Origin of the sequence: Pedobacter sp. SYSU D00535 (assembly GCF_017355855.1) — a bacterium.
Taxonomy (GTDB): Bacteria; Bacteroidota; Bacteroidia; order Sphingobacteriales; family Sphingobacteriaceae; genus Desertivirga.
In genome coordinates, this window is record NZ_JAFEWD010000008.1 from 1 (window position 1) to 115,343 (window position 115,343).

The 115,343-nt window shown below is 44.2% G+C and carries 97 protein-coding genes and 1 pseudogene (1 of these 98 running past the window's edge); 47 read left to right on the forward strand and 51 right to left on the reverse strand.

Features of this window, described 5'->3' with window-relative positions; genetic code table 11:
- Positions 1-44: 44 nt before the first annotated feature.
- Positions 45-416, reverse strand: a complete 372-nt coding sequence (locus J4N23_RS15390) for a hypothetical protein (RefSeq protein ID WP_207428575.1) — start codon at positions 414-416, stop codon at positions 45-47.
- Positions 417-951: 535 nt separating this feature from the next.
- Between J4N23_RS15390 and pgk the strand changes: the two genes are divergently transcribed.
- On the forward strand, positions 952-2,142 hold the full coding sequence (gene pgk / locus J4N23_RS15395; RefSeq protein WP_207428577.1) for a phosphoglycerate kinase: 1,191 nt from the start codon (positions 952-954) through the stop codon (positions 2,140-2,142).
- Between the two features lie 50 nt (positions 2,143-2,192).
- Here the strand turns inward: pgk and J4N23_RS15400 are convergent, their stop codons facing one another.
- Both J4N23_RS15400 and J4N23_RS15405 read right to left on the reverse strand, forming a co-directional pair.
- Positions 2,193-2,468 (reverse strand): hypothetical protein, encoded by a 276-nt coding sequence (locus J4N23_RS15400; protein WP_207428579.1) that lies wholly within the window; start codon positions 2,466-2,468, stop codon positions 2,193-2,195.
- The gene (locus tag J4N23_RS15405) at positions 2,465-8,839 is read right to left on the reverse strand and encodes a T9SS type A sorting domain-containing protein (RefSeq protein ID WP_207428581.1); all 6,375 of its coding nucleotides are present in this window, start codon (positions 8,837-8,839) and stop codon (positions 2,465-2,467) included. Before J4N23_RS15405 ends, J4N23_RS15400 begins: the two co-directional genes overlap by 4 nt.
- 279 nt (positions 8,840-9,118) lie before the next feature.
- On the opposite strand from J4N23_RS15405, the gene mraZ reads away from it, so the two are divergent.
- From mraZ to J4N23_RS15480, 15 genes are all read left to right on the forward strand, one after another.
- Positions 9,119-9,583 (forward strand): division/cell wall cluster transcriptional repressor MraZ, encoded by a 465-nt coding sequence (gene mraZ, locus J4N23_RS15410; protein WP_207428582.1) that lies wholly within the window; start codon positions 9,119-9,121, stop codon positions 9,581-9,583.
- Positions 9,573-10,478: a 16S rRNA (cytosine(1402)-N(4))-methyltransferase RsmH gene (rsmH, locus tag J4N23_RS15415; RefSeq protein WP_207428785.1), complete on the forward strand. Its 906-nt coding sequence runs from the start codon at positions 9,573-9,575 to the stop codon at positions 10,476-10,478. The genes mraZ and rsmH overlap by 11 nt, the downstream gene beginning before the upstream one ends.
- A 55-nt stretch (positions 10,479-10,533) precedes the next feature.
- Complete coding sequence (locus tag J4N23_RS15420; RefSeq protein ID WP_207428583.1) at positions 10,534-10,944, forward strand: FtsL-like putative cell division protein; 411 nt, start codon at positions 10,534-10,536, stop codon at positions 10,942-10,944.
- Positions 10,928-13,030 (forward strand): penicillin-binding protein, encoded by a 2,103-nt coding sequence (locus tag J4N23_RS15425; RefSeq protein WP_207428584.1) that lies wholly within the window; start codon positions 10,928-10,930, stop codon positions 13,028-13,030. Before J4N23_RS15420 ends, J4N23_RS15425 begins: the two co-directional genes overlap by 17 nt.
- Positions 13,031-14,491 carry a UDP-N-acetylmuramoyl-L-alanyl-D-glutamate--2,6-diaminopimelate ligase gene (locus tag J4N23_RS15430; RefSeq protein WP_207428585.1) on the forward strand — a complete coding sequence of 487 codons (1,461 nt, stop codon included), beginning with the start codon at positions 13,031-13,033 and terminating at the stop codon, positions 14,489-14,491.
- Positions 14,491-15,732 carry a phospho-N-acetylmuramoyl-pentapeptide-transferase gene (gene mraY / locus J4N23_RS15435; protein WP_207428586.1) on the forward strand — a complete coding sequence of 414 codons (1,242 nt, stop codon included), beginning with the start codon at positions 14,491-14,493 and terminating at the stop codon, positions 15,730-15,732. The genes J4N23_RS15430 and mraY overlap by 1 nt, the downstream gene beginning before the upstream one ends.
- Before the next feature lies 1 nt (position 15,733).
- Entirely contained in the window at positions 15,734-17,080 is a 1,347-nt protein-coding gene (gene murD, locus J4N23_RS15440) for a UDP-N-acetylmuramoyl-L-alanine--D-glutamate ligase (RefSeq protein ID WP_207428587.1), read from the forward strand.
- A gap of 47 nt (positions 17,081-17,127) precedes the next feature.
- Complete coding sequence (locus J4N23_RS15445) at positions 17,128-18,315, forward strand: FtsW/RodA/SpoVE family cell cycle protein (RefSeq protein WP_207428588.1); 1,188 nt, start codon at positions 17,128-17,130, stop codon at positions 18,313-18,315.
- Between the two features lie 53 nt (positions 18,316-18,368).
- Positions 18,369-19,472, forward strand: a complete 1,104-nt coding sequence (gene murG, locus J4N23_RS15450; protein ID WP_207428590.1) for an undecaprenyldiphospho-muramoylpentapeptide beta-N-acetylglucosaminyltransferase — start codon at positions 18,369-18,371, stop codon at positions 19,470-19,472.
- Between the two features lie 40 nt (positions 19,473-19,512).
- Entirely contained in the window at positions 19,513-20,868 is a 1,356-nt protein-coding gene (murC, locus tag J4N23_RS15455; protein ID WP_207428591.1) for a UDP-N-acetylmuramate--L-alanine ligase, read from the forward strand.
- The gene (locus J4N23_RS15460; protein WP_207428592.1) at positions 20,861-21,739 is read left to right on the forward strand and encodes a cell division protein FtsQ/DivIB; all 879 of its coding nucleotides are present in this window, start codon (positions 20,861-20,863) and stop codon (positions 21,737-21,739) included. Before murC ends, J4N23_RS15460 begins: the two co-directional genes overlap by 8 nt.
- A gap of 4 nt (positions 21,740-21,743) precedes the next feature.
- Positions 21,744-23,093, forward strand: a complete 1,350-nt coding sequence (gene ftsA, locus J4N23_RS15465; RefSeq protein WP_207428593.1) for a cell division protein FtsA — start codon at positions 21,744-21,746, stop codon at positions 23,091-23,093.
- 126 nt (positions 23,094-23,219) lie between these two features.
- Positions 23,220-24,869 carry a cell division protein FtsZ gene (ftsZ, locus tag J4N23_RS15470; RefSeq protein WP_207428594.1) on the forward strand — a complete coding sequence of 550 codons (1,650 nt, stop codon included), beginning with the start codon at positions 23,220-23,222 and terminating at the stop codon, positions 24,867-24,869.
- Between the two features lie 164 nt (positions 24,870-25,033).
- Positions 25,034-26,275 carry an aminotransferase class I/II-fold pyridoxal phosphate-dependent enzyme gene (locus J4N23_RS15475; protein WP_207428595.1) on the forward strand — a complete coding sequence of 414 codons (1,242 nt, stop codon included), beginning with the start codon at positions 25,034-25,036 and terminating at the stop codon, positions 26,273-26,275.
- A 299-nt stretch (positions 26,276-26,574) separates the two neighbouring features.
- Positions 26,575-26,769: a histone H1 gene (locus tag J4N23_RS15480; RefSeq protein ID WP_207428596.1), complete on the forward strand. Its 195-nt coding sequence runs from the start codon at positions 26,575-26,577 to the stop codon at positions 26,767-26,769.
- A 60-nt stretch (positions 26,770-26,829) separates the two neighbouring features.
- Here J4N23_RS15480 and dapA read toward each other — a convergent pair whose 3' ends face one another.
- From dapA to J4N23_RS15510, 5 genes and pseudogenes are all read right to left on the reverse strand, one after another.
- Positions 26,830-27,708, reverse strand: coding sequence for a 4-hydroxy-tetrahydrodipicolinate synthase (gene dapA, locus J4N23_RS15485; RefSeq protein WP_207428597.1), 879 nt, complete (start codon positions 27,706-27,708; stop codon positions 26,830-26,832).
- Between the two features lie 116 nt (positions 27,709-27,824).
- Positions 27,825-29,837 (reverse strand): NAD-dependent DNA ligase LigA, encoded by a 2,013-nt coding sequence (gene ligA, locus J4N23_RS15490; RefSeq protein WP_207428599.1) that lies wholly within the window; start codon positions 29,835-29,837, stop codon positions 27,825-27,827.
- A gap of 471 nt (positions 29,838-30,308) precedes the next feature.
- Positions 30,309-31,304, reverse strand: a pseudogene (locus J4N23_RS21030) (MBL fold metallo-hydrolase).
- A 52-nt stretch (positions 31,305-31,356) separates the two neighbouring features.
- Positions 31,357-32,031 (reverse strand): hypothetical protein, encoded by a 675-nt coding sequence (locus J4N23_RS15505; protein ID WP_207428605.1) that lies wholly within the window; start codon positions 32,029-32,031, stop codon positions 31,357-31,359.
- Positions 32,032-32,087: 56 nt separating this feature from the next.
- Positions 32,088-32,657, reverse strand: coding sequence for an NUDIX domain-containing protein (locus tag J4N23_RS15510; RefSeq protein ID WP_207428606.1), 570 nt, complete (start codon positions 32,655-32,657; stop codon positions 32,088-32,090).
- Between the two features lie 79 nt (positions 32,658-32,736).
- On the opposite strand from J4N23_RS15510, the gene tyrS reads away from it, so the two are divergent.
- Positions 32,737-34,023: a tyrosine--tRNA ligase gene (tyrS, locus tag J4N23_RS15515; RefSeq protein ID WP_207428607.1), complete on the forward strand. Its 1,287-nt coding sequence runs from the start codon at positions 32,737-32,739 to the stop codon at positions 34,021-34,023.
- A 51-nt stretch (positions 34,024-34,074) separates the two neighbouring features.
- On the opposite strand, the gene J4N23_RS15520 is transcribed toward tyrS, so the two are convergent.
- The 5 genes from J4N23_RS15520 to J4N23_RS15540 are packed head-to-tail and all read right to left on the reverse strand — an operon-like array spanning position 34,075 to position 39,984.
- Positions 34,075-35,007, reverse strand: a complete 933-nt coding sequence (locus J4N23_RS15520) for a glycosyltransferase family 2 protein (protein ID WP_207428608.1) — start codon at positions 35,005-35,007, stop codon at positions 34,075-34,077.
- A complete protein-coding gene (locus tag J4N23_RS15525; RefSeq protein WP_207428609.1) occupies positions 35,000-36,151 on the reverse strand; it encodes a glycosyltransferase family 87 protein in 1,152 nt (383 codons plus the stop codon). Before J4N23_RS15525 ends, J4N23_RS15520 begins: the two co-directional genes overlap by 8 nt.
- Before the next feature lie 42 nt (positions 36,152-36,193).
- Positions 36,194-37,180 (reverse strand): acyl transferase, encoded by a 987-nt coding sequence (locus J4N23_RS15530; RefSeq protein ID WP_207428610.1) that lies wholly within the window; start codon positions 37,178-37,180, stop codon positions 36,194-36,196.
- Between the two features lie 25 nt (positions 37,181-37,205).
- Complete coding sequence (locus J4N23_RS15535) at positions 37,206-37,556, reverse strand: hypothetical protein (protein WP_207428611.1); 351 nt, start codon at positions 37,554-37,556, stop codon at positions 37,206-37,208.
- 1 nt (position 37,557) lies between these two features.
- Positions 37,558-39,984 (reverse strand): penicillin acylase family protein, encoded by a 2,427-nt coding sequence (locus J4N23_RS15540; RefSeq protein ID WP_207428613.1) that lies wholly within the window; start codon positions 39,982-39,984, stop codon positions 37,558-37,560.
- A 242-nt stretch (positions 39,985-40,226) separates the two neighbouring features.
- Between J4N23_RS15540 and J4N23_RS15545 the strand changes: the two genes are divergently transcribed.
- From J4N23_RS15545 to J4N23_RS15555, 3 genes are all read left to right on the forward strand, one after another.
- Positions 40,227-42,686: a glycoside hydrolase family 31 protein gene (locus J4N23_RS15545; RefSeq protein WP_207428614.1), complete on the forward strand. Its 2,460-nt coding sequence runs from the start codon at positions 40,227-40,229 to the stop codon at positions 42,684-42,686.
- Positions 42,683-44,677: a 1,4-alpha-glucan branching protein GlgB gene (glgB, locus tag J4N23_RS15550; RefSeq protein WP_207428615.1), complete on the forward strand. Its 1,995-nt coding sequence runs from the start codon at positions 42,683-42,685 to the stop codon at positions 44,675-44,677. Before J4N23_RS15545 ends, glgB begins: the two co-directional genes overlap by 4 nt.
- Positions 44,678-44,844: 167 nt before the next feature.
- Positions 44,845-46,845, forward strand: coding sequence for a monovalent cation:proton antiporter family protein (locus J4N23_RS15555; protein ID WP_207428616.1), 2,001 nt, complete (start codon positions 44,845-44,847; stop codon positions 46,843-46,845).
- Positions 46,846-46,857: 12 nt separating this feature from the next.
- Here the strand turns inward: J4N23_RS15555 and J4N23_RS15560 are convergent, their stop codons facing one another.
- From J4N23_RS15560 to pfkA, 5 genes are all read right to left on the reverse strand, one after another.
- Positions 46,858-47,304, reverse strand: coding sequence for a hypothetical protein (locus tag J4N23_RS15560; protein WP_207428617.1), 447 nt, complete (start codon positions 47,302-47,304; stop codon positions 46,858-46,860).
- Between the two features lie 7 nt (positions 47,305-47,311).
- Positions 47,312-48,361 carry a sensor histidine kinase gene (locus J4N23_RS15565; protein ID WP_207428618.1) on the reverse strand — a complete coding sequence of 350 codons (1,050 nt, stop codon included), beginning with the start codon at positions 48,359-48,361 and terminating at the stop codon, positions 47,312-47,314.
- A 175-nt stretch (positions 48,362-48,536) separates the two neighbouring features.
- Positions 48,537-49,532 (reverse strand): type I glyceraldehyde-3-phosphate dehydrogenase, encoded by a 996-nt coding sequence (gap, locus tag J4N23_RS15570; protein WP_207428619.1) that lies wholly within the window; start codon positions 49,530-49,532, stop codon positions 48,537-48,539.
- 6 nt (positions 49,533-49,538) lie between these two features.
- Positions 49,539-50,387 carry a hypothetical protein gene (locus J4N23_RS15575; protein WP_207428621.1) on the reverse strand — a complete coding sequence of 283 codons (849 nt, stop codon included), beginning with the start codon at positions 50,385-50,387 and terminating at the stop codon, positions 49,539-49,541.
- An 18-nt stretch (positions 50,388-50,405) separates the two neighbouring features.
- Positions 50,406-51,389, reverse strand: coding sequence for a 6-phosphofructokinase (gene pfkA, locus J4N23_RS15580; protein ID WP_207428622.1), 984 nt, complete (start codon positions 51,387-51,389; stop codon positions 50,406-50,408).
- Positions 51,390-51,504: 115 nt separating this feature from the next.
- Here pfkA and J4N23_RS15585 point away from each other — a divergent pair, with 115 nt between their 5' ends.
- The gene (locus J4N23_RS15585; RefSeq protein WP_207428623.1) at positions 51,505-52,203 is read left to right on the forward strand and encodes an NUDIX domain-containing protein; all 699 of its coding nucleotides are present in this window, start codon (positions 51,505-51,507) and stop codon (positions 52,201-52,203) included.
- A 46-nt stretch (positions 52,204-52,249) separates the two neighbouring features.
- On the opposite strand, the gene J4N23_RS15590 is transcribed toward J4N23_RS15585, so the two are convergent.
- Positions 52,250-53,107: an N-acetylglucosamine kinase gene (locus J4N23_RS15590; RefSeq protein WP_207428624.1), complete on the reverse strand. Its 858-nt coding sequence runs from the start codon at positions 53,105-53,107 to the stop codon at positions 52,250-52,252.
- Positions 53,108-53,208: 101 nt separating this feature from the next.
- Here J4N23_RS15590 and J4N23_RS15595 point away from each other — a divergent pair, with 101 nt between their 5' ends.
- The 4 genes from J4N23_RS15595 (at position 53,209) to J4N23_RS15610 (ending at position 56,543) form a co-directional block, all read left to right on the forward strand.
- Entirely contained in the window at positions 53,209-54,231 is a 1,023-nt protein-coding gene (locus J4N23_RS15595; protein WP_207428625.1) for a low specificity L-threonine aldolase, read from the forward strand.
- 91 nt (positions 54,232-54,322) lie between these two features.
- Positions 54,323-55,141: a serine O-acetyltransferase EpsC gene (epsC, locus tag J4N23_RS15600; RefSeq protein ID WP_207428626.1), complete on the forward strand. Its 819-nt coding sequence runs from the start codon at positions 54,323-54,325 to the stop codon at positions 55,139-55,141.
- Positions 55,141-56,013, forward strand: a complete 873-nt coding sequence (cysM, locus tag J4N23_RS15605) for a cysteine synthase CysM (RefSeq protein WP_207428628.1) — start codon at positions 55,141-55,143, stop codon at positions 56,011-56,013. The genes epsC and cysM overlap by 1 nt, the downstream gene beginning before the upstream one ends.
- Before the next feature lie 44 nt (positions 56,014-56,057).
- Complete coding sequence (locus J4N23_RS15610; RefSeq protein WP_207428630.1) at positions 56,058-56,543, forward strand: hypothetical protein; 486 nt, start codon at positions 56,058-56,060, stop codon at positions 56,541-56,543.
- 70 nt (positions 56,544-56,613) lie between these two features.
- Here the strand turns inward: J4N23_RS15610 and J4N23_RS15615 are convergent, their stop codons facing one another.
- Positions 56,614-57,126 carry a hypothetical protein gene (locus J4N23_RS15615; protein WP_207428632.1) on the reverse strand — a complete coding sequence of 171 codons (513 nt, stop codon included), beginning with the start codon at positions 57,124-57,126 and terminating at the stop codon, positions 56,614-56,616.
- Positions 57,127-57,661: 535 nt separating this feature from the next.
- On the opposite strand from J4N23_RS15615, the gene J4N23_RS15620 reads away from it, so the two are divergent.
- The 5 genes from J4N23_RS15620 to J4N23_RS15640 all read left to right on the forward strand — a co-directional run bounded on the left by J4N23_RS15620 (position 57,662) and on the right by J4N23_RS15640 (position 66,748).
- Positions 57,662-60,841 carry a TonB-dependent receptor gene (locus tag J4N23_RS15620; protein WP_207428634.1) on the forward strand — a complete coding sequence of 1,060 codons (3,180 nt, stop codon included), beginning with the start codon at positions 57,662-57,664 and terminating at the stop codon, positions 60,839-60,841.
- Positions 60,842-60,861: 20 nt separating this feature from the next.
- Positions 60,862-62,637, forward strand: coding sequence for a RagB/SusD family nutrient uptake outer membrane protein (locus J4N23_RS15625; protein ID WP_242689256.1), 1,776 nt, complete (start codon positions 60,862-60,864; stop codon positions 62,635-62,637).
- A 22-nt stretch (positions 62,638-62,659) separates the two neighbouring features.
- Entirely contained in the window at positions 62,660-64,219 is a 1,560-nt protein-coding gene (locus J4N23_RS15630; protein ID WP_242689257.1) for a DUF4957 domain-containing protein, read from the forward strand.
- A 66-nt stretch (positions 64,220-64,285) separates the two neighbouring features.
- A complete protein-coding gene (locus J4N23_RS15635) occupies positions 64,286-65,038 on the forward strand; it encodes a rhamnogalacturonan acetylesterase (protein WP_207428639.1) in 753 nt (250 codons plus the stop codon).
- 183 nt (positions 65,039-65,221) lie between these two features.
- The gene (locus tag J4N23_RS15640) at positions 65,222-66,748 is read left to right on the forward strand and encodes a polysaccharide lyase family 1 protein (protein WP_242689258.1); all 1,527 of its coding nucleotides are present in this window, start codon (positions 65,222-65,224) and stop codon (positions 66,746-66,748) included.
- Positions 66,749-66,802: 54 nt separating this feature from the next.
- Here the strand turns inward: J4N23_RS15640 and J4N23_RS15645 are convergent, their stop codons facing one another.
- Positions 66,803-66,967, reverse strand: coding sequence for a hypothetical protein (locus J4N23_RS15645; protein ID WP_207428640.1), 165 nt, complete (start codon positions 66,965-66,967; stop codon positions 66,803-66,805).
- A 154-nt stretch (positions 66,968-67,121) separates the two neighbouring features.
- On the opposite strand from J4N23_RS15645, the gene J4N23_RS15650 reads away from it, so the two are divergent.
- Together J4N23_RS15650 and J4N23_RS15655 are read left to right on the forward strand one after the other, a co-directional pair.
- Positions 67,122-68,012, forward strand: coding sequence for an aldo/keto reductase family oxidoreductase (locus J4N23_RS15650; protein WP_207428641.1), 891 nt, complete (start codon positions 67,122-67,124; stop codon positions 68,010-68,012).
- Positions 68,013-68,238: 226 nt separating this feature from the next.
- Positions 68,239-68,802 (forward strand): RNA-binding protein, encoded by a 564-nt coding sequence (locus tag J4N23_RS15655; protein ID WP_207428643.1) that lies wholly within the window; start codon positions 68,239-68,241, stop codon positions 68,800-68,802.
- 28 nt (positions 68,803-68,830) lie between these two features.
- On the opposite strand, the gene J4N23_RS15660 is transcribed toward J4N23_RS15655, so the two are convergent.
- On the reverse strand, positions 68,831-69,265 hold the full coding sequence (locus J4N23_RS15660; RefSeq protein ID WP_207428644.1) for a GNAT family N-acetyltransferase: 435 nt from the start codon (positions 69,263-69,265) through the stop codon (positions 68,831-68,833).
- Positions 69,262-69,663, reverse strand: a complete 402-nt coding sequence (locus J4N23_RS15665) for a hypothetical protein (protein ID WP_207428645.1) — start codon at positions 69,661-69,663, stop codon at positions 69,262-69,264. Before J4N23_RS15665 ends, J4N23_RS15660 begins: the two co-directional genes overlap by 4 nt.
- A gap of 160 nt (positions 69,664-69,823) precedes the next feature.
- Between J4N23_RS15665 and J4N23_RS15670 the strand changes: the two genes are divergently transcribed.
- Together J4N23_RS15670 and J4N23_RS15675 are read left to right on the forward strand one after the other, a co-directional pair.
- Positions 69,824-70,105 carry a GNAT family N-acetyltransferase gene (locus J4N23_RS15670; protein WP_207428646.1) on the forward strand — a complete coding sequence of 94 codons (282 nt, stop codon included), beginning with the start codon at positions 69,824-69,826 and terminating at the stop codon, positions 70,103-70,105.
- A 160-nt stretch (positions 70,106-70,265) separates the two neighbouring features.
- Complete coding sequence (locus J4N23_RS15675; RefSeq protein ID WP_207428647.1) at positions 70,266-70,712, forward strand: AAA family ATPase; 447 nt, start codon at positions 70,266-70,268, stop codon at positions 70,710-70,712.
- Here J4N23_RS15675 and idi read toward each other — a convergent pair.
- Positions 70,699-71,241 carry an isopentenyl-diphosphate Delta-isomerase gene (idi, locus tag J4N23_RS15680; RefSeq protein WP_207428648.1) on the reverse strand — a complete coding sequence of 181 codons (543 nt, stop codon included), beginning with the start codon at positions 71,239-71,241 and terminating at the stop codon, positions 70,699-70,701. The two genes, J4N23_RS15675 and idi, sit on opposite strands and share 14 nt — an antisense overlap.
- A 6-nt stretch (positions 71,242-71,247) precedes the next feature.
- Entirely contained in the window at positions 71,248-72,093 is an 846-nt protein-coding gene (locus J4N23_RS15685) for a phytoene/squalene synthase family protein (protein WP_207428649.1), read from the reverse strand.
- A 121-nt stretch (positions 72,094-72,214) separates the two neighbouring features.
- Between J4N23_RS15685 and J4N23_RS15690 the strand changes: the two genes are divergently transcribed.
- Positions 72,215-72,835, forward strand: a complete 621-nt coding sequence (locus J4N23_RS15690; protein ID WP_207428650.1) for a MarR family winged helix-turn-helix transcriptional regulator — start codon at positions 72,215-72,217, stop codon at positions 72,833-72,835.
- Between the two features lie 43 nt (positions 72,836-72,878).
- On the opposite strand, the gene J4N23_RS15695 is transcribed toward J4N23_RS15690, so the two are convergent.
- Together J4N23_RS15695 and J4N23_RS15700 are read right to left on the reverse strand one after the other, a co-directional pair.
- On the reverse strand, positions 72,879-74,339 hold the full coding sequence (locus tag J4N23_RS15695; RefSeq protein ID WP_207428651.1) for an amino acid permease: 1,461 nt from the start codon (positions 74,337-74,339) through the stop codon (positions 72,879-72,881).
- Between the two features lie 102 nt (positions 74,340-74,441).
- A complete protein-coding gene (locus J4N23_RS15700; protein WP_207428652.1) occupies positions 74,442-76,658 on the reverse strand; it encodes a sodium-translocating pyrophosphatase in 2,217 nt (738 codons plus the stop codon).
- A 448-nt stretch (positions 76,659-77,106) separates the two neighbouring features.
- On the opposite strand from J4N23_RS15700, the gene J4N23_RS15705 reads away from it, so the two are divergent.
- The 3 genes from J4N23_RS15705 to J4N23_RS15715 all read left to right on the forward strand — a co-directional run bounded on the left by J4N23_RS15705 (position 77,107) and on the right by J4N23_RS15715 (position 79,920).
- Entirely contained in the window at positions 77,107-77,850 is a 744-nt protein-coding gene (locus tag J4N23_RS15705) for an isoprenylcysteine carboxylmethyltransferase family protein (protein ID WP_207428653.1), read from the forward strand.
- Between the two features lie 90 nt (positions 77,851-77,940).
- Positions 77,941-78,816, forward strand: a complete 876-nt coding sequence (locus J4N23_RS15710) for a carbon-nitrogen hydrolase (RefSeq protein ID WP_207428654.1) — start codon at positions 77,941-77,943, stop codon at positions 78,814-78,816.
- Between the two features lie 9 nt (positions 78,817-78,825).
- Positions 78,826-79,920 carry an agmatine/peptidylarginine deiminase gene (locus tag J4N23_RS15715; protein ID WP_207428655.1) on the forward strand — a complete coding sequence of 365 codons (1,095 nt, stop codon included), beginning with the start codon at positions 78,826-78,828 and terminating at the stop codon, positions 79,918-79,920.
- On the opposite strand, the gene J4N23_RS15720 is transcribed toward J4N23_RS15715, so the two are convergent.
- The 10 genes from J4N23_RS15720 to rpsA all read right to left on the reverse strand — a co-directional run bounded on the left by J4N23_RS15720 (position 79,917) and on the right by rpsA (position 92,761).
- Entirely contained in the window at positions 79,917-81,209 is a 1,293-nt protein-coding gene (locus tag J4N23_RS15720) for a folylpolyglutamate synthase/dihydrofolate synthase family protein (RefSeq protein WP_242689259.1), read from the reverse strand. The genes J4N23_RS15715 and J4N23_RS15720 overlap by 4 nt on opposite strands.
- Before the next feature lie 15 nt (positions 81,210-81,224).
- Positions 81,225-82,043 (reverse strand): energy transducer TonB, encoded by an 819-nt coding sequence (locus tag J4N23_RS15725; RefSeq protein WP_207428656.1) that lies wholly within the window; start codon positions 82,041-82,043, stop codon positions 81,225-81,227.
- A 1-nt stretch (position 82,044) separates the two neighbouring features.
- Entirely contained in the window at positions 82,045-82,440 is a 396-nt protein-coding gene (locus J4N23_RS15730) for a biopolymer transporter ExbD (protein ID WP_207428657.1), read from the reverse strand.
- Between the two features lie 58 nt (positions 82,441-82,498).
- Positions 82,499-83,191, reverse strand: coding sequence for a MotA/TolQ/ExbB proton channel family protein (locus J4N23_RS15735; protein WP_207428658.1), 693 nt, complete (start codon positions 83,189-83,191; stop codon positions 82,499-82,501).
- A 3-nt stretch (positions 83,192-83,194) separates the two neighbouring features.
- The gene (locus tag J4N23_RS15740; protein WP_207428660.1) at positions 83,195-84,244 is read right to left on the reverse strand and encodes an SPOR domain-containing protein; all 1,050 of its coding nucleotides are present in this window, start codon (positions 84,242-84,244) and stop codon (positions 83,195-83,197) included.
- Between the two features lie 41 nt (positions 84,245-84,285).
- Positions 84,286-85,956, reverse strand: coding sequence for a TonB-dependent receptor (locus tag J4N23_RS15745; protein WP_207428661.1), 1,671 nt, complete (start codon positions 85,954-85,956; stop codon positions 84,286-84,288).
- A 5-nt stretch (positions 85,957-85,961) separates the two neighbouring features.
- A complete protein-coding gene (locus J4N23_RS15750) occupies positions 85,962-88,988 on the reverse strand; it encodes a tetratricopeptide repeat protein (protein ID WP_207428662.1) in 3,027 nt (1,008 codons plus the stop codon).
- A 145-nt stretch (positions 88,989-89,133) separates the two neighbouring features.
- Positions 89,134-90,069: an aspartate carbamoyltransferase catalytic subunit gene (locus J4N23_RS15755; RefSeq protein WP_207428663.1), complete on the reverse strand. Its 936-nt coding sequence runs from the start codon at positions 90,067-90,069 to the stop codon at positions 89,134-89,136.
- Between the two features lie 31 nt (positions 90,070-90,100).
- Positions 90,101-90,643: a bifunctional pyr operon transcriptional regulator/uracil phosphoribosyltransferase PyrR gene (pyrR, locus tag J4N23_RS15760; protein WP_207428664.1), complete on the reverse strand. Its 543-nt coding sequence runs from the start codon at positions 90,641-90,643 to the stop codon at positions 90,101-90,103.
- A 171-nt stretch (positions 90,644-90,814) separates the two neighbouring features.
- The gene (gene rpsA, locus J4N23_RS15765; protein WP_207428665.1) at positions 90,815-92,761 is read right to left on the reverse strand and encodes a 30S ribosomal protein S1; all 1,947 of its coding nucleotides are present in this window, start codon (positions 92,759-92,761) and stop codon (positions 90,815-90,817) included.
- A gap of 181 nt (positions 92,762-92,942) precedes the next feature.
- Here rpsA and J4N23_RS15770 point away from each other — a divergent pair, with 181 nt between their 5' ends.
- Positions 92,943-93,152, forward strand: a complete 210-nt coding sequence (locus tag J4N23_RS15770; protein WP_207428666.1) for a hypothetical protein — start codon at positions 92,943-92,945, stop codon at positions 93,150-93,152.
- A 33-nt stretch (positions 93,153-93,185) separates the two neighbouring features.
- Here the strand turns inward: J4N23_RS15770 and J4N23_RS15775 are convergent, their stop codons facing one another.
- Positions 93,186-94,406 carry a glycosyltransferase gene (locus J4N23_RS15775; RefSeq protein WP_207428668.1) on the reverse strand — a complete coding sequence of 407 codons (1,221 nt, stop codon included), beginning with the start codon at positions 94,404-94,406 and terminating at the stop codon, positions 93,186-93,188.
- Positions 94,407-94,572: 166 nt separating this feature from the next.
- Positions 94,573-95,262, reverse strand: a complete 690-nt coding sequence (gene cmk, locus J4N23_RS15780; RefSeq protein WP_207428669.1) for a (d)CMP kinase — start codon at positions 95,260-95,262, stop codon at positions 94,573-94,575.
- 64 nt (positions 95,263-95,326) lie between these two features.
- Here cmk and arfB point away from each other — a divergent pair, with 64 nt between their 5' ends.
- Complete coding sequence (gene arfB, locus J4N23_RS15785) at positions 95,327-95,731, forward strand: alternative ribosome rescue aminoacyl-tRNA hydrolase ArfB (RefSeq protein WP_207428670.1); 405 nt, start codon at positions 95,327-95,329, stop codon at positions 95,729-95,731.
- 24 nt (positions 95,732-95,755) lie between these two features.
- Here arfB and J4N23_RS15790 read toward each other — a convergent pair whose 3' ends face one another.
- A complete protein-coding gene (locus J4N23_RS15790; protein WP_370527287.1) occupies positions 95,756-96,703 on the reverse strand; it encodes a lipid A deacylase LpxR family protein in 948 nt (315 codons plus the stop codon).
- A 187-nt stretch (positions 96,704-96,890) separates the two neighbouring features.
- Positions 96,891-99,362, reverse strand: coding sequence for an endopeptidase La (gene lon / locus J4N23_RS15795; RefSeq protein WP_207428672.1), 2,472 nt, complete (start codon positions 99,360-99,362; stop codon positions 96,891-96,893).
- A 320-nt stretch (positions 99,363-99,682) separates the two neighbouring features.
- On the opposite strand from lon, the gene J4N23_RS15800 reads away from it, so the two are divergent.
- Positions 99,683-100,321, forward strand: a complete 639-nt coding sequence (locus tag J4N23_RS15800; protein ID WP_207428673.1) for a tetratricopeptide repeat protein — start codon at positions 99,683-99,685, stop codon at positions 100,319-100,321.
- Between the two features lie 67 nt (positions 100,322-100,388).
- Here the strand turns inward: J4N23_RS15800 and J4N23_RS15805 are convergent, their stop codons facing one another.
- Genes J4N23_RS15805 through gpmI form a run of 3 tightly spaced genes read right to left on the reverse strand, consistent with a single transcriptional unit; the run spans position 100,389 to position 103,018 of the window.
- Positions 100,389-100,928 (reverse strand): CAP domain-containing protein, encoded by a 540-nt coding sequence (locus tag J4N23_RS15805; RefSeq protein ID WP_207428674.1) that lies wholly within the window; start codon positions 100,926-100,928, stop codon positions 100,389-100,391.
- A 29-nt stretch (positions 100,929-100,957) separates the two neighbouring features.
- Entirely contained in the window at positions 100,958-101,494 is a 537-nt protein-coding gene (locus J4N23_RS15810; RefSeq protein ID WP_207428675.1) for a hypothetical protein, read from the reverse strand.
- Between the two features lie 3 nt (positions 101,495-101,497).
- Entirely contained in the window at positions 101,498-103,018 is a 1,521-nt protein-coding gene (gene gpmI, locus J4N23_RS15815) for a 2,3-bisphosphoglycerate-independent phosphoglycerate mutase (RefSeq protein WP_370527288.1), read from the reverse strand.
- A gap of 115 nt (positions 103,019-103,133) precedes the next feature.
- On the opposite strand from gpmI, the gene nadC reads away from it, so the two are divergent.
- The 3 genes from nadC (at position 103,134) to J4N23_RS15830 (ending at position 105,511) form a co-directional block, all read left to right on the forward strand.
- On the forward strand, positions 103,134-103,979 hold the full coding sequence (nadC, locus tag J4N23_RS15820; RefSeq protein WP_207428680.1) for a carboxylating nicotinate-nucleotide diphosphorylase: 846 nt from the start codon (positions 103,134-103,136) through the stop codon (positions 103,977-103,979).
- Between the two features lie 63 nt (positions 103,980-104,042).
- Positions 104,043-104,690 (forward strand): glycerol-3-phosphate 1-O-acyltransferase PlsY, encoded by a 648-nt coding sequence (gene plsY / locus J4N23_RS15825; protein WP_207428681.1) that lies wholly within the window; start codon positions 104,043-104,045, stop codon positions 104,688-104,690.
- A 35-nt stretch (positions 104,691-104,725) separates the two neighbouring features.
- On the forward strand, positions 104,726-105,511 hold the full coding sequence (locus J4N23_RS15830; protein ID WP_207428682.1) for a M48 family metallopeptidase: 786 nt from the start codon (positions 104,726-104,728) through the stop codon (positions 105,509-105,511).
- A gap of 25 nt (positions 105,512-105,536) precedes the next feature.
- On the opposite strand, the gene J4N23_RS15835 is transcribed toward J4N23_RS15830, so the two are convergent.
- Genes J4N23_RS15835 through J4N23_RS15850 form a run of 4 tightly spaced genes read right to left on the reverse strand, consistent with a single transcriptional unit; the run spans position 105,537 to position 110,872 of the window.
- Entirely contained in the window at positions 105,537-106,808 is a 1,272-nt protein-coding gene (locus J4N23_RS15835) for an anthranilate synthase component I family protein (protein WP_207428683.1), read from the reverse strand.
- Positions 106,809-106,825: 17 nt separating this feature from the next.
- Positions 106,826-108,100, reverse strand: a complete 1,275-nt coding sequence (locus tag J4N23_RS15840) for an adenylosuccinate synthase (protein ID WP_207428684.1) — start codon at positions 108,098-108,100, stop codon at positions 106,826-106,828.
- An 11-nt stretch (positions 108,101-108,111) separates the two neighbouring features.
- Positions 108,112-108,585, reverse strand: coding sequence for a Fur family transcriptional regulator (locus tag J4N23_RS15845; RefSeq protein ID WP_207428685.1), 474 nt, complete (start codon positions 108,583-108,585; stop codon positions 108,112-108,114).
- Between the two features lie 55 nt (positions 108,586-108,640).
- Positions 108,641-110,872 carry a bifunctional (p)ppGpp synthetase/guanosine-3',5'-bis(diphosphate) 3'-pyrophosphohydrolase gene (locus tag J4N23_RS15850; RefSeq protein WP_207428686.1) on the reverse strand — a complete coding sequence of 744 codons (2,232 nt, stop codon included), beginning with the start codon at positions 110,870-110,872 and terminating at the stop codon, positions 108,641-108,643.
- A gap of 120 nt (positions 110,873-110,992) precedes the next feature.
- Between J4N23_RS15850 and J4N23_RS15855 the strand changes: the two genes are divergently transcribed.
- From J4N23_RS15855 to bshB1, 3 genes are read left to right on the forward strand one after another with little or no spacing between them, the layout of a single operon-like run.
- Positions 110,993-111,619 (forward strand): DUF4294 domain-containing protein, encoded by a 627-nt coding sequence (locus tag J4N23_RS15855; RefSeq protein ID WP_207428687.1) that lies wholly within the window; start codon positions 110,993-110,995, stop codon positions 111,617-111,619.
- The gene (locus J4N23_RS15860; RefSeq protein ID WP_207428689.1) at positions 111,619-112,122 is read left to right on the forward strand and encodes a glutathione peroxidase; all 504 of its coding nucleotides are present in this window, start codon (positions 111,619-111,621) and stop codon (positions 112,120-112,122) included. Before J4N23_RS15855 ends, J4N23_RS15860 begins: the two co-directional genes overlap by 1 nt.
- Positions 112,119-112,844 carry a bacillithiol biosynthesis deacetylase BshB1 gene (gene bshB1, locus J4N23_RS15865; protein WP_207428691.1) on the forward strand — a complete coding sequence of 242 codons (726 nt, stop codon included), beginning with the start codon at positions 112,119-112,121 and terminating at the stop codon, positions 112,842-112,844. Before J4N23_RS15860 ends, bshB1 begins: the two co-directional genes overlap by 4 nt.
- 41 nt (positions 112,845-112,885) lie before the next feature.
- Here the strand turns inward: bshB1 and lat are convergent, their stop codons facing one another.
- From lat to J4N23_RS15880, 3 genes are all read right to left on the reverse strand, one after another.
- Entirely contained in the window at positions 112,886-114,217 is a 1,332-nt protein-coding gene (lat, locus tag J4N23_RS15870) for an L-lysine 6-transaminase (RefSeq protein ID WP_207428693.1), read from the reverse strand.
- A gap of 45 nt (positions 114,218-114,262) precedes the next feature.
- On the reverse strand, positions 114,263-115,156 hold the full coding sequence (locus J4N23_RS15875) for a 1-aminocyclopropane-1-carboxylate deaminase/D-cysteine desulfhydrase (protein ID WP_207428695.1): 894 nt from the start codon (positions 115,154-115,156) through the stop codon (positions 114,263-114,265).
- A 61-nt stretch (positions 115,157-115,217) separates the two neighbouring features.
- Positions 115,218-115,343, reverse strand: partial view of a DUF6588 family protein gene (locus J4N23_RS15880; protein ID WP_207428697.1) — the final stretch only. The gene runs 972 nt beyond the window's last position; 126 of the gene's 1,098 nt are visible here — the last part of the coding sequence; its start codon lies beyond the right edge, outside the window; it ends in the stop codon at positions 115,218-115,220.

Sequence of the window (115,343 nt, forward strand, 5' to 3'; positions counted from 1 at the left end):
GCGGCTCAGGCCTATATGCGGATAACTGTCTTTTGTTTCCAGGATTACTTGGTATTGGACTTTTTTCGGATAGGTATATTAAAGTCTCTTTCAGCAATTTCTATCATGCGCCGGTAAGCCTCCAAGCGTAGCTGTTCGTCTTCTAACTGACGCTCAAGCAGCTTAATCCGGGCTTGCAGTTCTTCTGTCGATTGAGATGATGAAGGGGCTTTCGCAGGAGGTGCCATTACTTGTGTCTCTGTTACCAAAAGTAAAGAACATCGGCCATACTTAAGCAAATTTTGCTGCCAGCGCTGTATCGCACTATGGCCTCTGATGTTGTAAAGGCGTCGGGCTTCCTCAATATTTACTCTTCCCTGAGCTACCTGCTCCACCACCATCCTTTTGAAGGATTCACTGAATGTCTGTTTGTCCATTTGTCTACATTTTGTGTAAACCTATTTCAGGACAAGACAGATAGTCACCTCATCCCTGACCCTTCTCCTCAAGGAGAAGGGAACCACGCAACTTAGGAGCATCCTACAAAATCTCGTAGTTCGCAGATGTCCAGGGTTGGCGATATTAAGTTACGCGGAGGTAAGTTGTGTTTTTCCTGTCTAGCAGTAGTGTGGTGAGAACCTGTAAACGCATAACCGGATTATTCTAAAACCTTAAATTTTCTTAGAACGAGACAGACGACACATCAAGGCACATCCCCTCTCCTTGAGGAGAGGGTTAGGGTGAGGTGTTTGTATTATTATACGGGTTGCTGTTGACGCAGGGTCTCTCGTAGAGGCCCTGCGTCTCAAAGTTGCGCGATCTGCTACTTCGCAACGTGTTTCAGACGAACCATATTTTGTAAAGCCTTAGCTGCTGTTTAAGACAAAAAACGTTTCTCTAATAATATAAATCAAACTTAGTGTTGATTTCACACCTTTTATTTTAAATCAAAATGCTGTAGCTTTACCCACTATGAAAACAATCGACAATCTAAATTTTTCGGGTAAAAAGGCGCTTATCCGCGTCGACTTTAACGTCCCTTTAGACAAAGATTTCAATATCACTGACGATAATCGTATTCAGGGAGCCCTTCCTACCATCAAGAAGATTCTTGCTGATGGAGGAGCCGTGATCCTGATGTCGCATCTGGGACGTCCGAAAGAAGGTCCAACAGAAAAATACTCACTAAAACATATAGTTAAGCACCTGTCTGATGTGTTAGGCCGGGAAGTTCAATTTGCTGATGACTGCATCGGGGACCAGGCAAAAGAAAAAGCAGCTGCGTTGAAAGATGGAGAAGTGCTGCTACTTGAAAACCTTCGTTTTTATAAAGAAGAAGAAAAAGGTGATGAGGCTTTCGCAGAGCAACTAAGTACCCTTGGTGACGTGTATGTGAACGACGCCTTCGGTACAGCGCATCGTGCCCATGCTTCCACTGCAGTAATTGCTAAGTTTTTCCCGGCAGCTAAATACTTTGGCTACCTGATGGCTGCCGAGTTGGAAAACGCCGAAAAAGTGTTAAACAACGCGGAGCGGCCTTTCACTGCTATCATGGGTGGTGCGAAGGTTTCCGACAAAATTCTATTGATTGAACGTTTGCTGGAGAAAGTGGACAACCTCCTAATCGGAGGAGGTATGGCTTATACTTTTGCGAAAGCGCAGGGTGGACAGATCGGAAAGTCGCTGGTAGAGGAGGATAAATTGGAACTTGCCTTGAGCCTGATCGAAAAGGCAAAAAGCAGGGGGGTAAATCTGATTCTTCCTACTGATTCTATCATTGCAGATAATTTTGCTGCTGATGCAAATACCGATACGGCTACTAATGATAATATTAAGGACGGCTGGATGGGATTGGATATCGGTCCTGAGTCAGTGACCAAATACACAGAAGTAGTTTCAGGTTCGAAAACCATCCTTTGGAATGGCCCAATGGGTGTATTTGAAATGGAAAAGTTTGAAAAAGGAACCAAAGCGGTGGCTGAAGCAGTAGTTGCAGCTACGCAAAATGGTGCATTCTCACTAATTGGTGGTGGCGACTCTGCTGCTGCGGTAGCGAAGTTCGGCTTTGAAGACCAGGTGAGCTATGTATCCACCGGTGGAGGAGCCCTTCTAGAGTATATGGAAGGAAAAGAGCTTCCCGGTGTGAAAGCTATTAACGAATAAATCTTGCGCGGCCGGGTCGATATGTTACCCGGCCAATTTTTTTATCATTATTATTTTCGACCTACTCTAGCCATCCGGCCATTCCGCTGCCGGCTGATCACATACACTCCTGCTATTCCCCCGAGCAGCACTAAATAAATAGCTCCGTCATCTAGAGGCGCTGTTTCGTCGGGATTTCCACCGCCGCAAAATTCCGGGTCATTAGGGTCAATTCCGAACTCCTCACAATCGTCCGCCTGGCAAGTGGCCACCGAAGTAACTAGTAGTAAAAGGGCAAATACCCCTCTTTGGAGAAGTCGTTGCAAGGATTTAGGTGCGTGGGTCATTGTTTGATAAGTTTGGTTCTGGTGATCACTTTCCGTGTTTTTGCCTGAAGGACTTCCAGCAAATAGGCTCCGGGAGGCAGGGAAGCCAGATTCACATTCAGCAAAGGCAGGGACGATTGTTTTGCTATTTCAAGAAGTTTTCTGCCTGAAAAATCATATAGGGAGATGATATAATGTTGTTCTGTTTCCGGCAGGCTAATATTTACTTCGGTATATACCGGATTAGGATAGACAAGTATCGGCCTGGCTTCTAGTCCGGTCATTTCTACCTGTGCAAGGTCCGAGTAACCCGACTGTCCGTTCAGCAGGGTGTATTTGATTCGATAGTAGTTCAATCCGGGCTTAGGGTCTGTGTCGGTAAAGTGGAACAGCTGACCTGGTTTTATTTCTCCTAAGGGAACCGTCGCGACCTTGGAAAGGTTGCTGGACGCTGTTCCCCGCTCCACTTCCAGCGTCTTTACTTCTGCGAGGCCGGAGCAAGCCCATTGGAGGTTTACCGCCCTAAGCGTGCGACTGGCGTTAAGGCCAGTCACCATTACCGCAGGTGCTTTCTTCTTGCTGAATTCAAGCGTGAATCGTTCAGCGCCAAAAGTGGCGGCACTTGATTTATCGATGCTGAAATCATAGAAACTAATTTTCTTTAAATCGACCTTTAATCCCAGGAGAGCATCCCTTAGGAATACATCGTACTCGCCAAAGTCGCTGAAGTCCGGGAAGTTCAGGCTAACATTTTTCGATTCGGTGGCGTTCAGAAAGAGTTTTATCGTTCGGCCTTCTTCCAAGTCCGGGAGGAAATTGACGGCAAGGTTTTGATTGTCGGCTGAAAGGGTACTAAGGCTGACGCTGCTCCCCGAGAAGTAAACCGCATCATCGGTCCCTTTTTCGGATTTGCCGCTTTCGAATACAATGGTTGCTTCGTCAGCATTAGCATCATCCGCTAAAACGAGTTTAAACGTCTTGCGGGTGGAGGCGCTTTGAACTACAGGTGCAACTCCTCGCTTGGAGCCTGGTGCTGCTAATAGTTTCGCCCCGGTAGCACTGGTCGACTTACAGGCTTCAGTAAATTGTACGACTCCCGTCGTTGCATCGTTTCTAACCTTGACGTAGAAACCCTGGCCCGGCTGTATATACCTGGTCGCTCCACCATTACTTACACCGTTGATGTAGGTTGCCGTTCCTCCTCCTGGTTTGATCAGCACAATCATATCGTCCAGGTTCGTAGAGTTGGACAGCAGGCTGTGCCAGTCGATGGTAGAAGGGTAGGGGTTGCCCACCAGGTTGTAGCCGTTGTAGGGATCGTCCCTGATATACTGGGGAGCTTTATTTTGAGAGTTGGTGACTGGAATAGAGATGGTGTTTTTGTTGATAGGACCGCTATAAGTGACGGTCACATCCTCGGGTGCAGCATAGGGTGCATTTAGTTTGCCCGCTGCATCTTGCCGGTTACCCCGGAAGTAGACCAGGTAGCCTTTTCCTGGAAGGGCAGATTCAAAAATGGTGGGCAGCGGGCTAAAGATGGAACTTCCGGAGTAAGCGGGTTCATTATACGTCTGGATGGTGATGGCGTCGGGCGTCTTTTGTCCCCCGTAGTCGAAGCCGCGGCTCGTATTGCCCGGCCCAGTAATAAGGATATAATCCTTTAGTTGCTGAAAGCTCTTCTTGCTCAAAGCGGCGTCATTAATGGGACTGGACATTGAGCGGGTTCCCCGGTAGCTTTCTACTTGATTTCCGGTGATGAAGCTCTGAACGTTTACATGACCGGTAATATCACTTCCTGCACTCAACGCACCGATACTCGCCGATCCGTTCTCATCCGAAAGGAGAAACAGCTTCCCGTTTGCATTTAAAGTTGCATTTTCAGATACGTTCAATGTCCCTCCGCTTTCTACAGAAAAACTTCCGGACTCTAACAGCTTCACTCCTGATCCTTTGAATGATACATTTTTAAAAATCAATCCCAAGCCCTCGTTTGTATTGTCATTGAGCTGCTGGTTGGATCCGGAAAAGGAGATCGCCGGATTGTTCAGCAGCAGATCAATTTTGCCTCCTTCAGAGGACCAGTCGCCGCTCACGTTTACCGTTCCTGCCGCTAAAGTTTTAGTGCCGGCCCCCGAGAAACTCAAATTTGTATACGAGCCAGGTACGATGGTTTGCGGAAGATCTGACTGATAAGCGACACTAAAGGACCAAGTTTTATTGGATGGAAGGGGAGCGCTACTGCCATTTGCGGTATATAGAATGCCGGAACCTTGAGTACTAAAGGCAGGACCCGCCTGGAGACTACTGCTGCTCATATCCAGGTGACCGCTGGAAATAGTCAATGTGCCGTTGATGGTGTAGCCCGATCCGCTGCTAAGCGTGAGTCCTTCGCTATTATGGATAACCAGGTTGTTCAAGGTAGCAGGGAGCCCGCTTCCGCTAACCTGGGCGTCTTCTCCATTGAAAGTATAGTTTCCTGCTGTACTGAAAGTTCTGGTGGAAGTCTGAATGGTACCCGTACTACCCGAGTTACTCAAACCCTCAGGATGTGCGGTTATCAATGATCCTCCTGATTCCAGAACAAATCTCGAGGAAGGGGCATTTAAGACGGAAAGGCCGAAGTCAACCGTAGCGCCAGTGCTGACTGTAAAGTCAATGCTTCCTGAAAAACTTGCCGCCGGGCCCTGGTTGAATTTTTGTACGCTTGTGCCTTTGAAGTTAATCTTTCCTGAACCCGATCCCTCTTTTATAATCCCCCCGTTGAAGCTGAAGTCGCCGAGGAGGTTGCAGTTTAGGGTACCGCTTGATGAGCTTAGGGTAAGCGTTCCCCCGCTTTGTATGAATCGGTCCTTGATAAGTACCTCTCCTCCTGCAGTGCCAAATCGTAATTCGCCTCCCCCTGTGGAGATGAGGCTGAAGTATTGCGTGCTGAATGTGCCTCCCAGCGAGGGGCCTCTGTCCGCTACGTTCTGATCCGGGCAGTTCCAGACAATGTGGTAGAAATTTTGATTCATCCCTCCAATGCTGTTGAGGTTGCTGGTGAAGCTGATAAACTCGCAGCTGGAGCCTTCCGACCAGGTAGCGAGCGGCACCGTTCCTGCCGACGTAGTGTAGAGATGTTCATACTTTCCGCTTTCCCGGAATACGATACTTCCCGTAGGGTTGATAGTTCCTGCATTTCTGACGGTCCCGTAAACGTCGAGATCGGTTCCTGCACCATCAGGAATGGAGAGGGAGACCGATGCATTTACCTGTAGCACTCCACCTGCTGCTACCAGGATCTGGTCTGCGCTCGTGTTGGCTGTAATGGTAATCTGGTGGTCTTGGTTGATAAGAATACCACTTGCAGCGGCGCCGGGGACAAGGGTTGCGGCATGCCAGTCTGTAAGCCCATTGGATGAGCTTTGCCAGCTGGAGGCATCCGACCAGTTGCCATTGCCATTGGATTGGAAATAGTCAGAAGCTGTACTTAAAGCGATGTTGTCGGGCACCGCTACTGTTGTGCTGAATCCAGCCCCGGTCGCTGTGATGTTTTGTGTCCCGGGGCTACGCAAATTGACCCCAAATGATCTTCCTCCTGAGGAGAAGGTACTGGAGCCAGGAATGCTGGCGGCAGGGTCAGGACTGCTGAGGGACACCGAACTGTTAACACTGCTGATCCTGTTAAAGAACTCGTCCGTGGCATAGACGTTGACGGTAAAAGCAGTTCCGCGGGCTGGAGGTGCCGGATTGCCAATTTTCCCTCTGACGGTCCCCGGCGCAGTTGTTTCTCCGGGTAGTAGGAGCTGTAGTTGCGCCAGTGGTCCTGTTTGAACGGCGAAAGAGGGACTGCTGTTAGCGGTTTTTGATCCGTCCGTTATGTCGCTCACGCTGATCGTTCTATTGCCGGAGGTTTTAAGCGTTACCGTCTTGCTGAGGGTGCCATTCATCAGCTGGCTGTTGCCCGGTAGAATTGCATTCGGATCACTCGAACTTACTTTTACCAGGTCGCTTGCTGAAGTAACCAGGTTCCAGGCATTATCGACGGCATTTATGGTAATGTTAAGTGGGACGCCGGCAGTCTGGGCAGTAGGCGTTCCGGTTTTTCCGGTGGCCGTGCCTGGAGCAGCCGTTTCTCCCGGCAAAAGGAGCTGAAGTCGTGCAAAAGCTCCCACGTTGACGCTAAAGGTCGAGCTCGTTGCTGCCTGCACCGCCCCATTGTTTAAGTCGCTAGCGGTAATGGTATGTTCTCCCGGGTTCCTGAATGTGATGTAAAAATTTGTTTTGGTACCTGTTGAGAGCGTTGCATCTGCGGGGAGGCTGGCGTTCGCATCAGAGCAGTTTATTTTAATCAGGTCGCTTACCGTACTGACCCTATTCCAGCTATTGTCTACCGCGGTTACCGTGAAGCCAAATGCAGTGCCGGCGCTTCTTGCAGTAGGTGTGCCTTTTTTACCCGCTATCGTCCCCGGCGCAGCGCTCTCTCCCGGTAATAATATCTGCAACTGGACAAATGGACCCGGAATGACACTTACCGAACTGCTAGTAGCGGCCGACTTACTCGCATCGCTAATGTCCGCTGCTGTAACAGATCTGCTCCCTGCGGTCCTTAAAGTAATGCTAAAGCTTTGCGTTCCTTCTGAAAGATTAAGTTGAGCCGGCAAAACAGCGTTCGGGTCGCTCGAGCTGATCTTGATCTGGTCGGTAACACTGCTGATCCTGTTCCAGGCCGCATCGACCGCATTTACCACTACGCTGAAGGAAGTTCCTGCAGTTTGTGTCTGCGGAGTACCTGTTTTGCCGGTGATGGTTCCGGGAGCAGCTGTCTCTCCGGGTAAGAGTATCTGTAACTTGACGAATGCACCTGTTGCTACCGTTATGTTCGCGCTGCCTGAAAGGGAAGGGTTGTTGGTACTTGCGGCAGAAATCTGCTGTTGTCCGTTACCGCGAAGCGTGATCCCGAAACTTCTTGCGCCGGAGCTTAGGGTACTACTTGCCGGAAGGTTCGCATGGCCGTCAGTGGATGTTATTTTCACTTGATCACTTACCGAGGATACTCTATTCCAATAGTCGTCGGTAGCGTAGACGGTAAAGTAAAAGGAAGTGCCGGCAGCTGCGCTAGTAGCCGTTCCACTTTTACCAGCACTGGTTCCTGGCGCTAAACTTTCGCCCGGCAACAGGAGCAGCAACTTGCTGAACTGTCCGGCCAGCACGTTGAAAGAAGGGCTGGTATTCGCGGTCTTCGAAGCATCGGTAAGGTCTGCTGCTCTTATCGTTCTTGAGCCGGCAGTCTTCATCGTAATGCTGAAGCTTTGGGTTCCATTGACGAGGGCTGCGTTAGGCGGGAGGGTTGCATTTACATCCGTTGAACTGATGTCGATCTGATCGGTTGCGGTAGTGATCACATTCCATGCAGCATCTACGGCATTGACTGTAACATTAAAAGGCGAGCCGGCGGTCTGCGGCTGAGGTGTGCCGGTTTTGCCTGTGCTTGTTCCGGGTGTCGCAATCTCTCCGGGAAGAATAATTTGTAACCGTGCAAAGGGTCCTACCACTACATCAGTAGTTACCGTAGCATTAATCGTGTTATCGGGAACGTTGGTAGCGGTAATGGTTGTTGCACCGACAGCTCTTAACGTGATGCTAAAGCTTCGGGAACCGGAAGATAGCGTGTTAGCTGCAGGAAGACTGGCATTCGGGTCGCTGCTGCTGATCTGGATACTATTACTGTTGCTGCTTATCCGGTTCCAGTTCTCGTCTACCGCGCTTACTGTGAACGAGAAGGAGGTGCCGGCCGGTCTTACACTGGCTATTCCAGTCTTTCCACTGCTGGTGCCGGGAGCTGCGGTCTCGCCGGGTAATATCACCTGCAATTTCGCAAAGTTGCCTGGCGCCTGAGACAGGGAACCACAATTGCTGCCATTGCCAAATCCTGAAATACTTGCTGTGCCTGAAGTACGGGTAATATTGGCGGCGGATAGCACTCTTTTGGAGGAGCATTTTACCTCGATCCCCGCAATGCTAATACCTGTTTCTGCCGACTGTATTCCATTGGTACTGTAAGTAATCGTGATGGTGGTAGCAGCGACGCTTATGCTGGCCTGTGTAATCGAGGGCCCTCTGAAGGTCACGGTACCTGCGTTTTCTTTAAATAACCAACCTGTTGGTGCACTAATAACTAAGGTGGCATTGGATTGATTAGCAGCGAAGTCGGTGCTGAGGTTACTCGATATACTTAGGGTACCTAAGGGGCTAAAGGCTTCCCCTGAACTTCCTACTGATTTATCCGCCGATATATTTAATCCTCCGCTAGCGGTCGAAACAGTCACCGCGGCCCAGGTTTTAAAAGTTATTAGAAGAAACAGCAGCAGAATAAGGGAAAAACCAATTCTCTTGGATGATGAATTGTGCATAAGGAGAGCGCTGAAGGTTTGATACTAAGGTTGATAAACTACCGACAATAATACCGATAAAAAATAAAATAGAAGGAAAAAAAGTTTCACATACCAACGGCGCGTTGCTCCTTTTTTCAGACGCTCCCACTTTAACCCTAATCGCGGAGCGACATCAAAAGCTGGCTTTTGGGGGCAAAGTGGGAGAAAGTTTCTTGTTGAAAACTTTTTGTGGAGGAAAGTGGTAGAAAGTGGGAGAAATGTTTTTACTTTTACTTTTGAATAATAGTATAAGACCCGATGTCTCATTTCTTAGGCGAATTTGAATGTAAACTTGATGCGAAAGGTAGGATGATGGTTCCTGCTGGATTGCGCAAGCAAATGCCTGAGGCGGAGAAAGACGGATTGGTGGTGAACAGGGGATTTGAGAAGCATTTAGTAGTTTATAGCAGAAAAGAATGGGATCGGATTATGGAAGATCTGAGTAAGTTGAATCAGTACGAAAAAAAGACGAGGGAGTTTATTCGCTACTTCACTCGCGGAGCTACTGAGCTTTCTCTGGATGCTGCCGGTCGTGTTTTGTTTCCTAAATCTCTTCTTGATTATGCTGGTATCGGGTCTGATGTAGTATTGTCTTCTCAGTTTAATAAAATTGAAGTCTGGGCTAAGGAAGCTTATGATGCTCAGATGGATGATGAGCCGGAGAATTTTGCAAATCTGGCCGAGGAGGTGATGGGTGGCTTGGGAAGGAGGCTTGATGTCTGATTATCATGTTCCCGTTATGCTGAAAGAATGCATAGAGGGCTTGGACATTAAGCCGGATGGTGTGTATGTCGATGTTACTTTCGGTGGTGGTGGGCACTCCCGGGAAATACTGAAGCATTTGAACGAGAAGGGCAGGTTGCTGGCGTTCGATCAGGATGTGGATGCGCAGCAGAATATTCCTAATGATGATCGGTTAACCTTTATAGATCAAAACTTCCGCTTTTTGAAAAACAATTGCCGCTTGTATGGGGCAATTCCAGTGGATGGAGTTCTGGCTGATCTAGGTGTTTCATCCCACCAGTTTGATCAGCCGGAGCGGGGGTTTTCTATTCGTTTTGATGCAGAGTTGGATATGCGTATGGATCAAAGCGGTTCATTGACAGCCCGGCAGGTGGTAAATGAGTATTCAGAAGAGGATCTTCACAAGATTTTCGGCATTTACGGAGAAATCCAAAATGCAAAATCACTGGCGAAGGCGGTAGTGACTGCTCGATTGAATGCGCCGATCGAAACGGTTGCAGAGCTGAAGGAGGCAATCAGGAAAAATATCCCGAAAGGGAAGGAAAATAAATACCTGGCTCAGGTTTTTCAGGCCTTGAGGATTGAGGTGAACCAGGAGCTGGAGGCGTTGCAGGAGTTTTTAGCTCAGGCGGTAGATGTGTTAAAGCCGGGAGGTCGGCTAGTGGTGATGTCTTATCATTCATTAGAAGACAGACTTGTTAAAAATTTTATAGCAAAGGGGAAGTTTCGGGGTGAGGTGGAAAAGGATTTTTTCGGAAATGAAATTAAGCCGCTGGAGTCGGTGGTGAGAAAAGCGATTACAGCTAGTGCAGAAGAGGTGGCGCAGAATAACCGGGCAAGAAGTGCAAAACTTCGGGTGGCGGTTAAGTTATAGTTAGGGGTTTTGTGTGGCTTGTAGCAGGAAAATAAAATTAGACTATTAGTTAACCATGAGTAATCGTTTTAGGGCGCAGGTATTGGAAGAGGAGGAGCAGCAGGAGGCTCAGCCGGAGTTGAAGGAGAAAGCAGAGCTTCCTAAAAACTTTTTTACCACGTTTTTGACAGAAGGTGTGGTGACAAAGGAAGCGGCTACTGAGATGATGCCCTTTATAATTTTTCTTGCAATGCTGGGGATGGTCTATATCGCTAACAGGCATTTTGCAGAGAAAAATATCCGGCAGATAGACAAGTTGAACAAAGAGGTGAAGGAGTTGAGTTGGGATTATAAAACGTTGAAAGCTGACCTGATGCTGAAGAGTACGCAAACAGAGGTTGCAAATCAGGTTGACACATTGGGATTATTTGAACCGGTTGAACCACCTAACAAAATAGTTGTATCGGTAAATGAATATCAGGACTGACATAATCTTAAGGGTTTATATCGCCTTTGGCTTGATCGTGCTGCTTGCCTTTGCAGTATTGTTCAAGTTGTTTCACCTGCAATTTACTCAGGGGGAGAAGTGGCGGGCGATGGCTGATAGTCTTTCTACGAAGTACGTAGATGTAGAAGCTGTTCGCGGAAATATCTACTCAGCAGATGGTAGCTTGTTGGCAACATCGGTTCCTGAGTATGAACTAAGGATGGATGTTGTTGCCGGTGGGATTGAAAAAGATAAAATATTTTATGAAAAAGTAGATTCGCTCGCCGAGAAGTTGTCGGTGTTCTTTGGTGATAAAAGTAAGCGCCAGTATTCTCGGATGCTGCGCGAAGCGAGACGGGACAGGTCGCGGTACTTATTGATCAAAAGGAAGGTAACGCATCAGGAACTAGCTGCTATTAAGAAGTTTCCGATATTTAATCTCGGACGTTACAAAGGAGGATTGATTGCGATTCAAAAGAACAAACGTATTCTTCCTTTCCGTACGTTAGCAGCTCGTACTATTGGTTATAAAAACGAGAATGTACAGCCGGTGGGCCTTGAAGGCGCCTATGCCAGTTATATAGATGGTCAAAGCGGCAGGAGGTTGGTTCAGCGAATTGCCGGTGGCGTGTGGATGCCCGTAAATAAAGATATCGAGATCGCTCCTAAAGATGGGGCTGATATTATTTCTACCATCGATATCAATATGCAGGACGTGGCACAAAATGCCCTGCGCAAACAGCTGATCAAAAGTAAGGCAGCTCACGGTTGTGTGATCCTGATGGAAGTGGCTACGGGAGAAGTGAAAGCCATCGCCAACTTTACCAAGGTAGGCGAGGGTGTTTATGAAGAGAAATTCAATTATGCCATCGCGCAAAGCGCTGAGCCCGGCTCTACCTTCAAGCTGGCTTCTTATTTAGCCCTGCTGGAAGATCGAAAAGTGGATACGAATTCACTGGTAGATTGTGAAGGTGGCACATGGAAAATATTCAGGAAAACAATTCGAGACTCACACGAAGGAAACGAGGTACTAACTGTCAAGAGGGCTTTTGAGGAGTCGTCAAATGTTGCTATTGCGAAGCTGGTGTATCAGCACTATAAAGATAACCCGTCAAAATTTACCGATCATCTTTATAATCTTCATTTGAATGAAAAGTTGGGTCTCCAAATTCCTGGTGAGGGATCTCCGCTGGTAAAAACCCCTGAAAGTCGTTTTTGGAGCGGCTTAAGTTTGCCGCAGATGGCGTATGGATATGAGATGAAGATGACTCCTTTGCAGATGCTTGCGTTCTATAATGCCATCGCCAACGACGGGAAACTACTGGCTCCGGTGTTTGTTCGGGAGATCCGTCGTTTAGGAAACACGGTAGAAAGCTTCGGCGCCAGAGTGATTGAGGATAAGATCTGCTCAGAAGAAACGCTGAAAAAGTTGCAGGGAATGCTGGAGGGCGTGGTGGAAAACGGATCGGGTAAAACATTTGTAAAGAACCCGCTCTATCGGATCGCCGGTAAAACCGGAACAGCGCAGATCGCTAACGGTGCAGCGGGTTATCGTTTGAAGCGTTCTTATCAAGCTTCTTTCTGCGGATACTTTCCCGCCGACAATCCAAAGTACTCGATGATTGTTGTGCTTACAGATCCAAAGGGTGCGTACTATGCTTCTTCTGTAGCAGGACCGGTTTTCAGGGAAGTAGCAGATAAGATATATGCGAACGATATGGAGATGTACAATCCCGTACAGGATATTAAATACGTAGGCAATACGAAAATGCCGCCTTCGAAAGCGGGCTACAAGCATTCAACGCAGAAGGTTTACCGGGCGCTGGGAGTTAAAGCATTTTTTGCAGCCAACAGTGATTTTGTAAACGTGGTCGATACTAACAATGGCGTCTCTGTAAAGGAAGTAAAACTGATCCCTCAATCAGTTCCGGATGTAACAGGAATGGGGCTGAAAGATGCGGTTTACCTGCTCGCAAGCGCCGGCTTAAAGCCTTTGGTTAAGGGAAGCGGCAGAGTAGTAAAGCAGTCTCTTGACCCGGGCAGTCGGATTGTTAAAGGTTATCCCGTGACTATTGAACTTAAATAGATGAAAGAGCTGCAAGAATTACTAAGAGGAGTTAGCCTACTTGAGCAGAAAGGAAACAGCTCGGTCCCGGTAACAAGCATTTGTTTTGATTCCAGGAAAGCGGGGCAGGGCGCGCTGTTTGTTGCGGTGCGGGGTACTGCTGTCGATGGGCATGATTTCATTCAGAAAGCTTTGGAATTAGGCGCATCTTTTATTGTTTGTGAAGCTTTACCTGAAGTGCTTCCTGAAGATGTAGTGTTCATCAGAACGCCTGATTCAGCGAAAGCACTGGGGCAGATTGCAGCTAACTTCTACAATAATCCGTCAGAGAGGCTTAAGCTGGTCGGTATAACGGGTACCAACGGGAAAACGACGGTTGCTACGCTTCTTTACAAGCTTTTTGAGGAGCTCGGATATAAAACCGGGTTAATCTCTACAGTTCAAAATCATATACATACGGACATTGTCCCTTCCACTCACACCACTCCCGATCCGGTAGCCTTGAACAAGCTGCTTGCAGAAATGGTAGAGGTGGGATGCGATTACTGTTTCATGGAGGTAAGTTCGCACGCTGTTGCGCAGCATCGTATTGCAGGGCTACAGTTTACAGGTGGAGTGTTCACCAATCTTACCCATGATCACCTGGATTTTCATAAGACATTTGATGCGTATCTAAAAGCGAAGAAAGCCTTTTTTGACGGTCTGGACAAAAATGCCTTCGCGTTAGTGAACGCTGATGATAAAAACGGGAAGGTGATGCTTCAGAACACCAGGGCGCATCAAAAGACCTACAGCTTGAAGAACCTGGCCGACTTTAAAGCGAAGATTGTTGAGAACCAGTTTGGAGGGCTTCTGCTTAATATTAATTATCAGGAGGTTTGGTTTAAGCTGGTTGGAAGCTTCAACGCCTATAATCTGCTTGCTGTGTATGGAACCGCCATGCTCCTGGAGCAGGATAACACAAAAGTATTAACCGTACTCAGCAGGCTGAGTGGGGCTGAGGGTCGCTTTGATTACGTTGTTTCTCCTAACGGGATCATCGGTATTGTCGATTATGCTCATACCCCGGATGCCGTGCAGAATGTGCTGAATACGGTTCAGGATATCCGCAAAGGAACGGAGCAGGTAATTACCATTATCGGCTGCGGGGGCGATCGTGACAAGGCGAAGCGCCCGATTATGGCTCAGGTAGCCTGCGAGTGGAGCGACAAAGTCATCCTTACCTCGGATAACCCGCGCTCAGAAGACCCGCTCACCATTATCAGTGAAATGGAGGCAGGAGTGGTGCTTAGCAATAAGAAGAAAGTGTTGACAATAGCAGATAGGAAAGAGGCCATCCGGACGGCTGTCCATTTGGCGAAACCGGGGGATATTATTCTCTTGGCAGGTAAGGGACACGAGAAGTACCAGGAGATTAATGGTGTGAAATACCCTTTCGATGATAAAGAAATTTTGACCGAACAACTTAATTTATTGAGCTGATGCTTTACTATTTATTTACCTGGTTAGACAGAGAATACGATATTCCGGGAGCGGGGGTGTTTCAATACATTACCTTCCGTACGGCAATGTCTATTATTTTTTCTCTTCTCTTTACCACAATTTATGGAAGCAAGCTCATTAAAATCCTCAGAGCAAAGCAGGTGGGAGAGACCGTGCGGAACCTCGGACTGGAAGGACAGATGCAGAAGCAGGGAACACCTACCATGGGAGGTCTTATTATCCTTGGCGGGATTTTGCTGCCAACCTTGCTTTTTGCCAAGCTGGAAAACATTTACGTGATCCTGATGCTCATCACGACGGTGTGGTGCGGAATTATTGGTTTTGTCGACGACTATATTAAGGTATTTAAGAAGGATAAGGAAGGCTTAGCCGGGCGCTTCAAAATTATGGGACAAGTAGGACTGGCCCTGATCATTGGCTGGACCATGTACTTTCATCCTGATATTGTAGTTAGACAGCAGGTAACGCTACCAACGACGAACACGGCACCGCTGGAAGTTCATCAGCGTGGGAATGAGTACTACTTTACGCAAAACCTCAAGTCCACTAAAACCAACATCCCTTTCTACAAGAACAATGAATTTGATTATGCGAAGGTGCTTACTTTCCTGGGTGAAGGCTATGAGAAATATGCACTGGTCGTTTTCTTGTTTTTTGTGATTGTGATCATCACCGCCGTATCTAACGGTGCAAATATCACTGATGGTATCGATGGTCTGGCAACAGGAACCTCTGCTATCATCGCCGTTACGCTGGCGGTTCTTGCTTACGTGTCAGGTAATACCATTACTGCTCAGTATTTGAATATTATTTACATACCTAATTCGGGAGAACTCGTTGTGTTTGCGGGTGCTTTTACAGGGGCTTGTGTAGGTTTTCTTTGGTATAATTCATATCCCGCCCAGGTATTCATGGGCGATACAGGAAGCCTGGCCATCGGTGGTATTATAGCTGCCTTTGCTATCATGATCCGCAAGGAAATGTTAATTCCTATCCTTTGCGGGATATTCCTGGTAGAGAACCTGTCGGTGATTATGCAGGTCTCTTATTTCAAATACACGAAGAAGAAGTTTGGGGAAGGAAGACGGATTTTCCTGATGTCTCCCCTGCATCACCATTATCAAAAACGAGGCTATCACGAAGCGAAGATCGTGACCCGCTTCTGGATCATCGGCATCATCCTCGCCATATTAACTGTTGTAACCCTTAAGCTCCGGTAAGATGGCAGAGAAGAAATACATGGTGATCCTTGGGGCAGGAGAAAGTGGCGCTGGTGCTGCGGTATTAGCGAAGAAGCAGGGCTACGAGGTCTTTGTGTCTGACCTCGGTCCGATAGCGGATAAATACAAGAGGGAGCTTGCGGAGCATGGTGTTGAATTCGAAGAGCAGCAACATACCGAAGAGCGGATCCTATCGGCAGACGAGGTGATTAAAAGTCCTGGTATTCCCGAAAAGGCGCCCCTGGTAAAGAAACTTAAGGAAAAAGGCATTTCGGTCATCTCTGAAATCGAGTTTGCCGGTCGTTATACCTCTGCAAAGAAGATCTGTATTACGGGGTCCAATGGAAAGTCGACGACGACCATGTTGACCTATCACATTTTGAAGAATGCGGGATTGAATGTGGGTCTTGCTGGAAATATCGGTAACAGTTTCGCTCGTCAGGTAGCAACGGAAGAGTTCGACTATTACGTGCTGGAGATCAGTAGCTTTATGCTGGACGATATGTATGAGTTTAAGGCAGATATTGCTGTACTACTCAATATCACTCCCGATCACCTGGATCGCTACGATTACAAGATGGAAAACTATGTGGATTCAAAGTTCCGTGTAGCTCAAAATCAAACTTCGGCAGATATTTTCATTTACTGTGCAGATGACGCGGAAACGGTGAATGGTCTTAGTCGCCACCCGATAGCAGCTAAAGCGTATCCATTTTCCATTCAAAAGGAATTGGCGGAAGGCGCTTTCTTAAAAAACGATCAAATTATTATAAACCTGGATAAACAAGAATCATTCACCATGTCATTAACAGAACTAGCATTGCAGGGCAAACACAACATCTACAACTCCATGGCCTCTGGAATAGTTGCTAAAGTATTAGAACTGCGCAACGAAAGAATCCGCGAAAGCATGGGTGATTTCAAAAACATTGAACACCGCCTTGAACACGCTGGTCGTATATCCGGGATCGATTTTATTAACGACTCTAAGGCAACCAACGTTAATTCTACATGGTACGCGCTGGAGAGTATGAATACCGACGTGGTGCTCATTCTTGGGGGTGTCGATAAGGGAAATGACTACAGCATGCTGAAAGATCTGGTAAAAAGCAAAGTGAAGGCTATTGTTTGCCTGGGCAAAGACAACAAACGGATTCACGATGCTTTCGAGGATGACGTGGAAGTAATTGTGAATACTTTTTCGGCCGCTGAAGCAGTGCAAATCGCTTATCATTTGGCCAAGAAAGGCGATACTGTTCTTCTTTCTCCGGCTTGTGCAAGTTTTGATCTGTTTAAAAACTACGAAGACAGGGGCAATCAGTTTAAAGACGCTATAAGAGAATTGTAGCGCATATTGAGATAATTATTAAGGGTACGAACATAAATAGGTGTAACATGCTAAACGCTATACTAAGTAAGACAAAAGGAGACCGGTGGATTTGGCTGATAGTGATATTGCTTTCAGTATGGTCTTTACTCGCTGTTTATAGCTCTACCGGTACCATCGCTTATAAAAACGATAAGTCTGCCGAGCAGTACCTGATTAAGCACCTGGTGATGATTGTGGGAGGTATCGCGCTGATGTACTTCTCCCATAAGCTCGATTACAGGTATTATGCGGGTATTTCAAAGATCTTGATGATTTTTACGATACCTCTTCTGTTGTATACCCTGATTTTTGGTAACAATGTGAACGATGCGAGTCGCTGGGTGACCATCCCGATCATCAATCAGACTTTCCAGACTTCGGATATGGCGAAACTCGCCCTTATTACATTTCTGGCCAGAACGCTTACCCGTAAACAGGAGAATATTAAAGATGTGAAAGATGCCTTCCTGCCCATTATGGGGTCGGTTTGCGTGGTATTTATACTGATCGCCCTGGCTAACTTATCAACAGCCATCATGTTGTTCGGTGTAAGCATTTTGCTGCTAATTATCGGTCGTATTAGTATTAAGCAAATTGCAATTGTTTGTCTTGGCGGCTTGATATTGCTTTCCTGCGTAATCTTTTTGGGTCCACGTAGAAAAACATACATCTCTCGTATCGAGACGTTCATGCATCCCGAGAAGGCAGATCCTGATAAATCATTCCAGGCCAATCAGGCTAAAATTGCGATCGCTACTGGGGGTATCATGGGAAAAGGACCCGGGAATAGTACGCAGAGAAATTACTTGCCGCACCCTTATTCCGATTTTGTATACGCTTTGATCATCGAGGAGTATGGAATGGTAGGTGGTGTAGCGCTGGTGATCATCTACTTGGTGTTTTTGTATCGCTGTATATTAATTGTAACAGCGAGTCCGAAAGCTTTTGGAGCCCTGTTGGCGGCCGGCCTCAGTTTTAGTCTTACCATCCAGGCTTTTGCCAATATGGCGGTTTCGGTTGGACTTGGTCCCGTTACCGGGGTGCCGCTGCCTCTGGTCAGTATGGGGGGAACGTCCATCCTGTTCACCAGTGTTGCCTTTGGTATTATTCTTAGTGTTAGTCGCGATATCGAAGAAAAAAAGGACGGAAGCCAGGAGGGAAAGAAATCAAGTGATAATAAAGTAATCGTAGGGGAAATCCCGGCGATGGCCTAAATAAAAGAATTACGGATAGAGCCGGGTAGAACCTGTTCTGTCATCAAACAAAAATGAAGAAAGTAATCATAAGCGGAGGCGGAACAGGAGGTCATATCTTCCCGGCAGTTGCAATTGCAAATGCCTTGAAGCGTATCGATCCCACCATTCAAATTCTGTTCGTTGGTGCCAACGGAAGGATGGAGATGGAAAAGGTTCCGGCTGCAGGTTACGAAATTGTGGGTCTCGATATTCAGGGCTTTCAGCGGAAAGCTCTGTGGAAGAACATCCTACTTCCGGTGAAGATGCTGAAGAGCTTGCTGAAAGCTCGCTCGGTGATCAAGTCGTTTAAGCCCGACGTCGCTGTTGGCGTGGGTGGATACGCTTCCGGACCTTTGCTTTATGCCGCAGGGTGGATGAATGTTCCCTATTTGATTCAGGAGCAGAATTCATATGCCGGCATTACCAACAAAAAACTGGGCCAGAAGGCAGAGAAAATTTGTGTGGCCTTTGAGGGGATGGAAAAGTTCTTTCCGGCGGAAAGGATCATGTTAACCGGTAATCCCTTAAGGAAGGAATCGGTTGCTATTGCAGGAAAGAGGGACGAGGCTTATGCAGCTTTCGGTTTAGATCCTGCAAAGAAGACGATCCTCGTTACGGGTGGGAGTCTTGGCGCCGGAACGTTGAACAAAAGTATGACGGCGGGCCTCGGAAAGTTGATCGCTGCAGATGTGCAGCTGATTTGGCAGACTGGGAAGTACTATTACAAGGCGGTGGTAGAACAAGTAGGGGAACGCCCCCACCCGAATGTCGTAGTGCTCGAGTTTTTGAATAGAATGGACCATGCTTACGCTGCCGCGGATGTGATCATTTCAAGGGCGGGAGCAGGAACCATTGCGGAGCTGTGTGTGATTAAAAAGCCGGTGATCTTGGTTCCTTCACCTAATGTGGCAGAGGATCATCAGACAAAGAATGCGATGGCTTTAGCCCAAAACGGAGCTGCGATTTTGGTTGCTGACTCTGTGGCAGAGCGGGAGCTGGCAGATATCGCGCTAAGCTTAATTAATAAGCCTGATAAGATTAAAGAACTAAGTGAAAATATAGGAAAGCTGGCTTTGCCTAACGCCGACGAAGTTATTGCGGCGGAAGTCTTGAAGTTGGCTGACAGAAGGAAGTAGGAACAGAAACAGAGGTTCGGATTAACCGGACAGAGTAGATATGGAATTGAATAACATAAAGAAAGTTTATCTGGTAGGAATTGGTGGCATTGGCATGAGTGGCCTTGCGCGCTACTTCCAAAAGAGGGGTTGTTTGGTGGCTGGATATGACCGCACGCAGACAACTCTTACCGATAGCCTTTCGGCGGAGGGAATGGACATTACTTATACGGATAGCGTGGAGGAAATTCTTCCAGCCTTCCGTGATAGCGATGAATCCCTGCTGGTTATTTATACTCCGGCAATCCCTGCAGATGCTGCAATCCTCAATTACTTCCGGGAGAAAGGTTTCGAGCTGAAGAAGCGTTCGGAAGTGCTGGGTATCATCAGTAAAGGAATGTTTACGGTAGCGATAGGAGGAACACACGGAAAGACTACCACTTCCACCATGATCGCCCATGTGCTGAAATATTCTGGATTTGATTGTACTGCCTTCCTTGGGGGCATTGCTTCCAACTACAACAGTAATGTGCTGTTTGGAGAAAACAATGTAGTGGTAGTTGAAGCCGATGAATACGATCGTTCTTTTCTGCGCCTGCATCCGGATATCGCCGTAATTACTTCTATGGACGCCGATCATCTCGATATTTATGGAGATGACGAGCATGTGAAGGAGTCGTTCCGGCTTTTTGCATCGCAAATTAAAGAAGGCGGGCGACTGATCCACAAGAAAGGATTATCGCTGGAGGGCGGAACTACCTATTCTGCTAAAGAACAGGCGGATGTCTATGCAGAGAACGTGCGCATTGTTAATGGAACATTTCATTTTGACTTTGTAAGTGCTGAACTACGCATTGACAATATTGAGCTCGGCCTTCCTGGTCTCCATAACGTTGAAAACGCGACTGCCGCAGTTCAGGTGGGACTGTTGCTGGGAATCGGAGTGGAGAAGATTAAGGCGGCCTTGGCGGATTTTAAAGGCGTTAAAAGACGGTTTGAATATATTCTTAAAACGGAGGATGTAGTTTTCATAGATGATTACGCCCATCACCCGGAAGAACTAAGGGCTTGTATTACAGCGGTAAAAGCCTTGTATCCTGAAAAGAAATTGACTGTGATTTTTCAGCCGCACCTTTATTCCCGTACCCGGGATTTTGTGGAGGGCTTTGCAGAAGTTTTAAACATGGCCGATGAACTATTACTGCTGGATATTTATCCGGCCAGAGAATTGCCGATTCCGGGGGTAACGTCGCAGATTATTTTCGATCGAATGTCTTTGGAAATCAAGCAGCTGTGTGGAAAAAATGAAGCGCTTGAATTCGTGCGAAATAAAAAGCCGGAACTACTTTTAACGGTAGGAGCTGGTGACATAGATACCCTGGTTGAACCTATAAAGCGGATACTTCAAAATGCTTAAGCGAATAAACTGGAAAGCGGTACTTACGGTGTTCCTATGGATAATTTCCATAGGAGGTGTGGTGGCGCTTATGAGTTTTATTGAGGTGAAGAAGGGAGATGCAAAGGTTACGGATATTAAAGTGCTTATTCCCGGGATGGAGAGCTTTATTGACCGGGATGAAATCGATGCAATTATTCTTCAAAACTCAGGACGTCTAATTGGGAGGAGCCTGGCTTCCGTAGATATTCAGGAGATCGAAGAGGCCATTATCGCTAATCCTTATATCAAGGACGCCAAGGTATACGCAGACATGGACGGCGTGATAAGTATTCAGATCGATCAGCGTGAGCCGGTGCTTCGCATACTGAACTACGTGAATCAGGATTACTATATAGATAAAGAGGGCCTGAAAGTACCTGTGTCGCATAGCTATACACCACATGTGCTGGTCGCCAATGGTTTCATCATGGAAGGCTTTAACGGGAAGGTAGACACGATGCAGACCAAGCTGGCCAAAGACTTATATAAAACGGCGGTTTTTATAGAACGGGACACTCTTTGGAAAGAACAGATTGAGCAACTCTATGTCAATGAACAGCGCGAGATCGAAATGATCCCCAGGGTGGGTAACCACAAAATTATCTTGGGAGATGCAGATTCGTTAAAGAACAAGTTCAGAAACCTCCTGATATTTTACAAAAAGGCAATACCACGGGTTGGATGGGATGCCTATAAAACGATCAATATTAAATACTCCAACCAGATTGTCTGCGTAAAGAGCGGCTTAGACAGTACTTCTATACAGGCAACCGTTGCCCCTAATCCGGCAACAGCGACAACAACCGGAACAAAAACAATTAAGGATACAATAACAACAGCAACACGTTAAATTTATGGAAAAAGGTACTTCTACAACATCAAAAAGTTCACCTATTGTCGTAGGGCTAGACATAGGGACTACTAAGATTTGTGTGATAGTGGGACGAAGAAGTGGTCATGGGAAGATAGAAATACTAGGGATAGGGAAGGCAGAGTCTGCGGGTGTGACACGCGGAGTTGTATCGAACATTCAAAAGACGGTACAAGGGATCCTTCAGGCAGTGGATGAGGCGGGTTCTCAGTCCAACGTCGAGATTAAGATTGTAAACGTGGGTATTGCGGGACAGCATATAAAAAGCCTGCAGCATCGCGGCATCTTGACGCGTAAAGATTTGCAGAACGAAATCCAGCGAAAGGATATCGAGAAGCTCATCGAAGATATGTATAAACTGGTGATGCCTCCGGGAGAGGAGATCATCCACGTGTTGCCACAAGAGTTTACGGTAGATAACGAGCCGGGAATCAAAGATCCGATCGGTATGGCTGGGGTGCGCCTGGAGGCGAATTTCCACATCATCTCTGGTCATGTTAGCGCTGTGAAAAATATCCTTAAATGTGTTACCAATGCCCATCTTGAAACTCAGGAACTAATTTTAGAGCCCCTTGCATCTTCTGAGTCTGTGCTAAGCGAAGAGGAGAAAGAGGCGGGTGTTGTGCTTGTTGACATTGGTGGAGGTACCACTGATATTGCCATCTTCCATGAAGGAATTATCCGTCATACGGCAGTGATTCCTTTTGGAGGTAATAGTATTACGGAAGATATCCGCGAGGGATGTTCAGTGATGCGCAACCAGGCAGAGCTGTTAAAGACCCGCTTCGGATCTGCTCTTGCCGATGAGAACAAAGAAAATGAGATCATTTGCGTTCCTGGTCTTCGGGGTCGCGAGCCGAAAGAGATCTCGGTTAAAAACCTTGCTTATGTCATCCAGGCGAGGATGGAAGAAATTTTAGAGCACGTGTACTACGAGATAAAGGCTTCGGGCTATGAAAAACGCCTCATTGCCGGTATCGTGATCACTGGTGGTGGTGCCCAGCTTAAACACCTGCCACAATTGGTAGAGTATGTGACGGGACTGGATTGCCGGGTGGGCTATCCAAACGAGCATTTGGCAAAGAACGAGGTGTTGCCGAAGAATATTTATGATGAGTTGAAAAGCCCGATGTATGCAACGGGTATAGGATTGTTGATTAAAGGAATTCATAAAACAGAAGAGATGATGGAAATGATGAGACAGCCAGGGGTGTTCGTGGAAAAACCACAGCCGGAAAAAGCTAAAAAGTCTTTTGGACTATTTGACAAACTGCTGCAGACGGGAGCGAAATTTATCAAGGACGATATCAAGGACGAGGACTATATTAAATAATTATCCACATTTTGGGAGTTTTCCACAAACTCAACAAGTGTGGAAAACTTGTGTGTAAAAATATTTAATATTACGACAAGGAATAGGTCTGAAAAAACGAAATCTACTAAACTGATTAATAAGGACATGCAGTTTGAAATGTTAAAAGAAAAGTCATCAATTATTAAAGTAATTGGTGTTGGTGGTGGCGGTGGTAATGCTGTAAACCACATGTACAGGCAAGGAATTACGGGTGTTGACTTCATCATTTGTAATACCGATGCGCAGGCTTTAGAGCTTAGCCCTATCCCGAATAAGGTTCAATTAGGAGCCAGTTTAACAGAAGGAATGGGTGCAGGTTCAATTCCTGAAGTGGGAAGAAATTCTGCTATTGAAAATATTGAGGATATCAAACGCATGCTTGGAACTAACACCAAGATGTTGTTTATAACGGCAGGAATGGGAGGAGGTACAGGTACTGGTGCCAGTCCGATCATCGCGAAAGCTGCAAAAGAATTAGATATATTAACTGTTGGTATCATCACTACTCCTTTTTCTTTCGAAGGAAAAAGACGTAGGATGCAGGCAGAGGAAGGACTTGAAGAGTTTAAAAAGCATGTAGACTCTTATCTGGTTATTTCTAACGATCGCTTGCGTGAAATCTTCGGAAACCTGACATTAAGTGCTGCTTTTGCTCAGGCCGACAATATCCTGACCACAGCGGCTAAAGGGATTGCCGAGATTATAACTATCCCTGGTTATATCAACGTCGACTTTAAAGATGTTCGTACGGTGATGAACAACAGCGGTGTTGCCATCATGGGAAGTTATGCAGCTGATGGCGACAACCGGGCGCTTAGAGCAGTAGAAGGTGCTCTGGCATCTCCGCTTTTAAAGGATAATGAGATTGAAGGTGCGAGATATATTTTATTGAACATCAGCTCTGGTTCAACAGAGGTTTCAATGGATGAGGTAAGTATCATTACAGACTACATTCAGGAGGAAGCCGGTTTGGCAGCCGATTTGATTTGGGGTAACTGTATTGATGAATCCTTGGGAGATAAACTTTCTGTGACGATCATCGCTACTGGTTTCCAGACGAAAGAAGAGCGAGCTATCGAAAAAAGTCAGCAGAAGAAAGTTTCGATGTTGACACCGGAGAATGCTCCGATGGTGAAGCCTGTTAACGTGGAGAATACATTCATTCAGGCAAGTCCTGTAGTTGCACCAAGCCCCGAGCCAGAAACAAAATATTCTGCTGAAGTTCAGGCAGACCTGTTTGGCGGCTTCTTCAAGAAAAATACAACGGAGGAAAGACCTCAGCCGCAGCAGGTAGAGCAACCCCGGATTATTCGTCATACCCTGCAGGAAGAAGAGCCGGTAAAGCCAGTGGAAGAGACGCCATTTGAATTTGGACTTAAGGTTGCAGAATCAGAGTATCAGTTCGGAACAGCTGCACAGGAAATAAAACCAGAGCCCGTGAGAGAGCCTGAGCCTCAACCTGTGCAACCAGAAGCGTTCAATCCTGACGAGAATAAGACTGACGAATCAATCGAAGAACAGCTGCGTAAATCAAGAGAGCGGATCCTGCGTTTGAAAGATCTGAGCATGAAGCTACGCACGGCGAACGGCTTGCAGGAGCTGGAAAATGAGCCGGCTTATAAACGCAAGCAAATGGCGCTGCAACAAGTACCTCATTCTTCCGAGTCTCAGATTTCAAGGTTTACCCTTTCTAACGATGAGGGCAACACCGAGATCAGACCGAACAATTCGTTCTTACACGATAACGTAGATTAAGAAATTAAAAGACCAGTAAAGCCTTTATCCCTGCAAACGGATAGAGGCTTTTTGCATTAATAACATTCTCTAAAGAATTAAGCGCCGTAAATAAATTGTTAATCAGGCATTTAAACGGTAAATTTGCGGCTTTATCTGAATAGTAACTTTTAAATAATAACACATTGGATTTATTTGATAAAATTTCTAAAAATATGGGGCCGATTGGCCAGCATCAGAAAATGGCTCATGGATATTTCGCATTTCCTAAGCTTGAAGGCGAGATCGCTCCCCATATGAAATTTCGTGGGAAAGATCATCTTGTTTGGAGTTTGAACAATTATTTGGGATTGGCAAATCACCCCGAAGTACGTGAGGCGGATGCAAAAGGCGCAGCAGAATTCGGTATGGCTTACCCAATGGGAGCCCGAATGATGTCGGGGAACTCGAACCACCATGAGGCACTTGAGAAGGATCTTGCCGACTTTACCGGCTTTCAGGATGCTTTTTTGTTGAACTATGGTTATCAGGGCATGGTATCTATCATAGATACCATGGTAGACAGAAATGATGTTATTGTTTATGATGCCGAATCACATGCTTGTATTATCGATGGCGTGAGATTACATATGGGTAAGCGTTTTGTATACCAACATAACGACATTGAAAGCTGCAGGAAACAACTGGAAAGAGCAACTAAGTTAGTTGAGCAGACTGGAGGCGGGATTTTGGTCATCACAGAGGGCGTATTCGGAATGTCGGGAGCTCAAGGGAAGTTGAAAGAGATTGTCGACCTGAAGAAGGAGTTCAATTTCCGTCTGTTAATTGACGATGCTCACGGCTTTGGAACAATGGGACCTACAGGAGCTGGTACACACGAAGCACAGGGAGTGATTGACGGAATCGACGTTTACTTCGGCACCTTCGCCAAGTCAATGGCGGGTATTGGTGCATTTGTAGCTTCGAACGAAGAAATTGTAAACTACCTGCGTTATAACATGCGTTCGCAGACTTTTGCGAAAGCACTACCCATGCCGATGGTGATTGGCTTACGCAAGCGACTTGAATTACTGAGGAATAAGCCAGAACTAAGAGAAAAGCTATGGACAATTGCTACTACACTTCAGAAAGGATTAAGGGATAGGGGCTTTGATTTAGGTGTAACTAATACGATGGTGACTCCGGTCTTCTTGAAAGGGGAGCTGAACGAAGCTACTGCTGTTACTATGGACCTGAGAGAGAATTACGGAATCTTCTGTTCCATTGTAGTGTATCCTGTAATTCCGAAAGGGCTGATGGAACTTCGGATCATTCCGACGGCTGCACACTCCTTAGAGGACGTACAAAGAACACTGGATGCTTTCTCAGAAGTAGCAGAAAAGCTTCAAAGAGGTTATTACAAAGAGCAAAATATTGTGACAGCTTAATAGCTACCTCGTTAATAGGAGGAAAAAAAGCGCAACTCAGAAGGTTGCGCTTTTTGCATTTATGCCCCTTTCTCAAGCAGTGTTGGTTGCCACTTCGTTCTGTCTTGCGACAGAATTACCAGTTAAAAAGTAAATCAATCTGACTATTAGGAAGATACAGTTGTTAATTGTGAGGTTAATGTGGAAAAAAAATAAGGAACTAAGCCTTATATCTTCATGGAGATGCTTTTTTTTTCTGAAAAAAGAATTTACATTCGTTTGTCTTATTAAATAATTAACCATTAAAACTAAACTACACAATGGCAAATTTTGAAAGATTTTCTGAGCTTAAAAACCTTCTTAATGGTTTAGAAGCTGATGCCGACAAGTTTTACAACAAGGGAAACAGTGCTGCAGGAACACGAGTTAGAAAAGGCTTGCAGGATGTGAAGAACCTTGCCCAGGCGATCCGTTTGGAAATTCAGGAGGCTAAGAACGCTGCAGTTGCAAAATAGTAGCCGCTAGCGCGAAAGAAGAAATTGAGCCCGGTGGAAATTCTCCTCCGGGCTTTTTGTTTATTTTAGGTTGTGGAGTTCCTGACCGATGCGCTCGAACGTCTTCTCGCTCACGTTCACTAGTGGTAAACGCAGGGCATCTTCGCAAATTCCTAACTGCTTCAATGCCGCTTTTACGCCGGCAGGGTTTCCTTCGCAGAATAGCAGAGAAGCCAGTGGAAGTAATTGGTAATGTAATTTTTGGGCTTCTTTGAACTTGCCTTCCAAACACAGGCGGACCATGTTCGAAAATATACGTGGAACAGCATTTCCTATCACCGAGATAATGCCGGCAGCACCCATCGCAATAAGCGGCAGTGTAACGCCATCATCTCCTGAGATGAACAGAAAATCCTCTGGTTTATCTTTCAGGATCTGATTGAACTGATCAAAATTCCCCGACGCTTCCTTTACAGCGATGATATTCTTGAAATCGTGTGCTAAACGTAGCGTAGTCTCGGGGGCTAAATTACTTCCGGTACGACCCGGAACATTATAAAGGATGATCGGGAGTGAAGCTGCTTCAGCAATCGCTCTATAGTGCTGGTACATCCCCTCCTGGATAGGCTTGTTATAATAGGGACTAACGGAAAGAATAGCATCATAGCCGGATACATTAAATTGCTGTACCTTCGAAACAATTTCCCTGGTGTCATTCCCGCCAATTCCAGCTACGAGCGGAACACGTCCGGCGACCGTCTCAGCTGTAAATTCCCAAACAGCTTTCTTTTCATCGTCGTTAAGAGTCGCTGATTCTCCGGTAGTACCGAGGGAAACAAGGTACTCTACCCCGCCTTCTATCAAGTGATTAATCAGATTTTTTAGGCCTGAAAAATCCACCTCCCTGTTTGTGTCAAAAGGAGTAACCATCGCTACCCCAGTTCCTATAAATTTGTTCATTGATCTGATTGAATCTGGCCCTAATTTTACCAATAATACAGGATGGAAAGCTTGAACCAAAAGTGGGTGCTAATTTAACACCCTAATTTGCAATTTGAAAGAATGTTTTGAACTTATTACTCGATCATCTTCAGTAAATCGGCATCCGAAATAATCGGAATGTTTAGTTTTTTTGCTTTTTCAAGTTTGGAAGGACCCATATTATCGCCTGCTACCAGGTAATTCAATTTACCGGATATAGAACTGAGTATCTTCCCGCCGTTCGACTGAATAAGTTCCGCCAACTCTTCGCGACTGAACTGCTCAAATACGCCGGAGATGATGAAGGTTTTCCCTGAAAGCTTATCGCTAGCCAGGCTTACTTCCTTTTCTTCCGTAACAAATTGTAAACCTGAAGTCTTCAGTTTTTCAATTTGTTCGATATGGCGAGGCTCTGCGAAATATTCTATCAAACTCTCCGCAATCCTCCCACCGATTTCATCAACAGATGTAAGTTCCTCGTAAGAAGCGCTGATCAGGCTATCGATGTTTTTGAAATGAGTCGCAATTTTTCGCGCCACCGTTTCACCCACGTAGCGGATTCCTAGTCCGAAAAGTACTTTTTCAAACGGCATCTGTTTCGAGCGTTCGATGCCTTCGAGCATGTTGTTGATCGATTTCTCGCCGAAGCGCTCCATCTGTTTTAGCTCTGCCGTCTTTTCTCTAAGGATATAAAGATCGCTGATGTGCTCGATAAGGCCTTTGCGGTATAGTGCTTCCACTGTTTCATCACCCAAGCCTTCAATGTTCATGGCTCTGCGGCCGATAAAATGCTGGATCTTACCCACAATCTGGGTAGGACAGCCCTCGTCGTTCGGGCAATAGTGCGCCGCTTCTCCTTCCTTACGAACCAAGTTACTTCCGCATTCGGGGCAGGTATCCGGGTAGATCACTTTTTCAGCACCCGGCTTTCGTTTCAGAGTATTAACGGATATAATTTTCGGGATGATCTCACCACCTTTCTCTACAAAAACAGTGTCCCCCAGGTGCAGATCCAATCGTTGAATCTCGTTGGCGTTGTGGAGAGTGGCTCGCTTTACCGTTGTTCCAGCCAGCAGAACAGGCTTCAGATTGGCAACGGGAGTTACCGCACCGGTTCTTCCCACCTGGTAGCTAACGCTTTCTAAGGTAGTTTCTACCTCTTCTGCTTTGTACTTATAGGAGATGGCCCAGCGTGGCGACTTTGCCGTGAAGCCAAGTTCGTGTTGCTGCGCATAGCTATTCACTTTAAGTACGATGCCATCGATATCGTAACTGAGGTTGAACCGGTTCTCTCCCCAGTAATGAATAAAATCGATAGCTTCGTCTATATTCTTGCAAAGACGGTTATGTTCACAAACATGGAAGCCCCAGTTTTTCACTGCTTCGAGGCTTTCCCAGTGAGTTTTGAATAAGGGTTTTTCCGTGTACAGAAAATACAGGAAGCAATCGAGAGGCCTTCTGGCCACCTCTGATGAGTCCTGTAGCTTCACGGTGCCGGCAGCGAAATTTCTGGGATTGGCATAAGGCACTTCTCCTTTCTGGATTCGCTCGCTGTTGAGCCTTTCAAAAGCCGCCCGATGCATAAACACTTCCCCCCGGATTTCAAACTCGTTTGGGTAGTCACCCGCATTTAATTTTTTAGGGATGCGTTTGATCGTTTTGATGTTGGTAGTTACATCGTCGCCTTTAGTGCCGTCGCCGCGTGTTACTGCCCTGTCCAGTAGGCCGTCCTTGTACGTTAAGCTCATAGAGAGACCGTCGAACTTCAGCTCGCAAACATATTCAAAGTCGTTTCCGATTGCTTTGCGGATGCGCTCGTCAAAATCGCGAAGGTCCTGCTCGCTGTACGTATTACCCAGTGAAAGCATGGGCCAGCGGTGTTGCACTGTTTTGAACTCTTTGGTGATTTCGCCGCCTACTTTTAGGGTGGGAGAATCAGCGCTCTGGTATTCAGGGTGTTGTTTTTCAAGCTCCGTCAGTTCTTTGAGTTTCTGGTCGAACTCAAAGTCGGAGATGGTGGGCTGAGCCAGCACATAGTAGTTGTAGTTATGCTGGTTTAATTCTTTCACCAGCGCATCCATTCGTTCTTTAACATCCAAAAGCGACATGGAACGAAGATAGGATTTTGGGTCCAAAAAGAGGAAGGGATGAGAGCTTTTGCCGGGGAAGAGCGCTGGGCAGGTAGCGGTGTTTGAACTACCTGCGATGTAAGCTAAACCGGATTGAAGCGGTTAGCCCGGAGCCGGCAGAGGGATGTAGGGGAGCCGGCGAGGACTAGAAGCGGAAAGCCGGACTAGCAGAGATTGAAATGCAGACTGTGGTTTTCATAATCCTTTAATAAGTTTAAGTATTTGTGTTACTTTGGATTTTCGATAGGATCCATTCATGGAAGATGTTAAAAAACTAAGAATTTCTTTTTTTATAAACCTGGCGCTGACTTTCCTGGCTTTGGGCTCCCTGCTAACGAGTTTGCAATCGGGTGAAGCTTACCGGATTGTCTTTGCTTTGACAGCCTCTGTGGGGTTCAGTATTTATTCTATTATCTTGCTGGCAAAGCTGATTAAAAGATAGGTTTTAGGTCAGGATTTCCACCAATTGCTGTTCATAGGCTGCCGGGTATTTACAGTTTGACCAGGAGCAGGAATGAGTAAATCGATCTGCTTTTCCGAGGCATAAGCCAGGAGTTGCTCAATGGGTTCGTCCCAGGGATGAAGAGCCAGATTGAAGGTTCCCCAGTGGATGGGGAGCATCAGTTTTCCTTTCAGCATTTTATGGGCGTCGGCTGCTTTGTACGGGCCCATGTGAATGTCTTCCCAATCCTCATTGGCAGCACCGATTTCGAGGGCACAAAGATCAAAAGGGCCGTATTTATTGCCAATATCCGCAAAGCCGGGAAACATGCCCGAATCAGCACCATAATACATTCGATGACTGGGACCAAGCAACACCCAGGAGGCCCAGAGCGTTTTGAACCGATCGTTGATTCACCTACCTGAAAAGTGGCGGGCAGGAGTGGCTGCAATTTTGAAACCCGGCGCAATCTCCTTTTCTGTCCACCAGTCGAACTCTGTAATATTACCAGGCGCCACTCCGAAGCCTTGCAGTCGGGCTCCTACTCCCAGGGGACAAAAGAAGTGGTTTTGCGCCAGCGTCCTGACGGTAGAAGCATCCAGGTGATCGTAATGATCGTGGGAGATGATAATGCCGTCCAGCGGAGGCAGTTCTTTCAGGGGAAGTGGAGGTTCGAAAAAGCGTTTCGGACCGATGAAGCTGAAAGGTGAAACGCGTTCTGCCCAGACTGAGTCGGTTAGGAATCGTTTTCCGTCGATGTCTATCAGCAAGGTTGAATGTCCCAGCCAGGTAACGCGAAGCTCATCTGGAGGCAGATGCTGAAGGGTAGGAAGATGGGTTTTAAAAGGACCGAGCGGCGTTTGCGGCTCCCGCAAGTGTTTGTTCTTATCGAAAAAGTTCTCCCGCAAGATTTTCAGGAAGGCGCCCTGTTTGGTAACCACTGTAGGGAGTGGGTTTTTAAAAACTTTTCCGTTGAAATTTGGGGAATTGTAGCTTTTGCCCATGCCTGTTCAATTAGTTGGATAAACGACAAGGAAGGGTAGATGTTTGGAGCACTTAATTGATGCGCCTGTCGATCTCATTAAAGATCTCCATAAATTCGTCCTTGAGACGTCTTTGATAGTCGATGAGCACGCTGGTGAGCTGCAGTTTTTGAGTTTCGCTGAAGGGGTCGGACCAAAGTCGCATGCAAATACGCGTAAGTGCGTACATGATATTATTAGCTTCCCGGTAGCTGTTGAGGTAGGAAGCCTCGATGAATTCGTCGAGGAATCTGAAAAACCGGTCCGTTTGTTCAACCTGGTTGATCTTAAGGAACTGATTCAGGGCCAATTGATCTGCGGCGGCAATTTGTTCATAGAAGCTTTCTGCCTCCAGCACTGATTCAGTCAGCAGAAGCGCATCCAGCATCAGCTCGAGCGCGATATGGGCTACAAAGGAGGGCCTTACTAATGAGTTGCTTAAAACAGGCACGATTTGCAGTTTGATATTTTCGGTGTGCCGGCAGAAAAAGTCGGAAGAGTGAAAGATCTTGTCTACCTCGAGATGTCTTTTCCAGCCAATTAAGAGGCTCCTGAGGTGATCGTTCTCTTTAAATTTCTCTTCCTGTTTCTCCGGGCGTAAGCACCAATCTTTGCTGGCGTTCTTCACCAAATCCGGCAATACCATTCCTATCACCCTATCGGGATCTGTTGTAAACCGATCAAAATAGTAATGGGACAGGAAGTTCATAGGTTAAAGTAACGCCTGTTACTAGCGCTACTGTAGAATATAGTGAAAAAGGCCGACTAAATCAGGTTTTTTATGATGGCATGCTGCAAAAGCACGATCGTTTTTACATCCTTTATTTTTCCGGAAAGTAATTTTTCACGGGCTTCCTGTGCTGAAAGCTCCACCAATTCAATTTGTTCACCTTCATCCTCTAATCCTCCTCCACTATTAACCTTCATGTCGGGGGAATATTTTCCGAAATAAAAATGTACATATTCAGAAAAGGCTGCCGGAGAGGTGTATGCTTCAGCGACTTTCTCAATCTCAGATATCCGGTAGCCAGTTTCTTCTTCAACTTCCCGCACAACGGCATGTTCGGGAAACTCGCCTTCGTCAATGAGTCCTGCACAAGCCTCTAAAATCGCTTCATCTTTTCCAAGATAAACAGGAAGGCGGAATTGACGAGTTAGTAGCACTGTCCGTCGGTCAGGATCATAAAGTAAAATAGTGGTAGCAGCAGGACGGAAGAAAATTTCTCTTTCCTGGGTTACCGTTTTCCCTTTTTCGGTCTTCTCTATCCTGAAGAGCTCCAGTTTTGAATGGTTTTCTGACAGTGTTTTCTGTTCGATGATTTTTACTTCTGGCATGCAACTAAAACAGGAGTACAAAGCCGGCAGTTTTTAATTTCTCAATTCTTCTATCTTTGCAGCCTTAAATACCCATAAGATGAACTTTGTAGAAGAATTACGCTGGCGTGGCATGCTGCACGATATAATGCCCGGAACTGAGGAAGAGCTGAATAAAGGTATGGTGTCGGGGTATATTGGCTTTGACCCTACTGCCGACTCTCTTCACGTTGGCCATCTTACACAAATCATGACCCTTATTCACTTTCAGCGGGCAGGACACAAGCCTTTTGCTTTAGTTGGAGGCGCAACAGGAATGGTTGGCGATCCTTCGGGCAAATCTGCTGAGCGGAATCTGCTTTCTGAGGATGTTCTTAACCGGAACGTGGAGGCATTGAAATCGCAGCTGAGTAAGTTTTTAAATTTCGATAGCGATGCGCCCAACAGTGCTGAAATGGTGAATAACTACGACTGGTTTAAGAGCTTTAGTTTTTTGGAGTTCATTCGTGATGTTGGGAAACATATCACTGTCAATTATATGATGGCCAAGGATTCGGTAAGAAAGCGACTGGAAGGAGAAACGGGAATGTCTTTTACTGAATTTACTTACCAGCTGGTTCAGGGGTACGACTTCTACTGGCTTTGGAAAAATAAAAACTGTCTGGTTCAGATGGGTGGTTCTGACCAGTGGGGAAACATCGTGACCGGTACTGAGCTGATTCGTCGGAAAGAAGCGGGTACGGCTTTTGCCATCACTACGCAGCTGATTAAAAAGTCCGACGGAACCAAGTTCGGTAAAACAGAAAGTGGCGCCGTTTGGCTCGACGCTAAAAAGACTTCGCCCTACAAGTTCTACCAGTTCTGGCTAAATGCAGCCGATGATGACGCAAAAAATTGGATCCGCATATTCTCTTTGAAAGGAAAGGAGGAGATTGAGGCAATAGAAAAAGAGCACGATGCAGCTCCGCACTTGCGTATTGTTCAGAAAGCATTGGCCGAGGAGATCACCATTCGCACGCACTCTGAGCAAGCCTTGCAAACCGCTCTAAAAACTTCCGAGTTTCTTTTTGGGACAGGAGGTGTTGAGTTCCTCGAGCAGCTAAGTGACGAGGAAGTGCTGGAAGTTTTTGAAGGGGTACCTCAATTTCAGGTAACTAAGGCGGAGTTAGAAGGAGGACTAAACGTGACAGATCTTTTGGCCGACCGCTCGAAAGTTTTCTCGTCAAAAGGGGAAGCTAAAAAAATGATCCAGGGTGGGGGAGTATCCATTAACCGTCAGAAGGTTGCCGATCAGGCTCAGGTTGTCTCGGCATCTGATTTGGTTAAAGGTAAGTATCTGATCGCTCAAAAAGGTAAGAAGAACTATTTTCTGCTGATCGCTGAATAGTTGGACGCTGATAAACGAAAAAGGCCGGGAGGAACTCCTGGCCTTTTTTATTTAATTTCTCAGGTTCGTCTCGCGGACGATATATTCAGGGCGCTGTTTCGACTGCATAAAAAGTTTGCCGAGGTACATTCCGATTACTCCCAGGATCAGCAACTGAAGTCCTCCAAAAAAAGCTACTGTAACGATGAGCGATGCCCAACCGGAAATAGTTTCGCCCCGGAAATAGCTGATGAACGCGTAGGGGATATACAGCAAAGAAAGGCTGGAAATAATCAAACCAAGGTACATCGCCAGGTGAAGTGGTTTTACGCTAAAGCTGGTAAGTCCTGAGGAGGCGAGTTTAATCATTTTCTGAAGCGAATACTTCGTTTCCCCATGCAGCCGTACGCTGTGATCGTACTCTACTACGGCTTTTTTGAAACCCATCCAGGAGATGAGCCCACGGAAGAAAATGTCTTTTTCATTCAGATCTTTGATGACGTTTACCAGCTTACGGTCTATGAGCCTGAAATCAGGCGAATTCGGTTCAACGGGAATATCCGTCAGGAAACTCATTAAACGATAAAAAGCCCGTGAGGTACTCTCTTTAAAAGCCCCCGCATTTTGTACCGCTCCTCTTCTTTTGCAAACCACCACTTCAAAGCCTTCTTCCCACTTATGGATCAGCTCTTCCACTACCTCAGGCGGATTTTGCAGGTCAGCATCCATACAGATCACGGCGTCCCCGGAAGAGTAATCGTAGCCAGCCCTCAAGGCGTTCTGTTGACCGAAATTCCTGGAAAAGTCGATGTAGAAGAGGTTGTTGTACTGATTGGAAAGCTGCTTCAAAACATCCAGACTCTTGTCCCTGCTTCCATCATTGATGAAAATCAGTTCAAGAGAATAGGGTAATCGCTCAAAGAGTCTATACAGTTTCTCTGTCAACAAGGGCAGATTCTGCTCTTCGTTGTAGGCGGGTATGATAACGGATATGACCTTATTCATTTACTGTCGCTGGTCTCTTTAAAAAATAACTTTCTCTAAGCACTTCCAGCCAGACTAAAAGACAAGGTAGTGCCTTGAGCCGATGTTCGCGTATAAAAGTTCTCGCTTCGGCTGGAAAAAGATCCGTAGGTGATAAACTGGTTAGCACCAGGGCAAATATCAGCAAAAAGTGATCCCAGGCGTTCTTTTGCGGCTTTGTTACATACCAGATGGCCACGCCAACAAAGGCAATGATATAAGTTGCAGATTCTGAACCTGTAGAAAAGAGCACCGCGAACAGCAGCACGGCTGCCAGAAGCAGCATCCGGTACCGATCATTGGATAGCTGCTTAAAGTTGAGCAACACCATGGCGGACATCAGGATTAGTCCCACCCCTAATATGTAGGCAGTTGGGGCATCCGGGTAGATGTTTCGCTGGATCAAACCCATCACCGATACATTCTGCATGGTAGAGGTCAGGTTTAAACCGTTTTTCCGCGAAAGTGCAGCTGCCCAATCATGATAACCCTCCAGTTGGAATGTCCAGGAGGAAATAAACAGAGGTAATAAGGCTAGCAGTACGGTGAAAGCAGCAAAGGAAACGACAAAGACCACGTATCGGCGGGCGAAAAGGATGAACGCAAAACCTACGATACCATAAAGTTTTATGAGGAAACCAATTGCAATCATTAGTCCCGCCAGAATCTCTTTATGCTTAATCGCAAAAATATATGTGAAGATCACCAACGCTGTGGTAAAGGGATTGATCTGCAGGTTCAGCAGAGAAGTGATCAGCTCATGGGTGGATATCAGGAGAATGAGATTTCTTTGTTTAACGGTTAACGGAAGTTTCCAGATCGCCCAGAAAAGCATCAGCGAGTTGAAAAGCGCCCAGAGTACAGCGCCTGCCATATCCGGAAGCAGTGCAAATGGCGCAAAGAACAATCCGAAAAAAGGGCCGTAGTGGTTGTTGTCCAAAAAATATTCCGGTTGCCTTTGGTAAAGCGGATGATTATTTAAGGTGTTAATGAAAACGTGTTTAAAAATGAGGTAGTTGTTATGACTGTTAGTCGATACCTGTTTGACAGCCGATACAACTGGCAGAATAATCCAAAGTACAAGGAGTAAGCGGGTGTAACCGATCTTTTGAAGGAATTTTTGCATTGATGAGTCGAAAATAGGAAAAAATAAGGAGAGCGATATTTGCTATTGGACCAAAAGATTGCAGCCCCGGATATCACTATTGTCAAAGCGACCTAAAACTTCGAAAGCTCTGTTGTTTAGTCTTCCAAGATCCTGAGTAGCAATGAAGGCACAGGAGTGAAGGTTTGCCAGGTCGATGATGTTCAGTGCCCCGGTTCTTCCTTCTTCTAGATAGTGGAATGGATCGTTGGTGTCCCTTACCAAAACCCGCATCCAGGCGGGGCATTCGAAAATGCCATTCCCTTTCGAATAAGCCTGTGAAAGTAGCTCAGTCATCCCATATTCTGAGTGGATGCGCGCTACTCCAAAGCCTGTCGTTAACGCCAAATGTAATTCTTCCCGGATCATCTCCTTTCTTTTGCCTTTCATCCCACCTGTTTCCATCACTATTAAGTTGGGAAAGTCGACTTGATACTGTTCAATAAAATCGAGCAATGCATAGGTAACACCAATCAGAATCACCTTCTCATTCTGGTCTCTTAGCTGAACCAATGTTTCATAAAGTTCTCGGTGGTTGTACAGAAAGTATCCACTAGCTGGTTTTTCGCTTTCGTGGATCAACGCATCGACCATATAGATCAGGGATGACCCTTCACGCTCCAGGTAGGAGGGAAGCAAAGCAAGGACCGAGTACTGCCGGATGTCGCCATAAAACAGCCGAAAACCCTTCCGGAAGCTTTCTTCATACAGCGCGATATTTCTCACGGGATGTTTGCTTGTACTCATGCCAGTTGTTCCTGAGCTGGAGAAAACGACTTCCGGCTGGACATTTTCCCCACACCAGATCTCGTGTGATTTAAAGAACTCTATGGGTAAAAAGGGGATGTCCCGCATCTGTTTTATTTCCTCTGGTATTATCCGCAAAGCTGTAAGGAACTTCCTGTACACCGGGTTAGCCACTGCCTGGTAACGAAATACCTGGAGGGCGACAGTTTCAAACTCTTCTTCTGTCTTTATTGAAAAGATTTGCGCTGCGGATATCTGATTCACCCCGCAAAGATAAATAGAAGAATGATTACCTCTTAGTAAAAGCAAGGCGACAATAATATCCCGCTAAAGCGGCAACACCTGCTGCCAGTCCCCCAATCAATGCAGTAACCATCAGCATTATCACCCAGTTGAAGTTCCAGGCAGGTAACATAAATAGCTGTCCGACTCGATTTGCAAGGATATTCTCGTTCTCGAGGGTATGAATAAGAGCAATAACAGCCCACAGAAGAGCAACTGCGTAAAAGGCGGATTGAAATGCATTTCTTCCGCTGTAGGCTTTCCAGAACGAAAAGCCAAAAGCAAGCGGTCCGATGATCCACCAGGGTAAAAAGAATTGAAACAGCAGGCAGCTAAATGCGATAAGTAAAAAAAGCATCTTATTTTTTTGATAAAGTTAATCTTCCTTTGATTCGGGGATTTTTTTCTTCTTTCGAACGGAGAAAAAGGAGTTCGTCAAGTTGACCTTCAGTCCAACTTGAAATCATGTCGTCATAGAACACGCTGCCCGGGTTGCCCGACTGCCCGCCCGGGAAAATTCCATACGCCTTGGGTGTTCGGCCGAGATCGACCACCATTCTCCAGGAGGGGCCGTTGCTCTCTGCGAGAGCGTTAACCGAAGTTTTTGAGCCCCCGGTAAATAGCAGTCCTGAACCAAAACCCGGGATTTTCGCCAGATGCGGGATATGTGTGTTTTTAACAAAGCCCCATTGCCATTTTTTTCCCAACAAACCAAACTTCCGGGAAAGGCTATCGATAGCAAATTTAAAGGAGGCTTGGATTAACTGCTCCCGACTTTCCTTGACAGGAGTGGCAACGACATCGAACCAGCGCGACTGCGGTTCTTTCAATAGTAACTGAACAGTCCGGTCCCTGGAGGGTGTGCGCATCGGTTTTTCCGGATCATGGAACTCGTCCCAAATCTTTTTGTGCAGATCCTTGTGCCAAATTTCGAAAATGCTGGCAGCGATGGATTGGGCGTCATAGGTATAGTTCCATTTACTCAGCAAGTTAAACGCCTCCTGCTCGGTAGCGTTCAGGTGGTCGCTTTTCAAAGCCTGAGTCATTAGCGGAAGTACATTTTGGGCCAGTACACTGAAGTTGTCTGTCTGTAGTTTTCGCAAGCTGTCTGCTGTCGCGTTCTGCATGGCGGTCAAACGAGTGTTAATCCTGTTCGCCCGTTCATATCCGGCAAAGTCCCAGTTTAAATAGTAGGGATAGCTGCGGTCTGTGGAGGGTTGGTTGGCGGAACTGACAAAACCCCGGGGAGGATTTAATACAGTCGGATTATGTTCCACCGGGATTCGGCCTTGCCATTCGGCTTGTTTTTCACTGCCGTTCAGTAAAAACTTGCCGTGTCCTGAGCGCTTAAGGGGGAAGTAGCCATTGGCTGTGATAGCTATATCGTTTTCTACACTCGCGAAAGCGAAGTTTTGAGCGGGAGCCGTGTAAAAAGTAAGCGCTTTACGGTAGTCGTTATAGTTTTTCGCCCGATTTAAATAATAGAAAGTAGCAACATCTACAGAAGGATCATGAGCAATCCAGCGGAGCGCGTAACCTGCCGGAATATTCGACGCCTTCCCGAAATTCTTTGGTTTTTGAGTATAAACCACCGGTCCATGATGCGTGTAATACACGGTGTCTGAAAGCGTTTTCCCACCTCTCACTTTAATAGTTTCGATGCGCTTGGAGGTTTTTCTCCAGCCCTCTTCATGAAAGTATTCCTCCTTGCGGTTGTTCTTAAATTTGATCTCATACCAATCCAATACATCTGACCCGACGTTTGTTACTCCCCAGGCTACCTGTTGATTAAATCCGATAATTACCCCTGGAGCCCCAGGAATTGACACGCCATTTACATTAATCCCGGGCCCGACTAACTGGATTTGATACCATATGGCAGGCAGAGTCAGGTCGAGGTGTGGATCATTAGCCAACAGAGGAAAGCCACTGGCTGTTCTGCTGCCCGATACTGCCCAGTTATTGCTTCCAATGCCCTCTCGTTTCTCCCGAGTTTTTATATCGGTATGGCCGATGAAGCTGGTGCCTGTTGACGCTTCAGGCTCTATTGGTTTGAACTTCCAGGGGGTGCCTTTCGGGATGATCGGTTCTTCTCTGAAGGGATAGTTGGGAAACAAGTCGTTCATTACCTCAGGGCCAAATTTACCAAGCGCATTGCTCATGTAGAATTCATCCGATCCGCCCGCCAGGGTAGCCGACATGAGCTTGAGGAGTAAGCCGGTGTTCAGCACAGTCCATTTCTCCGGCTTGTAATCCAGTAGTTTAAACTCTACCGGGTAATCTTCCGCGGAAAGCGAACTGATATAAGCATTGATGCCATCTGCATAGGCCTCCGTCATTGCTTTTATTTTTGGGTGCTTTTCCAGTTCCTTTACCATGTTTTCTGCGCCGTAGGTCATCCCCAGCCGTCGTTGATAACGGTCCAGCTCCAGCGCTTTTTCACCCACTACTTCGGACAGCCTTCCCGCCGCAAATCTGGTTTGAAAATCGAGTTGCCACAAGCGGTGCATGGCCGTGACGTAGCCCTGAGCAAAATACAAGTCGTGGTCGTTCTCTGCGAAAATGTGAGGGATAGCGTGATCATCAAACAGTATCTCGACTTCACTTATTAAGCCTTCTATTTCAAAATTTTTGTCAGGAAGTTGCTGTAGTTCTGCCTTTTGCCAAAAGCCCTTGAATGGATTGAGAAACTTCCCAAGAGGAGGCATCATACCCAGTTTCTTATCTAAAGCTACAAAGGTGATGATGGTAATAGCCAGTAAAAAAACTGCTTTAAAAGTTTTCATTCTTTAAATGTAACATTATAAAAGTACGCCTGTATAAGGATTGTTTAGGCCCTGGGCGAACTTTAAAGGGTTTTTTTATATATATTTAGTCGCCGGAACATCAGCACAATACCTGTGAAGGTTTTTAATTTGCCATGAAGTAAACAATAAACGTCTGCAATCGTTTAAAGGGCAACTCTGGTTAAATAGCTGATACTATCTAAAGGGAAAGCAAAGTTATCAGTAAGAAATATTAAGATTTAATGGTAGAAAAAGAGAACAAAGAATCTTTACCAGAAATAAGCATTGAGCAGTTAGAGGAAGGGATTCAACACGTCAATAACCCAATCATTGGGTTAATGCCAATCGAAAAGAGGTATCTGAAGCCGGTAAAGGAACATGTGCAGAACGGCAATAATTTTTACTTTTCAGATGGAGAGGCCCGCGTAGAAGTGAGGGTAGTAAGTGATGAGATTATTCGGGTTCGCCTGGCTCCGCACGGAACTTTTTTGGAAGAATTTTCCTACGCTGTGCCAAAGCCTGAACAAAGGGTAACCGTCTTTTCTTTTGATGAAGATGATGATTTTTACAAGGTTAAAACGAACACGGTCGTTTGTCTGATCAATAAAAAAGACTTTCTAATTTCTTTCGAGGATAATCAAGGGATCGTTACTAACCAGGACTTTATCCCAATGCACTGGGAGGAGAACGCCGATTTTGGTGGTTACTACGTGTATTGTACCAAGCATTGTAAGGACACCGAGCATTTTTATGGCTTAGGTGATAAACCTACTGAATTTAACCTTCGTGGAAAACGTTTCCAGAACTGGAATACCGACACCTACTCTTTTGCTAAAAATCAGGATCCACTCTACAGGTCTATACCTTTTTATATTGGTCTAAAAGAAGGGGTTAGTTACGGGATTTTCTTCGACAATACCTATAAAACGCATTTCGATTTCGCTCATCAGGAGGCTAATAAGACGAGTTTCTGGGCTGATGGCGGAGAGTTGCAATATTATTATATCCACGGTCCGCATATGATGGACGTCGTGAAAAGATATTCGTCCTTAACCGGAACGCACCCAATGCCGCCACAATGGGCGCTTGGATATCACCAGTGCCGGTGGAGTTACTATCCCGAAAGCAAGGTGAAACGCCTGGCGCAAAATTTCAGGGATCGAAAAATTCCTTGTGATGCTCTTTACCTGGACATCGACTACATGGATGGCTATCGTTGCTTCACCTGGAACAAAAAGTATTTCCCGGATCCTAAGAAGATGGTAAAGGAGCTTGCTGATGACGGCTTCAAAACCGTGGTAATCATTGACCCGGGTATCAAGGTCGACGAAAACTACTGGGTGTTCCGCGAAGGAAAAGAAAATAAGTACTTCTGCCGCCGCAGCGACGACTACTTTATGGAAGGTCACGTGTGGCCGGGTCGTTGCCAATTCCCGGATTACACCAATCCGGAAGTAAGGGAATGGTGGGGTGGCTTGTTCAAAGAACTTGTTGAAGTGGGAGTTGCAGGGGTTTGGAATGATATGAACGAACCGGCTGTTTTCGGTTCTGGAACCTTTCCTAACGACGTACGCCATAACTATGATGGTCATCGGGGATCGCACCGCAAGGCTCATAATGTGTATGGGATGCAAATGGTTCGCGCTACTTATGACGGCTTGAAGAAGCTGCAGAAGAATAAACGACCATTTACTATTACCCGTGCCGGTTATTCCGGAGTTCAACGTTTTTCTTCTGTATGGACCGGAGACAATCTGGCTTCATGGGAGCATTTGAAGCTCGCGTCTTTGCAGTGCCAGCGTTTGTCTGTGTCAGGGATCTCTTTTTGCGGTACTGATATCGGCGGCTTTACCGGTGAACCAGATGGTGAGCTTTTTACCCGTTGGATTCAGCTGGGTGTTTTCACACCATTTATGAGAGCTCACTCTGCAGGCGACACCCGAGAGCGCGAGCCATGGAGCTTCGGCGTGGAATTCGAGGATATCAACAGGAAGTTCATCGAATTGAGATACCGTCTCTTACCATATATCTATTCTGCCTTCTGGGAGCAACATAAATACGGCTTTCCAATTTTACGTCCGCTGGTAATGACGGAACAGGAGAATCCGACCAACTTCTATCGTGAGGATGAATTTACCTTCGGAGATAAGATCCTGATTTCTCCTGTGTTTCATGCGGGGCAGAAATCAAAGGTAGTGTATTTGCCTCAGGGATCCTGGTATGATTACTGGACCCACGAGGTGTTTGAAGGAGGTAAAGAGCATACTGTTCTTACGCCCTTAGATAGCATGCCTATTTTTGTAAAAGCAGGGTCTGTAATCCCCGAGTGGCCATTGATGCAATATGTTGGAGAGATCGAGCCGGATGAAATCAAATTCCAGATCTACTATTCCAACTATGAGGTAAATTCCTTTTATTTCGAAGATCACGGAGATACCTTTGCCTATGAGCAGGATATCTACACCGAGAAGAAGTTCGTGGTGAAGGGTGATGCCAACACTTTCAACATCCGACAATCGTCGGAAGGTCTATATACGCCAAGATACCAGACCTATGAATTGAAGTTAATAGGTATGCCTTTCTTACCTACAAGAATATTGGTAGACGGAAAAGAGTTGCAGCAGGAGTTTGTGTTTGATGAATTAAAACGTGTAAATATTCAGGTAAATAAAAATTTCAGGGAAATTCAAGTAATTAGATGATAAAAAAAAGTGTGAAGAAGTCGGATAAGAAGGCGCCAGCAGAAGTTTCTGCGTCTGGCGATAACAGCGTCAGGCCGTTTTCGAGATTTACTGACTTCGATATACATTTGTTCAGATCAGGCAAGCATTATAAATTATATGAGAAATTAGGTTCTCATGTAATGCAGGTAGAGGGACGTACCGGAACCTATTTTGCAGTATGGGCGCCAAACGCTAAATATCTATCAGTAATAGGAAACTTTAATGGATGGAGCCGCGAGTCTCATCCATTGTTTCTTCGCTGGGATAGTTCCGGGATATGGGAGGGCTTTATCCCTAATATCGGTAACGGAGAAGTTTATAAGTTTTTCATTCGCTCGAACTCGGGAGAAGAACTTGAAAAATCAGATCCTTACGCGTTGCGCTGGGAAGAACCCCCTCGCACTGCTTCCATCGTTTGGGATACATGGTATGAGTGGAAGGATAACGACTGGATGCAGAATCGTTATAAACACAACAGCCTGAATAGTCCTTACTCCGTTTACGAGGTTCATTTTGGTTCCTGGATGCGCAGTCCTGATGACCCTGCTAAATATCTCGGCTATCGTATTATGGCTGATAACCTTGTTCCTTACGTGAAGGAAATGGGTTTCACTCATGTGGAGTTCATGCCCTTGATGGAGCACCCCTTTTATCCTTCCTGGGGCTATCAGATTACCGGCTATTTTGCTGCTTCATCTCTTTACGGAACTCCCCAGGATTTGATGTACCTCATTGAAAAGCTGCATGAGAACGGAATAGGAGTCATTTTCGATTGGGTTCCTTCACACTTTCCAGGAGATGTCCACGGCCTTTTTCGGTTTGATGGAACACACCTCTACGAGCATTCGAACGAGAAGGAGGGTTTTCATCCCGACTGGAAATCATATATCTTCAATTACGGTCGTAATGAAGTACGATCTTTTTTAATAAGCAACGCCATCTTTTGGCTCGAGCGCTTCCACGTGGATGGACTGCGGGTTGATGCAGTTGCATCAATGCTTTACCGGGACTATTCCCGAAAAGAAGGAGAGTGGATTCCTAACCAGTTTGGCGGCAGGGAAAATCTGGAGGCCATTAGCTTCTTAAAGGAATTTAATATCGCTGTTTATTCACATTTTCCGGATGTACAGACCATAGCAGAAGAATCAACCGCGTTTCCGGGAGTCAGTAAGCCTGTGTTTAGCGACGGTCTTGGTTTTGGGATGAAGTGGATGATGGGTTGGATGCATGATACATTGAAGTATTTCAAGGAAGATCCTATCAATCGCAAATATTATCACGGTCAGATAACGTTCAGTACTGTATATGCTTTCACCGAAAACTTTATGCTTCCTCTCTCTCATGATGAGGTGGTACACGGCAAGCATGCGATGATCAATAAAATGCCTGGAGACGAGTGGCAGAAGTTTGCTAATCTTCGGGTGCTTTATACCTATATGTTTACTCATCCGGGAGCTAAGCTGCTGTTTATGGGTAGCGAATTTGGCCAGAAGGCTGAGTGGAATGTAGAAAAATCATTAGACTGGCATTTACTTGACTTAGCCCCGCACAAGGGGATGAAGGAATTGGTAAAGGGGCTCAACCAGCTTTATAGGGGAGAGCCGGGGCTCTACGAGAAGAATTTTGAGTGGGATGGCTTCCACTGGATAGAAGCCGGAGATGCGGAAAATTCGGTACTGGTATACTGCCGCAAAGGAAATGATCTTGCCGACAGTAAGCTGGTTATAATTTTAAACTTAACACCGATTCCACGATACGACTATCGGGTGGGGCTCCCTCATCATGGTGACTGGGAAGTTGTTTTCAACTCAGACGAAAAGCAGTATTACGGAAGCGGGTTTGAAATTGCAAAACACATTAGCACTGAAAACGTACACTGGCATGGCAGCTCTCAGTCTGCTACCCTTAATCTGCCACCATTATCCGGGGTGGTACTGAAAAGATTCAACCGAACTGCTAAATTCTGGTAAGGTTAAAGAGGGGCGAATACGCTCCTCTTTTGTTTTATGATGGTCCTTTTCAATCACAGTCCGTTGTTAATCTTTAGTTTAATTTAATAGTTTTACAGCGCGCCGGGTGCTTTAGGTATCTCCAGGGATTACGGCGATCTTCTTTCTGTCACAGTTGCAAAGGTTCTATGGAAGTTCCTCTTTTACAGGATATAATTATCATTTTAGGGTTGTCGGTAGTAATTATTCTGCTTTTTCAGATGTTACGCCTGCCGTCGGTACTTGGTCTGTTACTTACCGGAATCATTTCAGGACCTCACGGTTTGAGTTTAATCGAAGCTACGCATGAGGTAGAGCTGTTAGCAGAAATCGGGGTAATTTTTTTACTGTTCGTTATTGGGATTGAGTTCTCTCTGGATAGCCTTTCAAAAATTAAATACACCGTGCTGGGTGCCGGATCCTTACAGGTATTTGGTACCATTGGACTGACGGCTACTCTTTGTTACATTATGGGGCTGCCAGGTAAAGAAGGCATCTTCATGGGTTTTCTGCTTTCTTTAAGTAGTACTGCCATCGTTCTGAAGATGTTGCAGGAGAGGGGCGAGACTACTGCTCCTCACGGACGCATGTCGGTGGCGGTTCTGATCTTTCAGGATATCATTGTGGTGCCAATGATGCTCATCTCACCGCTGATGGGAGGGAAGGGAGGTGATCTTCAATCTACTATCCTTTGGCTAGTTGTTAAAATTGCCGCGATTATCGGCGTTGTTATTGTGCTGTCCCGATACGTAGTACCTGTAATTCTTAATCAGGTCGTTAAAACCAAGAGCCGGGAGCTCTTTATTCTTACCACTATAGTAATCTGTTTTTCTACAGCCTGGCTTACCTCCTCGGTCGGTTTGTCGCTCGCGCTAGGGGCTTTCTTCGCCGGACTTATTATATCTGAATCTGATTATAGTCATCAGGCCACCGCCAATATCCTGCCCTTTCGGGAGATTTTTATTAGCTTCTTTTTTGTTTCAATCGGAATGCTGTTGAACCTGAATTTTTTTATCCAGCACATGGGAACTATTTTTCTTCTTACACTCGCTGCGATTTTGGTGAAAGTGCTCATACTGATCGTCACAGTGCTGGTGATGTCTTATCCGCCCCGGACGGTTTTTATTACAGCCTTAAGCCTGTTTCAGGTAGGAGAATTCGCCTTTGTTCTGTCGGTTACAGGTCTTGAAAATAACTTGATGTCGGAAGAAGTTTATCAGTACTTCTTAGCTATCTCAATTATTACGATGGCAATTACTCCATTCGCCATTAAGTACTCTTCGCAAATTACCGATTATATTTTAAGGCTTTCTTTACCTCAGCGCGTTCGCAAACGGCTGAAATCAATGTCACGGGGAAGAACAGGTACGGAAAGTATTAAGGAGGAGGTGACCGGGCATTTGGTGATTATCGGCCACGGACTAAATGGCGAGAATGTCGCAAAAGCGGCAAGGCAGGCTAAAATTCCGTATCAGATTATCGAACTCGATCCTCATATTTTTAAAACAATTAAAGAGCGGAATGAACCCGTTGTGTTTGGGGATGCTTCCGATGAAACTATTTTAAAACATGTTGCCATTCAAAACGCCAGGGTGGTAGTTGTGGCGATTTCTGACCCGGCCGCTACTAAGAACATCATTCGTAGGGTGCGTGAGTTTACCCGAACCGCTCATATTATTGTAAGGACCCGCTATTTGAAGGAGATAGAAGACAACCTTAAATTAGGTGCAAATGAGGTTATCCCCGAGGAATTCGGTACGTCTATCGAGATCTTTAGTAGAGTATTGAAACGGTACTTAGTGCCGGAAGATGAGATACAGGAGTTTATCGGCCAAATACGATCTCATAACTATGAAATGCTTCGGGAAGTACATGCAATGACCGATAGTTCTTTTAGTCCTCCGCTTCATCTTTCAGACATGGAAATTGCGGCTCTGCCAGTTGAGCAGGGGAGAAACTCGATCGTTGGAAAAACGATTATGGACTCCGGCTTGCGTTCTAATCATGGGGTGACGGTGCTTGCTATAAAAAGGGGTAGCCGTTACCTAACAGAGATTGCGGCTAATGATGAAATCAAGCAAGATGACGTCCTGTACGTATTTGGCAGTGCTCAAAATATTGCAAGACTGAATAAATACCTGGAGCTTTAGGTGTCAGGCCATTTAATTAGGGCTGTTGTTACGATCTTTTATTAGTATAGCTTGTTTCGGTACGTAAAATTCTCCGCGGGGTTGTTCAAGTATTTCCCAGAGAATATTGAAGCCATCGAACGTTAGTTGCAGTTTCCCCGTCAACTCTGAAAAAGCTGATTTGAATGGAACGATAAAGGTGGTGGTAGCGGGGATTGGTCCGGCAAATGAAATAGCGTTTTCCTCGGCACAATCAATCTTCAAGCCTTTTTTCATCACGCTGCAATAACTGCCTTTGAGGTAGTTTCCTGAGCGGATAATTTTCAGCACAAAGTTGTGTTCAAGGTCGTTGTCTTCCCATTCCCATTCTCCTTCAAACGGGGAAACAGTATTACTCATACCAGCCGACGCAAATTGAGCAAAGCCTCGGTTCAGCATAAGAAAAAGACAAACTAAAATAATGGTAGAAGCTTTTTTCACAGCCGTTCTATTTTAATCTTATGACAAGATTTATCTGAAAGCTATCTTTCGATTCCTGCACTTTAAACTCGTGATCGTTCGGATAGTAATTATTCAAACGGAGCTTAACATTCGCCAAACCGATCGAGCTGCTCTTTATAACTTTCCTTTTTCGTTTTTTGTTTACAGCCCTGAAATAAAGAATACCATTTACGTAATTGATGTGAATAAGCGCGGGGTTTTTGACTTCACTCAGGTCACCGTGCTTAAACATATTCTCTACTAGTGGCAGAAGTACCTGAGGGTAGATACGCACTTCTTCTTCTAATCCCGTTTTTACAATATTTACAAAGACCTTGTTCCCAAATCTGAGCTGATTTAAACGGATGAAGTTTTCGACGTTTAAAACTTCTTCGGCTAGCTCTATTTTTCCTTCATGGTCCGGTTCGCGCAAAGCATACCGCATTAGATCATTCACGATCATTACCATTTCAGAAGCCTCATCTGATGCCTTCTGAACTGAGTTGTAAATGAAATTTAAGGTGTTAAACAGTAGGTGCGGATTTATTTGCGATTGGAGAAACGAGTTCTGGCTAACCTGCAATTTCTTTTCCATCTCAGACTTTTCCGCGAGCAATTGTAATTGTAGTTTGCTTAATTCCCGGCTTTTTCTTCGTTGCTTTACATGAGCTACTCCCAGCCAATAAAAGAACGATAAGGAAACAAAGTACATGGCTCTCCAGGCGTTCTCATCTAAGTATTCCAGCAAGGTTGTTCCGTTGAAATTTCTCATCGACGTATTCTCCAGTACCAGAAAGGAAAGCGTTGTAAATGCTCCGTAAATGAGGAGTTCTGCAAGGGTAAGGAGGCACAAGAAAATGGGGTTGGACCTGAGGTTAATCTGGGAATTAAAGGCCAGGAAGGAGTTAAAATAGAAAATTACAAAGATCAGGATGAGGTGAATGCTATACTCTCTTTCCGGAATAAAGTTTCCCTTACCTGAGATCTTTAAGAGAAACTCATAAAATAAAAAGAGAATCCATCCAAAGATATGTTTTCCAATCTTCTTGAAGTCCATTACCACGCCGCCCGGAAGCTGTTGTCGAGATCCATAAATTGCGCTTTTAAATCCTTCATCAAAACCGGTTCAATAACTCCCAATTGCAAATGAAAGTAGAGTTAAGATCTTTAGATAAAAATAAAAAAGCCCTGTAAAATTTAATTACAGGGCTAATATAGTAGTTTTGAGTTTACTACAAAGTACCTATCAATTGAACCAGGTCAATTAATTTATTTGAGTATCCCCACTCGTTATCGTACCAGGAAACAACCTTAACAAAGTTGTCATTCAATGCGATGCCAGCTTTAGCATCAAAGATAGAAGTACGAGCGTCTGTCAGGAAGTCTTGAGATACTACTTCGTCTTCAGTATAACCCAAGATGCCTTTTAATTCACCTTCAGAAGCTTCTTTCATCGCCGCTTTGATGTCTGCATAAGAAGCGGGTTTTTCAAGGCGAACAGTTAAGTCAACTACAGAAACATCCGGTACAGGAACGCGGAAAGCCATACCAGTTAGTTTTCCTTTTAGTTCAGGGATAACCAAAGCTACTGCTTTAGCTGCACCTGTAGATGAAGGGATGATGTTCTGGTAAGCACCACGTCCACCTCTCCAGTCTTTAGCAGAAGGGCCGTCAACGGTTTTTTGAGTCGCAGTTACAGCGTGGATAGTACTCATTAAGCCTTCCAGGATGCCGAACTTATCATTCAATACCTTCGCAATTGGAGCAAGACAGTTTGTGGTACAAGATGCATTTGAAACGATAGTCTGCTCAGCGGTAAGCAGTTTATGGTTAACGCCCATTACGAAAGTAGGAGTATCGTCTTTTGCAGGAGCAGACATCACTACTTTCTTAGCACCAGCCTGGATATGTTTTCCTGCAGTTTCCTGAGTAAGAAACAAGCCAGTCGACTCAATAACAACTTCTGCACCTACTTCATCCCACTTAAGGTTAGCCGGATCTTTTTCAGCAGTAACACGGATAGTTTTTCCGTTAACTACCAAATTCCCGTTTTGCACCTCAATAGTTCCATTGAACTTGCCATGAGTAGAATCATATTTTAACATGTAAGCCATGTAATCTGGTTCAACCAGGTCGTTGATGCCCACAATCTCAATATCATTGCGTTCGCAAGCTGCTCTAAAAGCTAAACGACCGATGCGGCCGAATCCGTTAATTCCAACTTTCATTTTCTATTAATTTTTATTCGTGTAATAATTCAAAATATTGTAAATCGGTTTCCTGATAATATTTCCAACGCTTATTCCATATCCATCGGCCATCTCCTTTATAGTGTCCTGAAAAATATCAGCAATGGCCCCTGTGAAATGTACTGGCAAATCTGGGTGTTTTTCTGCAAGAGGAAGAATATAAGTTTCAAAAAAAATTTTAAAGCCATTTTTTACCAGATCGTCCACGTATTTTTCCTGTCTGTTCTCGGCCAGGAAGTCGGTGAAAGATGTCAAAAATAAGATTGGCTGAGGATTTCTGTAGACTTTGTCAAGGATCTGTTTTCTCTCGGGGTTGAATTTTTGAACGAATTTTTGTTCAAACTTCTCAGGAAGTAATCCGGTGAGATAATCTTTCAACAGACGTCTTCCTAGCCAGTTCGCTGATCCTTCGTCTGCCAGGATGTAACCCATCCCAAAGTTATTTTCTTTGATCTTCTTCCCGTTGAAATACGCAGCATTCGATCCGCTACCCAAAATACCTACTATTGCGGGCTGGTCGCCGCACGTTGCTATGGCCGACGCTGTCAAATCATGTCCTACAGTTACCTTCGCATAGCGGAAGAATTTGTTAAAGGCATTAACGATGATTTGTTGTCTATCTTTCGACGTTGCTCCTGCCCCATAGAAGTAAATCCGTTTGATCTCTTCGGCATAGGTGATGAGCTCGTTTTTTTTATTTAATAGATTGCTGATAAACTTCTCATCATACAGAAAAGGATTGATTCCTGGCATTCTAAATTCTGATACTATTTGCCCTCTGTCAGACAATTTCCAGTCTGCATTTCTCGACCCACTATAGATTACCGCAATCATTTTAATTTTACTCCAGCCTTAAATTGCTAGGATATGTGACATTTCAAGTAAATCTTCTTCCAGCTTCGTTGAGTGATTTGTTATTGACTCCTGAATGTCGGTTAACTGAATTTTATTAGATACGAGACCTACCATTTTCCTATTTTCGCCAGCGAGCAGTGCATTTACTGCTGCATAGCCAAACCGACTTCCTAAAACCCTGTCGAAACTGGTAGGTGATCCACCCCGCTGCAAATGTCCTAAAATAGTTACTTTAACATCGTAAAAATTAAATTTTTCTTTTACGCGTTTGGCCACATTATAAGCGCCGCCATTTTTTTCGCCCTCTGCTATAATTACGATACTCGAGGTCTTATTACTTCCTGCACCTGCTTCAAGCTTGGAAATCAAGTCCTCAATTGCTGTATCCTTTTCGGGTAGCAAAATCGCTTCTGCGCCTCCGGCAATCCCTGCCTGCAACGCAATACACCCAGAATCTCTTCCCATTACTTCAACGAAGAAAAGCCTGTCGTGAGAAGCAGCAGTGTCTCTTATTTTGTCTATCGCGTCAATTACTGTATTGGTGGCAGTGTCATAGCCTAAGGTAAAATCAGTACCATAAAGGTCGTTGTCAATAGTACCTGGCACGCCGATTACTGGTATGTCAAACTCTCTGGAAAGTAGCTCCGCACCCGTAAAAGTACCGTCACCGCCAATGGCAACAAGAGCATCAATACCGGCTTCTTTAATGTTTTTATATGCGAAAGCTCTACCTTCCTTTGTTTTAAAATCAAGGCAACGAGCTGTTTTTAGTATGGTTCCTCCTAACTGAATGATGTGGCATACTGAGCGGGCGTCCATCTTGATAAATTTTTTATCAATCATGCCTTGATACCCTTGTTGTATACCAACCATTTCTACGCCTGAATAAATCCCCGTGCGCACTACTGCGCGTACGCAGGCATTCATTCCTGGTGCATCACCCCCTGAAGTAAAAACACCGATTTTCTTAATAGTTGACACGCTCATTTGAAAATATTTGCCGAATATAAGGTGTAAGACTTACACTAAGCGAAAAATCTAAGAATTTTTTCCACTTTTGTGCGAACAATTATATTTTCACAATAAATATACCGCTTTGCAAACTCCGCTTCCAAAATTTGATTCTGTATTCTCAGTTGACTGTGTAATCTTCGGGTTTGAAGAAGGTGTTCTTAAGATCTTGTTGATTGAGCGAAATGAGCCTCCGTTCAAAGATTGCTATGCGCTTCCCGGTTTATTTGTCGGGCATGATGAGGGGATAGACTATGCAGCGGAGCGGACCTTGTACGAGTTGACAGGACTGCGGGATATTTATATGGAGCAGTTGTACACCTTCGGCGACCTGGACAGGCACCCGGAGGGAAGAGTTATCACAGTTGCTTATTATGCATTGATCCGGCTGAGCAGTAAGATAGAGGTTAGGCCGCATTCCAACTACGCAAAAACAGCGTTCTGGCATCCGGTAGCAGACCTTCCTCAGCTGGCTTTTGATCATACCCTGATTTTCCAGAAGAGCCTGGAGAAGATTCGGCGAAAGATTAGCGATCAGCCTATTGCCTTTGAACTGCTGCCGGAAAAGTTCACGCTGACGCAGTTACAGAACGTGTATGAGGCTATCCTGAACAGAAAGTTGGATAAGAGAAATTTTCGTAAGAAAATGTTGAATTATGGGATTTTGAAAGAGTTGGATGAGAAGCAAAGGGGCGTGTCTTACAGGGCCGCAACCTTGTATAAATTTGACAGAAGAAAATACGCCAAGGTATTTCAGAAAGAGCTTTCTTTCATTAAGGAATAGAATGAGAAAGCCTACAACACGTTAAAAGTGCTATAGGCCTCTCGCTTTAAGCTTTTGCGCGGTTGTCCACGTGAAACTGTACCAAGTCATCTATCGGAGAGCGAACCAGCCTGCCTATTTTCATGCCGTATTCTCCAGCAACTTCCTCAAGTATATCCCGAAAACTGTACCCCACAGATCCAATAACATTTAAGCTGTACTTTTGATAATTAGGGTAGTGGCTAACCAGGTTTTTGAAAAATTCGCTGAAACTTGTTTTTACTAGCTGACGAGTATAGCTCCGGTTCGCAGTACAATCGTATACGAACTTTGCGAAGCTAGCACAGAACCTGTTTGCCAAAGGTTTGCTGTATACATTTTCCTGCACGTCATCAGGGGTAAGCTTAAACGTCTCCCAAAACTCTTTCCTCACTTCTTCCGGCATGTAACCTCTCAAATAATCTACCAGCAGTTTTTTTCCTATATGGCAGCCACTGCCTTCATCACCAAGAATATAAGCCCCAGAGTCAATGTGTTCTATGATTTCCTCCCCGTTATATATGCAGGTATTGGTCCCGGTACCTAAGATTGCTGCGAAACCTTCATTTTTGCCAAGTAGCGCCCGTGCAGCAGCAAGAAGGTCGTGGCCTACAAATACCTGGCTGCTGGTAAATACGGCTGAAAAGGCACCTGCCAATTCTGCTGCTTTTTCCTCATTATGGACGCCTGCTCCGTAAAAGTTCACCTCTTCAATTTTTGACAGGTCCAGGTCTTGAGGAAGATTTTTTTTCAAAGAGTTGATTACATATTCCTGATCCACGAAGTATGGATTGTATCCCTCTGTATTGAAATATACTTTCTTGTTATCCTCATTAAGTAAACACCAGTTAGTTTTGGTGGAGCCTCCGTCAGCAATGATGATCATTTTGAATTTGTTTAGTGCCCTAAAGTAAAAATTAATCTATACACGTTTAAAAAACTTTAAAGTTTCTGTTTGTATTATTGTTTTATCTCTACTTTAATTCTATGATAGTTGACTTAAGAAGTGATACGGTTACTAAGCCTACACCGAGCATGCTTGAAGCGATGTTTGCCGCCATTGTTGGTGATGATGTTTATGAAGAAGATGAAACGGTAAATCAGCTCGAAGCAGAACTTGCACAGATGTTTGGGATGGAAGCGGGTTTGTTTTGCCCTTCAGGAACTATGACAAACCAGATCGCCATTAAGTGTCTTACTCAGCCTCTGGATGAGGTAATATGTGAAGAAGGCTCCCATGTGTACAGGTATGAGGGTGGAGGGATCGCTTTCAATTCTGCGGCTTCAGTTAGATTGATTAAAGGGGATCGGGGCAGGTTAACAGCGGAGCAGATTGAATCAGCTATCAATCCTTCAAATATTCATTACCCTCATACACGCCTGGTAGTGCTTGAAAATACGTCAAACCGGGGAGGAGGAAGTTACTATACGGCAAGCGAGATCGAACCCATATATCATCTTTGCCGCTTAAAGAACTTGTATTTGCATTTAGATGGTGCCCGGATATTTAACGCCCTGGTAGAAACTCATGATGACCCAAAAAAATACGGGCACATGTTCGATAGTATTTCCATCTGCCTTTCGAAAGGCTTAGGTGCCCCTGTGGGTTCAGTTCTGATAGGAAGTACAGATTTGATCAGAAAGGCCAGACGGGTGAGGAAAGCCTTCGGTGGAGGAATGCGACAGGCGGGCTACCTGGCAGCCGCAGGATTGTACGCCTTAGAACATAACATTGCTCGTCTGAAGGAAGATCATGAGCAGGCAAAACGATTGGGACAGGCGCTGCAGGAATGCCATTTTGTTAAAAATATGCTCCCTGTTGATACAAATATTATCATTGCAGATTTAATAGATTCGTATTCTGCTGACAACTTTGTAAATAGATTGGCCGATCATGGCATCAAATGCGGAACTTTTGGGCATCAGAAAGTTCGCTTTGTAACGCACCTTGGGATTTCATCTTCCATGATTGACTATACTATTGACATATTGCGAAAGGATCGCCATTAGGGCCTTTCATTTTTACAATTAAAAAAGATTCTTTTTCCTAAAATTGTGGCGTAGCTTTTAATTCAGAAAGTTGCCCCGAATTCTTACAATAATGAATCAGGAGTTTTTCCAGCATATTTTTGATAAGCACCAGGACATAGAAGCAGTTCCTTCCAATAAGGAAATAGCTACCTGGGCTCTAAAGCTGATTCGATTACTATATCCGGAGCAATCCAAAAAGTTTTTCTCTTCAGTGGAGGAAATTGAGCACGAATTGCAATTGTTGGAGAGTGAGTTGACAAAGATCATGAATGCCACTAAAGCTTGTGAGAATTGCGACAATCAGGAGAAATCGAGGGAGTTCTTCAAGAAGCTTCCAGACCTTTATGCTCTGTTAAATACCGATGTGCAGGGGATTTTGAATGGCGATCCAGCGGCGAAAAGCGAATTTGAAGTGATCAGAGCTTATCCCGGATTTTATGCAATTTCTTTTTACAGGGTAGCGCACGGTTTGCTGAAACTCGATATTCCTGTGATTCCTCGGATCCTTACCGAATACGCTCATTCCAAGACCGGTATTGATATTCATCCGGGCGCAGAAATTGGTGAATACATGCATATCGATCATGGGACCGGAATTGTCATTGGGGAAACAACCAAAATCGGAAATAACGTGAAGATCTATCAGGGCGTCACTCTTGGAGCACTAAGTGTGGAGAAGAACATGGCTTCCACCAAACGACATCCTACGGTAGAAGATCACGTGGTTATTTACGCCGGCGCCACTATTTTAGGGGGAGAAACAGTGATAGGGGCTCATAGCATAATTGGGGGTAACGTTTGGCTTACCAAAAGCGTTCCTCCTCATTCTTTGGTCTACCACGAGTCGAAAGCAAAGGTGGTTGAAAGGCAAGTTAAAGATTCGCAGTAATGGGAAGTATTTTAGATTTAGTAGGAAACACTCCACTCGTAGAGATTAGAAAGTTAAACCCAAACCCGGCGGTACAGATTTTTGCCAAGCTGGAGGGAAACAATCCGGGAGGAAGTGTCAAAGATCGTCCTGCGCTTAATATGATAAAAAGCGCTGTAGACCGGGGCGAAGTGAAGCCGGGAATGAAGCTAATTGAGGCGACGAGTGGGAATACAGGCATTGCGTTGGCCATGATTGCCCGCTTGTTTGATTTAGACATCGAGTTGGTAATGCCTTCAAGTTCAACCCGTGAGCGAACACTTACCATGGAAGCATTCGGAGCAAGGGTCGTGTTGCTGGATAGTATTGAAGCTTGCAGAGATTATGCGGAGGAAAAAGGGGCCTCAGGCGAATATTTCCTGTTAAACCAATTTTCTAATCCTGATAATTATCTGGCTCACTACAAAACAACGGGACCTGAGATATGGAGAGATACAGATAGAAGAATCACCCATTTTGTAAGTGCCATGGGCACCACGGGAACGATAATGGGAACCTCTATGTTTTTCAAGGAGCAGGATCAGGATATCCAGATCGTAGGTTGCCAGCCTACCGAAGAATCGTCCATACCTGGAATCAGAAGGTGGCCTGAAGAATATTTGCCGAAAATATTCGACCCTTCACGGGTAGACAGAGTGATGGATGTTTCGCAAGCTGAAGCTACCGAAATGGCGAGGCAGCTTGCTAAAGTGGAAGGTATTTTTGCCGGAATGAGTAGTGGAGGCGCTGCCGCGGCGGCTTTTAGGCTAGCTGCTGAGTTGACGGAAGGTGTAATCGTTTTTATTGTTTGCGATCGGGGGGACCGGTATTTAAGTAGTGACTTGTTCGGATAGCGAGTTTAAACAATTTCCAGCCCAAATGTCTTATTATGATATCTATGAAAGTATTATCAGCAATAGGGGGTGGTCTGGCGGGAGCTTGTGCCCTCACAATATTACATGAAGTTACCCGAAAATTAGATAAAGATGCTCCGAGGATGGACCTGCTGGGAATGCAGGCGATATCTAAGGGGTTAAGAAAGGCGGGGCAAAGTGTGCCGGGTCAGCAAAAACTTTATACGCTTTCCCTTGCGGGAGAGATATTAAGTAATACTTTTTATTACAGCCTGGCGGCAGCCGGAAACAGAAAATACGTAGTGCCCAAAGGAACACTGCTGGGGTTGGCTGGAGGGGTAGGAGCCTTATTCCTTCCCAAATCGATAGGGCTGAATCCCCAACTAAGCAATAAAACTCTAAAAACTCAGCTGTTGACAACCTCCTTCTATATGCTCGGAGGCCTGATAGCCTCTTTTGTTGCAAAACGAATAGATAAGCGTAAAGAAAGACCGTTAGAGCGAGGACGGGTCGTCAATTTATTCAGGTAATTTCTTGGAAAGAGGTTGCCTTGATCTGTTAGGGCCACTTCTCAAGGCAACCGTCTTTCTTGGCTACTAACTAATGTTTGTTTTTTCCCTTCCCTTTTTCTCCGCCCTTCCCGTTATTACTCTTAAACTCTTTTTTGCTATTATTTGACTTGACAGCCTGCGTAGTACGAGAGTTGCCTGCTTGGTTGTATTTATTTTTGGATAGGCCTTTGCCGCTCCTTAGGGTAGATTGTCCCCTATACGTTTTGTATTTCCCGTACTTAACCTTGTGCTCTTTGTAGTTCAGGAACGGTTTCGGGGAATTTAGCACCACCTTGTATCCGCTGTAAAGATCATAGCCCTGATATTGGGAAGGCAATGAACTGCTGTATAGCCACTTTCCGTTGTTGAGATAGATGAATTGCCTGTTGGGCACGTGATAATACGTTTCTATCCCTGGGAGGTAATAATACTCTGCATAATCGTAACCTGCAGGCCCCCAGGCAGGTTGAGCTCCAATGTTGATATTCACATTGACCTGCGAATACGCCCTGCTTGCCATCCCCGCAAGTACGAGCATTGAAAATAAAACTAGCTTTTTCATAATAAGTGTGTGTGAAGGGAAAAAACAATTATAGTGCCAGTTAAGAGTGCATGATATAACCATTCTGTTTTTGCGGCAGAGAAGGCTTCAGTATTAGAACGCATAGCTACGCTATAGCAAAATCGAGGCCGATGCCGATAGTTATTTTGGAGTATTTAGAGTCTCACGGGACTTTAATAATCATCACTAATTAAAGAGGATAAGGTCACTACTTTTGCATTTAATTATTATAATGCGCGGATTAAGGATGCACATCATATTTTTGTAATGTAAAGCTTGGTATCGTTACCGGGAACGATTGCGTAAATTTTTAGTACGAAAGGCACGTTTCTTTTCATGAAACTCGCTAGAATTGTAATAGGAAGCTAACCAATAAGTCAGTAGCACATAATAAAGGGAGAAAAAGTAAGTTATTACATTGCTGATTTTGACCCAATGATCAGTTTAATGAAGAGAAGGGGAATGATGAGTTCGTGGTTAGATCCAAAAAGTCTTAAATTTTAAACTAGTAAGCCTAATTGTTAATTAATTTTTTATGAGGAAAGTAATACTTTTAACGTGTATGCTGTTTACGATCGTATATACAGCATTTTCACAAACCCGGCAAGTTACGGGTAAAGTAGTTGATAAGGGTGGGGAGGCTCTTATCGGCGTAAGTGTGTTAGTCAAGGGTACTACCCAGGGGGCTAGTACTGATCTTAATGGTAACTTCAAAATCAACGTGTCTACTACTGGAAATCCCGTTCTTGTTTTCAAGTACATTGGATTTAAGATCAAGGAAGTAGCAGTAGGAAAACAAACGCAAATCAACGTTACTCTTGAAGATGATGCAACGGCTCTGGATGAAGTTGTCGTTGTTGGTTATGGTACCGTAAAAAAGAAGGATTTGACAGGAGCGGTGGGAACTGTCAGTGCTGAAACTATCACGGCTGCCCCAGTTTCATCAGCCTTAGAGGCTATTTCAGGTCGAGTAGCAGGGGTAAATATCTCCAGTACAGAAGGCTCTCCTGATGCCGAAATGACTGTCCGCGTTCGTGGTGGTGGATCTATATCTCAGAATAACTCGCCTCTCTACATCGTCGACGGTTTTCCTGTAAGTTCTATCTCGGATATAGCTCCTCAGGATATCGAATCAATTAGTATATTGAAAGACGCTTCGTCAACTGCGATCTATGGATCAAGAGGTGCAAATGGGGTTGTTTTAGTGACTACCAAAGGTGGGAAAGGTGGAAAAACTGCGATTAGTTTTAATACGTTCACCGGAACAAGAAAAATTGCCAATACTTTAGACGTACTCTCTCCTTTCGACTACGCTACATGGCAGTACGAAAGAGCGCTCCTTGACAACAGCGTGGAAGATTACACTAAGTATTTTGGTAATTTCCAAGATATCGATCTATACGCGAATGTCCAGGGGAACGATTGGCAGGACCTTGTTTTCGGACGTACTGGTACCACGTATAATCAAAACTTAAACATCAGTGGTGGTGGCGAAAAAACTAAATTTAGTATTAGTCATAGTTTTGTAAAGGATAAAGCAATCATGCAGCTTTCAGGCTACCAGAGGCATAACCTGAATTTTAAATTGAATCACAAGCTGTTTGAGACCTTGACTTTAGATTTCGGAGCGCGTTATGCTGACGCGAAAACAGAAGGGGGAGGAGCAAATGAGCAGAACGAAAAGTCGTCTGCAGATTCTCGTTTGAAATTTGCTATGATCTATCCTGCCATCCCCGTAGCAGGATTGACAAACTCTGCAGAAACTGATCCTGATTTCAATTTATACAACCCGCTCGTTGCTATTTCTGACAATGATCAGTTCGTTCAACGCAAAACGTACAATTTAAATGGTGCGTTAACATTTGAACCTATCAGAAATCTTAGCCTGCGTTCTGAAGTAGGTTACGATGGGTTTAGAAATGACCATGATAGGTTCTACGGTTTAACTACCTATTATGTGCAAAATGCGCCAGCAGCTGCAAACCAGGATTTGCCCGCTATCATCTTTACCAACGCTCGAAGAAACACGTTCCGGAATACAAATACCTTGAACTACGACTTTAAAAACATGTTGGGGAAAGATCATAAGTTGAACCTGCTTTTAGGACACGAATACATTCTAACCGAAAGTGGAACTTTAACGAATGTGGTGCACGGCTTTCCTGCAACTTTTGATTTCGACGCATCTCGAAGGTTGTCCACTCAAGGTCAGGCTAATTCCATCGAGAACTTCTTCTTTCCTGACGATAAATTGTTGTCATTTTTTGGTCGCGCGAACTACGATTACAAGGGAAGGTATTTGTTGACAGCCACTTTGCGTGGAGACGGATCTTCCAAATTCCTGGGTTCAAAGAGTTGGGGATATTTCCCTTCAGCTTCAGTAGCATGGAGAATTTCGGACGAGAGTTTTATGGAAGGATTTAGATCATGGCTTACTGATGCTAAAATCAGGGCAAGTTATGGTGAGGCAGGTAACAACCAGATTCCTGGAGGGGTAGCTCTGCCAGCGATGTTAAACTCAACTACGACCTGGGTTAATGGAACCAGCAATTATTGGGCTCGTTCGAAAACTATGCCAAATCCAGATTTGGTTTGGGAAACAACAATTTCAAGAAACGTGGGAGCAGACCTGACGCTATGGAATGGCAAAGTTAGTGCAACTGCTGATGTTTATCTAAACAACACAACTGACTTATTAATGGCCTACCCTGTTACAGGAACAGGCTACGATATTCAATATCGTAACGTTGGGGAAACTCAAAATAAAGGTCTAGAGCTTTCTGGAACCTGGAATGCGTTGAGAAAGAAAAATTTCGACCTATCAATAAATGCGAATATCAGCTTTAACCGGAATAAGGTTATATCTCTTGGGGGTATAGCTAACTACCCTGGAGCGTCTGGTTGGGCATCTACAGAAATAGGGAATGACTACCGTGTTGTTGAAGGTGGCCCGATAGGTGCAATGTATGGTTATGTAAGTGCTGGACGGTATGAGGTTTCGGATTTTGAGCCAAATCCTGTAAACGGGGTATGGGTTTTGAAAGCAGGAGTACCTACTGCAAATGGTGTCGTGGGAACTATTCGCCCGGGATCTATGAAGCTAGCAGATCTTAACGATGATAAGATGATCAATGACTCAGATAAAACTATTATCGGAAATGCCAATCCGCTGAACACCGGTGGTTTCTCGATCAACTCCCGCATTTTCAATTTTGATTTGGGCGCTTACTTCAACTGGAGTTACGGAAATGATATCTATAACGCTAATAAAATCGAGTATACTTCAACCAGTAAGTATAGTTCAAGAAACATGATCTCTATTATGGAGAGCGGTCAACGCTGGACCAATTTGCGGGCTGACGGAACTATCAGTAATGATCCTGCAGAATTGGAAGCAATGAATGCAAATACTACATTATGGTCTCCCTACATGAGCAGGTACGTGTTTAGCGATTGGGCGGTAGAAGATGGATCTTTTTTGAGATTAGGAACTTTGACACTGGGTTACACCGTTCCTAAATCAATTACCAGCAGATTGAAAATGAATAGCGTTAGAATTTATGCATCAGGTTACAATCTATTCTTGCTAACGAATTACACTGGATTTGATCCGGAAGTTTCTACCAGACGCCAGACTCAACTTACACCTGGTGTAGATTATTCCGCTTATCCTAAAAGTAGGTCTTACGTTTTCGGCCTAAATGTTAATTTCTAGTCACACTATTATTCTTAGAAATGAAAAAGATTTTAAATATATCACTAATGATCACAGGGCTTGCATTCCTTGGCGGTTGTAAAGAGGTCTTAGATGCTCCTTCAAAATCGACCTTGGATGAGTCTGTGATTTTTTCAACACCGAGCCTTGCAGAGGGAACCATCGCAGGAGTTTTACAGTCTTTTGGAGAGACAAACTCGTACCGGGGAAGGTTTCTGGTAAATTATGGTGTAAATACTGATGTTGAAGTATACAACAGTTTGAAGAACACCAATGATGAGAAATCGCAGTTGGCTAACTACAATACTACTGCCAATAATGGGCAGATGAACACTGATAACAATGCCTATGCTAAGTTTTACGAGGGCATTGAAAGGGCTAACGTTGCTATTGTAGGACTAAGAACTTACGGCGATGTTGCAAACAACCCTCGCCTTGCACAGGTGCTTGGTGAAATGTTAACACTTCGTGCAGTACTTTATAATGATTTAATTAAGGGTTGGGGAGATGTTCCTGCTCGTTTCGAGCCAATCACCACAGAAACTATGTATTTGCCGAGGAGCGATAGGGACGTGATTTACAAGCAACTTTTGGTAGATCTTGAAGAAGCAGCAACTTTGCTTCCATGGCCTAATGGTTCAGCTGCTACCAGTTCTGTAGAGCGTGTTAACAAGGCGTTTGCAAAAGGATTACGCGCCCGGTTGGCCTTAGCTGCTGGTGGCTATGCTCAGCGCCTGGATGGTACAGTCAGATTGAGCAACGATCCTGACTTGTCTCGCGACAAGATGTATGCCATTGCAAAAAAAGAATGTCTTGATATCATTGAGAGTAAAACGCTGAGACTACTAGGCTTTGAGGAGTTATTCAGAACATTTAATGAAGAGACCAACAGAGCAGGTTTAGAGTCAATGTGGGAAATTCCTTTTAGCGAGGGTAGGGGTCGTGTGATTTTTGATCTTGGTGTTAGACATACCACTACGGACAAATACACCGGACAAAACCGCGGAGGTACTGATGGTCCAAACCCTATTATGCTTTATGAGTTTGATCCTGCGGATGTTCGTAGAGACGTGAGTATCGTTCCATACGAGTGGACAAACGGAGTTCAGGTTCCTTCAAATCTTAATCGCTTGTACTTTGGTAAATACCGTTACGAGTGGATGAAGAGAAGGGTGACTTCTACAAACGACGACGGTTTGAACTGGATGTACATGCGTTATGCTGATGTTGTTCTGATGGCAGCAGAAGCGATTAACGAAATTGATGGTCCCGCAGCAGCGGCACCTTACCTAAGGATGATTATGGAAAGAGCATTTCCATCCAGTCCACAGAAGGTAACTCAGTACATGGCACAGGCTACAGCTTCTAAACCTGCCTTTTTCAATGCAATAGTAGATCAGCGAGCTTTAGAGTTTACTGGAGAAATGCTTAGAAAAGCCGATCTTATACGCTGGAACCTGCTTGGTTCGAAATTAAATGAGGCTAAAGTTAAATTGGAGCAGTTAGAGAAGAGAGAAGGAAAATACGCTAGCCTTCCTGCTAGAATTTACTATAAAACGGCGGCTGACGGCGAAAAGGTTGAAATCTATGGACTAAATTTTGGGGACACTGATGTGCAGGGAGCTGCATTAGGTTACGCCGCAAACAAAACATGGACTCTTTCTGCAAGTAATGATCAGACAACTTACTGGAATGCTCTGTTCGTCAAAAATCCAGATGCTCAACAGGTTTGGCCAATCTGGCAAATATTCCTTGATAACTCTAACGGCATGTTAAATAATGCTCATTTAAAATAATTAAGTTCATAACATGATTAATATGAATAAGACATTAGTTGCTCTCTGTATTTCTGCCACTGTGTTCAGTTTTTCCAGTTGCAGCGATGATATTGGAGAGGAGATAACAACTCTTAATGTTAGCAGAACTTTCTCGCCTACCGGCCTTACTGCTACAGTTGTAAATAAAACGGGGGTGAGACTTGTCTGGAAAGCGGTGCCCAATGCAAAGTCCTATACGATTGAAGTCTTTGAAAATGCTGATTTTAGCGGTACGCCGGTAAAAACCGTAACAGGTGTTCCATTTGAGCAGCAGCCCTATACCATTTCGGGCCTGTCGGGCGAGACCCAACATTATGTGCGGGTTAAAGCTGTAGGTGAAGGCATTGATGATTCAAAATGGGTTACAGCCTCATTTACTACAGATGCTGAACAAATATTTCAGGATATTGATCCGGCGAAATTGACAGCAACGTCGGTAACGGTAAACTGGCCTGCGGGTGAAACTGCTACTACTATTACTCTGTCTCCAGGTAATATATCACGTGCAGTTACGCCTGCGGAAATTGCCGCAGGGCAAGCAACAATTTCTGGTTTAACTGGCGAAACTACATATACGGTGAAATTGATGAATGGCACTAAAACTCGCGGTACGAAGACGTTCACTACCTTGATCGATCTGGGTGGGGCGATTGCTGTTAATCCTACTGATGATCTCGCAGCATTGATTACTAATGCTCAGGGAGGAGAAGTGTTTGCACTGATGCCGGGAGTTTATAATATCAATGCCGATGTAATAGTTACCAAAACTATATCTATTAAAGGCGTTAGACCAGCGAATAAACCAGTAATTAATGGTATGGTTTTAAAGATGAGGGCTAACGCTGGTCTATCTTTGAAAGATCTAGTTCTTAATGGTACAGGCGCACCAACTGCTAGCCAATTAGTTGTGTACGACCAAGCTCTAAATACCGCATACGGCGCCTTAAGCGTACAGGATTCCGAAATCAAGAATTATAGAGGATTGATTTATGTGAATATAAAGGCCCTTATTGAATCGGTTACCTATAGTGGAAATATCATCCACGATATAGCCTCTAATGGTGGTGGTTTTGTGGATTTTAGACAGGGCTTGGCGAAAACATTTCTTTTTGAAAACAATACCGTGTACAATGTCACCGAAGATGGTAGCAGAGACCTGTTCCGTATGGATGCTGGCTCAGAAGTAACCGCGAACTTCTCAGGAATACCAAGCGTTATCACAATAAGAACAAATACATTCTACAACGCTTTGAACCGTGCAGCTGGTCGGTACTTGTATATCCGCCTGCCTTTGCACCAGATACACTTCACAAAAAATTTAATTGCAGAAAGCGCGAATTACTATTCGAACCAATCAACTACAACTATCACTACGATGGCGAATAATAATTACTATAACGCGCCTAACTTCACTGCGAGCACTGTCGGGAGTGCTAAGAATGATCTTGGACCATTTACAACGCTGGATCCCGGCTTCGTTAGTCCGTCTACAGGAGACTTCACTGTTACCAACTTTGACTTAAAGGCAAATGGTATCGGGGACCCTCGTTGGAGACGATAGGTTGATCAAACTTTAATTACATCAGGTGCGGCTCAATAGCCGCACCTTTTTTATATTTATGGACTTATGAATCTAAAATTAAAACTCGTTGGCTTCCTTGTTGCTTTTATTTTGGCATCTTTCACTTTAGTGCCGCCTTCCAAGACTACCATTTATCTGATTGGTGATTCTACAATGTCTGATAAGAATGTGAAGGCTTATCCGGAAGCCGGTTGGGGAATGCCCTTCCGTTATTTCTTCGACTCGACGGTGGTGGTAGATAACAGAGCGATGAATGGTCGGAGTACGCGAACCTTTATGGAGGAAAACCGTTGGGCACCTGTTGTGGATAAATTGGAGGAAGGCGACTATGTCTTTATTCAGTTCGGTCACAATGATGAGGTTCAAACGAAACGGAGCGCTACTAAGCCAGAGGAGTTTCGGTCGAACCTTATAAAATATGTGACCGACACAAGAAGCAAAAAAGCACAACCTGTCTTAATCACTCCGGTGGCACGAAGAAATTTTGATTCTACAGGAGTTTTTAAACCTACTCATGAAGAATATTCTGCTATTGTGCGGCAAGTGGCCAAAGATCAAAAGGTGCCGTTGATAGATTTGGATCGGAAGAGCCAGGCGTTACTGGTAGAACTTGGTGCTGAAAAATCTAAATTTTTCTTCAATCACCTGAAAGCAGGCGAGCACCCTAACTATCCGAAGGGGAAAATAGACGATACGCATTTCAATGAATTAGGAGCAAGGTTGATGGCTCAACTAGTGCTGAAGGAAATACAGGAACTAAAGCTTGAAATTGCTGACAAGATAGTCAGACGGAATTAAGCATAATGAATTGTTCATCATCAAGGCCGGAAAATCACTTCCGGCCTTTTTTGCTTTTTCTTCCGGTATCGATTGCGTAAAAATGCCTTGACAATCGTAAGGACCCTCTATTTATATAGTAACTTACTTCAGTTTTCTAATTAATAATAAACTGTTCTGATTACTGCCACTACACTTTACAATATGATAAAAACTTTAACAAAAATCGGCCTGTCGCCAGCTTGTGCCCTTTACTCTTTTACAAAAAGTATCAAGGTCAACCCGCGTGAAATCGCTGCATTAATAGTCGTAATTTTTTTCTTTTTTAATTTCCTAATTCCGTCTCTTGCTTTGGCCCAGCCTGTAGCTTTTCCCGGGGCAGAAGGTTTTGGTAAATTCGCTTCCGGAGGTAGAGGTGGGAAGGTTATATATGTCACAAATCTTAATGATAAAGGCCCGGGTAGCTTAAGAGAGGCAGTAACGGCTGGTTTTCCAAGGATTGTATTATTTTCAGTATCAGGTACCATTCATTTGGCATCTCCCTTAATTATCAATCAAGATAATATAACCATCGCCGGTCAATCAGCTCCTGGAGACGGGATAGCTATTGCAGATCACCCTGTCGGTATCGCGGCTAATAATGTAATCCTTCGTTTTCTTCGTTTCCGGATGGGCGACCGCTTCCAGAATCAAGGGATGGTGCACGGAGCCGGTGCTGACGATGCTTTAAGCAGTGGCCGAAAGAGGAATCTAATTATTGACCACTGTTCGTTGAGTTGGAGTACAGATGAAGTTTTTTCTGTCTACGCTGGAGATAGTACTACGCTGCAATGGAATCTTATTGCTGAGCCTTTGGATTATTCCTACCATTTCGAGAAAGGGGACACCGATTTTGAACATCATGGATTTGGTGGCATCTGGGGAGGAAAACACCTCAGCGCTCATCATAATTTATTCGCCCATTGTACCAGCAGAACGCCCCGATTTGACGGCATTCGCAACGCTCCTTCAGAGTTTGTTGATTTTCGCAACAATGTACTGTACAATTGGAAGAGCAATAACGTGTATGGGGGCGAGGGTGGACAGTACAACATCGTTGATAACTACTATAAGTATGGGCCGGAAACGAATAGCAGCGTTCGATTTCAAATCCTAAATCCCTTCAAGCTTGACGGAAGAATCCCTTTTGGGAAATACTTTGTATCGGGGAATTTTGTAGACGGGTCTGATAATGTAACAAAAGATAATTGGCTTGGTGTGAAAATGGAAAAGGGAACAGATGCTGACAAGCTGAATTCGAAAATAACCTCGGCATTCCCAGCGGTAGAGATTGCTAGCCAATCCGCCAAGGACGCCTATAAATCTGTTTTGCTTAGTGTTGGAGCAGTTTTTCCTCGGCGGGATGAGGTTGATGAACGAATATTAAAAGAAGTAGAAACCCGCACGGGGAAAATCATCGATGTTCAGGGGGGCTATCCTCACGGAACGCCTTACGAGCAAACAAAAGGAGCGTGGCCTCAACTAAGAGCGTCGGCAGCACCCACAGACAGCGACGAGGACGGTATTCCCGACGCCTGGGAAGTAAGTCATAAGCTTAATCCTAAGAACGCGCTGGACGGGAATAGCTTTGGCTTGGATAAAAACTATAGCAATGTGGAGGTTTATCTAAACTCGCTTGTACAGCGGCAGGCAATAAAACCAAAACAAACTCAGAAAAAGAGGAAGTCATAACGGTAACATTCGGCTAGACACTTCGTGGCCTTCTTAGACATCTCCGCGAAGTGTCTAATCTACCTTATTTCTTTGCTTAGCAAGGTTATAAGTAGGATACAGATAGTTGGGAATTAGCAAATACTGGTTGTTCTTTTGAACGATGAAGGCGTTTTGAAACTTGCCAACAACTGCAGTCAATTCCCCCTCGATTAAAACGTATAAGTTGCTATTATTCATGGTACGGTAGTTTGACTAGCTTTACGTTTTAGCGTTTAGTCGGGTTACAGTTTTTTTATCCCTCTAGCGTTATTACTAGATCATTTTCGAAAAATATTCGTAACAATTTTTCCTTTGACGTATTAATACGATAATTGTACAGACAGAAATAAAAATGGAAAAAATCTATTTAAGCGACGCCGGACCAAAAGTATCACCGGCAATATATGGTTTTTACAGATGGAGCAGCGAGGTGAATAATCCTGCGACGATGGAGAAGATCATTAACTTGTGCCTGGAGTTGGGAATCAATACTTTTGATCATGCGGACACTTATGGAGGTTACCAGTGCGAAGAACTTTTCGGTAATGTGATTAGCCAGAAAACTTTCAAAAGGGAGGATATTGTTCTATTCTCCAAGTGCGGGCTTCGTGTGCCGCATTCAAGTCATCCAGATGTTAGAGTGAAACATTACGACACGTCCAGAGAACATATTATCAGAAGTGTAGATAATTCTTTAAAAAAGCTTCGTACAGATTACCTGGATATCTTTTTACTAAATTATCTCGATCCGGTATCAAACCTGGAGGAAACCGCGTATACCCTTGCCCAATTGCGTGATTCCGGAAAGATTAGAAATATCGGCGTTGCGAACTTTTCAGTTTTTCAACATCAGCTGCTTGCATCTTATCTCAACAGACCAATCGTAACTAACCACATTGAACTTAATCTTCTGAATACTTCCGCTTTAGACAACGGGCAAATCGACTATATTAAACAGCGGTACATGCGCCCACTTGCTTCTGCTCCGCTAGCTGAAGGTCGCATTGCAGAAGGTCTCGACTTCGCTTCGCTCGGCGTAAGATCAAAGCTGCAGGAACTGGCACCGAAATACGGGGCTGATATTGAGTCTCTGGCGGTAGCTTGGTTGATTAAGTTAGGAGCACTGCCATTGATAGGAACTACTGATGAACAACGAATCCGGAACATTGCTGGCGCCTTTTCTATTGAACTAGATAAGCAGGATTGGTACGATTTGTACTCAGCTTCCCGGGGTACGATCTGACGGATGTTTTGATATCCGGAACTACTGAATAATTTGCTGTTGGCAGCAACATATTTCTTATTTGGTCGTATAAGCTATATAAGTTCTTTAATTGGTTAAAAATCATATTACAATTGCCTGAACAGAATATTGAAGAAATAGGGAATTTATAAGTATTTTTGTGCTGTTATCTATATTAAGATTCTCATTAGAATTTTATCATTTTAATCATTAATAATATTACTCAATGATCAGACTTTTTGCGGGTGGTTTTCCCCGTGACCTTGAAGAATCCGAATTGCAGGAGATCTTTGAACAATTTGGGACAGTGCTTGCCGTAAAAATTATTCGGGATAAAAACACAGCAATCAGTAGGAGATTCGGTTTCGTTGATATGGAAACTCAGGAGGATGCTGAGATGGCAATTAGTCAACTCCACGGAGGTAGTATTGACGACGAAGAAATAAGCGTAACATTTGCAGATAACCGGGCTGAAGAAAAAGCTAAGGAAAAGGCGAAAGCGAAGGCAAAACCTGTGAAAATTAAAACGGGCGGGTATAACAAGTTTGGTGCTGGTGGAAAGGTAGCAAGCAGCAATGGTAAATCCGGCGGTTTCAACAGGCAGTCCTCAAATAATCGTTACCAAAAAAGTGGCGGAAACAGTTATGGTAGTAGCTACGGTAATAGCAATGGAAATGGCTATGGCAATAGCAATGGAAATAGTTACGGTAACGGGAATAGCTACGGAAATAACCAAGGCAACGGGAATGGCCCAATAAGAGAAAAGCGTCCGCGGACGAAGAGATACTAGGGCAAATAGCTTTGCCCTAAGTTAAATCTTAGTCGATGTTTTTATACATTTTCAGGTGAGGAATTGTAACTTCTTCAAATTCACCACCTGAAATTTTGTATCCCAGTTTTTCATAAAAAGGGACAGCATATTTTCTAGCATGCATAAACATTTGCAGACCTCCTTGATCTTTCACAAGCTTTTCTGCAAATCGCACGATCTCAGTCCCGATTCCCTGTCCTTGTACATCGTCTTTTACAGCCATCTGTTGGAGCTGGAACGTCGTAAGGTCTTTTTGACGTAACATACAACATCCTACCATAGTCTCCTTCTTGAAGCAACCTAGCAGAATGACGTCTTGGTCTTTTTCCAAATAATCACGGGTGAAGGACAAGCCCAGCGGAACTCTTAGGACGTCATTCCTAAGTGAGACCATTTTTTCATAGTCTTCTGTTCCGTAAACTATCACTCGAATTTCATTCATTTGAAGGGGTATTTTAACAAGCGTTCCTGGCTCATTTCATTTTTCTCGTAAACCGCCAGACAGTATTTACGAAACGAATCGGGTACGTTATTGCCTTCCAGCATTAGCTGCTGAGGAACAGGGTTGGACGCATCAAAAAAGTAAACCCTGGTAAGGCCATATTTAGTATGAGGCATGAGCGCTCCGTATTGTTTCATTGCGGTCCAAATCGTATCCGTAGTTGTAACTGTATAAATGCGAACGACTGGCCCGCTGTTCTGCTCGTTCCTGATAAAAGCCGTTTCCTTGAAATTCCCCTCGAGGTCCTGAGTTCCCGGCTGGGTTAAAGAGTCATAAACGAACCAGGCAACTGCAGCGACTAATAAAATAAAAAGCCATTTTTTTCTACCACTTATCATGCCGCTAAATTCGGCAATTTATCTGTTTCAGACTTTGGGGTTTGGCCATTGTAATGCAACTTTCTGCCGCTTTATGTTGTTTCTACTCAGTTGAGCACCTTCATGTGTTGGTCAATGCATTGAGCAATCATCAGGTGGAGTAGTATCAAATAGTAAAGATATGTTTCAGGAGCTTCCATTATACCATGATGAGCAATTTCGGACATTTGAGATTCGGATTGATCAATCAACTGCCTTCATCACTTATTCAGAAAAAAATGGTTTGATAGAACTGGAACATACAGTAGTGCCGGATGAACTTCAAGGACGGGGCATTGCCGCTATTTTAGTAGAAAAGACGTTGAGATACCTGGATGAAAGGCAGCTGATGATGATTCCTTCATGCTCTTACGTTAAAAGGTTCCTGTTGAAGCACCCAGAGTGGAAATTTCTGGTGGGGTAAAAAAGAAGGGGATTACAGACTTTGTAATCCCCGTTCTCTCTACCGAGAAAAGTATAGTCTATATACTTTCTCTTAACTATGAAAACTATTCCCTCTACAAAGGACGAATGCTTAAATGAAGAGAACATGAAGAATTTTAACTTTTTAATCTTTCTTTAGTATGGAGGCCGTTATTTTTTGTGGCATCCAGGCCTCCGGAAAAACCAGCTATTACAAAGAGCACTTTTTTAAGACCCACATACGTATTTCGCTGGATATGTTAAATACGCGAAATAAAGAGAACCGATTTTTGGAGACGTGCTTCAATACCTGGCAACGCTTTGTCATCGACAACACAAATCCGACCAGGGTAGAACGTGAGCGGTACATCGAAAAAGCGCGGTTGGCAAAGTTCAAAGTAATTGGGTATTATTTTGAGAGTACTCCGCTTGAATCGATTTCTAGAAACAAGGAACGACAAAAAAAAGAGTTTGTTCCGGAGAAGGGGATTTGGGCAACCTACAAAAAGATGGAGCCTCCTTCCTTTGAAGAGGGCTTTGATCAGTTGTTCCTAGTAAGGTTGAACGCTGGTGTTTTTACCTCAATCGAAATTATCAAGTTTGGCTGAAGTATTTCTTTTCGAAGTCGAGCCACTTCTTCACGATAGGGTAGGCTAGATGAAACCAGTAGGTGTAGGAGTCTTTATTTTTTTCCAGGGAGACTTGGATCTCTTCAAGGCCGAGCCATTGATAATCGCTTACTTCATCCTTATTGGGTAAAACCTTTCCGTTGAATTTTCCCAGGTAAATATGGTCATATTCGTGCTCGATTAGGCCGTTCTCAAATTCCGCATAGTATTTGAATGCTTCCAATTTCTGCAAAAAGCAAGTAAACCCCATCTCTTCGCTTAGACGACGTTGTGCGGCAACCAGTGTGTTTTCTCCTGGTTGTGGATGGCTGCAGCAAGCATTGGTCCAGAGACCACCTGAATGATACTTGTCTTTGGCTCGTTGCTGCAATAACATTTTGCCCTCGTCATTGATTATAAATACTGAAAAAGCACGATGTAAGAGACCTTTTTGATGGGCTTCGAGTTTTTCCATTACCCCCTGCTGCTGATCCAGCTCATCTACTAAAATAACCTCAGGTAACTGCATTGATGCTTAAATTAGATTAAGTTGATTTCTCAAGCCTGCTTTCAGTACAATAACCAACTTGATATGATTAGGAATACGTATTCTTTGCTCTAATATTGCCTCTGCATTTGATTTTTTTACCTTCTTAAATAGAGCCATGTAATATCGGTAGGCGACATATACTCCAAACCTGGCACTTACCGGCAGTCTTTTGATTCCCTCGTAAGCCAACTCGAAATCGTTTTCTATATCTTTCTCAATTTGTCTCTTTTGTACCTCGTTGAAGCTGCCCTTCTTGAAGTTAGGGAAATAGCATCGGTCTAAATCGTCAATGTCTGATTGCAAGTCTCTCAAGAAGTTAATTTTTTGAAAGGCTGCACCGAGGGCCTTAGCATAAACCTTTAGGCTATCATAGAGCTTTTGGTCCCCGTCGCAAAAGATGCAAAGGCACATTAAACCTACAACTTCCGCCGACCCGTAGATGTACTCCTCAAATTCTTCCCGGCTCAGATAGTCCTGTTTCTGAAGATCGAGCTCCATACTTCGAAAAAAGGCTTCGATCAGATCATCGCCGATATTGTACCTCTTAACGGCTTTTTGAAAACTTTGTAGTATGGGATTTAAGCTTATTCCTTGGGAAATAGCTTCGAATGTGTCTTCCTTGAATTTCTTCAGCAAGGCCTGCTTATCAAATTCATGAAAGGTGTCTACAATTTCGTCGGCAAATCTCACCATTCCGTAGACTGCATGAATCGGCTCCCTAAGGTCTGGTCTTAAAAGCTTAATAGCTGAAAAAAAGGAAGTGCTGTATTTTCGGGTTACCGATTGGCTGCAATCATAAGATAGCTGTGTAAATAGGCCAACGTTATTCATGAAACAAGATTCTAGTGAATGAGAAACTAAATTAGCACAAATTAGTTTTAATTAAATTTTAAAAAGGACTTTTCTGCTCTTTTTTTGGTACCATTGCGTTTTATTTTTACAAGAGTTGTTTATGTCTTATGCCCTTTTTAGAGAGCTAATTAAGCTGACAGAAGAATTTGAAATAGAGGTAGGGCCAGCGAACGCTAATGTGTCTCAGTTTTCGAAGTGGCTCAATCGGCGGATTGAAGCTGAACCAGCAGCTGCAATGGATGAGCCTGTTTGGGAGGGCAAAGAGCAGGGGAGAACTCCGGAAAGTGTGATTAATACTTTACTGGTACATCTTTTTCGATACGCTAAGATTTATAGCAAGCTCGCTATTGCCGAATCCCCCTTTGCAACTATAGACGACGTTATTTTTCTTATCAACCTGCGTCACCGCGGAGCGATGACGAAAATAGAACTTATCGAGCTAAATATTCATGAAAAATCGACAGGAATTCAGATTATAAACCGGTTGATTTCTAGTGGATTTGTAGCTGAGGCGATCAACCCATCGGACAAGAGGAGTAAAAAAATATGCATAACAGAAGCAGGTATAAAGGCACTAGAAGCAAATATGGATAGCGTCAGGGCCGCCAGTAAAATAGTCGTTGGGGATCTAAATAAATCGGAGAAGCTACAATTAATCGGCCTGTTGCAGAAGTTGGAGACTTTTCATGCGAGTAACAGGGGAGTATTCAAAGAGATTTGAAGAAGAGTAGTCAAAATTCTTTGACTACTCTTCTTCAATTGGTCTAATGTTCCGCAAGTGGTCCTCTTAAATCCTTTCTTACTTTACTGTGATGGCGGCTATAGCCGAAATATATCAGAACGCCGATAATCAACCAAATGATCAGTCGTTCCCAGGTGTGCCAAGGTAAACCCGCCATTAGATAAAGACAAACGGCAATACCAAGGATCGGAACGTATGGGAAAAACGGAGTTCTGAAAGGACGGGGGAGCTGCGGATCGGTATACCGCAGTACTAAAATACCTCCACAAACAATAACAAAAGCGAGAAGCGTTCCGATAGACACCAACTCACCCAACAAGTTAATAGGACCGAAGCCTGCCAACACCATAGCTATAATACCGGTAATGATGGTGGTGATATAAGGAGTTTTGAATTTCGGATGAATAGTGCTAAAGAATTTCGGAAGAAGCCCATCGTTTGACATGGAGTAAAATATTCTTGGCTGACCGAGGAGCATCACGAGGATAACCGAACTTAGCCCGGCTATCGCCCCAATTTTGATCGGGAATCTTAGCCAGAAGAGCCCTTCTCCACCTGCATTAACAGCCACTGCAATCGGATCAGGTACATTCAACTGCTCGTAGGGAACCATTCCCGTCATCACAATCCCAACAAGAATATAGATGAGGGTACAAATGGCAAGTGAGCCAAGAATACCGCGGGGCATGTCTCGTTGCGGGTTAAGGGCTTCCTGTGCTGCAGTAGATACTGCGTCAAAACCGATATAGGCAAAAAATATAATTCCGGCGCCCCTCACTATTCCTTCAAAACCAAAACGACCCGGTCCTTCAGCTTCTGGTATAAAAGGGGTAAGGTTGTCTGTATTGATATGCGAGAGGCCAAATCCGATAAAAAGAAGGATAACTGCTACTTTTAACACCACTATCACATTATTAAATTTGGCCGATTCGCTAATCCCGATTACGAGAAGGACGGTTATTATTGCGATAATGAACATTGCAGGGAAATTGATGATTGCTCCCGTGGGAGTAAAATCTCCCGTAGCGGCATCATAATTAAATGGCGCCTGGGCAATACTTGCTGGTACGGTTACTCCGAAATCTTTTAGAAAGCTCACCACGTAGCCCGACCAGGAGACAGCTACTGTTGATGATGCGAAGAGATATTCGATGATAAGGTCCCAGCCAATGATCCAGGCAATAAATTCGCCCATGGTTGCATAAGCGTAGGTGTAAGCACTTCCGGCTATCGGTATCATGGAAGCAAATTCCGAATAGCAAAGACCAGCAAATCCACAGGCAAGTGCAGCCAGAACAAAGGATAGAACAACGGCTGGCCCTGTATGTAGGGCGGCGGCTGTTCCAGTAAGGGTGAAGATTCCAGCTCCTATGATCGCTCCGATGCCGAGGGAGATCAGATTGTTGGCAGTCAATGTCCTTTTTAGTCCGCCTTCGAATTTGGCCTCCTTAAGTAACTGGTCAAGAGATTTTTTATAAAACATAGAAAAGTTGAATATTCGGTGATTTTATCGTGTTAAGCTCTTCAAATCTAGATAAATTCTCAAAAAGAAAGGGGACCAATACGATTCCCCTTTTACGATGTTTTATCGCTTTATAGTTACGGAATTACCAATGTTCTTTTCAGAAACATCGCTTTTGGTCTCAATTCTATGCTTTGCATTAGCTGAAGCAGTGTTCTCTCCCGGACCTTGAGCGATATGAGGCGCGATAATCAGAGAGACGATTGACATCAGTTTAATTAAAATATTCATGGATGGTCCAGAAGTATCTTTGAAAGGGTCACCGACGGTGTCTCCAGTCACGGAAGCCTTGTGAGGCTCGGACTTTTTGTAGAACGTCTCTCCATTAATAACAGCTCCTTTTTCGAAAGACTTTTTTGCATTATCCCAGGCGCCGCCAGCGTTAGACTGAAACATTCCCATCAGAACTCCTGAAACAGTAACTCCCGCAAGCAGACCTCCTAGAACCTCCGGGCCGAAAGAAAAGCCGATAATAATAGGGACGATGAGCGCGATCGCACCAGGTAGCATCATTTCACGGATAGAAGCTTTGGTTGAGATGGCGACACATTTTTCGTACTCTGGTTCTGCTTTGTATTCCATAATGCCCGGAATCTCTCTAAACTGTCGTCTTACTTCCTGAACCATATCCATCGCCGCTTTCCCTACCGCGGAAATGGCCAGGGATGAAAAGATGTAGGGAATCATCCCACCCACAAATAAACCAGCCAGCACGTCGGCTTTGTAAATATCGATTGAATCAATGCCGGCAATGCCAACAAAAGCAGCAAAAAGCGCGAGAGACGTCAACGCTGCCGAGGCAATTGCAAAACCCTTACCGGTCGCCGCAGTAGTATTTCCCACAGCGTCCAGGTTATCTGTGCGGTTTCTCACTTCCTCGGGTAGTTGGCTCATTTCGGCAATGCCGCCCGCGTTGTCTGCAATCGGACCAAAAGCGTCAATAGCCAATTGCATTGCTGTAGTAGCCATCATTCCAGCTGCAGCGATTGCTACGCCATAAAGACCTGCAAAGTGGTACGAGCTGAAAATCCCGACGGCCAGCACTATAATTGGCAGGAATGTCGACTCCATACCAACAGCTAAACCACCTATGATATTAGTAGCATGGCCTGTTGATGATTGATTGACGATGGACTGAACAGGTCGCTTCCCCATGGCCGTATAGTACTCAGTGATGATACTCATCAACGCTCCAACAATTAAACCTACTACTATGGCAAGAAAAACGTCTGTACTGTTAAAGGTGAAGCCTCTGATCTCCATGTTTTCTGGCAACATCCATTTCACCGCGAAGAAAGAAGCAATAGCCGTGAAAATAATAGATGACCAGTTTCCAATATTTAGGGCTGTTTGTACATTATCGGTCTCATTTTTTATGCGTACAAAGTAAGTGGCTATAATAGAAAAGATGAGGCCGAGGCCCGCAATTAGCATTGGTAGTAAAATTGGGGCAATCCCACCAAAATTATCATCTGACACAATTTCTCTCCCCAGAACCATGGTAGCCAAAATAGTTGCAACATAAGAACCAAAAAGGTCAGCTCCCATTCCCGCCACATCACCCACGTTGTCGCCTACATTATCCGCGATGGTAGCCGGATTTCTAACATCATCTTCCGGAATTCCCGCCTCTACTTTACCTACAAGGTCTGCGCCCACGTCTGCAGCTTTCGTATAAATCCCGCCGCCCACACGGGCAAAAAGGGCGATCGACTCGGCCCCCAGGGAGAAGCCGGCCAGAACCTCCAGCGCTTTTTCCATTTCAACACCGTTCACACTACCGTTCTGTTGCACCACATACACCTGATAAAAAACGATAAACAATGAACCCAGACCAAGGACCGCCAGACCTGCTACGCCCAATCCCATGACACTTCCGCCGGTAAACGACACTTTCAGAGCTTTGGCTAAACTTGTCCTTGCAGCTTGTGTGGTTCGTACGTTTGCTTTAGTCGCTATATTCATTCCAATGTAACCGGCGAAAGCTGAGGTGAAGGCTCCAATTAAGAAGGAAATGGAAATGACCCAACTCGAGGTTTCTACCAGGGTGCCCGAATAGGCCAACAGTAGAGCGGCAATTACAGCAAAATAGGAGAGTATTTTCCATTCGGCTTTAAGGAACGCCATGGCTCCGCTCGCAATGAAGCCTGCCAGTCGTTGCATGTTTTCATCGCCAGCATCCTGCTTGCTTACCCAAGCAGATTTTACAAGCATCACCACAATGCCCACGAGGCCTAAAATGGGGATCAAATAAATTAAATTTTCGTACAGAAAGTCCATAGAAGGTTAGTATAGTTGATTAGAAATTACAAGTTGAAAAAAGATTTTTGAACCACAAAACGAGTGCTAAAATTTATTTTACCTAAAAAGGCTCAAATGCTCATTTAACAGATTTTTTAATTAAAAGATTTGATTTAGTATTTAGATAAGCAGTAATTGCCTATTATTCAGGGAATAAATAGGTTCTTTCCAGATAAAGCTTTAGCCTCTGTTCAGGGCTGGAACAGCCGATAAAAGTGAAGGTACGCCCGGTCGTCTTTCAGTTTGACAACCTGAAGTTTGTCGACAAAGGCGGATGAGAGTCGGTTTTAGGGGCTTTTGCTCCGAATGCAACACGTTTGCGATGCATGTCGCCGCTTCAGAATTTTCGACGCTGATTACTCATAAATATTTGGTTACTTTGCGATTATTAAGTGAAGTTTAATTAAGATTTAAGAATTTATTATTTATGCCTCTTAGAGAAGAGTTAGAGTCCAGTGGCAACTGGTTGTTTATCAGGAGAAGTTGGTTGCCGGTTCTGCTATACCCCTTCGCCATTGCTGTGATGTATTTTTACAACGACAGAACGTTCTCGAAAGTAACCGACGAGAGTTATGGCGCCATTTGCTTGCTTGTTTCCTTTCTGGGTTTGCTCGTGCGAGCGTTGACTGTTGGTTATACTCCCAAAGGTACATCTGGCCGCAATACTACCTCGGGACAAATTGCCGAAACACTAAATCAAACTGGCATGTACTCAATGGTACGCCACCCTTTATACCTGGGTAATTACCTGATGTGGCTTGGCTTGTTTCTTTTTGTGGGCCTTTGGTGGTTCGCAGTTATTTGCTCTCTTCTTTACTGGTTATATTATGAACGTATAATGATTGCTGAAGAGGAATTCTTGAGGAGAAAATATGGAAGTTCCTACGAAACTTGGGCAGCCCATACTCCTGCTTTTCTTCCACGCTTTTCGTCGTTTAGAGCTCCTAACCTTACTTTTTCTATGCGGAATGTATTGAAAAGGGAATATAACGGGGTTTTCGCTGTTGCGATTTCTTTCGCCGTTATGAATGCTCTGGCTTATTACTTCGTAACAGGAGAAGTCAAAATCGACAATTTCTGGGCTGCAGTGTTCATTGTTTGTTTTCTTGCTTTTATTATTCTTCGTACTTTGAAAAAGACTACCAGAGTTTTGGAAGTAGAAGGAAGATAGTCCACTTTAATAAAATGTCAAATTTTGCAAAATCAGCTTCTTCCCGAAGCTGAATACGTAGTTTTGCAACCTCAAATCGATTAACAAATAATGGATAGAAAAGTAAGAGTGGGACTGGTGCAAACCAGTTGTACGGCTAATAAGCAAGAAAATTTAGAGAAGACAATTACTAAGATTAGGGAAATTGCCGCGAAGGGGGCTCAAATAGTTTGTTTGCAAGAGCTTTTTACTTCTCTTTACTTTTGCGATGTAGAAAGTTACGATAATTTTAAACTTGCTGAAAGCATCCCCGGTCCGTCCACTGATGCTTTAAGTGCTGTAGCGGAGGAACTGGGAGTTGTAATTATTGCTTCTCTCTTCGAAAAACGTACGGAAGGACTTTACCACAATACCACGGCTGTTATAGACGCTGACGGAACTTATATGGGCAAGTATCGGAAGATGCACATCCCTGATGATCCGGGTTATTATGAAAAGTTTTATTTTACTCCAGGCGACTTGGGCTATAAGGTGTTTAAAACTAAGTTCGCTACAATTGGGGTGCTGATCTGCTGGGATCAGTGGTATCCTGAAGCAGCCCGGATCACTTCGCTAATGGGAGCTGAAATCTTATTCTATCCAACAGCGATTGGCTGGGCATCATCACAGGAAGTAGATACCAACACGGAACAGTACAACGCTTGGCAAACTATACAACGCAGTCATGCGGTGGCCAATGGAGTTCACGTTGTAAGTGTTAACAGAATAGGGGATGAGGGACCCATGAAATTCTGGGGCGGATCCTTTGTTTCCAACCCATTTGGAACTGTTTTATATCAGGCCTCTCATACGGAAGAGGAATTAATAGTGCAAGAGCTTGATATGTCTAAATCAGACCGTTATAGAACGCACTGGCCATTCCTGAGAGATAGAAGGATTGACTCCTACGGACAGATCACGAAAAGGTACATCGACGACGAAGCTTAGTTTGAAGTAATGAGTGATTTTTTAACGAGCGGAGTACGGGATTTTCCTGATTTATCTGATACTACTCAAACTCCTAAGCAGTTGGGATACTATTTTCCCGCAGAATTTGCAGCTCACGAAGCAACCTGGTTAAGCTGGCCGCATAAAGAAGCTAGTTGGCCCGGAAAGTTGGAAAGCATTTTTGCGAGTTATAGCGAATTTGTGAAGGTGCTTGCGCAAAGCGAGCGCGTCAGGATCAATGTGGCCGACGAGCAGATGAAGAATTTTGCTCTGGGACATTTAAGCAAGGCGGGCGTAAACTTGGATCAGGTTGAATTTTTCTTTCACCCTACCAATGATGCCTGGTGTCGAGACCACGGTCCGGCTTTCCTTATTAACCCAGCAGCTGACATCAAAAAAGTGATTGTTGATTGGGGCTATAATGCCTGGGGTGGAAAGTACCCTCCCTTTGATTTGGACGATGTAATTCCATCCTTAATAGGAAAGCATTTTAACATCCCGGTTTTTCATCCCGGTATCGTGATGGAAGGCGGTTCTGTCGAGTTCAACGGAAAGGGAACGGTATTAACGTCTACTTGTTGTTTGCTGAATGAAAACCGTAATCCGCATCTTAATCAAGGTCAGGTTGAGACCTTTTTATCGGAATATTACGGGATAGACCAGGTATTATGGGTAGAGGAGGGAATTGTCGGAGATGATACTGACGGGCATATAGATGATACGATCCGCTTTGTAAATGAGGATACTGTATTGTCAGTTGTTGAAACAAATACGAAGGATGACAATTACGAACCCCTTCAAAAAAATATAAAGGCGCTGAGCAAAATGCGGTTGCTGAATGGCAAGCAGTTGAACGTAGTAGAGCTGCCAATGCCGGAAGAGGTGATTCACGAAGACTTGCGTTTACCTGCTTCTTATGCTAATTTCTACATCAGCAACAAAAACGTTCTTGTTCCCACTTATCGGTCTAAATTTGATCAGCAGGCTTTGGACATCATCGCAGGCTGTTTCCCAGAGCGGGAAGTGGTAGGTATTGATTCGACAGATATTATCTGGGGACTAGGGAGTTTTCACTGTCTCAGCCAGCAGGAACCTTCCATTTAAACCACCTCAGCTACTACAAAAGTACTTCCGCCTACAAAGATGAGATCATCTTTGTAGGCGTTTTTTTTGGCCGCTGCTAGTGCATCGACCACACTCGCGAAAACTTCACCCTGAAGACCTTGTACCTGCGCTTCTTCGGCTAGTTCACCCGCAGGTTTGGCGCGCTCTATCTGGGGCTGGCAAAAGTAGTAGCTTGCTTTCTTCGGCAGCAGTGACAATACCTTGCCAATTTCTTTATCCTTTACCATCCCAATCACCATATGAAGCTTGTCGAATTCCGTTGCCTCAATGTTCTTTAGCACCTCTTTTATTCCATCCTCATTGTGACCAGTGTCGCAGATTACCAGAGGCGCTACACTCAATGTCTGCCAGCGTCCCATCAATCCTGTAAGTTCCTTAATACGCGATAACCCTTCCGAAACCCGAGTATCACTTATTCGGAAACCACTTCTTTTTAATTGACCAATGGCGCTTAAAACAGCTTTTACATTTTTGACCTGATAAGAGCCTGTCAGGTCCAGTGATAAGTTTATCCTGTCGTCCTTGTCTTGAGCTGATTGTAATACGAGCGGACGGCGTCCTTCTTGTGAGGGGCCTGTTTCAACCTCTTGCCACTCGTCTGATGCAAACGCCAGGGGAGCCTGAACTTCTTTTGCTTTTTTTAGAAAAACCTGTTCAACTTCAGGTTGCCTTTCACTAATAATTGCAGGAATTCCAGGCTTTATGATGCCGGCTTTTTCAAATGCAATTTCCGGTAGGGTATTGCCGAGGATGTTCATGTGATCATAACCAATATTGGTGATCACGGAGAGAACTGGTGTGATGATGTTCGTCGAATCTAACCTGCCTCCCAGCCCTACTTCTATAACTGCTATGTCGACCTTCTGCTTTGCGAAATGATCGAAGGCCATCGCTACTGTCACTTCGAAGAATGAAGGTTGCACCTCCTCGATTAGTTGCTTCTGACTATTTACAAATTCGATGACCAGCTCTTCTGAAATCATCTCGCCATCTACTTTTATCCGTTCCCTAAAGTCACGGAGGTGTGGCGATGTATATAGTCCGGTTTTAAAACCTGCAGTCTGAAGAACAGCTGCAAGCATATGCGACACCGAACCCTTTCCATTAGTTCCAGCTACATGAATTGTCCGGAACTTCTGCTGCGGATTTCCTAAGGCGCTGCAAAGAGCTATGGTATTGTATAGATCCTTTTTGATGGCAGCATCACCTATGCGACTAAACATAGGCAACTTCGCATAGAGGTATTGAAGGGTCTGTGAATAGCTCAACTACTCTTGAACGATTTAATGTACTTTGAAATTGAATACTACCTTGCCCATCTGGACATCTGGCGCAGACTCTAGCTGGTTTAAACGAGCTCCTAATACGGCCCGCTCACATTTCTCCCACAGGTCTTTATCAGATAAAGTAGTACCTCGTACTCCCGCACGGGCATATACTACCTGACCAGTTTTATCCACTCTGATTTCAACGGCAATTTTTCCGGATCGCTGACCTTCGTCTTCAATTTTAGGAAGGTTTACAAAGCGTCGGCCTGATAAGTCTAACTGCGTGTTTCCGAAACCAGACCCACCTTTTCCGTAGCTTGAGGCCAGTGGATCTCCGTCTGGGTCGCCCTGGTTTCCTGGTTTATTACCTGTGCCATCTCCCTGGCCGGTACCGTTATTCTTTTTGCCTTTGTACAATGCGGCTTCATTGACGGTCGGCTTACTTTCCCTTGTCTGAGGAGAAGTTGAGGGCGTTGGGCTACTGCTCTTTTTTGATGTCGTAACTACAGGGGCATCTTCTGCATCCTGCGTGACTACAGCTCTGTCGCTGTTTTCCGAAGACGGCGTAGGTTGTGCTTCCGGGTTTTCAACTACCTTGTTTGGAGGTGTAGTACTGGCATTGGGTGCAACGGAGGGCTCTTCGATGCTCATAAAATCGCTACCCATGCCTTCATCCACCGTTCCATAATTAACTACTATACCTCCGGTTCCAACTATTTCCTGAGGCATGTTCATCCCAAAAACAATAAAGTAGCTTATCAATAGCAATATTGCCATTACTCCGGTAGAGAAGAGGAGCGCTTTTGGATAGTTATTTTCCTCGCGATACTGCATCTTATTTATTCTCTGTAGCAAGTACAAGTTTGATACCCAGTTTGTTCGCAATGTCCATTACTTGCACCACATCCTGAATAGCAACAGTGCGGTCGACATGGAGCACAATAGTCAGTTCTTGGACTTGTTGCTGCAAGCCACCTAAACGGGGTTGAAGCTCCTCCAACTGAATTTGCTGCTTATCCAGGAAGTATTCCAGGTCTTTCGTTACTGTTACAGTAACGGTTTTTTTAGAAACAGATTGTCCTGAATCAGAGCGAGGGAGCAATAGTTTTATAACGTTTGGATTGGTTACAGTAGAGGCAATCAGAAAGAACAACATCAGAAAAAACATGATATCATTCATTGCTGATGAGTGCACTTCAGCTGTCGGCCGCTTTCTTCTTCTTAAATTCATGTTTGGAAGATCCTTCTTTAGTGAAATATTAATTACGGAGTAGGTTCTGCCGGATAAATTATCTTCCCGGCTCTTCCAGCAGATCGATGAACTCTACAGCATCAGTCTCCATTTTTAGGATCACTCTGTCTACCATGATATTTAAAACGTGATAGCCAATGTAAGCCAGAATACCGATCATCAGTCCCGCTGCAGACGTAATCATCTTCTCGTATAGTCCGCCGGCAATTATACCCATACTGATATTGTCGGAAAGAGAGATGTTATAGAAAATCCGGATCACACCCGAGATCGTCCCTACGAAACCAAGCATGGGAGCAATACCCGCTACGATCCCGAGGATACTGATATTTTTTTCAAGTTTTGATACTTCCAGCTTACCAATATTTTCGATCGCTCCTTCGATGTCTTTTATCGGGCGGCCAATGCGTGTAAGTCCCTTCTGCAACATCCGCCCTAGAGGGGAATTACTACTGCGGCATATTGCGATGGCCGAGCTAAGATTGCCTGAAAGAATATGTTGCTTAACCTGAGACATCAGATTATTCTCGTCTTTTGACGCTTTTCTAATGGTGATATATCTTTCTATAAAGATTACGAGTGCCAGGAAAAACAGAATAGCAATAGGAATCATTACCCATCCTCCCTTAAAAAGAAGATCGATGAATCGAAGCTCCTGAGCTGCCTCTACTGTACCCGCTGCTGCTGTAGCTACTGTGTCTTGTAAAACTGTATCTTGTAATAAAAGCATGTGTTATTTGTTGTTATTGTTGTTCTTAATGATTAGTATCCAGGCTTCCTTGTTTATTTCCTCATGAATGCGGCGCTTTTCTTTCTGTGCGGCATCATTGTTTGTAAAGCTTCCAATGCTGACTTTAAACTTTGGTTTTTTGTCGTCTTCAATTACACTGGCATCAATTCCCCTCTTACGCATAATCTTTACGTAGTTATCGGCCTCCGACCGCCTGTTGAAGGACGCACTTATAATCTCGTATCTCGTTACCGCTTTTCGCGTCGAGTCGACCGTCGTGGTTGTTTTCGTATTAATGTTAACAGTATCCCTTGGCTGCTCTACAACAAAACCTTCCTGCTTTAACGTGTTTTCGATAATGCTATCCGCCATTGCGATCGAATCAGCAGTAGTTTTGGGTTGCGGCTTTGCTACCGGGGTTACTGTTTTGCGTGGATTGCGGGATTCCACCTGCTTCACTAAACTGTTAAAAAGCTCCTGATTGTAAAAATAAATACCAGTGATGGTTGCCGCTATTACAAATAAGCCGGCAAGTAATACAGCTGGCCAAACTCTTCGTTTTTTATGCACTGCCTCCGTATCGACTACTTCTGCAGGCAGTTCTGCTGGTAGGGGCTGTCTTCTGTCCGAAGTAAAGAAAGAAGTTTTAATCTCTTTAACAGGAGGTAGAGCAAAGCTACTGAGACTTCCTGAAGCCTCTGTCGCCTTGAAGGAGAGGCCATGTTCAGCTTTCTGAAGGACGCCTACCGAATTAAGGGATGCAGCGCCTGTAGTCCGAAGGGCATACTGCAGGCTGTCAGTGTACTTTTCCGCGAAGTACCGGGCAGAGGCAGCTGATATATTTTTTGCTGACCGGATATGTTCAATCAATCCTTCACTCAGGACTGAACCGGCATCTTCCTTAAAGCCCAACTCGAAAGATGGGGGATAGAAGAGGCCCTTTGATTTGTCAAAAAAAGCAGATTTTTTTTTCCTATAAAAGGTGCCAATACCGGGAAGGCTTACTTCATTTTGCTCTTTTAGTAATTCTGAAATAAATAGCCCTACGTCCATCCGGGTAAAATTAGCTTAAATTATCTACCAAGTCAATCTTATCAGAATGAATAATTAAGACCCCCGAATATGTTGAAGCCATAATTCGGATAGTACAGATATCGTTGGTACTGGCTTCCAAACAGGTTGTTTATTCGGGTAAAAATGCCAATGCGGTTCTTTAACATGTACTCGGCACCTGCACTCAAATCCACAAAGCTCTTTACAGTTACAACTCTCTGTTCCGCTGGCGATATGTAGGTAAGTGCCTGGGTATCTCCATTAAGTACAATTTCTCCGTCGATGTTGAATCGGTCACTGAATGCTAAGCGGGCATTGGAGGTCAGGCGGAATCCGGGACGTAACCAGGCAGCGTCTTCTGTCGCCATTTTATACTTGTTCATCTGCACTTTCCCCGTCCAGGTTAATGTCTCAGACGCTTTGAAGCTCAATTCTCCTTCTAAACCAGCGATGGTACTGTTTCCGGGGTCATAAATAATATCAAACTTTTGGGGTGTGTTGGGATTGGCGGCATATAAAGGAAGATTTTCTACTCTTTTCAAAAACACCATTGCTTTGAATCCGAATCCTGAGCCTCCATTTCCTTTAATACCTCCGTAGAAATTTGCTTTTTCGACAGCATTACGGATAGTGATATTGCTGGCCAGGAAGGGATTCTCATTAGCAAAATCTCTGAATGAAGCTTTTTTTACATCGCCAACCAATCCTGCAAAAATGGTTGCAAAGTCTGGCACGATAGGAACTTCTGCGGTTAACGCAGGCAGGATAGTGGTTCTTGGATCAAAGCCAAACTCTTGAACAAAATTCAGTCCTAAAGCGACTCTATAGTTTTTTCCCTGAAATTTGATGTACGGATTAGCGCGGAAGATATGGTTACCAACGCTATAGGAAGAATCTTTAACGCCAGTGAAATCAAGGGAGCTGTTTAAGCCGATGTTAAATTGTCTCCAGACATTATTGAAAAAACCACTTAACGCGAAAGAACTCTCTCTGCCATCAAAGCGATTAGCAAACCGATAAGCATCGGCTTTTACAGCAAAGTCAAGGTTGTTGTCTTTTTGATAATTTTTCAGTAGTTCCCCCCTGGCAGAAAAGGTACTGAAGCGTTGTCTCTCGGGATTTGTATTAAACAAAGGTTGTTCGGGATTTACTCCGTAAAAATGAGTCGCAAACCGCTCGAAGCCTATATCCCCATTAAGAGTAATTTTTTCAAGGATACTCTTGCCAAATAGGCCTATTTGCTGACGCGAGATGTTTTGCTTGTTGAGGTTGCCTTCCTGACCCAAATGTTTAAAAAATACCCCGGCCTGAAGCGCCTGATCCTGCCCCGTGTTGATATAGAATTCACCCAGATTTGTGCCCAGATTTCCCACCCCAACTTTGGCATAGTTGTTTCTCAAAACTTCGAAGGAGGCCTCTTGTACCGGCTGAGCCTGCAGTTGGGTGATATCGCTGTTTAACTCCAACTTGTTATCCAGGATAGCGTAGCTAAGCGTGGGTTTAAAGGGTTTGTAGTTGGTTAAATCTGGACTTCTTCTGATTTTGGCGGCATCAGCTAATACCGGCTTGTATGCCCTTACTACTTCAATCTCTTCGGTCAATGAACCACTCGGTTGCTGCTCTGGCTTTTTCTCGTCCGGCTGAGTTTGGCTCTGCGCGGTACCTGCAAGTGCAATGCTGAAAATCGCTAATGAAATATATTTGAAGTTCATTTCCCTTATTTCTTAGTATTAAGCTGATTCAATTTCTCTTTCGCAGTTGGAATGATCTCATCATTTCCTTCATAGTTATCTATCAAGCTTTGGAGAGTCGCTTTGGCTTGAAAAGTGTCTTTCATTGCTACAAAGTTATCTGATAGCAAGAGGAAGCTTTTCGCGATCCAATAGTCGTGAGACGGCATCTTATTGCTCAGCTCGTAAATCGTTTTTTCAGAAGCTTTGTACTGGCCTTTCATGTGTTGAATCAGGGCCAGGTTGTATTTTGCTTCAGCGGCTGTAGCTGTAGTTGTTTTTGTAGAAACTTCTGTAAATTCTTTCACCGCAGTTGTAGTGTCACCTTTTGCCATATATGCTTTTCCTGCGTAAAGGCCTGCCAGTAGCTTGTCTTCATTTGAAGCCTTGTCAAATGTCCTGACAAGGTTCACATATTTCAGTACATCATCCTGCATCCCCATGTGGTAGTAAGCTTCCATCAGGTTGTTCACTGCAAAGCCGTAGTTTGCTTTGTATTCGGATGTCAACTCCAGCTTCTTCAGGTATACGATAGCTTCGTTGTATTTTTTCTGCCTTAGGTACAACTTTGACATACTAATCAACGAACGCTCAGTGTATTCGCTGGTCCAATCGTTTAAAATAAAGTTGTAATCTGGAATTGCTTCATCTGGTCTGTTTAACTGAACCAAACTTTCTGCCCTTATAAAACGCGCATGTTTATCATGAATTGGGCGTGGAAACTTGTCGAAGTAGGCGTTTATTGCCTCAAAGGCCGCCTGATATTCGCCTCTCAGGAATCGGTTGTTCGCTGCCTGAAAAGTGATGTTGTCCTGCTCGGCCGTGCTCAAATTTCCAATGCTTGTTCCATTGGCGTACGCCAGGAAGCCATCCGCATCAGCACGGTCCAGATAAATGTTTTTAATCGATTCAAGGGCAAGCTTAGCCTCGTCTGTGGTAGAATAGTCCTTAACCACTCTTTTAAACATCTCAAGCGCTGCATCATCGTTATCCTGATTGTAATGAACCAAGCCAATAGTAACGAGTGCTCGCGGAACGTAGCTGCTTCTTGGGTACTTCTCAACCAAGGCTGTCAGGTCGTTTTTCGACTTGTCATTCTCACCCTTAACAAAATAGGTATAGGCAATTTCGAAGCCGGCATCGTCAGCATAATTTGATTTCGGAAACTGCTTAAGTAGCGACTGGTGGGCAGCTATCTTTGCGTCATTGTCTCCCACGAGCCCGTGAATCATACCTTTTTGAAACAGTGCATAATCCTCGCCCTGGCCGTTTCCGGCGATCACCTTGTTATACTGTTGCATCGCACGGTCGTAGCTTCTCATTACGAAGTACGAGTCGGCTAGACGGAGATTGGCGTCGTTCACCGTATTTCTGTCTTTGTCATTGCCGTTTAAGAATCTTTCGAAATAGTTAGCTGCCTTAGAATAATTGTCGTTCTGGAAGGCAGAATACCCCAGGGCATAATTAGCATAGTTGTATACGTCTGTTTTTTTAGCAGCTGATAAACCGAGGAACTTTTCAAATTGCTCCACAGACTCACCATACTTTCTTACCTCGAACATTGCCTCTGCCAACCAGTAGGTTGCAAGCGCTTCGATTTCTTCGTCGATAGCATTGTTTTGCGAGCGCATGAACATAGAGATGCTATTCTCGAAAGCGCGTTCGTTGTAAAACTCCAGGCCTCGGTAGTAGGTGACACGCTGGTAAACTGCCTTGGTTTCCTGACTTTTATTAGGTATCGTCTCTAATATGTCAACTGCGTCTTTATAATTTTTTGTAGAAAGGAGGACTTCTCCTAACAAAGTTTTAGCTTCGTTGATTCTTGGCGACTTCGGATAGGTTTTCAGGAATTCCTGAACAGCATCCAGAGCGACGGCGTGAAACTCCAGTTCGTAGGATAACTTGGCATAGTTCAACAAACCCTCTTCCTTGAGTTTAGCATCAAAGTCCAGCTTGGAAGCTCTGAAAAACGCATTACGAGCAGCTTGCTTATTATTTGTTTTGATGAAAGCGTCGCCAAGAGTGATCATCCCGTGCTGGTAGAATATATCTGGCGCTCCCATTTTTTCCAGTTCGGTAATCGCTTTTTTAGGGTTGTTAAGCCTAAGATGGGTATAACCTATCTGATAATTGTCCTGGTTGTTCTGAATTTTTCCCCTGTCGAGGTCCTGAAACTTCTGATAATAGTTCGCTGCTGTTTTAAAATCGTTTTTGGCAAAATAGGTTGCAGCTACAATCCGGTACATTTCGGCTTTGTACTGTTCATCAATCCGCTCAATAGCGGGGATAGTATAGGCAAGCACGTCGTCGTATCGCTTGTCCAGGAAGTAAAGTGCCGAAATATAGTAGGGGTAGCTTGCTTCGTATGTTTTAGATCCTTTCAATCGCTCGAACTCTCTCAAGGCAGTTTTGTAGTCGGCATCGAGGTAGTTGAGGTAGGCATAGTAATAGATTGCGTCTTCGGCGAATTCCCCTTTCTCATCCTTAAGCTTATTGAACAACGGCTCAGCTTCAGTGTACTTTTTTTGCGTGAAATAGGAGTAGGCTAACTTAAACCGGTATTCATCGCTCTCTTTGGCAGTAAGGGTATTAGCATCGATCTGATTAAACCACTCCACTGCTTTATCATAGTTCTTTTTGTCGAAGTAAAACTTACCGAGCTGAAAATAGGCAGATTTAGTATTTGCACTAACAGGATATTCGCGGATAAACCGGAGGAATAAGTTTTCTGCGTTCTGATTGCCTAATTCCAGCGCACAAACAGCCTGATAAAACTGAGCATTCTCCTTCAATAGTGACACCTGTCGGGTATCTACGGGCTGGGAGGAGGGAATGATGTGGTAATCTTCAACGCGACTAAACTGTTCGCTGGCTGCCGTGTATTTCTTTTTATGAAAAAGTTCGATCCCACTTTTATAAGCTTCGTTCAATTTAAACCATTCTGTTTGCTGGGCTTGAAGAATTGACAGGAAAGAACAGATTATAATGGTAGTTAGCGTAAGTTTCTTAAGCATATCTATTTGTGTATCGCTAAGTTAACAGTTATCGCATGGTGTATAGTCACAGTAGAAATTAACACCTGTTGAAAACCCGGCAAAAATAACTTTTAATTATGCAAAAACGCTATATGAGCCCGGAAAAGTATGACCGAAAAATGATTTATTTTTGGCCGGCAAGGAGATAAAGTACCGCCATTCTTACAGCTACGCCATTTTCTACCTGATCTAAAATGATAGACTGCTTACTATCAGCAACATCGCTTGTAATTTCCACTCCGCGGTTTATTGGTCCGGGATGCATAACGGTAATTTCCTTGTCAAGTGAATCGAGGATATTTTTATTTAAGCCGTAAAGCATAGAGTACTCCCGCAGGGATGGGAAGTACTTGATGTCCTGTCGCTCGAGTTGAATTCGCAGCATGTTTGCTACATCGCACCAGTTCAAGGCTTTCATCAGATCAAACTCCACCTTCACGCCAAGCGTTTTTATATACTTTGGTATTAAAGTGGTGGGGCCGCATACCATCACTTCCGCCCCAAGCTTTTGAAGACAGAGGATGTTAGACAAGGCCACCCGCGAATGAAGAATGTCGCCGATGATCGCCACTTTTTTGCCGGCAACATCACCATATTTTTCCCGTATCGAAAAAGCATCCAGAAGCGCTTGTGTGGGATGCTCGTGGGCGCCATCTCCGGCATTGACGATTTGAGCTTTTACACGTTTACTAAGAAAAATGCCGGCACCTGGGTAGGGGTGGCGCATCACCACCATATCTACTTTCATCGCAAGGATGTTATTGACAGTGTCAATAAGTGTCTCGCCTTTGCTGACAGATGACGATGAGGCTGCAAAATTGATGGTATCAGCAGACAAACGCTTCTGAGCCAGCTCAAATGAAAGTCTTGTACGGGTAGAATTTTCGAAAAAGATATTGGCAATCGTAATATCGCGTAATGAAGGAACCTTTTTTATCGGACGATTAAGCACATCTTTGAAGGTGTCAGCAGTCTCAAAAATGAGTTGTATGTCTTTTTCATTCAAATCTTTGATTCCTAATAAATGCCGGGTGCTAAGAATCTGATTTTGGTCTGCCATCGTCCTTGAAGTTTCTTTCTGTAACTATTTTTTATTTCTCTGATAATAATACCACTTTATCTTCCTGCTCAGTTTCTTTCCAGCTAACGATCACTCGTTGCGAATTGATCGTGTCTACCTGGATACCGATGTAATCGGGTTCGATAGGCAGGTGACGAGCAAAGCGTCTATCTACCAGAACCAGTAACTCTACTTTTTCAGGCCGACCGAAAGCAAGCATCGCATCCATAGCAGAACGGATAGTCCTACCAGTCCACAACACATCATCTACCAAGATGACTTTTTTTCCTTCGATGATAAAATCGATCTCCGTGCTGCTGGGAACTAGCGGTCCCTCTCGTCGGCGAAAGTCATCACGATAAAAGGTGATATCAAGATTACCGCTTAATATTTTAGCGTTTGGAAGTATTTGTTGCAGTTCTGCCGTAATCCTTTCTGCCAGGAAAATCCCCCTGGGTTGAATACCAAGGATTACAGAGTTCGAAAAGTCATTATGGTTTTCAATGAGCTGATGACAAAGGCGCTTTATAGTGATCTGGAATTTCTGTCCGTCAAGAAGAGTTAAGTTTTGCATCAGTTTTGATTTCGGCAAAAATAAGAAACGAGCTTGAATTTAGCCAACTTAGTTTTATAAGGCTTTGAAGATATATAGGGACGGCATTGGGGATACATCTGACTTCGAGAAGCAAAACTAGAAAGCCCGACATGTTCATGTCGGGCTTTCTAGTTTTATAAAGATTGCTAATTACTCAGCGTCTTTAGATTTTTTGGCTTTGCTTTCAGCACCTTCCATTTGCTCTTTTAATTGAGCAAGGACACCTAAATCACCTAAAGTTGATTTTTCAACTGATTCTTTAACTTTCTTCACAGCATTTGTAGCTGCTTTCTGATCGTTTCTCTTCTGAGCGTTTTCAGAAGCTCTAGCCTCAGCTTTAGCTTCTTCCCAGATACGTGAGTGAGAAACAACGATACGTTTAGCTTCTTTGTTGAATTCAATGATCTTGAAGTCAGCAGTTTCTTCAGCTTTCAACGCTTTGCCGTCTTCTTTGATGCTGTGTTTGCTTGGGCAGAAACCTTCAACACCGTAAGGAAGAGCAACTAGAGCGCCTTTGTCAGTAACTTTAAGAACAGTTCCTTCGTGGATTGAATCTAGCGTGAAGATAGTTTCAAAAGTTTCCCAAGGGTTTTCTTCAAGTTGTTTGTGACCTAAGCTAAGTTTGCGGTTTTCTTCATCAAGCTCCAGAACAACAACATCTAATGTTTCACCAACTTTAGTGAATTCGTTAGGGTGGTTGATCTTTTTAGACCATGACAGGTCAGAGATGTGAATCAAGCCGTCGATGCCTTCTTCGATTTCAACAAATACCCCGAAGTTTGTCATGTTTTTAACAACAGCAGAATGCTGGCTGCCAACAGGGTACTTCTGAGCGATATCTTTCCAAGGATCAGGCGTAAGTTGCTTGATACCAAGGCTCATTTTGCGCTCGTCACGATCTAATGTAAGGACTTGAGCTTCCACTTCGTCTCCTACTTTAAGGAACTCTTGTGGGTTACGCAAGTTTTGAGACCATGACATTTCTGATACGTGGATCAAACCTTCTACACCTGGAGTGATTTCAAGGAATGCACCATAATCAGCAACTGTAACAATCTTACCTTTTACCTTAGAGCCTACTTCGATAGCTGTGCTAAGGGACTCCCAAGGATGTGGAGTAAGTTGTTTTAAACCAAGGGCAATACGTTTTTTCTCGTCATCAAAGTCAAGTACAACCACGTTGATTTTTTGATCAAGTGCCAATACTTCTTTCGGATGCTCGATACGGCCCCATGAAATATCTGTAATGTGAAGAAGTCCGTCAACACCACCAAGGTCGATGAAAACACCGAAGTCAGTGATATTTTTAACAGTTCCTTCAAGAACTTGTCCTTTTTCAAGTTTCGCAACGATCTCAGTTTTTTGGTTTTCAAGATCGTCCTCGATAAGTACTTTGTGAGAAACAACAACGTTTTTGAACTCATGATTGATTTTAACAACCTTGAATTCCATTGTTTTTCCTACGTAGATATCGTAGTCACGAATTGGCTTAATGTCAATTTGCGAACCAGGCAAGAAAGCCTCAACACCCATAATGTCAACGATAAGACCACCTTTAGTACGGCTTTTTACAAAACCGTTAATGATTTGATCTTTCTCTAAAGCTTCATTGATAAGCTCCCATGACTTCTGAGTTTTTGCACGTTTACGTGAAAGAACCAATTGACCATTAACGTCTTCCTGTGATTCTACAAAAACATCCACTTTATCACCAACTTTTAAGTCCGGTGTATCGCGGAATTCAGATAGAGATACCATGCCGTCGGATTTGAACCCGATGTTTAATACCACATCTTTGTTGTTGATATTTACAACCGTACCGGTGATGATTTCACCTTTGTTGATCTGGTTGAAAGTACCCGCATACATTTGCTCCAGTTTCGCGCGCTCTTCATTGCTGTAGTTGCCGAAACCTTTTTCATTTGAATCCCAGTCAAAATCACCTGAAGGTGTTACCAGGGTTTTAGACTTAATGTCTTCAATTGACAATGAATCAGCTTCTGATTCAATGTTTTCTTTAACCTGTTTGGTTTCTTCGCCATGGAGTTCTGCTGATTTAGCAAGTAGCTCCTTTTCTGCTTCTTGTTTTTTGGCCATTAAATAATTTTTCTCCTTTTTCCCAAAATTGATTTGGGACTGCAAAAGTACGCAAATCAATTTTAATAGAAAGAAATTTTTCTCATTATTTTATTGATATCTAGCTCTTTTCCCGAAAATTCCCAACTGCATCAGTTTGGTATAATGGTTGTAGAGAGTTAGACGATAAACTTTGTTACTTATGAAGACACCTGAAGAAAGAAACCAGTATATTAAAGACAAGGAACAGGAAATTGATGCGACGATAACCGATGCCAATGCGGTGGAAAAACCGGCGGATGACGCTTTTAAAACTCCTAACAAACCCGATAGTCACGCGGGGGAGGTTCCATTTGAAGAGCAGCAGTTTGACGATTATGATTTGAATAATCCGGATACGAAAGGGGACTAGCATCCCTTTTTTTGTTTAGCTTCAAAATGGCTTTTAGAGCAACTGTTCAATAAGTTCTACAGCCTTCTCAATCCCGTTTTCTTCCGAGATTTTATGGGCCATCTCAGTACAGTTGATACCAAGAGAAAGGTTAGTTAATTGCGCAATACGTTCTTTAAATACGGAAGCCGTTAATCGGGAAAGAGGGACAGGTTTTACTCCAAGTCCTTTCTTGTAGGCAAGATCACCCCAAAAATATTGGTCGCCCACGGGATACAGCACGGGACAGACGAACATCGGCTTTCCCGCTCTAAGACATTCCGCAGTTGTGCCGATACCACCATGATGGACAATGGCTTTAACTCTTGGAAATAGTAATTCAAAGGGTGCCGTTTCTATGATCTTTACATTCTCTGGCATTTTTATATCCTCCAAATGCCAATCTCCCCAAGAGGCAGCGATCAAAAACCGTTCGTTCATTTCACCCGCTGATTCTACAATAACCGCCGCAATTTCCTTTTTAACGGGCATACTGCCGAAGGTAATTAGAATGGGTGGCTCGCCACTACTCAGATAGTCATCTAGTTCATATGGAAGACTTCTGGTGTTTTCAGGAAACCAAAAACCAGTCAGCTTATGCTCAGACCCCCAATCTTTCGGCCTCTCTAGGAAATGCTCGCTGATGCCGTACAGAGACAAGGTGTCTCTCTTTGACGGCTTATGCTCGGGGAGTCCGTTCTGCTGACAAAACTGATTGATGGGCTTTCTCAAAAATTGGTAACGCAGATTATTCAGTTTGTAGCTCCACCTATTCAGAAAGTTGGGGAGCCAGAAACCGCTAAAAATAGGGTTGATAAAAGCTGTTGTTTCTTCCATGGCAGGAACCACTGCCGCTCTAACGGATTTTGTTTTCAACTGCCCTGTAAATACGTCCGACAAAGTTTTTGGTCGGTATATAAACAAGTCGCTCGACTGAGCCAGCTGGTAACATTCATTAAGAGATTGTTCTATCAAAGGAAAAATTAGCTTGTCTAGATTTCGCTGGATAGCAAACAGATTTGCTTTGAGGATCTTTTTTCCTTCATCAGAATTTAAGATCTCCTGGTAATCTACGTCGACAGGATGAAAATTTATACCGTAACTCTTTACTAAAGATTCAAAGTTTTTTGCAGTAGACAAAGTTACCTCATGTCCCCTTTCAGCAAGAGCTTTGCCGAGGATAGCGTACGGTTGCACATCACCGCGAGTTCCGATGGTAGATATAGATATTTTCATTGTTCAACTGAATGTTTTAGCACAAGCCACAATAGCTAAGCAAAGAGAGTGCTAAAAACTATCGCTAAGTTTCAGCGCTTCAGTAGCAACAATAACCCATATTTCATGACAATGTTTTAATCAGGAGGAAAAGGAATTGCGGTTATATGTAGTGTATTATGTACAGTTATTTCTGTTGTCGACTGTTGATAAATGGTTCAACTTTGTCGAGCGCAAAGTTCAATTGTTCTTCCGGAGTCAACTCCGTGTTGTCCAGAATAATAGCGTCCTCGGCCCTGGTTAGCGGACTTTCTTTCCGGGTGGTATCCTGGTAGTCCCGGTGTGCCAGGTTTTCGAATACTTCCTCGAGGGTTACGGGAGAGTTTTTAAGCTGCAGTTCTTTAAACCGCCGTTCAGCCCGGATTTTGGGATCAGCAGTCATGAAGATTTTTACCTGGGCTTCAGGAAATACAGTGGTGCCGATGTCGCGGCCGTCCATAACAATATCCTTAGATTTACCCATACGCTGCTGTTGCTTCACCATCTCCCTTCGTACAGCCTTAATGGCACTCACCTCGCTCACCTGTTCCGACACGGCCATCTCCCGGATTTCATCAGAGACTTCTTCTCCGTTCAAGGTAATATGTGTTTGATAGTCTCTGGAATGAAAGTTTAGGTGAATGTCTTTCAAGGCCCGCTCAACATCTGTCATATCTTCAATGTTGATATTGTTACGTTGGAAAAAGAGAGTAACGGCCCTATACATCGCTCCGCTATCAACATAGATGAAATGAAGCTTTTTAGCTAAGGCCTTCGCCAGCGTACTTTTTCCGCAAGATGAGTAGCCGTCAATGGCTACGACAATATTATGTGACATGGAACTGCAAAAGTATTGTTTCTACTTTATTATAATGCAGCATTGTTATTTTCATTTTTGACATATGGATTTTTTAAAAGAGAAGTTTCTCGAGAATATTAGTTTTAAGACCTCCAGGAGTGGTGGCAAGGGTGGCCAGAACGTTAATAAAGTGAGTTCGAAAGTTGAACTGAATTTCGATTTTGAATCCTCGCCGAACTTGAAAGACGAGCAGAAAATAATGCTGCGAACGAAGCTTTCTAAAAGACTTACGGCAGACGGGCAGATTCAAGTAGTGAGTGAGGAGGAGCGGAGCCAGCTTTTGAATAAGGAAAGGGCACTGGAAAAATTATGGCAACTCTTGCAGACTGCGCTTACTGTTCAGAAAGCTAGAAAGGCTACCAGGCCGAGAAAGTCTGCGGTTGAGCAGCGATTGAAGGAGAAGCAACAGCAGGCCCTTAAAAAGATGAACCGCAAGAAGGATTGGTAATCGAAAGCAAGATTTGAGGAGGGGTTAAAAGCGGTAAAATACGCTTGCAGATCCATACTGGTGTGAATCTTCTTGATTCCGAGTCTCTTTTGATTGAAAAGTTATTGAGAAGTTGAGAGTCCACCGTTTTTTAGCATACATAACCCCTAGCTCTTGAGAAAACAAAAATCTGTTAGGATCATGGGAAACAGGCCCTTTATTTTCACGGAATAGCCCACCCTGGATGGTGGCGTTGTACGCAACGTAATGTAGGCTTGGGCGGGCAAAAAAGAAAAACTCTTCAGGGGGAATAGTATCAAGTTTACTGTTAGATATCCGACTGGCACTCATAGCGGAGTTGGTGAGTTTGTTAATTGTTCCACTTCGAAACAGTAGACCTGCTCCTGCGCCGGAAAACGTGCTGCCAATTAAAGCATAGGAGTTCAGGCTGAAGTCGTTTCTCTGGTTCGGTCTTCCAATTAAGCGGGAGTAACCGAAAGAAGCATTCAATCCCGATTCGTTATACAACTGATACTGCCAACCCTTTATCTTATAAAAGCCAACGGTATTGTGGAGTGTTTCCTGAACTTCTTTGCCCAATGCATTTGGACCAATGGTGCCGTATTGCAGAGAGGCCTGATAAATCTGTTCATTCTCTTTCAGCCAGTTCATCCGCACTCCTCCAAACAGGTAGGCCGCAAAAGGACGATCGACGTCACCAATTAAGGGGCTTTCTCCAGAGTTTGGGTTGTATAGTAATTGTCCGCCTTCTACCTCAAAAATCTTTTTAACAGTTTTTGAAACTCGTGTAGATGGCCGTAGTGCATGTCGGAAACTTACAATTAGCCCGTTCGTGTAATATTGATCCTGGCCCAAAGCGAGATATGCATCATTGTCGCTTCTGAAACCAAACTCATTCCGAAAGTTTTTCTCCTGTCCCATTAAGAGGGAAGGTAACAGCAGGAGAAAAAATATTTTGAGGAAAAGTTTCATTAGATCAATTGCTCATGTTTTTGATCTGTAAAACGAAAAGGGTAAAGAAAAGTTCCAGCCCCGATAAGGGAGAGGATTTCTTCAAAAGCGCGAGGGGGTATCATCTGCGGTATTGTTATTTACGTTGAAAGGGAACATGTGCACGAGCATAAATGAAAAAGGAGGTTTTTTCAACCTCCTTTCTGGATTAAGATGCAGTTATTTCGTGCGACAACTCTCGTAGTGAAAGGTCAATCGGATCTTTTACCTTTTCATCTGTTAAAGCAATGTCGATTACCTCTTTCATCTCGGTCACATAATGAAAAGTCATGTCTTTGATGTAATCCTCTTTGATTTCAAGAATATCTTTCTGATTCGATTTTGCTAGAATTACCTCCTTGATATTTGCCCGTTTTGCGGCCAAAATCTTCTCTTTTATTCCGCCTACCGGCAGCACTTTACCTCTTAGCGTGATTTCTCCGGTCATGGCCAGGTGCTGTTTTACACGGCGCTGAGTAAAGGCCGAAGTTAAGGCCGTAAGCATAGTTATACCGGCTGAGGGACCATCTTTAGGGGTTGCGCCAGCTGGAACATGGACGTGTACATCCCATTGATCAAACAAGCGGAAGTCGATATTAAATTTAGATGAATGAGCCCGCAGGTACGCCATTGCTATTGTTGCAGATTCCTTCATTACATCACCTAAGTTTCCGGTCAATGAAAGTCTGCCTTTGCCAGGGCTTAAACTTGCCTCTATAAAAAGAATATCTCCACCTACTTGTGTCCAGGCGAGACCAGTTACAACCCCTGCAACTTCATTGCCTTCATACAGATCTTTGTCGAAAATGGCCGCCCCGAGGATAGTTTCTACATCATTTTTTGATAATGCAGCCGGATGCTCGTCTCCCATTGCAATTTTAGTTGCAACGCCTCTTACTACTGAACCTATTTTTTTCTCCAAACCACGTACCCCTGACTCACGCGTGTAATCTTCAATGATTTTTTCAATTACTGCTGGTTTAAGCGTTACGTCTTTCTTTTTTAGCCCATGTTGTTCCAACTGCTTCGGTAGTAAGTGCTGTTTCGCGATCTCGATCTTTTCTTCTATCGTGTATCCGTTCACCTCAATTACTTCCATCCGATCGAGCAGAGCGGGTTGAATGCTACTTAAAGAGTTTGCAGTTGCAATAAACATCACATTTGAAAGATCGTAGTCAAGCTCCACATAGTGATCGTAAAAAGCACTATTTTGCTCCGGATCTAAAACTTCCAGCAAAGCAGATGACGGGTCACCCCGGAAATCATTTCCTACTTTATCAATCTCGTCAAGTACAAAGACGGGGTTGGAGGCTCCAGCTTTTTTTAGCGACTGAATAATCCGTCCCGGCATCGCCCCGATGTAGGTTTTACGATGGCCTCTGATTTCTGCTTCGTCCCGCACTCCACCCAAAGCAATGCGAACATATTTCCGCCCCAATGCTTTTGCTACTGATTTTCCTAGAGAAGTTTTACCAACTCCTGGGGGACCGGCAAGGCAAAGTATTGGTGCTTTCATGTTGTTTTTCAACTTAAGCACTGCCAGATATTCAATTATTCTTCGTTTGACTTTCTCCAGACCGTAGTGTTCCTTGTCCAGGATCTTTTCAGCCCGCTTCAGGTCGAAGTTGTCTTTCGTAGTTTCGTTCCAGGGAAGATCCAGTAGCAATTCGAGGTAATTTACTTGTACCGAGTAATCGGCGGCGGCAGGATTCATCCTCGCCAGCTTGTCGAGCTCTTTGCTGAAATGCTGGCCTACCTCCTTACTCCACTGCTTCTTGGCGGCGCGTTCCCTCAGGTTTTCTAATTCCAGATCGGGTGTGTTTCCCCCCAGCTCTTCCTGTATAGTCTTCAGCTGCTGATTAAGAAAATACTCCCGCTGCTGTTTGTCTAGATCTGTCCGCACCTTAGACTGGATCTGGTTTTTTAATTCCAGCATTTGCAGCTCGGTAGTCAGATGTTCTAGAACCATCTTCGCCCTGTCATGTAAATTAGCTACTTCTAACATTTGCTGCTTGACAGGGACGTCAGCATTCATGTTAGATGAAATAAAGTTTATTAGAAAAGAAGGGCTCTCGATGTTCTTAATAGCAATGCCTGCTTCGCTGGGAATGTTTGGCGAAAGCTGGATGATCTGCATTGCCAGTTCTTTAACCGAAGCAACCAGCGCTTTAAATTCTTTATCGGTCTTTGGTCGGATCTCTTCAAACTTGTCGATCGAGGCCTTGATGTAAGGCTCACTCTGCACCTCCTCTCGTAGCCGGAAACGTTGTTTCCCCTGGATTATGACAGTTGTACTTCCGTCCGGCATTTGTAGCATCTTAATGATGAGGGCAACAGTACCAACAGCGTTTAGCTGGTCAAAAGCCGGATCTTCGATCGCTACGTCCCGCTGAGACACAACCCCAATTGTTCTGTCACCTTTGTATGCATCCTTAATTAGCTTTATTGATTTATCGCGGCCGACAGTGATGGGTATAACCACACCTGGGAATAAAACAGTATTTCTTAAAGGCAGAATGGATAGAACTTCAGGGGTTTGCTCGTTATTCATTTCCTCTTCGTCTTCTTGCGACATCAGGGGAAAGAATTCAGTATCTTCATTTATTATAGGCAACGATTGATTAAAATCTAAGCTATTCATTCAGTTCCTTTCTCAACGTCAAACTGACAGTTGATTTGTTTTCAGTTTTGTTTCTATTGCTAAATGATTATGGATGCAATGCTTGTGCCAATTGAAATTAAACTACCATTTAATCCGGAAATGCATGCATTACCTGTTAAAACGTCAGGCAAAACAAAAGTTTTGTAAAGTTTAACAATCCACTAAGAAACAAAAATTATTTTATGCTGTATTAATTGTTTTCCGCCAATAACGAAAGTCTCTAACATAGAGCACAAACGGTTCCCGGAAATAATATTACCTTTCATCCGTTATAAGATGAGTTCAACTATTGATTACAAATGAAAGTTTTCACCCCTCTTTTGTCTCTTTTGTTTTTATTTACTGGTTTAAATGCCCAGCAAAGGGTTGAGTCGCAGAACACTTACGTTAACTTAGGCCAGAAAGCAGTGATGGACGGTAATTTCAAGCTGGCTGTTACGCATTTGGAGAAGTCTCTTAGTTCTGAAGCTAACAACGCTCACGTTCTTTATATGCTTGCTTATTCCTATTACCATTCTGGAGAATATGCCAAAGCGGTAAGTACTTTCGGGCAAGTTCTTTCTCTTCGCCCAAATGAAGTGTCAGCTTATTACTATCGAGGTAAAGCGCGGAATGTGTTAGGTGCACAAATGAGCAGTTCCCTGACAGCTCTCGAGCGAGAAAAGTTACTGCTTGCAGCAATTAAAGACTTTAGCAAAGCGATTGAATTGAACCCTGAAGATACGAAGCTATATCAGAACAGAGCAATCGCTTATCGCGATTACGGTATTTTGAAAGGACAAAAAGTTCCGAAAGTTTACGATAAAAATGCAGCTGCCAACGCTTACAGAGCTAGCATGAGTGATCTTCAGCGTCTGCTCGATATAAACCCGGGACGCAAAGATGTTTTAGATGAGATGAAAAAGGCACGAGTTTATTTATCGAATCTCGACAACTAACATAAAGTTCACCAAAAGGCTACACTGATAAAGTGTAGCCTTTTCCTTTTAACAAAGCTGCTGCTTTCTACCTTCTTGCGAACGGATATCTGCCACCAAAATCCTGCACCCAATACGAATTGTAAAATGCGATGCCCACTTCTTTGAAGTCTGGTTTCATCAGATTACGACAGTGAGCAGGACTTCCGATCCATCCGTCCATCACTTCTTTTATTGAACGTTGTCCCCAGGCAATATTCTCGCCGATTATGAAAGCACGATACCCGGTTGGAGTATAGCCGGCTCCAGTAATCCGGTCTTTGATAGTTCTTCCGTCTTTACTTTTGTGGTCAAAATACTTATTTCGGTTCATGTCCTGGGCATGAGCAAGAGCAGCTAGTTCAAGCTGTGTATTCCAGACCAGTGGAGGCGCTGGAGGCATATAGGTGTTACCGCAATTACAGCCTTTTTCTCTTAAGCGGTTGATGCGGGACAAAAACTCTTCCTGGAACTTAATCCCCGGATTTCGCACGGTTGCAACTGGCGATTGCGTAGCGAAATTTTCAACTACACAGGAGGCAAGAAGTAAAAAAATAGAAATCCCCAGAATAATACGCTTCATCATCATACAGACTATGAAACGTACGAGATGTTTAATTATTGGGGAGGAAACTTACCTGAAATTCGGTAGTTATTATTACCCAGTACCCGAACGTGTTGCTCTTTATTGATAAGGTACAACGAATCAGGGGAATAGAATAATGTCTCGGTGGAGGTATATAAAGGATTGTTTGTTACGTTGGTTATCGCTATGGACTTAATCGTCTCGGGTTCCTTAAAGCGCAACTCAATTTTTTGTGTTCTTAAGCTCTTATCGAGGGCGAGATAGGTAACACCGGAAAGTCCTCTTTTTACCAGGTAACTGTTTTTCCACGCCGGTTTATTAATGTCTGATTCCGTAAATAAGGAAAGCTCGGCCTGCCAATCATCGATCTTGAGTGTTTTTGCCTCGGAAGCGTCGTTTTGAGATACTGTTTTTGTTATCGAAGGGTTTAACCCGGATAATCGCTTAGCTTCAGCATCAAAAAAGCCGCTGATGTCAAAAAAACTTTTTACATCAGCAGCTTTCTCTGTGTTATTGCAGGCAAGTAGCCCCGTCGAGATTAATAGTAGACCAACTATTTTTTTATTCATCCGCTACACCAGGACATTGCCTGTCATTTTTTCTGGTATACCTACATTCAGCAAATGAAGGACCGTAGGAGCAACGTCTCCCAGTTTACCATCTTTGATCTGCTTGTAGTCTTTATCAATTAGGATACATGGAACGAGATTGGTAGTGTGTGCCGTGTTTGGAGACCCGTCGGCGTTAATCATATAATCCGCATTTCCGTGGTCTGCCAATATGATGAAAGAATAACCCATCTCTAAGCCGGTTTCCACCACTTTTTGAAGACAGGCATCTACCGTCTCAACCGCTTTTACCACCGCTTCGAATACACCGGTATGGCCTACCATATCAGGGTTTGCAAAGTTAAGGCAAACGAAGTCAGGTTTATTTGCCACAAGTTCTTCGCAGATAGCATCTCTAATACCTTCGGCGCTCATCTCTGGCTGAAGATCGTAAGTTGCAACTTTTGGTGAAGGGATGAGCAGTCGTTTTTCACCCACAAATTCTTTTTCTCTTCCACCGGAGAAAAAAAAAGTTACGTGCGGATACTTTTCTGTTTCAGCAATCCTCACCTGGGTTTTACCGGCTCTTTCCAGCACTTCACCTAGCGTTTCGTTTAAATCATCTTTGGTAAAAACTACCTTAACACCTTTGAACGTATCGTCATAAGTGGTCATGGTAATATAGTTCAAAGCCAACGGCTCCATCTGTTGCTCTGGGAAGGCCTTTTGAGTTAGAGCTAAGGTGATCTCGCGACCACGGTCTGTTCTAAAGTTGAAACAGATAACTACATCTCCTTCCTGGATCACCGCTAGTGGACGGCCATTCTCATCTACCCGGACAACCGGCTGCAAAAATTCATCGGTTACCCCTTCAGCGTACGATTTGCTGATGGAGGCAATCAAATCCGTGCTTGGTTGGCCTGTTCCATGGACCATCAAATCGTAGGCCTGTTTCACACGCTCCCAGCGATTGTCGCGGTCCATCGCGTAGTATCGTCCAATTAACGAAGCCACTTGTCCGGCAGAATTTTTAAGATAGTTTTCAAGATCCGAGATAAACCCTTTTCCTGAGTTTGGATCTGTATCACGACCGTCCAGAAAAGCGTGTATAAACACATCATTTACTCCATTAGCCTTAGCTGCATCACATAGTCCGTAGATATGTTTGATGTGAGAGTGAACTCCGCCGTTAGATACAAGTCCTATCAGGTGAACTTTTTTATTGTTGTTCTTTGCGTACTCAAAAGCTTCTGTCAGGACGGGATTCGTGTTAAGTTCTCCGTCGTCAACAGCTTTATGGATTCTCCCGAGCTCCTGGTATACCACTCTTCCTGCACCCAAATTCATGTGGCCTACTTCAGAATTCCCCATCTGTCCGTCGGGCAAACCCACTGCCATCCCTGAAGCTTCCAGCCTCGAATTCGGATATCTTTCAATCAGAGAATTGAAAAACGGCGTCCTGGCCGCAACAATTGCGTTTGACTTATCAGCGTTACCATATCCCCATCCGTCAAGAATGATGAGGGCTACTTTTTTATTTTCCACGGAGCAAATATACATTTGAAACGGACCTGTACAAAGTGTCTCAAGTCATTAATAGGTGTCTTTTCCTGCCGAACAAATCTATAATATTTGTGTATTTGTTATTTTAGCAGCGATTATGGACGAAAAGAACTTACTCGATAAATTTATTCAGGACGCGTTAAGAGAAGATATTGGTGATGGCGATCATACATCCCTGTCTACAATTCCTGCAGGCAAACAGGGCTCAGCCCGATTACTAATTAAGGAAGACGGGGTTGTAGCTGGAGTTGAGGTAGCTCTTGAAATATTTAAGGCAGTTGACCCGGAACTGGAAGTGGAAACTTTAATCAGAGATGGTCAACAGGTAAAAGTGGGAGATGTAGTTCTTCTTGTTAAAGGAAAAATCTATTCCATCCTTACAGCAGAAAGGCTGGTTCTTAACACCATGCAACGCATGAGTGGTATTGCGACCACCACGCGCAGAATTATGAATTCGTTGGAAGGTACTGGCACAAAGGTGCTCGATACACGAAAAACAACTCCGAATATGCGCTTCCTGGAGAAGAAGGCAGTGAAAATTGGAGGAGGTGAGAATCACAGATTCGGTCTGTACGACATGATCCTGATCAAAGATAATCATGTTGATTATGCGGGCGGAATTAAACAAGCCCTCGGCGCAGCTAAAAATTATCTGAAAGAAAAAAATAAATATCTGCAAATAGAGATAGAGGTGCGGAATTTGAGCGAGTTGCGTGAAGTGATCGATGAAGGCGGTGCAGACAGGATATTGCTGGATAATTTTGATTATGAGCAATTGAAGCAGGCCGTAGATCTTGTTGCGGGCCGCTTTGTGACCGAAGCCTCGGGGGGAATTACCGAGGGCAACGTGCTGGAATACGCGAAAACGGGTGTTGACTATATTTCGATGGGCGCTCTAACGCACTCTGTTAAAAGTCTGGATATGAGTCTTAAAGCAATTTAGGTGCTGTTTTTTTAAATTCTTACATCCATTTGACTTTTCTTTTTTAGTATAATTGCAGGCTGAATGATATCTATATATTCTATTTCGGCGCTTTTAGCAGCATATTTATGCGGATCTATTCCAAGCGCAGTTTGGATCGGTCAGGCATTCTACGGGATAGACGTACGTGAATATGGCAGTGGGAATGCGGGTGCCACCAATACTTTCAGGGTATTAGGTAAAAAGGCTGGGATTGCAGTAATGATTATTGACATCCTGAAGGGCTGGACAGCAACCAACCTAGCTTATTTAATCGGTCTGTCAGTTACTGGTCCCCAGAACTCCATACAATTTACAAACTATCAGCTGGCCTTAGGCATCACCGCCGTGATGGGGCACCTTTTCCCAGTCTTTGCCGGATTTAGAGGAGGGAAAGGAATTGCTACACTGTGTGGGATGATCTTTGCTGTACATACGCAGGCCGCTCTTCTTTGCGTGCTGGTATTTCTGATTGTTCTTCTGATATCGAAATACGTATCTCTAAGCTCTATTATGGCTGGCTTTACTTTTCCCCTAAGCGTAATATTTGTATTTCACTCTCCCTTGCGATCGATTGTTTTGTACGGCATGTGTATCTGCATTCTAATCCTAGTTACCCACCAAAAAAACATAGAACGCTTACTCAAAGGCAAGGAGTCGAAGGTTAATTTTTTTAAGAAAAAAACAGCTTAAAAGAAAAAGCGTTATGTGTTAAAACACACAAGCGTATGAAGAATTTAAAAATAATATCTGTCATTATTCTCACTACAATACTGACAGCGTGCTCTACTGTTCCACTAACAGGGCGTAGACAATTAAACCTCGCAAATTCAGAGGCCATCCAACAAGAGGCTGAACAAGCTTACCGCCAGTTTTTAAACGACCCAAAGACGACCGTCGTGAAGAGCGGCTCCGAGTTACAGCGAGTGCGAACAGTTGGAAATAGAATTGCACAGGCCATTGAAACGTATTTGAATCAAAACGGCTATGCTAATCAGTATAATTTTAGCTGGGAGTTCAATCTCATCCAAAGTAAGGATATTAACGCCTGGGCAATGCCGGGAGGTAAGGTTGCGGTTTACACCGGATTGATGCCGGTAGCGCAAACGGATGCAGGTCTGGCAACGGTGATGGGGCACGAGATCGCGCATGCAATCGCGCGACATTCAGAAGAGCGTTACTCCCAGATGATGGGTGCGCAAGCCATCGGCGGTATTGTAGGAGCTTCTACCGGTTCTCAGGCAATAACGCAGTTGTATGGTCTGGGTGGTCAGCTGGCACTACTTCGTTACGGGCGTAAACAAGAATCAGAAGCAGACAGGCTGGGTTTGATCTTTATGGCAATGGCCGGTTATAATCCGGAAAGCGCGTTGTCCTTCTGGCAGCGAATGGCTTCTGCAAAAGAAGGCAATGGAGCCCCACCAGAGTTCTTAAGCAGTCACCCGAGTGATGAAACTAGAATTCGGCAAATACAGCAGAATTTGCCAGAAGCAAGAAAGTATTACAGACGATAGAAGATTCCCGGGAAACCGGGAATTTTTATTTTAAGACCTTTAAAATTGCCTCTGCCTTTAGGAGGCATTCTTCATATTCTTTCTCTGCTACAGAGTCATAGGTGATAGCGCTTCCGGTGGAAAACGATAGATATCCACTTCTAGCGTTGTATAGAATCGTTCGGATAACAACGTTAAAGTCAAAGTCCCCGAGGCCATCAAAATATCCTACTGCGCCAGAAAATACTCCTCTCCTCGTTTTTTCATACTGCTCGATCAATTCCATTGCCCTGATCTTTGGCGCACCTGTCATTGATCCCATGGGAAATGTTGCTTTAATTATATCGGTATTATCAAGCGCGGGATTGGCCATACTAGTCACCGTTGAGATCATTTGATGAACCTGCCGGAAACTATACACTCCGAAAAGTTCCTCCACTCCAACGCTTCCGGGTACAGAGCATTTCGTCAGGTCATTTCGCACCAGGTCAACAATCATCACATTTTCCGATTGCTCTTTCTGGCTTTTTCTCAGGTTCTCTTTAAGCTCCTCGTCATCAGTGGGGTTATCTCCCCGTTTAGCCGTTCCTTTTATCGGTTGCGATATTAGTTTTGTGTGTCTTTTACTTAAAAATCGCTCTGGTGATGCTGAAAGGATATACTTGTCATCCACCTTAAAGAAGTTGGCAAAGGGGGTGGGAGAGAGCTGGTTTAATTCCTGAAAAATTGCCCTTGGATTTATCGAAATCTTGTCGGCGTAAAATTCCTGGCAGAAATTTGCTTCGTAGATATCTCCGCGTAGGATGTGCTGCTTAATTTCATTGACACAAGCCAGGTACTCCTCTTTACTAAAGCGGCTCTCTACCTGAATAGAGCGTTCGCCTTCGCTTTTTTCCAACTGCTGGCTTTTGATATCCTCGTAAACCAGGGGAGCTGCAGTAGACCTGATCTCCAGTTGATTTCCCCTGAGTAGAAGCAAATGCTCAGGCACAAAGAAATAAAGATCCGGGAAGTGGAGCTTATCCATATTGTTGGATGAAAGCTGCTCGAGTTCGTTTTTCAGGTCGTAGGAAAGAAAGCCCGGCACCAAGGTGTTGTGCTCCGAAAGAAAGTTCTTTAGAGCATCAAAGGCCGCCCCTTGTTCGTTTACCTGAAGTTCAGCGGTCTTTCCCGCAGCGATCATTACATCGAAAGCGGAGTAGGGGTCGGCGTAATGATTGGAGTCGTAATAGCAGGCTGTATTAAAAGAACAGGCCCATTTCAGGGCCTGCATCTTGAATATATCTATGTCTTCCGGAGAATTAAAAGTACAGATCATACGTCCGGGCGGGGTTCCTAGTTCAGTACCAGGGTCTGAACACGATCAGGTCCCACTGATAAATACTTTACAGGTACTCCTACATGTTGTTCGATGTATTTTACATACGCCTCCAATTTAGCAGGGATTTCGCCGATGGTTTTAATTCCTGTTAAGTCTTCATTCCAACCGTCTATTTCTTCGTATATCGGATTGGCCGGTACTGAACAGATATCATAAGGCATGTAATCAATCTTCTCGCCATTGTATTCATAATGAGTACAAGCGTAGATTTTTTCGAAGCCACTTAACACGTCTGCTTTCGTCATGACCAGTTCGGTAACCCCGTTCAACATGATTGCATATTTTAAAGCAGGAAGGTCAATCCAGCCAGTTCGGCGGGCACGCCCTGTAGTTGCTCCGAATTCATGCCCGATTTTGCGAAGTTCTTCACCTGTCTCGTCATGCAGCTCGGTAGGGAAGGGGCCGCCTCCAACGCGGGTACAATAAGCTTTGAATATCCCGATTACGGAGCCAATTTTACCAGGTGCTATACCTAAACCGGTACAGGCGCCTGCAGCGGTAGTGTTAGATGAAGTAACAAACGGATAAGAACCGAAATCGACATCAAGAAGGGCTCCCTGTGCTCCTTCTGCTAAAACGCTCTTACCTTCACGCAAAAATTGATTTACGTAGTGTTCGCTGTCTACCTGAGGAATAGTTTTCAAGTACTCAATAGCCTCGAAGAAAGCCTGCTCTTTTTCTGAAAAATCCGGGATTTCTCCATAATGAGCCAAAATAGACTTGTGTTTATTTACCAAACGATCGTACTTCTCTTTGAAATCAACCAACATCGTATCTCCAACCCTTAAGCCATTACGGCCGGTTTTGTCCATATAAGTTGGACCGATTCCTTTTAAAGTAGAACCGATTTTGCCTTCACCCATTTTGCTTTCTGATGCCGCATCCAGCAATTGGTGGGTAGGTAAAATCAAGTGAGCTTTCCTTGCAATTACCAGCTTATTAGCAGCAACCGGATCGAACCCACTTTTTTTAAGATTTTCCAGTTCCCGTTTCAGAATAATGGGATCGATCACAACCCCATTTCCGATTAGGTTCATCGTTTTCTCGTTGAAAATTCCAGATGGAATTGTATTCAAGACATATTTTTGATTGTCAAACTCAAGGGTATGACCAGCGTTTGGCCCCCCCTGAAAACGAGCAATCAGGTCATATTTAGGACTTAAAACATCAACAATTTTTCCTTTTCCTTCATCGCCCCATTGGAGCCCCAGGAGTACATCAACAGCCATTTATAGGAGTATTAGTTTTTAGAATAAGATTCACAGTAGCCGCTTTTCAATTTAGCGCAGTTACCATAAAGGTTTAAAGAATGGTGCTTTATTTCAAATTTGAGCAGGTCGCCCATCATACTCTGTATTTGTCCCACACGTGGATCGCAGAACTCAACCACCTTCCCGCAATCAATGCAAATGATGTGATCGTGTTGCTTATACCCGTACGATTTTTCAAACTGAGCCATGTTTTTACCAAACTGGTGCTTGGTCACCAAATCACAGGAAACAAGAAGCTCGAGGGTATTGTAAACTGTAGCACGGCTCACACGATACTTTTTGTTTTTCATGTGGATATATAATGACTCCACATCAAAATGATCTGTTCTGGAATATATTTCTTCTAAAATGGCGAAACGTTCGGGAGTTTTTCTGAGATTTTTATTTTCAAGATAAGCCTCAAAAATCTTTTTCACCATTTCAATAGTTTCTTGTGCGGCCATAATGCTTATTAACAGCTTCCAAAGTTATCCAAAAATTTAGGAATTAATAAAAACTTTATGAAGCCTTTACGATATTTTGTGGTTCAGAATCGAAACGAGTGACAGAAGTAACGCCTTTTACCTGCTTAAGTCTCTTAATGAGGTTATCCAAGTGCTGGGTATCATTAACATAGACCATAATAGAACCTTCGAAAATCCCTTCGTCGCTGTCGACCGTGATCGAACGCATATTTACTTTGAAGTCGTTAGAAATGACTGTAGTAAGACGGTTAATCAAACCTACCTCATCAATTCCGGTGATGCGAAGCCCGGTAAGGAAGGCCAGTTCTTTTTGAGAAGTCCATTTTGCCTTAACTACCCGATAGCCATAGTTGGCCATGAGCTTGGTAGCGTTCGGACAGTTGGTCCGGTGGATCTTGATCCCGTCATTGACCGTAATAAAACCGAATACGTCATCTCCCGGGATGGGGTTACAGCAGGTAGAAAGCTTGTAATCAATCTTTTGAAGGTCTTCACCTATTAGGAGTGTGTCACTATCTTTCGTTTTTACCTTATTGATGAGGCCTTCTATCTGGTGGGCCTCGATTCTATCAGGAGAGCGGTGTTCTACCGCTTTTTCGGAGGCCTGATACTCTTTCAGGTCTTTCAGGTCAATATGACCTTTAGCTACATTGTAGAAAAGGTCGAGGGTCGACAAAAATTTAAAATAGTTGGCGATCTTCTGGATATTCTCCGAATTGTAGGTGATCTTAAGGGATTTCAGCTTGCGCTCGAGTATTTCCTTGCCTTCTTCTCCGATCCTTCGTTTTTCTTCCTTCAAAGAAGATTTAATCTTCGATTTTGCTTTTGCAGTAACTACAAAGTTGAGCCAGTCCTCCTTGGGCGTTTGCTTGCTCGAAGTAATGATCTCTACCTGATCGCCATTTTGTAACTTATGAGAAAGAGGCACCAGTTTGTGGTTCACTTTTGCTCCTATACATTTAGCACCAAGATCCGAGTGAATCTCGAAAGCAAAATCGAGGGCAGTAGCATCAGTGGGCAGCTGCATCAAGGCACCCTTTGGTGTAAAAATGAAAATCTCGTCAGAGAACAGGTTCATCTTGAAGTCATCCAAAAAGTCGAGCGCATTTGCCTCCGAACTTTTTAAAAGTTCCCGCACTTTCTGTATCCATTGGTCAAGACCGCTGTCCGAAGACGATTCCTTGTATTTCCAGTGCGCTGCAAAACCTTTTTCAGCGATCTCGTTCATTCGTTGCGTGCGGATTTGCACCTCTACCCACTGGCCTTTGGGTCCCATTACCGTAGTATGCAGAGATTCGTAGCCATTGGCCTTCGGCGAAGAAATCCAATCACGAAGCCTGTCTGGATTTGGACGATAGAGATCAGTTACGATAGAATAAGCTTTCCAGCAATCCGCCTTTTCATTTTCGGGCCGGCTATCAAGGATAATCCGGATCGCGAAAAGATCGTACACTTCTTCAAAAGGAATTCCTTTCTTACGCATCTTATTCCAGATGGAGTGGATCGACTTTGGCCGTCCATATACTTCAGCCTTTAATCCTTGTTCTTCCAGAATTTCTTTTATCGGGCCAACAAACTCCCTGACATACTGCTCCCGTTCGGCTTTCTTCTCATTCAGTTTTCTAGCAATAAATTTGTAGGTTTCCGATTCCATGTACTTCATGGACAGGTCTTCCAACTCAGATTTCATGGCATATAAACCGAGCCGATGAGCGAGGGGAGCATACAAGTAGACGGTTTCAGAAGATATTTTCAATTGCTTATCCCGAGGCATAAACTCCATTGTCCGCATATTATGCAAGCGGTCGGCGAGTTTGATCAGGATCACCCGTACGTCGTCGGCAAGGGTGAGCAGCATCTTCCTGAAGTTTTCAGCCTGGAGTGAGCTGTTTGTGTCGAAAACCCCCGAAATCTTTGTTAGACCGTCAATGATGCGGGCTATCTTCTTTCCAAACTCTCTTTCAATATCTTCCAGGGTGATGGCAGTGTCTTCTACAACGTCATGTAAAAGAGCACAAACGATAGAAGTAGTGCCCAGTCCGATTTCTTCCGCAGCAATTTGCGCAACAGCGATCGGATGGTATATATAGGGTTCGCCGGATTTACGGCGCATGTCTTTGTGGCTCTCCAGTGCCATGTCAAAAGCCTGCCGAATCAACCTTTTGTCGCCTTTCTGAAGGTGCGCTTTGCTGGCCTTCAACAAGGCTCGGTAACGCTTAAGGATCTCTTTTTTTTCGGCCTCCAGGTCAATCACTAATTCCTTCATAGTCAATCCGTAAGTTTCTGTCAAAAAAATAAGAAACTTATAATTTTTGGGTTACGTTTTCCGTATATTGTATATTAATTATAAACGATGCAAAAGTGTGTTTATGCACTATTTAAAAATATGAAATTTTTACTGCTATTCCTCTTTTTTACTTTGTTTTTCGGCTTTTCTTCTCAGTGTCAGGAGAACTTTGACCCAAAGTTGAAGGGCAAAAACGATAGCATTCGGGTGGCAGTAACAACAGACGAATATGGGAATTTAGTTCCATGGATTCCTCTTGCAGATGTAAATATTTATTCTACCCGCATCTTCCAATCTCCCCAGGCAAGAGCACAGTATAATCGCTTGCGTTACAATGTGCTGAAGGTATTGCCCTATGCGATGTTTGCAAGAGAGCGATATGCACGTCTAAATCAGCAGTTAGCCATTACCAAAGACCGGAGAGAACAGAAGAAGTTGGTGAAGGCTTGTGAAAAGGAGATCAAAGACATGTTTAATCGTGAGATTAAAAACATGACAATCACTCAGGGAGAGATCTTGATAAAGCTTATTGACCGGGAAACGGGTAACAGTACTTATGATTTGGTGAAAGATTTAAAAGGAGGCTTCACTGCTTTTAGCTATCAACTGGTAGCTAAAGTATTTGGACACAATCTAAAGCAGCAGTACGATCCTAATCAGGAGAGAGACATTGAAAATATCATTCAGAGATATGGTTTCTATAGTACCCGCGCTGCTCTTAACTAATGATAGAAAAGACAATTTACCAATTTTCAGCTGAAAGGCTGACAGGAGATACCGTTAAATTAGAGGAGTATCGCGGAAAGGTGCTTTTGATCGTTAATACTGCCTCTCAATGTGGTTTTACACCTCAGCTAGAGGATTTAGAAACTTTACGGGGCTTGTACCTGAGTAATGGTTTCGAAATTCTCGCATTCCCATCAAACGATTTTGGACAACAGGAGCCTCTAACAGGTGATGCCATTCAAGAGTTTTGCCAGGTGAACTATGGTGTCAGCTTCCCGGTCTTCAACAAGATATCCGTGAAAGGGAAGGATGCCCATCCTTTATTCCGCTTCTTAGCTAACAAGCGTTTAAATGGGAGCGTAAGTGCGGTTCCAAGGTGGAATTTTTACAAATATCTTATCAATCAGAATGGTCAAGTTTCAGATTTTTTTTATCCCTTTACAAAACCGTCCTCAGGTAGGATAAAGAGAAAAATTGATCAGCTATTAAATACAAAAAATTGAAAAAATTAGACATTCTTGTGTTTGCTGCTCATCCTGACGATGCAGAGTTGGGTTGCGCAGGAACAATATTGAAGCATAAAGCAGAAGGTAAAAAAGTAGGATTAATAGATCTGACGCGTGGAGAACTGGGTACCAGAGGTACAGCAGAAACTCGTCGCGAAGAGGCAGCTGTCGCAGCTGAAATCCTTGGTTTGGATGTGCGGGAAAATCTCGGAATGCGAGATGCGTTTTTCAAAAATGATGAAGAGCATCAGCTACAAATCATTCAGAAGATCAGGAAATATCAGCCGGAAATTGTTCTTTGTAATGCCTTATTTGATCGTCACCCCGATCATGGAAAAGCAGGGCAGCTGGTAAATGATGCTGCCTTTCTTTCCGGGCTATCTAAAGTCTCTACAACTCTTAATGGAGAGCAACAGCAAGCCTGGAGACCGAAGCTTCTTCTTCAGTTTATTCAGGATAACTATATTGAACCTGATATATTAATCGATGTCACTGCCTTTTGGGATACCAAAATGGCCTCAATTGAAGCTTTTAAAACTCAGTTTTATACCCCAGGAGCAAGTGTAGAGGGAGAGCAAACCTATATTTCTACGCCAGAATTTGTAAAGGTTGTTGAGGCACGCGCCAGGGAATTCGGCAAGTACATAGGCGCTACCTTTGCAGAAGGGTTTACTTCTAAGAAGCTGCTGGGCGTAGAGAGCCTATTTGATCTGAGGTAATTGGAATAGAAATGTGATCAGGTGAGGTTGGAGCTTGCCGATCACATTTCTGTTAAAATTTTATCCATTACCATTACTCCCTCATCAATATGTTCCTTCTGCATAATCAGGGCGGGGCGGAAGCGGATCGAGCTTGTTCCACAGCCTATAAACAAAACGTTGTTTTCGAAACCTTTGCGGATGAATTTGTCCCTGCTGATTTTGTCGGGGAAGTCAAAAGCTGTCAGTAGCCCTTTCCCACGCACGTTCGACATCTGTTCATGTCTGTCAGCAAGCTGTCTAAGCTGCTGTTGCAGGTAGGAACCTGTTTCTGCTGCATTCTCCACCAGTCGCTCATCCTGCATGATCTGTAAGATTTTCGTCGCCCTTACCATGTCCGTAAGGTTGCCGCCCCAGGTGGAGTTGAGTCTGGACGGGATTGTAAAAACGTTCGTTTCTATTTCATCCACTTTTCTGCCCGCAAGTATGCCGCAAACCTGCATTTTTTTTCCAAAAGCAATGATGTCAGGCCGTGCGTTTTCTCCAAAGTGCTCGTAACACCAAAACTTTCCTGAAAGTCCAACTCCTGTTTGAACTTCATCATAAATCAGGAAGCATTCATTTTCATCAGCCAGGAGGCGTAATTGTTCCATGAATTCTCTCCGGAAGTGATTGTCGCCGCCCTCTGCTTGTACCGGTTCAACGACGATGGCGCAAATATCGTCTTTGTTTTCCTGGAAAGCTTTCTTAATCTGCGCGATTGCCAGCTCCTCTCGCTTCTGAAGATCAGTAAGTCCCTCGGGAGTCAGGGGGAAATGGACGGCCGGGCTACTGATTCTTGGCCAGGGAAACCTGGCGTACCATTTGGTCTTATCCGGATGGGTATTGGTGAGGCTCATTGTGTAGCCCGTCCGCCCATGAAAGGCGTGTTCAAAATGGATTACCTGAAATCCCTTTTCAGTTGGGTATCCTTTGCGGAAGTTTTTTTGAACCTTCCAGTCCATCGCAGTTTTCAAAGCGTTCTCAATTGCAAGTCCTCCTCCGGCGATAAAGAAGGCATGAGGCAGATAGTCAGGAATTGCAATAGCTGAGAAAGTTTTCAGGAACTCGGCATATTGCTGGGTGTAGATGTCCGAGTTGGAAGGATTGCTTAAGGCCGCCAGAAGCAGATGTTTCTTGAACTCTTCATCCGCTAGCATAGAAGGGTGGTTGTATCCGAGCGGAACAGAAGCAAAGCAAGTAAAAAAGTCGAGCATCCTCCTGTTGTATTTAGCATCGTACATGTACACACCCTGACTTTTCTCCATATCGAAGGTAAGATCAAAACCGTCTGCGAGTATATGTTTTCCGAGGGTGGAGTGAACTTGATCAGGAGGAATTGACAGATGGTACATACGCCTGCTTTTTATCAAAATTAGTAATTAAAGAGTTGAGAGGGGTTAAAGGTTCGAAAACTTATCTTTAAATCCTAAGAGTCCTGTTAATCCCCCCGTGTGGATGGCAAGGAGAGTGCTTTTAGAGGGGAATTGGTCTTTTTTAACAAGGTCAAAAAGTGCAAACATCATTTTACCCGTGTAAACCGGGTCGAGTAGTATGCCCGTTTGAGCCGAGAACTCTTTTATGAATTGGAGTAATTGAGGTGAAGATTTCGCATAGCCGCCGAAGTGGTAATCAGGATAGAAATCAAAGTCAGTTTCAAAAGTTATTTGAGATGCTATTTCTCTCCTCACAAAATCTGCACCCTTTAAAACCGGTACAATACTTACCCGCGATTCAGGATATTTTTCTGAGACCCCTTTAATGAGTCCTGCGGCAGTCGCTCCGGTGCCTGCTGCACAGAAGATATGATCGTAGGTTTCTGTAAGTTCACTAGCTAATTCTGCACAGCCTAGCAAAGCTTCAATCCCCGCACCTCCTTCATCAATGAAATAGGCGGAGTTGTCATTTTCAAACTCATTAGCAAATAGCTTTTTTTTATCCCGGTAGCTTTCTCTGTCCGTGAAGATCAGATTCATCCCAAAAAGTTTGCAAAAAAATAGCGCATCTGTCTGGAGCTCTTCACCCCTAATAAAAGCCGTACTCGTTAATCCAAATTTGGCTGCCGTGCAGGCGGTGGCAACAAGGTGGTTTGACCATACTCCCCCAAAGGTTACGAGGTGGTGTTTTTTTTGTTGTAGTGCAGTTTGCAGGTGATACTTAAGCTTTCTCCACTTATTACCGGAGATAAAGGGATGGATCATATCGTCCCGCTTAATAAATACCCTTACCGCTTTTTCCCTGAATAGGGGGAGCGTCAATTCTTCAACAGGACTATGAATTGGAAAGTTTAACATGTATGCAAAATAAAAAAGCCTCTGTTAAGAGGCCTTTCAAATATAAAACAAAGCAGTTTGATTATTTGCCAAATCCAATGCTTACGCCTGCATTCAGGTATGGGTAAGGTGCAATGTTGTAAGAGGCGTTGATGTGCAGGAGGAATAGATTGATATTAAGACCTGCAGCTGCTCTCATACCGCTAAT

Excerpts from the sequence above, each read along its gene's own strand:
- J4N23_RS15860 (WP_207428689.1), top strand. The coding sequence starts at position 111,619 with ATGATAGAAAAGACAATTTACCAATTTTCAGCTGAAAGGCTGACAGGA.
- J4N23_RS15845 (WP_207428685.1), bottom strand. The coding sequence starts at position 108,585 with ATGGCCGCACAAGAAACTATTGAAATGGTGAAAAAGATTTTTGAGGCT.
- J4N23_RS15655 (WP_207428643.1), top strand. The coding sequence starts at position 68,239 with ATGATCAGACTTTTTGCGGGTGGTTTTCCCCGTGACCTTGAAGAATCC.
- J4N23_RS15715 (WP_207428655.1), top strand. The coding sequence starts at position 78,826 with ATGAGTGATTTTTTAACGAGCGGAGTACGGGATTTTCCTGATTTATCT.
- J4N23_RS15810 (WP_207428675.1), bottom strand. The coding sequence starts at position 101,494 with ATGAATAAAAAAATAGTTGGTCTACTATTAATCTCGACGGGGCTACTT.
- plsY (WP_207428681.1), top strand. The coding sequence starts at position 104,043 with ATGATATCTATATATTCTATTTCGGCGCTTTTAGCAGCATATTTATGC.
- J4N23_RS15755 (WP_207428663.1), bottom strand. The coding sequence starts at position 90,069 with ATGGCAGACCAAAATCAGATTCTTAGCACCCGGCATTTATTAGGAATC.
- J4N23_RS15540 (WP_207428613.1), bottom strand. The coding sequence starts at position 39,984 with ATGAAAACTTTTAAAGCAGTTTTTTTACTGGCTATTACCATCATCACC.
- pgk (WP_207428577.1), top strand. The coding sequence starts at position 952 with ATGAAAACAATCGACAATCTAAATTTTTCGGGTAAAAAGGCGCTTATC.
- J4N23_RS15665 (WP_207428645.1), bottom strand. The coding sequence starts at position 69,663 with ATGATAAGTGGTAGAAAAAAATGGCTTTTTATTTTATTAGTCGCTGCA.
- J4N23_RS15390 (WP_207428575.1), bottom strand. The coding sequence starts at position 416 with ATGGACAAACAGACATTCAGTGAATCCTTCAAAAGGATGGTGGTGGAG.
- J4N23_RS15790 (WP_370527287.1), bottom strand. The coding sequence starts at position 96,703 with ATGAAACTTTTCCTCAAAATATTTTTTCTCCTGCTGTTACCTTCCCTC.
- J4N23_RS15850 (WP_207428686.1), bottom strand. The coding sequence starts at position 110,872 with ATGAAGGAATTAGTGATTGACCTGGAGGCCGAAAAAAAAGAGATCCTT.
- cysM (WP_207428628.1), top strand. The coding sequence starts at position 55,141 with ATGGGAAGTATTTTAGATTTAGTAGGAAACACTCCACTCGTAGAGATT.
- J4N23_RS15660 (WP_207428644.1), bottom strand. The coding sequence starts at position 69,265 with ATGAATGAAATTCGAGTGATAGTTTACGGAACAGAAGACTATGAAAAA.
- murD (WP_207428587.1), top strand. The coding sequence starts at position 15,734 with ATGGCAGAGAAGAAATACATGGTGATCCTTGGGGCAGGAGAAAGTGGC.
- J4N23_RS15835 (WP_207428683.1), bottom strand. The coding sequence starts at position 106,808 with ATGATCTGTACTTTTAATTCTCCGGAAGACATAGATATATTCAAGATG.
- J4N23_RS15770 (WP_207428666.1), top strand. The coding sequence starts at position 92,943 with ATGAAGACACCTGAAGAAAGAAACCAGTATATTAAAGACAAGGAACAG.
- murG (WP_207428590.1), top strand. The coding sequence starts at position 18,369 with ATGAAGAAAGTAATCATAAGCGGAGGCGGAACAGGAGGTCATATCTTC.
- J4N23_RS15745 (WP_207428661.1), bottom strand. The coding sequence starts at position 85,956 with ATGAACTTCAAATATATTTCATTAGCGATTTTCAGCATTGCACTTGCA.
- gap (WP_207428619.1), bottom strand. The coding sequence starts at position 49,532 with ATGAAAGTTGGAATTAACGGATTCGGCCGCATCGGTCGTTTAGCTTTT.
- J4N23_RS15645 (WP_207428640.1), bottom strand. The coding sequence starts at position 66,967 with ATGAATAATAGCAACTTATACGTTTTAATCGAGGGGGAATTGACTGCA.
- J4N23_RS15855 (WP_207428687.1), top strand. The coding sequence starts at position 110,993 with ATGAAATTTTTACTGCTATTCCTCTTTTTTACTTTGTTTTTCGGCTTT.
- J4N23_RS15840 (WP_207428684.1), bottom strand. The coding sequence starts at position 108,100 with ATGGCTGTTGATGTACTCCTGGGGCTCCAATGGGGCGATGAAGGAAAA.
- J4N23_RS15525 (WP_207428609.1), bottom strand. The coding sequence starts at position 36,151 with ATGCAAAAATTCCTTCAAAAGATCGGTTACACCCGCTTACTCCTTGTA.
- tyrS (WP_207428607.1), top strand. The coding sequence starts at position 32,737 with ATGAACTTTGTAGAAGAATTACGCTGGCGTGGCATGCTGCACGATATA.
- ftsZ (WP_207428594.1), top strand. The coding sequence starts at position 23,220 with ATGCAGTTTGAAATGTTAAAAGAAAAGTCATCAATTATTAAAGTAATT.
- J4N23_RS15700 (WP_207428652.1), bottom strand. The coding sequence starts at position 76,658 with ATGGACTTTCTGTACGAAAATTTAATTTATTTGATCCCCATTTTAGGC.
- J4N23_RS15800 (WP_207428673.1), top strand. The coding sequence starts at position 99,683 with ATGAAAGTTTTCACCCCTCTTTTGTCTCTTTTGTTTTTATTTACTGGT.
- lat (WP_207428693.1), bottom strand. The coding sequence starts at position 114,217 with ATGTACCATCTGTCAATTCCTCCTGATCAAGTTCACTCCACCCTCGGA.
- lon (WP_207428672.1), bottom strand. The coding sequence starts at position 99,362 with ATGAATAGCTTAGATTTTAATCAATCGTTGCCTATAATAAATGAAGAT.
- J4N23_RS15740 (WP_207428660.1), bottom strand. The coding sequence starts at position 84,244 with ATGGACGTAGGGCTATTTATTTCAGAATTACTAAAAGAGCAAAATGAA.
- J4N23_RS15710 (WP_207428654.1), top strand. The coding sequence starts at position 77,941 with ATGGATAGAAAAGTAAGAGTGGGACTGGTGCAAACCAGTTGTACGGCT.
- J4N23_RS15625 (WP_242689256.1), top strand. The coding sequence starts at position 60,862 with ATGAAAAAGATTTTAAATATATCACTAATGATCACAGGGCTTGCATTC.
- J4N23_RS15640 (WP_242689258.1), top strand. The coding sequence starts at position 65,222 with ATGATAAAAACTTTAACAAAAATCGGCCTGTCGCCAGCTTGTGCCCTT.
- J4N23_RS15520 (WP_207428608.1), bottom strand. The coding sequence starts at position 35,007 with ATGAATAAGGTCATATCCGTTATCATACCCGCCTACAACGAAGAGCAG.
- J4N23_RS15545 (WP_207428614.1), top strand. The coding sequence starts at position 40,227 with ATGGTAGAAAAAGAGAACAAAGAATCTTTACCAGAAATAAGCATTGAG.
- J4N23_RS15685 (WP_207428649.1), bottom strand. The coding sequence starts at position 72,093 with ATGAATAACGTTGGCCTATTTACACAGCTATCTTATGATTGCAGCCAA.
- J4N23_RS15620 (WP_207428634.1), top strand. The coding sequence starts at position 57,662 with ATGAGGAAAGTAATACTTTTAACGTGTATGCTGTTTACGATCGTATAT.
- J4N23_RS15460 (WP_207428592.1), top strand. The coding sequence starts at position 20,861 with ATGCTTAAGCGAATAAACTGGAAAGCGGTACTTACGGTGTTCCTATGG.
- J4N23_RS15555 (WP_207428616.1), top strand. The coding sequence starts at position 44,845 with ATGGAAGTTCCTCTTTTACAGGATATAATTATCATTTTAGGGTTGTCG.
- J4N23_RS15505 (WP_207428605.1), bottom strand. The coding sequence starts at position 32,031 with ATGAACTTCCTGTCCCATTACTATTTTGATCGGTTTACAACAGATCCC.
- epsC (WP_207428626.1), top strand. The coding sequence starts at position 54,323 with ATGAATCAGGAGTTTTTCCAGCATATTTTTGATAAGCACCAGGACATA.
- J4N23_RS15510 (WP_207428606.1), bottom strand. The coding sequence starts at position 32,657 with ATGCCAGAAGTAAAAATCATCGAACAGAAAACACTGTCAGAAAACCAT.
- J4N23_RS15480 (WP_207428596.1), top strand. The coding sequence starts at position 26,575 with ATGGCAAATTTTGAAAGATTTTCTGAGCTTAAAAACCTTCTTAATGGT.
- J4N23_RS15590 (WP_207428624.1), bottom strand. The coding sequence starts at position 53,107 with ATGATCATCATTGCTGACGGAGGCTCCACCAAAACTAACTGGTGTTTA.
- J4N23_RS15830 (WP_207428682.1), top strand. The coding sequence starts at position 104,726 with ATGAAGAATTTAAAAATAATATCTGTCATTATTCTCACTACAATACTG.
- J4N23_RS15615 (WP_207428632.1), bottom strand. The coding sequence starts at position 57,126 with ATGAAAAAGCTAGTTTTATTTTCAATGCTCGTACTTGCGGGGATGGCA.
- J4N23_RS15775 (WP_207428668.1), bottom strand. The coding sequence starts at position 94,406 with ATGAAAATATCTATATCTACCATCGGAACTCGCGGTGATGTGCAACCG.
- J4N23_RS15635 (WP_207428639.1), top strand. The coding sequence starts at position 64,286 with ATGAATCTAAAATTAAAACTCGTTGGCTTCCTTGTTGCTTTTATTTTG.
- J4N23_RS15805 (WP_207428674.1), bottom strand. The coding sequence starts at position 100,928 with ATGATGATGAAGCGTATTATTCTGGGGATTTCTATTTTTTTACTTCTT.
- ftsA (WP_207428593.1), top strand. The coding sequence starts at position 21,744 with ATGGAAAAAGGTACTTCTACAACATCAAAAAGTTCACCTATTGTCGTA.
- J4N23_RS15400 (WP_207428579.1), bottom strand. The coding sequence starts at position 2,468 with ATGACCCACGCACCTAAATCCTTGCAACGACTTCTCCAAAGAGGGGTA.
- nadC (WP_207428680.1), top strand. The coding sequence starts at position 103,134 with ATGGACGAAAAGAACTTACTCGATAAATTTATTCAGGACGCGTTAAGA.
- J4N23_RS15445 (WP_207428588.1), top strand. The coding sequence starts at position 17,128 with ATGCTAAACGCTATACTAAGTAAGACAAAAGGAGACCGGTGGATTTGG.
- J4N23_RS15610 (WP_207428630.1), top strand. The coding sequence starts at position 56,058 with ATGAAAGTATTATCAGCAATAGGGGGTGGTCTGGCGGGAGCTTGTGCC.
- murC (WP_207428591.1), top strand. The coding sequence starts at position 19,513 with ATGGAATTGAATAACATAAAGAAAGTTTATCTGGTAGGAATTGGTGGC.
- J4N23_RS15750 (WP_207428662.1), bottom strand. The coding sequence starts at position 88,988 with ATGCTTAAGAAACTTACGCTAACTACCATTATAATCTGTTCTTTCCTG.
- pyrR (WP_207428664.1), bottom strand. The coding sequence starts at position 90,643 with ATGCAAAACTTAACTCTTCTTGACGGACAGAAATTCCAGATCACTATA.
- J4N23_RS15730 (WP_207428657.1), bottom strand. The coding sequence starts at position 82,440 with ATGAATTTAAGAAGAAGAAAGCGGCCGACAGCTGAAGTGCACTCATCA.
- J4N23_RS15565 (WP_207428618.1), bottom strand. The coding sequence starts at position 48,361 with ATGGACTTCAAGAAGATTGGAAAACATATCTTTGGATGGATTCTCTTT.
- cmk (WP_207428669.1), bottom strand. The coding sequence starts at position 95,262 with ATGTCACATAATATTGTCGTAGCCATTGACGGCTACTCATCTTGCGGA.
- mraY (WP_207428586.1), top strand. The coding sequence starts at position 14,491 with ATGCTTTACTATTTATTTACCTGGTTAGACAGAGAATACGATATTCCG.
- arfB (WP_207428670.1), top strand. The coding sequence starts at position 95,327 with ATGGATTTTTTAAAAGAGAAGTTTCTCGAGAATATTAGTTTTAAGACC.
- J4N23_RS15630 (WP_242689257.1), top strand. The coding sequence starts at position 62,660 with ATGAATAAGACATTAGTTGCTCTCTGTATTTCTGCCACTGTGTTCAGT.
- J4N23_RS15575 (WP_207428621.1), bottom strand. The coding sequence starts at position 50,387 with ATGATTGCGGTAATCTATAGTGGGTCGAGAAATGCAGACTGGAAATTG.
- J4N23_RS15650 (WP_207428641.1), top strand. The coding sequence starts at position 67,122 with ATGGAAAAAATCTATTTAAGCGACGCCGGACCAAAAGTATCACCGGCA.
- J4N23_RS15595 (WP_207428625.1), top strand. The coding sequence starts at position 53,209 with ATGATAGTTGACTTAAGAAGTGATACGGTTACTAAGCCTACACCGAGC.
- mraZ (WP_207428582.1), top strand. The coding sequence starts at position 9,119 with ATGTCTCATTTCTTAGGCGAATTTGAATGTAAACTTGATGCGAAAGGT.
- rpsA (WP_207428665.1), bottom strand. The coding sequence starts at position 92,761 with ATGGCCAAAAAACAAGAAGCAGAAAAGGAGCTACTTGCTAAATCAGCA.
- J4N23_RS15405 (WP_207428581.1), bottom strand. The coding sequence starts at position 8,839 with ATGCACAATTCATCATCCAAGAGAATTGGTTTTTCCCTTATTCTGCTG.
- J4N23_RS15675 (WP_207428647.1), top strand. The coding sequence starts at position 70,266 with ATGGAGGCCGTTATTTTTTGTGGCATCCAGGCCTCCGGAAAAACCAGC.
- J4N23_RS15670 (WP_207428646.1), top strand. The coding sequence starts at position 69,824 with ATGTTTCAGGAGCTTCCATTATACCATGATGAGCAATTTCGGACATTT.
- J4N23_RS15725 (WP_207428656.1), bottom strand. The coding sequence starts at position 82,043 with ATGCAGTATCGCGAGGAAAATAACTATCCAAAAGCGCTCCTCTTCTCT.
- J4N23_RS15705 (WP_207428653.1), top strand. The coding sequence starts at position 77,107 with ATGCCTCTTAGAGAAGAGTTAGAGTCCAGTGGCAACTGGTTGTTTATC.
- dapA (WP_207428597.1), bottom strand. The coding sequence starts at position 27,708 with ATGAACAAATTTATAGGAACTGGGGTAGCGATGGTTACTCCTTTTGAC.
- J4N23_RS15430 (WP_207428585.1), top strand. The coding sequence starts at position 13,031 with ATGAAAGAGCTGCAAGAATTACTAAGAGGAGTTAGCCTACTTGAGCAG.
- J4N23_RS15735 (WP_207428658.1), bottom strand. The coding sequence starts at position 83,191 with ATGCTTTTATTACAAGATACAGTTTTACAAGACACAGTAGCTACAGCA.
- ligA (WP_207428599.1), bottom strand. The coding sequence starts at position 29,837 with ATGTCGCTTTTGGATGTTAAAGAACGAATGGATGCGCTGGTGAAAGAA.
- J4N23_RS15535 (WP_207428611.1), bottom strand. The coding sequence starts at position 37,556 with ATGCTTTTTTTACTTATCGCATTTAGCTGCCTGCTGTTTCAATTCTTT.
- J4N23_RS15690 (WP_207428650.1), top strand. The coding sequence starts at position 72,215 with ATGTCTTATGCCCTTTTTAGAGAGCTAATTAAGCTGACAGAAGAATTT.
- idi (WP_207428648.1), bottom strand. The coding sequence starts at position 71,241 with ATGCAGTTACCTGAGGTTATTTTAGTAGATGAGCTGGATCAGCAGCAG.
- glgB (WP_207428615.1), top strand. The coding sequence starts at position 42,683 with ATGATAAAAAAAAGTGTGAAGAAGTCGGATAAGAAGGCGCCAGCAGAA.
- J4N23_RS15695 (WP_207428651.1), bottom strand. The coding sequence starts at position 74,339 with ATGTTTTATAAAAAATCTCTTGACCAGTTACTTAAGGAGGCCAAATTC.
- J4N23_RS15875 (WP_207428695.1), bottom strand. The coding sequence starts at position 115,156 with ATGTTAAACTTTCCAATTCATAGTCCTGTTGAAGAATTGACGCTCCCC.
- J4N23_RS15425 (WP_207428584.1), top strand. The coding sequence starts at position 10,928 with ATGAATATCAGGACTGACATAATCTTAAGGGTTTATATCGCCTTTGGC.
- J4N23_RS15420 (WP_207428583.1), top strand. The coding sequence starts at position 10,534 with ATGAGTAATCGTTTTAGGGCGCAGGTATTGGAAGAGGAGGAGCAGCAG.